104 protein-coding genes, 4 tRNA genes and 1 pseudogene are annotated in these 104,071 nt (G+C 57.6%); 32 read left to right on the forward strand and 77 right to left on the reverse strand.

Going from position 1 to position 104,071, the window contains the following annotated elements; translation table 11 throughout:
* Positions 1 to 963 precede the first annotated feature (963 nt).
* From ACI77D_RS24320 to ACI77D_RS24355, 8 genes are all read left to right on the forward strand, one after another.
* Positions 964 to 2,328, forward strand: coding sequence for a DNA cytosine methyltransferase (locus ACI77D_RS24320; protein ID WP_407017646.1), 1,365 nt, complete (start codon positions 964 to 966; stop codon positions 2,326 to 2,328).
* Positions 2,329 to 2,348: 20 nt separating this feature from the next.
* Positions 2,349 to 4,496 (forward strand): hypothetical protein, encoded by a 2,148-nt coding sequence (locus ACI77D_RS24325; RefSeq protein ID WP_407017647.1) that lies wholly within the window; start codon positions 2,349 to 2,351, stop codon positions 4,494 to 4,496.
* On the forward strand, positions 4,493 to 6,037 hold the full coding sequence (locus ACI77D_RS24330; RefSeq protein WP_407017648.1) for a hypothetical protein: 1,545 nt from the start codon (positions 4,493 to 4,495) through the stop codon (positions 6,035 to 6,037). Before ACI77D_RS24325 ends, ACI77D_RS24330 begins: the two co-directional genes overlap by 4 nt.
* Positions 6,030 to 11,507, forward strand: coding sequence for an ATP-binding protein (locus ACI77D_RS24335; RefSeq protein WP_407017649.1), 5,478 nt, complete (start codon positions 6,030 to 6,032; stop codon positions 11,505 to 11,507). The genes ACI77D_RS24330 and ACI77D_RS24335 overlap by 8 nt, the downstream gene beginning before the upstream one ends.
* 23 nt (positions 11,508 to 11,530) lie before the next feature.
* The gene (locus ACI77D_RS24340) at positions 11,531 to 11,962 is read left to right on the forward strand and encodes a very short patch repair endonuclease (RefSeq protein WP_407017650.1); all 432 of its coding nucleotides are present in this window, start codon (positions 11,531 to 11,533) and stop codon (positions 11,960 to 11,962) included.
* A 293-nt stretch (positions 11,963 to 12,255) separates the two neighbouring features.
* Entirely contained in the window at positions 12,256 to 12,873 is a 618-nt protein-coding gene (locus tag ACI77D_RS24345) for a deoxynucleoside kinase (protein ID WP_407017651.1), read from the forward strand.
* On the forward strand, positions 12,866 to 15,043 hold the full coding sequence (locus tag ACI77D_RS24350) for a hypothetical protein (RefSeq protein WP_407017652.1): 2,178 nt from the start codon (positions 12,866 to 12,868) through the stop codon (positions 15,041 to 15,043). Before ACI77D_RS24345 ends, ACI77D_RS24350 begins: the two co-directional genes overlap by 8 nt.
* Complete coding sequence (locus ACI77D_RS24355) at positions 15,030 to 15,296, forward strand: DUF3850 domain-containing protein (protein ID WP_081932425.1); 267 nt, start codon at positions 15,030 to 15,032, stop codon at positions 15,294 to 15,296. The genes ACI77D_RS24350 and ACI77D_RS24355 overlap by 14 nt, the downstream gene beginning before the upstream one ends.
* Positions 15,297 to 15,659: 363 nt before the next feature.
* On the opposite strand, the pseudogene ACI77D_RS24360 reads toward ACI77D_RS24355, so the two are convergent.
* Positions 15,660 to 15,897 (reverse strand): annotated as a pseudogene (locus ACI77D_RS24360) (DUF6124 family protein).
* 448 nt (positions 15,898 to 16,345) lie between these two features.
* Here ACI77D_RS24360 and ycaC point away from each other — a divergent pair.
* Positions 16,346 to 16,978 (forward strand): isochorismate family cysteine hydrolase YcaC, encoded by a 633-nt coding sequence (gene ycaC, locus ACI77D_RS24365; RefSeq protein ID WP_407017653.1) that lies wholly within the window; start codon positions 16,346 to 16,348, stop codon positions 16,976 to 16,978.
* 185 nt (positions 16,979 to 17,163) lie between these two features.
* On the opposite strand, the gene ACI77D_RS24370 is transcribed toward ycaC, so the two are convergent.
* The 8 genes from ACI77D_RS24370 to ACI77D_RS24405 form a co-directional block, all read right to left on the reverse strand.
* A complete protein-coding gene (locus tag ACI77D_RS24370) occupies positions 17,164 to 18,321 on the reverse strand; it encodes a glutathionylspermidine synthase family protein (RefSeq protein ID WP_064454309.1) in 1,158 nt (385 codons plus the stop codon).
* 12 nt (positions 18,322 to 18,333) lie between these two features.
* Positions 18,334 to 19,047 carry a DUF1190 domain-containing protein gene (locus ACI77D_RS24375; protein ID WP_407017654.1) on the reverse strand — a complete coding sequence of 238 codons (714 nt, stop codon included), beginning with the start codon at positions 19,045 to 19,047 and terminating at the stop codon, positions 18,334 to 18,336.
* Between the two features lie 18 nt (positions 19,048 to 19,065).
* Positions 19,066 to 19,494 carry a DUF350 domain-containing protein gene (locus ACI77D_RS24380; protein WP_064454311.1) on the reverse strand — a complete coding sequence of 143 codons (429 nt, stop codon included), beginning with the start codon at positions 19,492 to 19,494 and terminating at the stop codon, positions 19,066 to 19,068.
* Positions 19,495 to 19,509: 15 nt separating this feature from the next.
* Positions 19,510 to 20,184, reverse strand: a complete 675-nt coding sequence (locus ACI77D_RS24385; protein WP_221295729.1) for a DUF2491 family protein — start codon at positions 20,182 to 20,184, stop codon at positions 19,510 to 19,512.
* Positions 20,171 to 21,205, reverse strand: a complete 1,035-nt coding sequence (locus ACI77D_RS24390) for an ion channel (RefSeq protein WP_064454313.1) — start codon at positions 21,203 to 21,205, stop codon at positions 20,171 to 20,173. Before ACI77D_RS24390 ends, ACI77D_RS24385 begins: the two co-directional genes overlap by 14 nt.
* Positions 21,206 to 21,277: 72 nt before the next feature.
* The gene (locus tag ACI77D_RS24395; protein ID WP_407017655.1) at positions 21,278 to 21,838 is read right to left on the reverse strand and encodes a rhomboid family intramembrane serine protease; all 561 of its coding nucleotides are present in this window, start codon (positions 21,836 to 21,838) and stop codon (positions 21,278 to 21,280) included.
* Positions 21,839 to 22,088: 250 nt separating this feature from the next.
* The gene (locus ACI77D_RS24400) at positions 22,089 to 22,787 is read right to left on the reverse strand and encodes a PspA/IM30 family protein (RefSeq protein ID WP_259763390.1); all 699 of its coding nucleotides are present in this window, start codon (positions 22,785 to 22,787) and stop codon (positions 22,089 to 22,091) included.
* A gap of 17 nt (positions 22,788 to 22,804) precedes the next feature.
* Positions 22,805 to 23,386 (reverse strand): YjfI family protein, encoded by a 582-nt coding sequence (locus ACI77D_RS24405; RefSeq protein WP_094470401.1) that lies wholly within the window; start codon positions 23,384 to 23,386, stop codon positions 22,805 to 22,807.
* A 678-nt stretch (positions 23,387 to 24,064) separates the two neighbouring features.
* Between ACI77D_RS24405 and ACI77D_RS24410 the strand changes: the two genes are divergently transcribed.
* The 7 genes from ACI77D_RS24410 to ACI77D_RS24440 all read left to right on the forward strand — a co-directional run bounded on the left by ACI77D_RS24410 (position 24,065) and on the right by ACI77D_RS24440 (position 31,555).
* Positions 24,065 to 24,709: an NAD(P)H-dependent oxidoreductase gene (locus tag ACI77D_RS24410; RefSeq protein WP_407017656.1), complete on the forward strand. Its 645-nt coding sequence runs from the start codon at positions 24,065 to 24,067 to the stop codon at positions 24,707 to 24,709.
* Positions 24,648 to 25,025, forward strand: coding sequence for a MerR family transcriptional regulator (locus ACI77D_RS24415; protein WP_407017657.1), 378 nt, complete (start codon positions 24,648 to 24,650; stop codon positions 25,023 to 25,025). The genes ACI77D_RS24410 and ACI77D_RS24415 overlap by 62 nt, the downstream gene beginning before the upstream one ends.
* Before the next feature lie 126 nt (positions 25,026 to 25,151).
* Complete coding sequence (locus ACI77D_RS24420; protein WP_407017658.1) at positions 25,152 to 26,291, forward strand: Fic family protein; 1,140 nt, start codon at positions 25,152 to 25,154, stop codon at positions 26,289 to 26,291.
* Positions 26,292 to 26,367: 76 nt separating this feature from the next.
* Entirely contained in the window at positions 26,368 to 26,610 is a 243-nt protein-coding gene (locus ACI77D_RS24425; RefSeq protein ID WP_003176346.1) for an exodeoxyribonuclease VII small subunit, read from the forward strand.
* On the forward strand, positions 26,607 to 27,494 hold the full coding sequence (locus ACI77D_RS24430) for a farnesyl diphosphate synthase (RefSeq protein WP_407017659.1): 888 nt from the start codon (positions 26,607 to 26,609) through the stop codon (positions 27,492 to 27,494). Before ACI77D_RS24425 ends, ACI77D_RS24430 begins: the two co-directional genes overlap by 4 nt.
* 110 nt (positions 27,495 to 27,604) lie before the next feature.
* On the forward strand, positions 27,605 to 29,503 hold the full coding sequence (gene dxs, locus ACI77D_RS24435) for a 1-deoxy-D-xylulose-5-phosphate synthase (RefSeq protein WP_262666355.1): 1,899 nt from the start codon (positions 27,605 to 27,607) through the stop codon (positions 29,501 to 29,503).
* A 156-nt stretch (positions 29,504 to 29,659) separates the two neighbouring features.
* Positions 29,660 to 31,555 (forward strand): TonB-dependent receptor domain-containing protein, encoded by a 1,896-nt coding sequence (locus ACI77D_RS24440; RefSeq protein WP_407017660.1) that lies wholly within the window; start codon positions 29,660 to 29,662, stop codon positions 31,553 to 31,555.
* Here the strand turns inward: ACI77D_RS24440 and ACI77D_RS24445 are convergent.
* From ACI77D_RS24445 to nrdR, 11 genes are all read right to left on the reverse strand, one after another.
* Positions 31,498 to 32,355, reverse strand: a complete 858-nt coding sequence (locus ACI77D_RS24445; RefSeq protein ID WP_407017661.1) for a cobalamin-binding protein — start codon at positions 32,353 to 32,355, stop codon at positions 31,498 to 31,500. The genes ACI77D_RS24440 and ACI77D_RS24445 overlap by 58 nt on opposite strands.
* Positions 32,352 to 32,771: an MFS transporter gene (locus tag ACI77D_RS24450; RefSeq protein ID WP_407017662.1), complete on the reverse strand. Its 420-nt coding sequence runs from the start codon at positions 32,769 to 32,771 to the stop codon at positions 32,352 to 32,354. The genes ACI77D_RS24445 and ACI77D_RS24450 overlap by 4 nt, the downstream gene beginning before the upstream one ends.
* Positions 32,768 to 33,385, reverse strand: a complete 618-nt coding sequence (ribA, locus tag ACI77D_RS24455) for a GTP cyclohydrolase II (RefSeq protein WP_064454325.1) — start codon at positions 33,383 to 33,385, stop codon at positions 32,768 to 32,770. The genes ACI77D_RS24450 and ribA overlap by 4 nt, the downstream gene beginning before the upstream one ends.
* A gap of 129 nt (positions 33,386 to 33,514) precedes the next feature.
* Positions 33,515 to 34,237, reverse strand: a complete 723-nt coding sequence (locus tag ACI77D_RS24460) for a substrate-binding periplasmic protein (RefSeq protein WP_407017663.1) — start codon at positions 34,235 to 34,237, stop codon at positions 33,515 to 33,517.
* A gap of 56 nt (positions 34,238 to 34,293) precedes the next feature.
* Positions 34,294 to 35,259 carry a thiamine-phosphate kinase gene (thiL, locus tag ACI77D_RS24465; RefSeq protein ID WP_407017677.1) on the reverse strand — a complete coding sequence of 322 codons (966 nt, stop codon included), beginning with the start codon at positions 35,257 to 35,259 and terminating at the stop codon, positions 34,294 to 34,296.
* Between the two features lie 179 nt (positions 35,260 to 35,438).
* Entirely contained in the window at positions 35,439 to 35,939 is a 501-nt protein-coding gene (nusB, locus tag ACI77D_RS24470) for a transcription antitermination factor NusB (protein WP_053258233.1), read from the reverse strand.
* The gene (gene ribE, locus ACI77D_RS24475; RefSeq protein ID WP_003194576.1) at positions 35,936 to 36,412 is read right to left on the reverse strand and encodes a 6,7-dimethyl-8-ribityllumazine synthase; all 477 of its coding nucleotides are present in this window, start codon (positions 36,410 to 36,412) and stop codon (positions 35,936 to 35,938) included. Before ribE ends, nusB begins: the two co-directional genes overlap by 4 nt.
* Before the next feature lie 88 nt (positions 36,413 to 36,500).
* Positions 36,501 to 37,592, reverse strand: coding sequence for a bifunctional 3,4-dihydroxy-2-butanone-4-phosphate synthase/GTP cyclohydrolase II (gene ribBA / locus ACI77D_RS24480; protein WP_221295735.1), 1,092 nt, complete (start codon positions 37,590 to 37,592; stop codon positions 36,501 to 36,503).
* Between the two features lie 15 nt (positions 37,593 to 37,607).
* Positions 37,608 to 38,285 carry a riboflavin synthase gene (locus ACI77D_RS24485; RefSeq protein ID WP_064454330.1) on the reverse strand — a complete coding sequence of 226 codons (678 nt, stop codon included), beginning with the start codon at positions 38,283 to 38,285 and terminating at the stop codon, positions 37,608 to 37,610.
* A 47-nt stretch (positions 38,286 to 38,332) separates the two neighbouring features.
* The gene (gene ribD, locus ACI77D_RS24490) at positions 38,333 to 39,469 is read right to left on the reverse strand and encodes a bifunctional diaminohydroxyphosphoribosylaminopyrimidine deaminase/5-amino-6-(5-phosphoribosylamino)uracil reductase RibD (protein ID WP_064454331.1); all 1,137 of its coding nucleotides are present in this window, start codon (positions 39,467 to 39,469) and stop codon (positions 38,333 to 38,335) included.
* Entirely contained in the window at positions 39,466 to 39,936 is a 471-nt protein-coding gene (gene nrdR / locus ACI77D_RS24495; protein WP_064455016.1) for a transcriptional regulator NrdR, read from the reverse strand. Before nrdR ends, ribD begins: the two co-directional genes overlap by 4 nt.
* 139 nt (positions 39,937 to 40,075) lie before the next feature.
* Here nrdR and ACI77D_RS24500 point away from each other — a divergent pair, with 139 nt between their 5' ends.
* From ACI77D_RS24500 to trxA, 3 genes are all read left to right on the forward strand, one after another.
* Positions 40,076 to 40,531: a YbaY family lipoprotein gene (locus ACI77D_RS24500; RefSeq protein WP_064454332.1), complete on the forward strand. Its 456-nt coding sequence runs from the start codon at positions 40,076 to 40,078 to the stop codon at positions 40,529 to 40,531.
* On the forward strand, positions 40,528 to 41,184 hold the full coding sequence (locus ACI77D_RS24505) for a methyltransferase (protein ID WP_262666359.1): 657 nt from the start codon (positions 40,528 to 40,530) through the stop codon (positions 41,182 to 41,184). The genes ACI77D_RS24500 and ACI77D_RS24505 overlap by 4 nt, the downstream gene beginning before the upstream one ends.
* Before the next feature lie 127 nt (positions 41,185 to 41,311).
* Entirely contained in the window at positions 41,312 to 42,184 is an 873-nt protein-coding gene (gene trxA / locus ACI77D_RS24510) for a thioredoxin (protein WP_064454334.1), read from the forward strand.
* Here the strand turns inward: trxA and ACI77D_RS24515 are convergent.
* Positions 42,181 to 42,522: a hypothetical protein gene (locus ACI77D_RS24515; RefSeq protein WP_407017664.1), complete on the reverse strand. Its 342-nt coding sequence runs from the start codon at positions 42,520 to 42,522 to the stop codon at positions 42,181 to 42,183. The genes trxA and ACI77D_RS24515 overlap by 4 nt on opposite strands.
* 131 nt (positions 42,523 to 42,653) lie before the next feature.
* On the opposite strand from ACI77D_RS24515, the gene ACI77D_RS24520 reads away from it, so the two are divergent.
* The 5 genes from ACI77D_RS24520 (at position 42,654) to ACI77D_RS24540 (ending at position 46,697) form a co-directional block, all read left to right on the forward strand.
* Positions 42,654 to 43,265 (forward strand): DUF2796 domain-containing protein, encoded by a 612-nt coding sequence (locus tag ACI77D_RS24520; RefSeq protein WP_407017665.1) that lies wholly within the window; start codon positions 42,654 to 42,656, stop codon positions 43,263 to 43,265.
* Between the two features lie 89 nt (positions 43,266 to 43,354).
* Positions 43,355 to 44,065, forward strand: coding sequence for an ABC transporter ATP-binding protein (locus ACI77D_RS24525; RefSeq protein ID WP_064454337.1), 711 nt, complete (start codon positions 43,355 to 43,357; stop codon positions 44,063 to 44,065).
* A 1-nt stretch (position 44,066) separates the two neighbouring features.
* Entirely contained in the window at positions 44,067 to 45,332 is a 1,266-nt protein-coding gene (locus ACI77D_RS24530; protein ID WP_407017666.1) for an ABC transporter permease, read from the forward strand.
* Positions 45,333 to 45,343: 11 nt separating this feature from the next.
* A complete protein-coding gene (locus ACI77D_RS24535; protein ID WP_262666365.1) occupies positions 45,344 to 45,865 on the forward strand; it encodes a DUF3299 domain-containing protein in 522 nt (173 codons plus the stop codon).
* Between the two features lie 133 nt (positions 45,866 to 45,998).
* Positions 45,999 to 46,697 carry an OmpW family protein gene (locus ACI77D_RS24540; protein WP_064454340.1) on the forward strand — a complete coding sequence of 233 codons (699 nt, stop codon included), beginning with the start codon at positions 45,999 to 46,001 and terminating at the stop codon, positions 46,695 to 46,697.
* Positions 46,698 to 46,863: 166 nt separating this feature from the next.
* Here the strand turns inward: ACI77D_RS24540 and ACI77D_RS24545 are convergent, their stop codons facing one another.
* Positions 46,864 to 47,748, reverse strand: coding sequence for a sugar nucleotide-binding protein (locus ACI77D_RS24545; RefSeq protein ID WP_407017667.1), 885 nt, complete (start codon positions 47,746 to 47,748; stop codon positions 46,864 to 46,866).
* Between the two features lie 166 nt (positions 47,749 to 47,914).
* On the opposite strand from ACI77D_RS24545, the gene ACI77D_RS24550 reads away from it, so the two are divergent.
* A complete protein-coding gene (locus ACI77D_RS24550) occupies positions 47,915 to 52,162 on the forward strand; it encodes a DEAD/DEAH box helicase (RefSeq protein ID WP_407017668.1) in 4,248 nt (1,415 codons plus the stop codon).
* Positions 52,163 to 52,292: 130 nt separating this feature from the next.
* Here the strand turns inward: ACI77D_RS24550 and ACI77D_RS24555 are convergent, their stop codons facing one another.
* Complete coding sequence (locus ACI77D_RS24555) at positions 52,293 to 54,413, reverse strand: mechanosensitive ion channel family protein (RefSeq protein ID WP_407017669.1); 2,121 nt, start codon at positions 54,411 to 54,413, stop codon at positions 52,293 to 52,295.
* Between the two features lie 177 nt (positions 54,414 to 54,590).
* Here ACI77D_RS24555 and ACI77D_RS24560 point away from each other — a divergent pair, with 177 nt between their 5' ends.
* From ACI77D_RS24560 to ACI77D_RS24575, 4 genes are all read left to right on the forward strand, one after another.
* On the forward strand, positions 54,591 to 55,793 hold the full coding sequence (locus tag ACI77D_RS24560; RefSeq protein WP_407017670.1) for an MFS transporter: 1,203 nt from the start codon (positions 54,591 to 54,593) through the stop codon (positions 55,791 to 55,793).
* Positions 55,794 to 55,901: 108 nt separating this feature from the next.
* Positions 55,902 to 56,681 carry an endonuclease/exonuclease/phosphatase family protein gene (locus ACI77D_RS24565; RefSeq protein ID WP_221295740.1) on the forward strand — a complete coding sequence of 260 codons (780 nt, stop codon included), beginning with the start codon at positions 55,902 to 55,904 and terminating at the stop codon, positions 56,679 to 56,681.
* The gene (gene clsB, locus ACI77D_RS24570) at positions 56,678 to 57,940 is read left to right on the forward strand and encodes a cardiolipin synthase ClsB (RefSeq protein WP_064454345.1); all 1,263 of its coding nucleotides are present in this window, start codon (positions 56,678 to 56,680) and stop codon (positions 57,938 to 57,940) included. Before ACI77D_RS24565 ends, clsB begins: the two co-directional genes overlap by 4 nt.
* Positions 57,930 to 58,886 carry a lysylphosphatidylglycerol synthase domain-containing protein gene (locus tag ACI77D_RS24575; protein ID WP_407017671.1) on the forward strand — a complete coding sequence of 319 codons (957 nt, stop codon included), beginning with the start codon at positions 57,930 to 57,932 and terminating at the stop codon, positions 58,884 to 58,886. Before clsB ends, ACI77D_RS24575 begins: the two co-directional genes overlap by 11 nt.
* Before the next feature lie 123 nt (positions 58,887 to 59,009).
* Here the strand turns inward: ACI77D_RS24575 and ACI77D_RS24580 are convergent, their stop codons facing one another.
* Together ACI77D_RS24580 and ACI77D_RS24585 are read right to left on the reverse strand one after the other, a co-directional pair.
* Entirely contained in the window at positions 59,010 to 59,765 is a 756-nt protein-coding gene (locus ACI77D_RS24580) for a S9 family peptidase (protein ID WP_064454347.1), read from the reverse strand.
* Positions 59,755 to 60,864, reverse strand: coding sequence for a DUF3182 family protein (locus tag ACI77D_RS24585; protein ID WP_407017672.1), 1,110 nt, complete (start codon positions 60,862 to 60,864; stop codon positions 59,755 to 59,757). The genes ACI77D_RS24580 and ACI77D_RS24585 overlap by 11 nt, the downstream gene beginning before the upstream one ends.
* A 237-nt stretch (positions 60,865 to 61,101) precedes the next feature.
* Here ACI77D_RS24585 and ACI77D_RS24590 point away from each other — a divergent pair, with 237 nt between their 5' ends.
* Positions 61,102 to 61,665: a cysteine hydrolase family protein gene (locus ACI77D_RS24590; protein WP_407017673.1), complete on the forward strand. Its 564-nt coding sequence runs from the start codon at positions 61,102 to 61,104 to the stop codon at positions 61,663 to 61,665.
* A 21-nt stretch (positions 61,666 to 61,686) separates the two neighbouring features.
* Here the strand turns inward: ACI77D_RS24590 and tam are convergent, their stop codons facing one another.
* On the reverse strand, positions 61,687 to 62,448 hold the full coding sequence (tam, locus tag ACI77D_RS24595) for a trans-aconitate 2-methyltransferase (RefSeq protein WP_407017674.1): 762 nt from the start codon (positions 62,446 to 62,448) through the stop codon (positions 61,687 to 61,689).
* 101 nt (positions 62,449 to 62,549) lie between these two features.
* On the opposite strand from tam, the gene ACI77D_RS24600 reads away from it, so the two are divergent.
* Positions 62,550 to 63,458 carry a LysR family transcriptional regulator gene (locus tag ACI77D_RS24600; protein WP_407017675.1) on the forward strand — a complete coding sequence of 303 codons (909 nt, stop codon included), beginning with the start codon at positions 62,550 to 62,552 and terminating at the stop codon, positions 63,456 to 63,458.
* Between the two features lie 66 nt (positions 63,459 to 63,524).
* On the opposite strand, the gene ACI77D_RS24605 is transcribed toward ACI77D_RS24600, so the two are convergent.
* Together ACI77D_RS24605 and ACI77D_RS24610 are read right to left on the reverse strand one after the other, a co-directional pair.
* A complete protein-coding gene (locus ACI77D_RS24605; protein ID WP_049711300.1) occupies positions 63,525 to 64,052 on the reverse strand; it encodes a single-stranded DNA-binding protein in 528 nt (175 codons plus the stop codon).
* A gap of 9 nt (positions 64,053 to 64,061) precedes the next feature.
* Positions 64,062 to 65,456, reverse strand: coding sequence for an MFS transporter (locus ACI77D_RS24610; RefSeq protein ID WP_064454352.1), 1,395 nt, complete (start codon positions 65,454 to 65,456; stop codon positions 64,062 to 64,064).
* A gap of 178 nt (positions 65,457 to 65,634) precedes the next feature.
* On the opposite strand from ACI77D_RS24610, the gene uvrA reads away from it, so the two are divergent.
* Positions 65,635 to 68,469, forward strand: a complete 2,835-nt coding sequence (gene uvrA / locus ACI77D_RS24615; RefSeq protein WP_259763377.1) for an excinuclease ABC subunit UvrA — start codon at positions 65,635 to 65,637, stop codon at positions 68,467 to 68,469.
* 65 nt (positions 68,470 to 68,534) lie between these two features.
* On the opposite strand, the gene bfr is transcribed toward uvrA, so the two are convergent.
* From bfr to birA, 49 genes are all read right to left on the reverse strand, one after another.
* Positions 68,535 to 68,999: a bacterioferritin gene (bfr, locus tag ACI77D_RS24620; RefSeq protein ID WP_015886133.1), complete on the reverse strand. Its 465-nt coding sequence runs from the start codon at positions 68,997 to 68,999 to the stop codon at positions 68,535 to 68,537.
* 155 nt (positions 69,000 to 69,154) lie between these two features.
* Positions 69,155 to 70,603: a catalase gene (locus ACI77D_RS24625; protein ID WP_407017676.1), complete on the reverse strand. Its 1,449-nt coding sequence runs from the start codon at positions 70,601 to 70,603 to the stop codon at positions 69,155 to 69,157.
* 247 nt (positions 70,604 to 70,850) lie between these two features.
* The gene (rplQ, locus tag ACI77D_RS24630; RefSeq protein WP_007918448.1) at positions 70,851 to 71,237 is read right to left on the reverse strand and encodes a 50S ribosomal protein L17; all 387 of its coding nucleotides are present in this window, start codon (positions 71,235 to 71,237) and stop codon (positions 70,851 to 70,853) included.
* 41 nt (positions 71,238 to 71,278) lie between these two features.
* Positions 71,279 to 72,280 (reverse strand): DNA-directed RNA polymerase subunit alpha, encoded by a 1,002-nt coding sequence (locus tag ACI77D_RS24635; protein WP_003176403.1) that lies wholly within the window; start codon positions 72,278 to 72,280, stop codon positions 71,279 to 71,281.
* A 22-nt stretch (positions 72,281 to 72,302) separates the two neighbouring features.
* Complete coding sequence (rpsD, locus tag ACI77D_RS24640; protein ID WP_003210056.1) at positions 72,303 to 72,923, reverse strand: 30S ribosomal protein S4; 621 nt, start codon at positions 72,921 to 72,923, stop codon at positions 72,303 to 72,305.
* An 18-nt stretch (positions 72,924 to 72,941) separates the two neighbouring features.
* Positions 72,942 to 73,331: a 30S ribosomal protein S11 gene (gene rpsK / locus ACI77D_RS24645; RefSeq protein WP_002555466.1), complete on the reverse strand. Its 390-nt coding sequence runs from the start codon at positions 73,329 to 73,331 to the stop codon at positions 72,942 to 72,944.
* 30 nt (positions 73,332 to 73,361) lie between these two features.
* Positions 73,362 to 73,718, reverse strand: coding sequence for a 30S ribosomal protein S13 (gene rpsM / locus ACI77D_RS24650; RefSeq protein WP_003210063.1), 357 nt, complete (start codon positions 73,716 to 73,718; stop codon positions 73,362 to 73,364).
* Positions 73,719 to 73,847: 129 nt separating this feature from the next.
* Positions 73,848 to 73,964, reverse strand: a complete 117-nt coding sequence (rpmJ, locus tag ACI77D_RS24655; RefSeq protein ID WP_002555468.1) for a 50S ribosomal protein L36 — start codon at positions 73,962 to 73,964, stop codon at positions 73,848 to 73,850.
* Positions 73,965 to 73,991: 27 nt separating this feature from the next.
* The gene (gene secY / locus ACI77D_RS24660; RefSeq protein ID WP_016969470.1) at positions 73,992 to 75,320 is read right to left on the reverse strand and encodes a preprotein translocase subunit SecY; all 1,329 of its coding nucleotides are present in this window, start codon (positions 75,318 to 75,320) and stop codon (positions 73,992 to 73,994) included.
* Positions 75,321 to 75,758: a 50S ribosomal protein L15 gene (gene rplO, locus ACI77D_RS24665; RefSeq protein WP_003176407.1), complete on the reverse strand. Its 438-nt coding sequence runs from the start codon at positions 75,756 to 75,758 to the stop codon at positions 75,321 to 75,323.
* A 3-nt stretch (positions 75,759 to 75,761) separates the two neighbouring features.
* Positions 75,762 to 75,938: a 50S ribosomal protein L30 gene (gene rpmD / locus ACI77D_RS24670; RefSeq protein WP_003186033.1), complete on the reverse strand. Its 177-nt coding sequence runs from the start codon at positions 75,936 to 75,938 to the stop codon at positions 75,762 to 75,764.
* Positions 75,939 to 75,940: 2 nt separating this feature from the next.
* The gene (gene rpsE / locus ACI77D_RS24675; RefSeq protein WP_003176409.1) at positions 75,941 to 76,441 is read right to left on the reverse strand and encodes a 30S ribosomal protein S5; all 501 of its coding nucleotides are present in this window, start codon (positions 76,439 to 76,441) and stop codon (positions 75,941 to 75,943) included.
* A 3-nt stretch (positions 76,442 to 76,444) separates the two neighbouring features.
* Positions 76,445 to 76,795 (reverse strand): 50S ribosomal protein L18, encoded by a 351-nt coding sequence (gene rplR / locus ACI77D_RS24680; RefSeq protein ID WP_003186037.1) that lies wholly within the window; start codon positions 76,793 to 76,795, stop codon positions 76,445 to 76,447.
* Positions 76,796 to 76,805: 10 nt separating this feature from the next.
* Complete coding sequence (gene rplF / locus ACI77D_RS24685; RefSeq protein WP_003176412.1) at positions 76,806 to 77,339, reverse strand: 50S ribosomal protein L6; 534 nt, start codon at positions 77,337 to 77,339, stop codon at positions 76,806 to 76,808.
* A 12-nt stretch (positions 77,340 to 77,351) separates the two neighbouring features.
* Positions 77,352 to 77,744: a 30S ribosomal protein S8 gene (gene rpsH / locus ACI77D_RS24690; RefSeq protein WP_010566853.1), complete on the reverse strand. Its 393-nt coding sequence runs from the start codon at positions 77,742 to 77,744 to the stop codon at positions 77,352 to 77,354.
* 208 nt (positions 77,745 to 77,952) lie between these two features.
* Complete coding sequence (gene rpsN, locus ACI77D_RS24695; protein ID WP_003176414.1) at positions 77,953 to 78,258, reverse strand: 30S ribosomal protein S14; 306 nt, start codon at positions 78,256 to 78,258, stop codon at positions 77,953 to 77,955.
* Positions 78,259 to 78,271: 13 nt separating this feature from the next.
* Complete coding sequence (rplE, locus tag ACI77D_RS24700; RefSeq protein WP_003176415.1) at positions 78,272 to 78,811, reverse strand: 50S ribosomal protein L5; 540 nt, start codon at positions 78,809 to 78,811, stop codon at positions 78,272 to 78,274.
* A 20-nt stretch (positions 78,812 to 78,831) separates the two neighbouring features.
* The gene (gene rplX, locus ACI77D_RS24705) at positions 78,832 to 79,146 is read right to left on the reverse strand and encodes a 50S ribosomal protein L24 (RefSeq protein WP_003176416.1); all 315 of its coding nucleotides are present in this window, start codon (positions 79,144 to 79,146) and stop codon (positions 78,832 to 78,834) included.
* Between the two features lie 11 nt (positions 79,147 to 79,157).
* The gene (gene rplN / locus ACI77D_RS24710) at positions 79,158 to 79,526 is read right to left on the reverse strand and encodes a 50S ribosomal protein L14 (protein ID WP_002555479.1); all 369 of its coding nucleotides are present in this window, start codon (positions 79,524 to 79,526) and stop codon (positions 79,158 to 79,160) included.
* A 23-nt stretch (positions 79,527 to 79,549) separates the two neighbouring features.
* Positions 79,550 to 79,816 (reverse strand): 30S ribosomal protein S17, encoded by a 267-nt coding sequence (gene rpsQ, locus ACI77D_RS24715; protein WP_003176419.1) that lies wholly within the window; start codon positions 79,814 to 79,816, stop codon positions 79,550 to 79,552.
* A 2-nt stretch (positions 79,817 to 79,818) separates the two neighbouring features.
* Positions 79,819 to 80,010 (reverse strand): 50S ribosomal protein L29, encoded by a 192-nt coding sequence (gene rpmC / locus ACI77D_RS24720; RefSeq protein ID WP_002555481.1) that lies wholly within the window; start codon positions 80,008 to 80,010, stop codon positions 79,819 to 79,821.
* Entirely contained in the window at positions 80,010 to 80,423 is a 414-nt protein-coding gene (rplP, locus tag ACI77D_RS24725) for a 50S ribosomal protein L16 (protein WP_003232424.1), read from the reverse strand. Before rplP ends, rpmC begins: the two co-directional genes overlap by 1 nt.
* A gap of 12 nt (positions 80,424 to 80,435) precedes the next feature.
* On the reverse strand, positions 80,436 to 81,122 hold the full coding sequence (gene rpsC, locus ACI77D_RS24730; RefSeq protein WP_003176422.1) for a 30S ribosomal protein S3: 687 nt from the start codon (positions 81,120 to 81,122) through the stop codon (positions 80,436 to 80,438).
* 13 nt (positions 81,123 to 81,135) lie between these two features.
* Positions 81,136 to 81,468 (reverse strand): 50S ribosomal protein L22, encoded by a 333-nt coding sequence (gene rplV, locus ACI77D_RS24735; RefSeq protein ID WP_003103908.1) that lies wholly within the window; start codon positions 81,466 to 81,468, stop codon positions 81,136 to 81,138.
* Positions 81,469 to 81,479: 11 nt separating this feature from the next.
* A complete protein-coding gene (rpsS, locus tag ACI77D_RS24740; protein WP_002555486.1) occupies positions 81,480 to 81,755 on the reverse strand; it encodes a 30S ribosomal protein S19 in 276 nt (91 codons plus the stop codon).
* A gap of 16 nt (positions 81,756 to 81,771) precedes the next feature.
* Positions 81,772 to 82,596, reverse strand: coding sequence for a 50S ribosomal protein L2 (rplB, locus tag ACI77D_RS24745; RefSeq protein ID WP_003210080.1), 825 nt, complete (start codon positions 82,594 to 82,596; stop codon positions 81,772 to 81,774).
* A 14-nt stretch (positions 82,597 to 82,610) separates the two neighbouring features.
* Entirely contained in the window at positions 82,611 to 82,910 is a 300-nt protein-coding gene (gene rplW, locus ACI77D_RS24750; protein WP_002555488.1) for a 50S ribosomal protein L23, read from the reverse strand.
* Positions 82,907 to 83,509 (reverse strand): 50S ribosomal protein L4, encoded by a 603-nt coding sequence (gene rplD / locus ACI77D_RS24755; protein ID WP_003210082.1) that lies wholly within the window; start codon positions 83,507 to 83,509, stop codon positions 82,907 to 82,909. Before rplD ends, rplW begins: the two co-directional genes overlap by 4 nt.
* A 12-nt stretch (positions 83,510 to 83,521) precedes the next feature.
* The gene (rplC, locus tag ACI77D_RS24760) at positions 83,522 to 84,157 is read right to left on the reverse strand and encodes a 50S ribosomal protein L3 (RefSeq protein ID WP_007253310.1); all 636 of its coding nucleotides are present in this window, start codon (positions 84,155 to 84,157) and stop codon (positions 83,522 to 83,524) included.
* An 81-nt stretch (positions 84,158 to 84,238) separates the two neighbouring features.
* Positions 84,239 to 84,550, reverse strand: a complete 312-nt coding sequence (gene rpsJ / locus ACI77D_RS24765; protein WP_003186070.1) for a 30S ribosomal protein S10 — start codon at positions 84,548 to 84,550, stop codon at positions 84,239 to 84,241.
* A 159-nt stretch (positions 84,551 to 84,709) separates the two neighbouring features.
* Positions 84,710 to 85,903: an elongation factor Tu gene (tuf, locus tag ACI77D_RS24770; RefSeq protein WP_003176426.1), complete on the reverse strand. Its 1,194-nt coding sequence runs from the start codon at positions 85,901 to 85,903 to the stop codon at positions 84,710 to 84,712.
* A 30-nt stretch (positions 85,904 to 85,933) separates the two neighbouring features.
* Entirely contained in the window at positions 85,934 to 88,039 is a 2,106-nt protein-coding gene (gene fusA, locus ACI77D_RS24775) for an elongation factor G (protein ID WP_015886136.1), read from the reverse strand.
* Positions 88,040 to 88,069: 30 nt separating this feature from the next.
* Positions 88,070 to 88,540 carry a 30S ribosomal protein S7 gene (gene rpsG / locus ACI77D_RS24780; protein ID WP_002555493.1) on the reverse strand — a complete coding sequence of 157 codons (471 nt, stop codon included), beginning with the start codon at positions 88,538 to 88,540 and terminating at the stop codon, positions 88,070 to 88,072.
* Positions 88,541 to 88,658: 118 nt separating this feature from the next.
* Positions 88,659 to 89,030 (reverse strand): 30S ribosomal protein S12, encoded by a 372-nt coding sequence (gene rpsL, locus ACI77D_RS24785; RefSeq protein ID WP_002555494.1) that lies wholly within the window; start codon positions 89,028 to 89,030, stop codon positions 88,659 to 88,661.
* A gap of 216 nt (positions 89,031 to 89,246) precedes the next feature.
* On the reverse strand, positions 89,247 to 93,446 hold the full coding sequence (gene rpoC / locus ACI77D_RS24790) for a DNA-directed RNA polymerase subunit beta' (protein ID WP_064454356.1): 4,200 nt from the start codon (positions 93,444 to 93,446) through the stop codon (positions 89,247 to 89,249).
* A 64-nt stretch (positions 93,447 to 93,510) separates the two neighbouring features.
* Positions 93,511 to 97,584 carry a DNA-directed RNA polymerase subunit beta gene (rpoB, locus tag ACI77D_RS24795; protein WP_064454357.1) on the reverse strand — a complete coding sequence of 1,358 codons (4,074 nt, stop codon included), beginning with the start codon at positions 97,582 to 97,584 and terminating at the stop codon, positions 93,511 to 93,513.
* Between the two features lie 220 nt (positions 97,585 to 97,804).
* Positions 97,805 to 98,170, reverse strand: coding sequence for a 50S ribosomal protein L7/L12 (rplL, locus tag ACI77D_RS24800; RefSeq protein ID WP_064454358.1), 366 nt, complete (start codon positions 98,168 to 98,170; stop codon positions 97,805 to 97,807).
* Between the two features lie 78 nt (positions 98,171 to 98,248).
* On the reverse strand, positions 98,249 to 98,749 hold the full coding sequence (gene rplJ, locus ACI77D_RS24805) for a 50S ribosomal protein L10 (RefSeq protein WP_056861893.1): 501 nt from the start codon (positions 98,747 to 98,749) through the stop codon (positions 98,249 to 98,251).
* A gap of 199 nt (positions 98,750 to 98,948) precedes the next feature.
* A complete protein-coding gene (rplA, locus tag ACI77D_RS24810) occupies positions 98,949 to 99,644 on the reverse strand; it encodes a 50S ribosomal protein L1 (RefSeq protein ID WP_003232403.1) in 696 nt (231 codons plus the stop codon).
* Positions 99,644 to 100,075 (reverse strand): 50S ribosomal protein L11, encoded by a 432-nt coding sequence (gene rplK, locus ACI77D_RS24815; protein WP_003210097.1) that lies wholly within the window; start codon positions 100,073 to 100,075, stop codon positions 99,644 to 99,646. Before rplK ends, rplA begins: the two co-directional genes overlap by 1 nt.
* A 117-nt stretch (positions 100,076 to 100,192) precedes the next feature.
* Positions 100,193 to 100,726 (reverse strand): transcription termination/antitermination protein NusG, encoded by a 534-nt coding sequence (gene nusG / locus ACI77D_RS24820; protein ID WP_003176436.1) that lies wholly within the window; start codon positions 100,724 to 100,726, stop codon positions 100,193 to 100,195.
* A 9-nt stretch (positions 100,727 to 100,735) separates the two neighbouring features.
* Positions 100,736 to 101,104, reverse strand: a complete 369-nt coding sequence (gene secE / locus ACI77D_RS24825) for a preprotein translocase subunit SecE (protein ID WP_003194658.1) — start codon at positions 101,102 to 101,104, stop codon at positions 100,736 to 100,738.
* A gap of 45 nt (positions 101,105 to 101,149) precedes the next feature.
* A tRNA-Trp gene (locus ACI77D_RS24830) sits at positions 101,150 to 101,225 on the reverse strand.
* A gap of 161 nt (positions 101,226 to 101,386) precedes the next feature.
* A tRNA-Thr gene (locus ACI77D_RS24835) sits at positions 101,387 to 101,462 on the reverse strand.
* 26 nt (positions 101,463 to 101,488) lie between these two features.
* A tRNA-Gly gene (locus ACI77D_RS24840) sits at positions 101,489 to 101,562 on the reverse strand.
* A gap of 24 nt (positions 101,563 to 101,586) precedes the next feature.
* A tRNA-Tyr gene (locus ACI77D_RS24845) sits at positions 101,587 to 101,671 on the reverse strand.
* A 142-nt stretch (positions 101,672 to 101,813) separates the two neighbouring features.
* Positions 101,814 to 102,260, reverse strand: coding sequence for a hypothetical protein (locus ACI77D_RS24850; RefSeq protein WP_064454359.1), 447 nt, complete (start codon positions 102,258 to 102,260; stop codon positions 101,814 to 101,816).
* Between the two features lie 7 nt (positions 102,261 to 102,267).
* Positions 102,268 to 103,017 carry a pantothenate kinase gene (locus ACI77D_RS24855; protein ID WP_064454360.1) on the reverse strand — a complete coding sequence of 250 codons (750 nt, stop codon included), beginning with the start codon at positions 103,015 to 103,017 and terminating at the stop codon, positions 102,268 to 102,270.
* A complete protein-coding gene (gene birA, locus ACI77D_RS24860) occupies positions 103,007 to 103,966 on the reverse strand; it encodes a bifunctional biotin--[acetyl-CoA-carboxylase] ligase/biotin operon repressor BirA (protein WP_221295750.1) in 960 nt (319 codons plus the stop codon). The genes ACI77D_RS24855 and birA overlap by 11 nt, the downstream gene beginning before the upstream one ends.
* Positions 103,967 to 104,071 lie beyond the last annotated feature (105 nt).

Raw genomic sequence — 104,071 nt, forward strand, 5'->3', positions numbered from 1 at the left:
ACACACACCAACCAAACTTAGCCATTAAACCCACATAAACGGTAGGCCCAACGCAACTTTTACGGCTTTACTTCACTCCGAAAAAAAACCATTCACAATGACTTATTATTGGCAGACACAATATTTAATTTAACTAGCTCTGCTAGCCAAACCGGCCATTGCCCCCCACCAAAACACGAATATAAATTCGCTGAGTCTATCTAGATATTTTGCTCTGGTTAGATCAGTGGGATCCACGCCCGCGACGAGCGCGTCTTGCAAAATTCGCTACCAGACAGATACTGTACATAAAACCAGTTCGCTGCCCTTGGCGATACCGACCAAAGGCAGCTGAGACACAAACACCCTGCTCTAAACCGCCTTCTGGGCCTTCTGTACATACCGAGAATCGGTCGGGTCAGCAAAGAGCTCAGCAATGCCAGGGCGAAGATGATCGATTTCTCCTAAACAGCAGATCGCGCGCTGATCTGCTCTTCCCAGATCGGCGAGCGTTACGGCACCTGTGCAGGCGTTGAAGGCCGGATGAACCACGAGTGCTGAACTGACAGTACCAAGAATTCGCTTCGCCAGCTTCAGGCCACTCGCTCATGCCCAACTTATTAAAGATTGCTCGGTTCTCAAGCCGGATGATGGAGCTCAAATATGTGCATACCACCTAGCGACACCCATGACCGATCCAATGAAAATTTTATAGATGAATTCAAGGACATAAGCGGGACCTACAATCTCAAATCCAGCGGCCCTTCCGGCGATCCCAGCCATTGCGTTTGCTTGCGAGGCAACTCATTATCCATCACTATTGCCCCCTCGACGCCTATCGAGCCACCTCTAGACGGCTTGCCGAGCAAGCCTCAAGCATCGGTGGCGAAAAAAGACCACCGTCAGGCTGCCTATATAGGTGATAGCCAAGGGCATCGCGAGACGCTCCCTACCCTGAAAACGACCATATCCGGGCAGGAGCCCATGAAAAATATCGAAACCCTCCCCCCGCTACCTGCCCACGGGCAACCTTTGATGTTTGCAGATCTTTTCGCGGGCTGTGGAGGCCTGTCCCTCGGACTATCGCTTGCAGGGCTGAACGGAGTCTTTGCCGTCGAGCGCGACAAGATGGCCTTTTCCACGTTGTCGGCGAACCTGCTAGAAGGGCGTGACGTGCCCGTAACTCAGTTCGACTGGCCTTCGTGGCTGGAAAGAAAGGCCTGGGGTATCGATGAAATTCTTGAACAGCATCCACTTGATCTTGCCCAACTCAAGGGGAAAGTGCATGTACTTGCGGGAGGTCCTCCCTGTCAAGGATTCAGCTTCGCAGGGAAGCGTCTAGAGTCCGACCCACGAAATAAGCTGTTTGAGAAGTACGTGGAAATGGTCAAGGCCATTCAACCAGCCGCCATTGTCCTGGAAAACGTACCGGGTATGAAGGTCGCGCATAGCGCCAAATCCTGGAGAGACCTTGGCATACAAGTGAAGCCCCAGTCCTTCTATGACAAGCTTGTCGAAAGCTTGGACAAGGTTGGCTACCAGGTCCTCGGTCGAATATTGGACTCCTCACTCTTCGGAGTTCCCCAGAAGCGCCCTCGCCTAATCGTAATAGGGATCCGCAAGGATCTTGCTCGTCATCTTCGTGGCGGCGCCACCAGAGCCTTCGAACTATTAGAGAAAGCAAGGGTGCAGCAACTGCAAGATCTTGAACTTCCAGAAACAGTCAGCGCTTGGGACGCTATTTCCGATCTGGAAATGGAGCACACAGGTACAAGGCCATGCACTGATCCATCCTCTCGAACCGGCTTTCTAGAGCTCGCATATGCGGGGCCTCGGACACCTTACCAAACCCTCATGCATCAGGGGGGTGACGGCTCCATGGACAGCGTACGCTTAGCAAAACACAAGCCCGAGATCAGGGAGCGGTTCTTGAAGATCATTCAGGACCCTGAATGCGCCAAGGGTGTTTTAATGAGCTTGGCTCAAAGGGAAAAATATGGACTCAAGAAGCACCGTATTTGCCTAATGCGAGCGGGCATCCCAGCACCAACAATAACGACGTTGCCCGACGACGTGCTCCATTACAGCGAACCAAGGATATTGACCGTCCGAGAGTCTGCACGCCTACAGTCGTTTCCCGACTGGTTCCAGTTCCGCGGTAAATTCACTACGGGTGGTAGCCAACGGACGAAGGAATGTCCGCGATACACACAGGTGGGCAACGCTGTCCCTCCTTATCTTGCAAGAGCCATTGGCCTAGCCATCAGGTCGGTACTAGCAGAGGCCGTGGCCGCCGCTAGTCAGCAAACAGTCACTGAAGCAGAACAAGAAATCTTAGCCATAGCTTGAAAACATAGGAGTCGAGGGGAATGGAAAGCACCCAAATGGAAGGGGCGCGCTACCCCGCAGCCCTTGTCGACTGGGCCGGTCATCACTCAGGGGGAGTGAAGCGGCTGTTAGACAACGAAAGCGGCCAGCCTAACAAACTACTACTAAAAACGAGCCTTCTGGCCCGACTCCAAGCCTGGGCCGAAAAGCTCCCGGCCGATAGCACCAGCATCCCGAGGATTATCCTTCTGGTTGGTGGTCCAGGTAATGGGAAAACCGAAGCGATCGAGTCCACCATCCACTGGTTAGATGCGAGCCTAGGCTGTGAGGGACGGCTCATCGAAGAGCTGTCAAAAGCGTTCCATCCATTTGCTGGCTTTAAAGTTCCACGAATAGTAAGCGTCGATGCAGGAAGTCTTTCAAGGTTCGACAGTGGCTTGAGCTTGGATATCGTTCAGGACGCCACTTCGACAGCCGGTCACGAAGGGAGCGCTGCATCAGCACTCCTCATCGAAGAGCTCGATAGGCTACAGGATGGACCACCATCCCACGCTTATCTATGCTGCGTTAACCGGGGTGTCCTCGATGATGCGCTGATCCATGCTATCGACAATGATTTGGAAAAGCCGCGATCCATCCTCGAAGCTGTAACGAGGGCTGTGAGCCTGGCTTACGATGCTCCCTCATGCTGGCCACTCGAAGGTTTCCCATCGATTGCGGTCTGGCCAATGGATGCCGAGTCCCTCTTAGTTAAACCTGACGAAGTGACTTCTGCACCAGCGGAAATTCTATTTGGACAGGCCACTGCATCCGAAATGTGGCCTGCAAAGGGATCATGTCCAGCAGGCGAAAAATGCCCCTTCTGTACCAGCCAAGCAATCTTAGCCCGGGACGAACACCGAACAGCGTTACTAAAGATATTGCGCTGGTATGAATTAGCCAGCGGTAAGCGCTGGAGCTTCCGCGACCTTTTCTCTCTGACTTCTTACCTACTGGCCGGGCACCACCCTGTAGTCCACGACCCAGCAAGTCATACGCACCAGTCAACGCCATGCCAATGGGCAGCCAGCCTCGTCGAACTTGACCAGAAGGCAGCAGGGACGAAAAGACCTACGAGACAGACGCTCTCAGCTATTTTTCATCTGGCGACATCAAGTTACCAACACGCGCTATTCCACCGATGGGATAAGAGTGTCGCTACCTCTCTCCGCCGTGACATCAAGGAACTAGGACTCGGGAAGGAACTAGAGGCTGAGGAAGTGCGAACGCTTGTCGGCCTCGCTCATTTCCTGGCAGAGCGCAAGACTCATTATCTCCCAGCAACCATTGCCCCCTTGCTGGAAGGACTTGTCGACTCCCTAGACCCGGCGTTTGCAAGCCCCGACAGCGAAGTTGCAGTAAGTAACCGCAGCACAATTGGCCTTGGCGACCTCGACATGCGCTTCAGTCGCTCCCTCGCTGGTGGCATAGAGTTTATCCGTAAGTATCAGGTGCTATCGCAAAACGAACTTGAGTTACTCAAGCGACTTTCTAATGCGGACGCCATGCTTTCCTTGCCGAATATCCGCCGTAAGAAGCCCCTAGCGGCAAGTCGAATTCAACATATCCTCCGCGACTTTGCGTGCCGACTTGTTCGCCGCAGCATATGTACTCGAACAGCGATAGTTGCAGACTTTCAGATTTTGCAGGCATTCCAACAGGTCGTTGAAGATGACGATAAGCACCAGCATCTCTTCGAAGTCGTAAAGCAAGTGAAGGATCTGCTGAACACAGGAAAAGAATTCGAGGTATCCCTAACCACCACTTTCGGACAGCCTCTACCGCCAAGGCAACGCCAGGCGACATTAGTTGTGCCACAGCGTCAGGTCAAAATGCTACCCCAAAACACATCAGGACGACCTCGAGCACCAATTTGCTACCTAGGGGTTGGTAATGGGAAATCTGCCCAACCAATCCCACTGACTTATGACTTGTTTAAAGCCGTGAAAGAGCTAGAAAGAGGCCTATCTCCTGCCTCTCTTCCCCGTACAGTCGTAGCTCTACTTGATACAACTAAAGCTCGGCTCTCCGGCTTAATTGTCCGTGACCAGGACCTACTCGAAGATGCACAGATACGAATAGGGACAGATGGAACGGTGGTAGGCCGATCATGGAATGGCTTCGTTGCGGGCATGGAGGATGGAAGATGAGTCTCGCGGACTTCAAGCAAGCTCCCTGGAGGAGTTCCCATCCCATTTATCAGACGTCAACCCTCGCGATGACGCCTGCTCCGGAATATGCGAACTCAGAAGTACTTCTAGCGTCGCTCTATCGGGCGATAGGTTTTTCATCCGCAAGTGAGGGGAGCGTACCGCAGGCCGGGCGCGATCTGGACAAACGTATCCAGAAACTCCGAGAAAAGAGCCAACAGCCTCCTACCGGTGCGATCGTAGGTGTTGAGACTTGGAATACAGTACTTCACGGAATTCTGGAGAGCCCGAAACTCCCAAATCAGTCCACTAACCGATTTTTGCAAGTCACTCCCATCGTGCCAGGAACGGGACTCTTCTCTGGAGCAGCTCGGTTGCGGGGGAATCCTTGGAATGCTGGAAAGCTCATACGCAGAATGGTCTGCCTAGGATCCAAGGATCAGGAGTCGGCGCAACAACTTTGGAAAAGCCTCTTTGCAGCTTTGAGCGTGACTGAAACGGACGACGTATTCGCACGGTGGCTTGAGCAGGAGACATCTTCGTGGAACCAAGGTCCGAGTGTCTGGACGCTAGCTCCAATCCCTGATGAGGACATGGCAACGTTAGAGTCTTCTGACTTCCTAGGAATTACCTTCCTACCCGCTCGAAGATTCACCAAAGATCTGCATTCACTTATGCAGGCGAAAGATGCTATGACACGCAGGCAATGGACCAGTTTGCTCGAGGCTGTGCTTCGCCTCGCTGCTGTTTCCCACGCAACATGGCTGTGCGACGTACATACCAGAATCTGGGGATGCCTATCGGCTGCACTCAACGATGGCACGATACCATCTAACGAGCTGGAAGCTCGGAGCGCAGTCTTCCCGGAGTCTCCCCAATATATGGCATATGGGGGAAAAGCCCTTCTAGGCCTCAAAGATCAGGTATCAAGTTATCTGAATGCTCGCCTTGGTATCAATGCCCTTCTCTGGTCGCTAGATCAAGTTGGAGCGCCCTATAAAGGTCAGCTTTCATCGAGCAACGACATGGTGGAGCTATGCCGTCATATCGGGGCGCATAGGGCTGCACTCATCCGTGCGGGAACTCTGGAAACAATTGCTGATATACGCGAACAAGAGACCAGAGCGCGGCTGTGCAAGAAAGGCATAGGCGCCAACCTGATGGAGTTCGCGCGGCATGGCCTAGGGCAACGTCGGACAGCAGTGCCATTGCTTAGGGGATATGACCAAGGATATATCCTCAAGCAAAAGGGCAGTAGCCCATCCAGCCCATGGATCGTATCTCTTGGCCCGGTGGCCGTCCTTGCTTTAGTCCACTGCGCTCTCGCAGGCATGGGCGGCCCACGCTCAATCCAAAGGCTAGGACAACAGCTCGCAGCCTATGGCGTTACCGTAGATAAGCACGATATAGCCAGAAATGACCTGGGGCACCAGCTTAGGATGCTCGGTCTCGTGCTTGATAGCCCAGATGCCGAAAGCGGCATGCTGCTATTGCCGCCGTTCCACACAAGCCAAGCTCTTCAGGGAAGTGAAAATGAATAAACTTGCACACTGGCTTGCGTCAATTGTCCGGGAAAAAGCTTTAGGCGCGACGCAGGGGCTTAGTGGGAAAAAATTTGAATACAGGCTAATTTTCCGTGGCCCTCCACTCCAAATTCTCGAGCGAGTCTACGAGGAACTCGTTCGAGACGGAGGGATCCAAGTTACGTCTGGGATAGACGGTAGCTTAGTGACGTTGCCAGTACTGCTCCAGTGCCCATCTGACCATATCAAGGGCCACAAACTTCAAATAGGGCAGTCCGGAAAGTGTGACAACGACCACTTACTGGATGTGCGTAATGATCCAAATAACTCCAGCTTTGTAGCCTTAGTCCCCGCTGGCCAGCACAACAACTTGTCGATCGAGTCGTCGAGCGATGTGTTCGGCATGAGCGCAGATGTCGAAAAATGGTCGCAAGACGGTTTTGTTCAGCAAGCGATTAATGAGGCGTTAGTCGTCGCTCGCATTGAGGATTTGTATAGAGACGATGCCAAACAGCTTATACGCGCAGCTGCAGACTCGATCGACGAGGTGGATCCGGAACAAGCAAACCATAGTGCCTCATGGCGCATGTTATCTCGTATATTTTCAATAGAGACCTGCCACCAGGGTATGTCGCCTGGCAACGCGCTTGCTCTAGCATGCGGTCTTCCACCAATGAAGGATGGCGGCGTCTCGTCAAAGGGCCAACTTTCCGTTTTAAGAAAAATTGCCGATGAACTTGCGGATGGCTTTAAGACCGGCATTGAACGCCTAGCACAGAGCGCCCCTGCCGATATTGCCCAAGCCCTGCGAGAACTTCTTGCCCACCTCCAAGCAAGCTGCGATGTTCCTACGGCCTTTGACCGGGCTACCGAGGCTTTCTATCTTCCTGGAAAGGCCCTAGAACTTGTGCCTTCTCCGGCATGGTGGAGTCTGCTAACTGTAGAACAGTGGACAGATTTGCTCGCTGAAGAACTCGATGAAGTCATCGGGGAGATCAGCATGCGATGCACTAATAGTGTTACGCCTGCGATCAAGGGTTTACCGGCAGTAGTTCGAGACCGAGTGGAACTAGTCATTTCAACGAACGATGGCAGTCAGCCCGAAGAATTCATGCTGACTGGTGGTTCCTTTGGAAAGGCTCCAATACCACTGCAAGCAGCACCAAACGGAACTACGGAACATACAGATTTAGCCCCGCCCTCCCACAGGACTCCCCTAACCTACAAAGTCACTGCTGCCAACTGCAAACCCGCAAGCATACGGGTAATTTCTTTAATAAACTGGAAGCCCGGGATACTTGTAACTTGCAGGCTAGCAACGAAACTCTCACCACCGAAAAAACCGAGCAAGAACTCTGCGGCAATGAACTGGGAGACATCCCTATCACTACCAGGCTCTGGACGTTACGAACTACGATTGCACTTATCACCTGATGCAACTATTCGCAACGTTGAAGGTATGCCTGACGATGCTACAGAGCTAGAGGAGCACCAACAATCCATCGAAGCCAGGCTGGTTGGGGAGAATGAGTATTTGGTGGAGGTAGTAGCCGAAGGCAAATACCAGTTAGATATTTCCTTCAACCTTACAGACGTTTCAACTCCTCAAATTTGTAGAGTTTATCTTTCTTGCGATGAAGCAAAGGAGGAAGGTTGTCGGAGCGAATTCGAGCGGTTAATTAAACTAAATCGCAGACATCTCGAAAAATTTGACACCAAGGCTGTGGTCCATCTTGACCGGAACGCCCGGTCTTCAAGTTTACAATCATGGATACTCGAAGAGCAGAACATAGCCAAGTCGTTCAGACCACTAGTTATTGCCGACGACTACGTTTCAAGATGGGCCCCCCCCGACTGGGATGCTCCTCATGGCCCCATTCTCTCACAAGGCCGATTCTTGCATGACCCGCGCCCGGAGGCCGAAAGCTTTCAACCGCCCAAGGGCTTTGTGGAAGCTCGCAGGGAGATAGCAAAATACATACGAGGCGAGGATCAGTCAGGGTTACTTGAGTCCGCCCAGCTCGGAGCCTGGCTATCGGATCGTGCGGAATTCCGCATACTCGCCGAAGCTTACCTTGAAGCATACATGTTCTGGCTCGAGGCAGATCCGGACATCGCCTGTTGGATAGATACTGTTGCGGTCTGCTCCTTGGAATCAGACGGACGCACGCTGAGCAGAATCCCGGACGCCATTATTCTTTCTCCGATGCATCCCCTACGCCTAGCATGGCATTGTCTTGCACAAAAAGTGCTGCGGGACGAGGTAGAGGGCGACTCCTCTTATCCATGCCCAGCTGCGAGCATATTTGATCCGGATTGTGTCCCTGATCTACTGACAATCGCATTGCAGTCGCCAAGTGGTGTAGAACGAATCGACTTCCTGTCCGTAGAGTGCAGCTCCGACTACTGGTCAGTCCTGTGGAATGGCTCTCGTCTGGGCCAGTTACCCGCCCGGACCCGCCGTCCACCGTTCGACAACACATTCGGACTGACCGTCGGCGGCATCTCAAGCGGATTCAGCCCCGCACAAGTTTCTCGTGCCCTCGACGACGTCACCAATCTTCTGGCCGCGAAGCCCATTATTAGTCTGGTAGTGTCAAGTGCAGGTGGCACCACTGATGCATGCAATGAAGGCTTGGCCAACTGGTGCACCAAGCGGTTCGGTAACGGAGATTCGGACACCCCAAGGCAAAGTGTCGGCGCGAAGATTCTAGAGGTATTCGATACCCGACTTTCTGGAAGGCCTGATCAGGCTACGATCGCCAACCTTTCTGAAGACACTTACAACCACGTCCGTTGGTATGACAAGCAACCAGTTGGAGCTAAGCCTGATCTAGGCATCATTGCCCAACTAGACTCGGCAGAACCCGAGTCGAAAGAAGTCGGCATGCTTTCGCCAATGGGAGCTGGCGGCTTAATCAGGCATAGAGTAAGACGTCAGCTTCTAGGTTCCTTCCTGAGCGAATCACGTCAAGGCATGCAGATGCCTCTATCCGGCGAATCATTCGCTGACAAGGTTTCAGCATGCATGATCATGGTAGAGCGGATGAGGGACGGCAAAGTAGGTCTGCAGTTCTCACCCAGTGTTCATGCAGTATCCGACATGCTTAAGGAAAACAGCGCCGGTTACGTTGCGGTTTCATCTTCCGCAATCGATCCCGCTTGTTTCTTGGGCGGCTGGATAAAAGGTACCTATCTTTGGGACTACGATCTCCCCTCCTATTCTCATCGCGCAGGTGATACTAGTGGCTATTACCTCCTATCACAGGTCAAGCAAGCCGATCGAGATGCCTTGCGCCGAGTCTTGAAGCCTCTTCCAGGGTGCGAAAACTTAGACGACGACAAGGTTGAGCAAATACTTCTAGAAGTTGCCAGAAGAGGGATTCCCACTGTCCGGGGTCTCTCTGGGGACGACACTGGCGCCACAGGTGACCTTGGCCTCTTTCTGGCGGTCCGACTCCTTCAGGATCAGTTCCGCATAGAAGGAAACCAGAACAGCCTATTACCAGTGCTCTCGGGATCATTAGACGAATCCACTATCGCAATAATCGTTCCCGTCGACCAGTTCAGGGGTTATCTGGCAGACCTTGCCCGATCTCTCGGCAAAGAACGCAAAGACACTTCCCTGTCACGACCCGATCTGCTTGTGGTTGGCGTGCGAATCCGTAGAGACAAAGTTCATCTACATCTCACCCCAATAGAGGTCAAGTGCCGCCAAGGCAGCGTGTTCGGAGCCAATGACTCCATGGACGCTCTTTCACAGGCAAGAGCACTCTCGACACTTTTGCAAGCCATCGAAGAACGCGCCAGCACATCTTTGGCATGGAGCCTAGCCTACCAGCACCTATTACTTTCGATGATAGGCTTTGGCTTACGAGTCTACAGTCAACATCAGGCAGTGGAAGGACAGGCTATTCGTTGGGCTGGCTACCATGAGCGAATCGCAGCTGCGATTCTCGATCCGGGGTCCAGGCCTAGCCTGGATTTGAGAGGGCGGCTTATAGTCGTGGACGATTCAACTCAGAGTGTCCAGCACGATCGTGATGGCGACAATTTCGACGAGACAATTGTCATTTCAAACAAGGATGCGGGTCGAATAGTAGTCGGCAATGATCCACAGTCGTTCTACGACGCAGTGCGTGCCAAGGTTGGAGATTGGGGGCTTTTACCTCCTGATCTTGACAGCCTACCCCTTCCTGATAGTTCTCCCGCTGAAAGTGAACAGTTGGCAGCGCCTTTGGCAGTTCCAAACAAAGAAACAACGGCAGCGAACTTAATCGACGAAGAACCACCCTCCAGTAAATCGAATGGGGACATCGCATCCTCCTTGGCTCCAGATGAGATAGGCAGCGGAATAATTCTTTCAGTAGGCAACACCGTCGATGGTTTCGAGCCAAGACAACTAACCCTGAACATATCCGATACTCGACTGAACCAGTTGAATATTGGTGTGGCAGGTGACCTCGGCACAGGTAAGACTCAATTCCTCAAGTCGCTTATCCTGCAGATATCCCGAGCCACCGATGCGAACCGTGGGATCAAGCCACGCTTCTTAATCTTCGACTATAAGAGCGACTTTAGTAGCTCGGATTTCGTAGAGGCCACCGGGGCAAAGGTAGTGAAACCTTATCACCTGCCCCTGAACCTCTTCGATACCACCGGCATGGGGGAATCTTCAGCACCTTGGTTGGATCGGTTCCGTTTTTTCGCAGACGTCCTCGACAAGGTGTACTCGGGCATAGGCCCAGTGCAGCGGGACAAACTCAAAGCAGCCGTCCGTAAGGCCTACGAGGCAGCTAATGGTCAGGACCGCCAGCCTACGATCTACGATATCCATGCAGAGTACCGTGAAATACTGGGCGGGAAGTCGGACGCGCCGATGGCGATCATTGACGATCTGGTGGACATGGAGGTGTTTGCAAAAACCAAGGCTGAGACAAAGCCTTTCGATGAATTCTTCGATGGTGTCGTGGTGATATCCCTGAGTTCCATGGGACAAGATGACCGGAGCAAGAATATGCTCGTCGCCATCTTACTAAACATGTTTTACGAGAACATGCTCAAAGTACCCAAGCGAGCGTTTACAGGCACGGATCCGCAGCTAAGGGCGATCGATTCCTACCTCTTGGTGGACGAAGCCGATAATATCATGCGTTACGAGTTCGACGTTTTACGCAAGTTATTGCTACAGGGTCGGGAGTTTGGTACTGGCGTCATACTCGCATCGCAGTTCCTTAGACACTTCAAGGTTGGTGCGACCGATTACAGGGAGCCGTTACTGTCCTGGTTCATACACAAGGTACCTAACATCACTCCGGCCGAACTAGGAGTCCTCGGCTTTACATCCGATCTTGCTGAGCTATCGGAGCGTGTGAAGACACTACCTAATCATCACTGCCTCTATAAGTCTTTCGACGTTTCTGGAGAGGTTATTCGCGGTCTACCTTTCTATGAACTGGTGAGGGAGGGAAATGAAGGCCCAGCCTAGAGCTCTCGACATGGAGGTCGGGTATGACCGATTTCCTCTCCCCTAAAGAGCGGTCAGAGAGGATGGCCCGAATCAGGGGGAGTAACACACGCCCAGAAATAGCACTGCGCAAGGTGCTCCATAGTCTTGGGCTCCGCTATCGCCTAAATCGGGCTGACTTGCCCGGCAAGCCCGACCTTGTGCTTCCTAGGCACAAGGCCGTGGTTTTCGTCCACGGATGCTTCTGGCACCGGCATTCCGACTGCAGCATTGCCACAACACCGAAAAGCAACACGGCATTTTGGGTGGAAAAATTCGAGAAGAATGTCGCTCGGGATAACCGAGTGACGGCGCTCCTCAACGCTACCGGCTGGAGAGTGTTCGTCGTCTGGGAATGCGAGCTTGGATCGGCGAGAAAGGCGCAGGCGACTGGGGAGCGAATAGCGGAACTGATACGGGGGGAAAAAGGATTTTGAGAACGATCCAAAGGGTATGAAGGTCAGCTTCATCCCTTGGGATGTTTTATTCTGGAAATATTTTTTTCGCCAAAAAACAGACACGACCTGCGAGAATGTACGTGATCGACACATGATTTCAGTAGTGGCTTTATAGGCAGTTCGTGATGATTACTGTAAAGCGATGGACCATGCCTTATCATCTCGCAGCACGCGTCTGGCGTCGACTACCGAGCTTTTTGCGATGCTAGCCATTTGTACCCAGACTATCCACGCTCATACAGTAGAAAAGTTAAAATCACCAAGGATTATTCATGGTTACTCTAGCCCCCCAAGCGACGCCCGAGCTTTTAACGGGGCGGAGGATTGAAATCCTCGGCGTGTTCGGCTCCGGCAAGACAACGCTCGCTAAAAAGCTTATCGCAGAATCTGAGGAGCCTCAGCCACTACTCGCCGAACAACACGAACAAAACCCTTTCTGGGGGGCTGAACGCCAAAATCAGATTCTTGGCTACCTTGCTTACGATCTTTCTTTTCTAATGCAGCACGCACATTTGGTGGCGAGCATCAATTCCGAAGGAATTCACTTTTGCGATTGGTCATTTAGATCCGATAGAGTCTGGGCGTCAATGCGACTGGATCAAGAGTTTCCCGCATACGATGCCGTTTATAACTCTATCCAGCAAAGACTGCCTTCACCTTTAGGCTACCTTTATCTAAAACAACCAGTTGACTTAATTGCGAGACGTTTAGGGTTGCGAGGACGAGTTGCAGAACGAAGTTTTTTAGATTACGTGAAATCAGCCGCCGAACAGCTAGATGAATTTGCCCGCACACTCTCATCGGATCAAATCATGGAAGTTACAGATGACGTCTCGCTTTCTGAAATTTGTGCATGGCTTGAAAAACGCGGGAAGAATGATAATGAATGACTACGCCAGAACCCCCGCAGCGGAGACGCTTAAGGCATATAAAGTGGACGGCACAGCTCTCTACTTAGTTGGAACTTTTGATACGGGTGTGACTGTATTCAGCCAGCAAACACGCGCGCTTAACCTTGCTTGGGCAGCTGTAGAGTCAGGGCTTGTCCCGACAACACCAAAGGAGCCAAGCGACACAATGGTTCCTCAGTGTAAAATCGCAATTGTCGGAGCTGGTTTTGCGGGTTTATCAGTAGCTGCAGGATTAATATCCAAAGGGTCAACTGCAGATATTACAATCTTCGAACAAAGAGATACACTTCTCCCTCTCCAACAGGGAAGTGACTCGCGCTGGTTACACCCTCGCATTTATGATTGGCCTCGAGAAGGGAGCCAGGCAAGCGTAGCGATGTTACCTGTTTTAAATTGGACAGCGGCTCGAGCTTCTGACGTAGTGGTTCAGGTACTTTCCGAATGGAAAAAAACTCTTTGCGGTTCCGATACCGATCCCACTCTGTATTGCAACACACGACATCTGCAAATTCACGAATGCGGTGATGGCACACCTCGGGTGAAACTTGAGTGGGTTGGTGAAAAAAGAACGGCCATTGACGGTACTACTAAGCAGGACAGCTCTCAGAGTAATGTTGGCCGATCCGATATTTTTGATCTAGTCATTCTTGCGATAGGGTTTGGTGTCGAACGGGACGGTGCACTTTCTTATTGGCGAAATGAAACCATAGGACAGCCGAGCCTAGATCAACCCCGCCGCACATTCTTAGTTTCCGGCCAAGGGGACGGAGCTATGATTGACGTGCTACGCCTCCGCATTTCGCAATACCGACAAGATCGTATTCTTGAAGAGCTTTTCAACGACAAAAAAACCCTATTTACTCTAATTCAGAATTTGCACACTAAATATACAGATGATGAGCACCGGAAAGGTCTATTCGCTGACTTTGAAGCTCTAGAACGCAACAAGGACTCTAATGCAGAGTTTGAAGACGTAATCAAACAGCTTTCGAGACGCCTAAGAAGAGATACGGATGTAATCCTACATCTGCAAGTAAGAAACCTATCTCAACTCCTCGACCCACCAACCTCTAGAATCTCTTTTCAAAATAAAATTCTAATATTTTTTCTTTATAAATGCGGTGGTTTCGTGCCATCGACCCTAGACGAAGAAAAGTTAATAAAGCAACATGCGATCCATAAGAGAAATATCGTACGGCGTCATGGCACGTACCGCGACGATCAACTTAGCGCGATTTTATCTGACCATCTTTATAAAGCAATAAAAACTAGACGGGGAGATGCTAAACCAGATCCGTTCTCTCAGCCTGATCGTGCTCGCTGGCCGGGAGGCTACTTCGATTTTCGGGGAAAAAGCCAAGACAGCTTCTTGATTGAAGATCATAAACGTGGACACTGGCGAAAAGAATATTTACCTGGACCGACGGAGCTAATGGCAACTGCTTTCTGCGCTACACTTGCCGGACTTATTTGCTCACGTCATACAGAGCCTGGTCGATTAAGAGTAACACTACACCGCGCAATATCTTTCGGGGATGAAGAGCTGCTGCAGCAAGCTTGCGACTATCAGGGAACAGATACGGCCAGAGGTAAGAAGACCGCAGCAGCGCGCACCTTTCCAGCAAACAACGGGACGATTGGAATTGCATATCGCTGCCATAAAATCGTTAGATCAGTATCAAAAATAGCACCCGCCCAATTAAGCGAAGCCATGGACTCGCTACAACTCAATGAAGCCTCTAGAAAAATGTCTAGCAGCGTGAAGTTCGTATTAGCAATTCCGTTACTAGAGCCAGCAGGCTCACCACCCTATGCACCTTCCGTGACCGGAGTTATATACATTGATAGCGAAGCCGAAAACTTCTTTATAACAAATGAAGAGCTCGGCGGTATTGTGCGCATGGCCACAGAATTACTTAACGCGCTGACCAGAGCAAATAAAAAGCCTTTCGACAGAATTAGAAACATTGCAATCTCCGGCACGAACAAACAGTCAAAACCTATAGATAGCCTACCTCAGGAAGCAAGAGACACTTTGGAGCTCGTAACCGAAATATCACCACCACAAATTAACGAATCGTTGAACCTGAATTTTGATTATTCAGACTTTTCTCCTGCACTAGAGGAAAACAACGTTGAGCACTCATGAACTAAAAAGCTGGCCTAAATTTTTTGAGCAGCTGTCCACTGGACTTCGAACGCATGAACTACGCCGAAACGATCGTAACTATCAAGTTGGGGACTACGTCAACCTCCTCGAGTACGACCCCAAAGCTAAAAAGTATACAGGCCGCAATTGCATAGTCGAGATTACTTCAATGACTTCAATTGAGGAGCCTTGTGCTGTTTCTGACGAAGCTTTGCATCACGAATTTTGCATTTTCAGCGTAAGACTGATCTGACCACAAATATTTGCTACCGCTAATACCTTCGGGCATGGATACGATGGGAAATTACGGTAGCATCAAGGCATAAGCTTCTTGGCATCGACGGGGCCAGACAGGAAGCCATGGATAAGGTCAGTACATGTTCGTGCCCCCCAGAAACCCCTTACGCGCAAACTCAATGGGGGGATAAATGGGGGGACAGAATGATTGAAACCGCAGAAACCCAGTAAAATAAGGGCAAATGCCTAAAATAACGCCGCCCACAAGCCGGCTTTTTATTGCCCGTGAGAATTACAAACCAATTGTCCAAACAGCTGTTGGACAATTGGAATAAGCAAAAGCGGGTCACCCATCGAGATACCCATCTCTCAAGGCACACTACCTCGGCTGCAAACACTCCACAGCCCGATCCGCAACCAGCTTCGCCATCTCCACCAAATGCATCACAGCCCTATGCGGCGCCCCCCAGCGGTTCACCAAGCACTTGCGACGTAGCCACCGCACACTGCAGCAACTCAGCCACCCGCACCCAGGCATCCTCGAAGCTCAGCTGTTCATTAACTGTAAATGGCTCAGTCGCAGCCGACGTCAGCGAATTCGAAACAACGTTATCCATAGCAAAGCTCCAATCGATAATTTGGAGCTGCCACTACCCGCGACTAAACGAAAGGCGGCAGCCGTACGCAGGTTAGTCGACCGGTCGATTGGGAACCCGGCGCACCCGGAGGTGCCCTGCGCACAGCCACCATAAGATGCAGGCGAAGGGGTGCCTGACTCATGAATTGCTTATGCGCCAATCGAATCCGGGCGACTAAACCCGATCACTGAAAATGCAGTGACGGTCCGCAGCCTAGTCGCGGGATTTTGCTGGCGCAAGCCGCTGGGATTCTCTAGGAAACGTCCTGCAAATGAAAGGGACCGGTACTGCTGGCCCTCCCAACATTGTCATCCCTGAGTTGACAGTCTTACCCCTCCCACCCGATTTATCCCCCGCTCCCCACCCATTAATCTGTGCCCATGTTGAACGCAACGCCAAACCAACCTAAACAAAAAGGATTTCAACCATGAGCACTCCATCCCTCAACCGCTTGAACAAAGACGACGCCGTAGTTCTGCTGGTCGACCACCAAACCGGTCTGATCTCGCTGGTGCAGGACTTCTCCCCCAACGAGTTCAAGAACAACGTGCTGGCCCTGGCGGACCTGGCGAAGTTCTTCAACCTGCCCACCATTCTCACCACCAGTTTCGAGCAAGGCCCTAATGGCCCGTTGGTGCCGGAGTTGAAGGAGATGTTTCCGGAGGCGCCGTATATCGCTCGTCCTGGTCAGATTAATGCGTGGGATAACGAGGATTTCGTTAAGGCGGTCAAGGCGACTGGGCGTAAGCAGATCATCATTGCGGGTGTGGTGACGGATGTGTGTGTGGCGTTCCCGACGTTGTCGGCACTGGCGGAGGGGTTTGAGGTGTTTGTGGTGACGGATGCGTCGGGCACGTTCAATACCACGGTGCAGCAGGCGGTGTGGAGCCGGATGACGCAGGCGGGGGCGCAGTTGATGAATTGGTTTTCGGTGGCGTGTGAGTTGCAGGGTGACTGGCGCAATGACATGGAAGGGTTGGGGAATTTGTTGTCTCAGCGGATTCCTAACTATCGGAATTTGATGAATGGGTATGCGGCGGTGACGGCGCGTCAGGGCTGAGGTTGAGGGGCTGTGTGGCCGGCAAAAAACTGTGGGAGTGGGCTTGCCCGTGATGGCGGTGAATCAGTCATATATTAGGTGACTGACACACCGTCTTCGCGAGCAAGCCCGCTCCCACATTTGATCTTCGCTGCTTTGAGTATTGGAGCAGACCCGCTCACCACAGAGGCGCTGTTTGCCCTTACTCAGTCGAGGATCAGGTGCGGCAAGAACCGACTTGAGTCCTTGGTGATCAAGCTATTGTCTTCGCGCACGCCAATGCCGGCGGCCTGATCGCCAATCACCCACGACCCAATCAGCGTGTAGCTGTCGCCAAAGCGCGGCAGCGGTGCAAACTCCTGGAGGATAAACGGCGCATCCGTGTAGGGGCCGTCTTCTTTTACGATCAGGCCGTCGGCGGTTTGCAGTTCGATATTGGCGCCTTCGCGGGAGAAGAACGGCTTGCGCACCCAGCCTTTTGGCACGGCTTTGCCGGGATCGGTATCCAGGTGGGACGCGAGCAGGTTGGGGTGGCCTTGGTTGAATTCCCACAGCAGCGGCAGGATGCCTTTGTTGGAGAGGATGGCTTTCCAGGCGGGCTCGAAAAACTGCGTATCGCACTGGGCAATCGCGGTGCCGAAGGGCTCGTGGAAGATGAATTCCCAGGCGTGCAGTTTGAACAGGTGGGGAATCCAGCGATCTTCGAGGTCGACGAAACGGCCGTCGCTGGTCAGGCCGATGTCTTCGATGTCGATGTGGCGTGATTCGATGCCGACCTTTTCCGCGACGAGGCGCAGGTAGTCGGTGGTGCCTTTGTCTTCGACCGAGTCTTTCATCGAGGCGAAGTAGAACGGCTGGTTGACCTGCAATTGGGCGAAGGCCTGGTGCAGTTTGGTGTCGATGCTGTTGAACTGGTCGGCATGCTTGGGCAGCAGGCCGCGTTCGATGCATTGTTCCAGCCAGCCCCATTGAAACGCCGCGGCCTCATAGAGGCTGGTCGGCGTGTCGTAGTTGAGTTCGAGGAGCTTGGCGGGCCCGCTGCCGTTGTAGGAGAAGTCCATGCGCCCGTACAGGTGCGGGTGGCCTTCGAGCCATGAGGTTCGAATCATGTCAAAGAAGGGCGCGGGAATGCTCAGGCGTTCCAGCAGCTCTTCGCTCTGAACCACGCGGGCCACGAGATCCATGCACATGTCATGGATCTCGGTAGTCGGGTCTTCGAGGTCGCGCTCGATTTGCTGGAGCGTGAATTGGTAGTACGCGCGCTCGTCCCAGTAGGGTTCGCCGTCAATGGTGTGGAACAGAAAGCCGAGGCTGTCGGCAGTCTGTTTCCAGTCATGACGTTCTGCGCATTGGATTTTTTTCATGGCCCGGTTTCCTTAGCTGCTCGACCCGCCGCCGCCCCAGCCGCTGCGGGCGCTGGCTTTGCTGCCGAAGCCGCCACGGGAGGTAGAGGACGCCACGGACACCGGCTTGCTGGAGGAGCGCAGCGTGTTGGTGTAATTGCTGCTGCCGTACCGGGCCTGGTTGGAACGGCCGAATGTCGCCCCATTCGAGACCCGCTGGTTAAGCGTCGAGTTGCCGTAATTGCCGCGATCATCGCGATAGCGATACACCGGCTCGGAGCGGTAGCTGTTGCGATTGTTGCTGAGCATGTTGCCGATCAGCAGGCCGGTCAGCAGGCTGCTGGTGGAGAAGCCTGAGCCGCCATTGTTCGCTTGAGAACCGCCGGCTTGCGCATTGGCCGCATCGACCTGGGATTGGGTCACCTGGCCGGCGGCGGTCAGTTCGAAACCGCCCAGCTTGGGGATGAACTTGCCGGTGGAGTCCTGCTGGCACCAGTTGGCGACAAAGTCGGCATCGCAATCGGCCTGGCTGTCGTACACCGGGGCAATGCGGCGATGCTCGGCCATGGCCGTCATGTAGGCGTCCGAGCACACGTCGACCGGCAGCTTTTCATCGGCGCATTGCTGAACAGACTGGAAGTTGTACTTCTTCTGCAAATCGTAGGTTTTTTCCGTCGGCCCACAGCCGGATATCGCCATGGCGACCGACGCTGCCAGCGACAGCTGGACGTACTTGCTTCGTTTCATCGGGAGCTCCGTGCGCGATCAGTTCTGGGTAGGCGTCATGCACGCGGCATTCAACATGCCGACGCTGATGGCCACGGCGGCCACGTAGATGCCGGCCGCGAGTTCGCCATTCTTGATGCGCTCGGACGTGCCTTTGAGCACCAGGCTGGTCAGCAGAAAGGCCAACAGTTGGACGCCGGCAGCGATCACCGCCCAGACGACGAAGTCGAGGATGCTGATCGAGTAGGCAATCACGTTGCTGGCCGGAATGGCGAAACCGATGATGGCACCGCCCAGGGCGACCGCCGCCGACACGTTGCCCGCACGGATCAGTTCGAACTCCTTGTGCGGTGTGACGCGGGTGTAGATGAACTGGAACAGCGCGAAGATGACGGCAGCCCCCAGGATGTACGTGACAAACCCGAACACGGCCGCTTTGTTCAGGGAGATGGAGAGAGCTTCTAGCATGGACTTCTTCCTTTTTTAGAGCGCATTCAGGTCGGTTGTGTACAGCGAAATGCCCAGCGAGGTGCTCAGGCTGATGGTGCCTTCTGCGTCTTCTTCGACGGAAAACAGCAAAAACTCTCGACGATCGGTCAGGCCTGTGTCGCGGGCGTACAGCATCGAACGGTGCTCGACGGTGTAGGCGGTCTCGGGGTTGATCACCTGTTCGGTCATCGCCACCAGTTCTGTCTGGCCAGCCTCGCTGCCCCACACACGGGCGTATTCAACGCCGTCGTGGGTGTAGGTCGGCAGCCCGATCAGGCTTTGTGGCCCGGCCAGCCGGCGCAGTTCCGCTTCACTGCTGAGGGTGACGACGCTCAGGTAGTTGAACAGGATCACCGACTCGACCTGCCCGGCGATCTCGCCGGTGGTGTGCACCTGCAGCCAGTAATCTTCGTCGTTCATGTAGTAGCGCGACAGCCAGGTCGATTGCCCGAGGTCAACGGTGCCGTTGGCCCAGATCTCCTGGGAGCCGGGGATCACCACCGTGGTTTTCTCATCGAGCAGCAGTTTCAGGCTCGTGTCGAACATCACGCCTTTGCCCGGCGCCAGGCCCAACGGGCCCGTAACCGGCAGGGTTTGGCCTGCGGTCCATTTCGATTCTGTATTCGCTTGCGGGGCCTCAAGCCCCATCAACTGTTTAAACCATCCCATTGGAGATTTCCTTGAGGCGGGTGGAGGCGATGTAGAAGAGTTCGCCGCCTTCAACGCGCGTGGCGCCAGGCGGGTTGATTGACGGTTGTTGAGCACCTTTGGCGCGATAGCCGATAAGGGTGGCGTTGTGCTGTTCTTTCATCCGGGTGTACAGGTCGCCGAACGTTGCCTCAAAGGCCTCGGGCAATTTCATCAGGTATTGGGTGGCGCCCTGCCCCACGCACAGCAGCTCATTAATGACCACTGACGAGCCCGGATCCTGAGAGGCGCGCACCAACATTTCGATGGCCATGCTTGAGGTGCATTCCAGGCTGGGGGCGTAGGAGCTGGCGAGTGCGGCAATTTCACTTTCATTGAAGTGGGCGACCACATGCCCCACAGGGCTCAATTGATTCACCGCCAGCACGGTGGCCAGCGTCAGGTCATCAGAGGGGGTTCGCACCAGCACCCGCTCGGCACCGGGAACACCTGCGCGCCGCAGTAACGCGGTGGAGGACAGGCTTTCGCCTCTGACGAACGCCGCTTTGCCCGGCATCGGGTTTTCGTCCAGCGTGCAATCGCAAATGACGATCAGGTTGTCGTTCGAGGTTTCGTCTTGAAGCAACAACTCAATGACCCGTTCGCTGGTCGCGCCTTCCCAGCCGATGAGCACGGTGTGGCCGACCTTGCCGGTGAAATCGCCTTTGCCCTTCATGCCTTTTCTCCATGCATCAATAACACTGCTGGTGGTTTTGCCGATGGCTGCGGTCAGCAGCGCAATGCCCCCGAGCATGACCCAGGTGGCGACAAAAACTCGCCCCGCCGAGGTCTGCGGTGCGAGGTCGCCATAGCCGACAGTGAGCGTGGTGGTGAGATAGAAGTAAATAAACGTGGCGGGCGCGGTGAGGTGGTGTTCGCCCAGAAACACCAGGCCCAGATACGCCGTGCTCAGGTGTACGCCCAAGGCAATGACCAGCCCTGCCCAGCCGAAGCGGTGAAAGAGGGAGGCGGCGTAAAGGCGCAACAAAAGAAAAATCGACATGTCGTCCCTGATTCCCTGGGTACTTGATTCCTGATGACGTCAGCGCCCCGGCGTCTGGATGCTCAAGTGCGTTCACCCGGCATTAAACCTGCTGCGCGGCGCAGAGAGAAGTACCTTGGCCGCAATAAACCCGGCGAGTGCACCAAACAGATGGCCTTCGAAGGAAATCCCCTGGCGCGGCAGGAAGCCAAGGATCAGCCCGCCATACAGCAGCGCCACGACAGCGGCGGTGATCAGGTTGCTCCAGCTCCGGTGGAACCAGGCGCGAGACAGCAGGTAGGCCCATAGCCCGAATACCCAGCCGCTGGCACCGACGTGTACGCCGGTAAAACCGAACAGCCAGACCAGCGAGCCGCCCAGCAGAATAATGATCGCGCTGACGGCGATGAACCGGTTGAGCCCTTCGACAATGACCAGGGTGCCCAGTACCAAAAAGGCAATCAGGTTGGCGCTCAGGTGCGCGAAGGACGCGTGTAAAAAAGGTGAGGCGAGGATGCCGAACAGCCCCTGCACCGTTCTCGGGACCAGGCCGAATGCCATGAGGCTGTAACCGGTGGCTACATTGAGCAGTTGCAGCGCGACCATAAAGACGGCCAGGCCTGCGATTGTCTTGAAACCCTTCAGGGTATCCATCCTGACCTCGACGTAAAAAAAGGAAGGGCAGACCTTAATGCCGGTCAGTTAAGTGCAAGCCCCTTGTTGGAGCAGCGGTGCGACGACTCGACCGGCTCGCGAAAGCGGTGGGTCAGTCAACATCAATGCTTGCCGGGCCGACGCATTCGCGAGCAAGTCGAATCGTCGCACCGCCGCTCCCACATTTGAGCTTCACTGCTTTGAGCATTTCGTCCACTTAACTGACCTGCCCCTCCTGCTGCGGCGTTGTTTACTCAGCCGACTTTTGCTTCAGGCGTTCCAGAATCGCATTGGCACTGCCTGTGTCCGGCGTGATGCCGGCTTCGCGCAGCTTGCGCTCCAGGTCGGTGCCCGTGGATGCCTCAGCCAGCTCATCCTGGGCTTGCAGTTCAGCGGCGCGTTGCTGCTGCTTGGCTTGCAAGCGGTTCAGCGTACCGACGGCGGTTTCCAGCTTGCCGTTGGCGCCGCCACTGGCGATGGACGCACTGACCTGGGCCTTTTGTACGCTTTCGCGCGCCTTGGCCATGTCCACTTGCTGGCGCAGGCTTTTGATCCGGCTTTCGGCTTTGGTGATGTCTTTGCGCATGCTCTCTGCATACCCGCCGAACTCGGTGGTCTGCTTTTGCTCGACGTCACGTTCGTTGGTCAGGCTCGAAATGGCTTCGGCGACTTCCATGGCCAGGTCTTCGCGATTGGCCTGGATAGCTGCCATCGCCTTGGACTCCAGGTCCTTGATCTTGGCGTCGTACTCGCCCACGCGATCAGCCGCCAGCTTGTGCTTGGCCATGATGCTGACCAGCTCACGCTTGGCGTTGGCCAGCGCCGTGTCGGCGTCGCGAATTTCCTGGTCGAGGATGCGCAGGGCTTGTTGGTCAACGATCGATTCGCCGACTTCGCTGGCACCGCCACGCAGCGCGGTGAACAATTTGCTCCAGATGGACTGAGTCATTGGATACTCCCGAATAATTAATTGAAGAAACGTTCGAAGGCTTCGCTGGCGCGCTGCACGTTATCAACCAGGGTTTTCACCTCGGTCACGATGTTGGTCAGGCTGGAGTCGGAACTCAGTGCGCCGAACATGTTGTAAACAACTTGCCCGTTAGGCATGGACTCGATACCGATCGAAGACAACGGGAACATTTCCCGGCTGCGCAGCACCGCGTCATTGAATGCGGTTACGTCGTTGATGGACTCGACGTCGACCAGCACGGTGTCCACGATGATCTGCTCGCCCACTACCGCGATGTAAATCGGCAAGCCCCCGAAGTCGTTCATTTCCAGCTTGATGCTGGACTCGGAGCCTTGAACCAGAGAAAGCGTAATGTCGTTGGACACCACTTCGTCCAACGCCTGAAAAGCCGTGAAGAGGCGATCGATATTCCAGTTAGTACCTGCGCTCATGAAATTCTCCGACATGAATGAGCCAGCCAGAATCGGCTGGCGAAGCTGTTTCTCCATCTGCTTGAGCAGGCTTCGGTTTTCGGGAAGCACCCAAGTCTCGTGTTTCACATAACCGGCGGCTGCCAGGCCCGCGCGCATCTGCTTCATGTAAAAGCTCGACGGCTTTTTCGCGGGCGACTTCAAGCGCTCTCCCTTGCGGCTTGCTGAATCGGTATCGGGCCCTGCTGGCGGGCTCGATGGAGAGCTGCTTTTCATGGTACTGACCTCGTTGTGAAAAACTCACGCGTGAGAAAATCTACAGGTAAATCTCGGCTTGCTCAATAGCTCACGCGTGAGATTTTTTCCCGGCGTTTCCGCTCGATCCAAACGCACCCTTGCCCAAGGGTGGCACGACTGCATCGCAATCTGATGAACGGTTATTCGGCACTGACAGCGCATCAACACTTCGCTTGCCGCGCTCTAGGATAAGCCTGCCTTTAACGACGAGCTTTTTTGCAGGTGCCGGCCCCTACTCTCTTATCAAACATGAAATAAGTTATTGATTTTAAATAGTTAAAATTTAGCCGTTTAAACCAGATATCTCATAGGTGCCCCCCCCAGTATGCTGCGCGACAGCGCTACGTCGAAGATGTGGCGGGGACTCCCACATTTGATCTTTGCTGCTTTGAGTATTGCGTTCGCTTAACTGACCGGCATTGAGGCAAGCCGGTGGATGTTTGTGCAGCAGCCTGCTGCACAAATACTCCGCAGCACTAGCCCGGCCCTTGACTCTCCCCTATACGGCACACCCTACCCTGAACACCTCGACGTTCAGGACCTCACCCCATGCACCAACGCATCCTGGTCATCCTCGGCCACCCTTCCACCACGAGCCTCTGCTCAGCCTTGGCCGAAGCCTACATCCACAGCGCAAAAGTCGCTGGCCACCCAGTACGCGTCCTATCCCTGGGCGATCTCACTTTCGACCCCGTTCTTCACCACGGCTACACGCAGATCCAGGCGTTGGAGCCCGATTTGCTCAGCGCCCAGTCCGACATCCTCTGGGCCACCCATCTGGCTTTCGTTTTCCCGATTTGGTGGGGCGGTATTCCGGCGTTGTTGAAGGGGTTTATCGACCGTATTTTCCTACCCGGCTTTGCCTTTAAATACCGCGAAGGCAAGTTGTTTCCTGACAAGCTGCTGCTCGGCCGAACCGCGCACTTGTTGGTGACCCTGGACACGCCGCCGTGGTATTACCGCTGGTTCTACCGCATGCCGGGCATTCATCAGCTGCGCAGCGCAACCCTGGCGTTTTGCGGCATCCAGCCGATCAAGACGTTGCTGTTCGGGCCGGTGCTGGGATCTACGCCAGCGCAACGGGCAAAGTGGCTGACACAGGCTGGCGGATTAATGGGAAAAGGGAATTTTCATGTACATCGGCAAAGCCGCGCAGTTATCGGGCACGACCATCAAGGCGATTCGTCACTATGAGGCGATTGGCCTGTTGCCAGCACCGCAGCGGGAGGGACGTTATCGGGTCTATTCAGCGCAAAATGTCGAGCTGTTGGCGTTGATCAAGTGCGCCCAGCAGTTGGGTTTCAAGCTCAAGGAGTTGCAGGAGATTTTGCACGGGCACGAGGCTGATGCGTTGCCTTGGGAGCGCGCAGACCAGGCCATCACCAGCAAGAAGCACGAACTGGCCGCGCAGATTGCCGGGTTGCAGCAGATGCAGGCGGGGTTGATCGCGTTTGAAGCACAGCTTAAGGACGCGCAGGGGCAGTGTTATTTAACCGCTGACAGTGACTGACTTTCCCGGACGACGACGCCTTCTGGCTCGGTGTCTGGTGGCCGATGAGCCGAATAGGACGCACAATCGGCTCACAAAATGAGCCGAATAACGTTTTTATTCGGCTCACGCACCCAGGCATGCCCCATGGATCATCCGTACTGGATCTGGCAACACACCGATTGGCCCCACTTTCATTGGCAGCCCGGACAGCTGGCGGTCTTGCTGCGCGAGTGCGGGCAAGCCCAAGGCAAGCTGCTGGGCATGCTTGGCTCCGTCAGCCAGACAGTCAGTGCGCAGAATGAGCTGGATGCGTTGCTGCAAAATATTCTGACCTCCTCGGCAATCGAGGGCGAGCAGCTGAATGTCGGCTCCGTGCGTTCCTCTCTGGCGCGGCGCTTGGGCCTGGAGGCGATGCAGGACGGCCAGGTGAGTCGACGCAGTGAAGGCCTCGCCGAACTGATGATGGACGCCACCGAGCAATTCGCGCAGCCGTTCACTCTTACGCGCTTATTGAATTGGCATCACTGGGTGTTCCCCACCCCGGAAGCTGGCGTTGCCCCACGCGCGCTCAATGTCGGCGCACTGAGGGGAGATGAGCCCATGCAGGTGGTGTCGGGGCGACTTGATCGGCCAACGGTCCATTTCGAGGCGCCACCGCGCCGAGGCCTGGAGCAAGGGCTGGGTGATTTTCTCGAATGGTTCGAAACCAGCCGCAACCAGCCAGAGCTGGACCCGCTGATCCGCGCTGGCGTCGCGCACTTCTGGTTTGTCACGCTGCATCCGTTCGATGACGGCAATGGTCGCCTGACCCGCGCAATCACTGATTTGGCATTGGCCCAGGGCGACCATCAGGCCATCCGTTTTTATGCCATGTCAGCCAGCATTCTCGAGGACCGCGCCGGTTACTACCGCGCGCTGGAATCCAGCCAGAAGGCCACACTGGATATCACTGATTGGCTGGCGTGGTTTTTGAAAACCCTGTTGCGCAGCCTGCAGCAGGCGATGGCGCGAATAGAACGCGTCCTGGGCAAGACCCGGTTCTGGCAGCAGCACCGCGACCTCTCGTTGTCCACCGAACAGATCAAGGTACTCAACCGCCTGCTCGACGGCGGTGAAAAGGGCTTCGAACACGACATCGGCGCCGCGCAGTACCAGGCCGTGGCGAAGGTGTCCAAGGCTACTGCAACCCGCCATCTGGCTGATCTGCTGGAAAAAAATTGCCTGGTCCGCTTGCCCGGCGGAGGCCGTAGTACGCGTTATCAAATCAATGGCCGAGACGACTGAAGCGCCCTGCTCATTTGCCCAGAATCCCCATGTCTGCTAGTGTCGCGCCGGTTTACCGTCTACCGGAATAGCCGCCATGGCCCGCAAAAAAGTTGCACTCGATTTCGAACAATCCCTCGCCGACCTGCAAACCCTGGTCGAGCGTCTGGAGAACGGCGAGTTGTCGCTGGAGGACTCGCTGACGGCGTTTGAGCAAGGTATCGGCCTGACCCGCGACTGCCAGAGCGCCTTGGCGCAGGCGGAGCAGAAGGTCCAGGTGCTGCTGGAACGTGACGGGGAGTTGGCCGAAGAACCTTTCGATGCGGAACAGCCGGAATGATCGACGCGTATCAGGCCAGTAGCCAAGCCCGGGTGAATGCGGCGCTCGAGCCCTTGTTTGTTGCGCCAAGCCCGGAAATGAACCGCCTTTATGCTGCCATGCGCTACAGCGTGATGAATGGCGGCAAGCGCGTGCGCCCGTTGCTGGCGTATGCCGCGTGTGAAGCCCTCGGCGCGCCTGCCGAGCAGGCCAATGGCGCGGCGTGTGCGGTCGAGCTGATTCACGCCTACTCCCTGGTGCATGACGATTTGCCGGCAATGGACGACGATGATTTGCGTCGCGGCCAGCCGACCACCCACAAAGCCTTTGACGAAGCCTATGCGATCCTCGCCGGTGACGGCTTGCAGAGCCTGGCGTTCAGCGCATTGCTGGACCCGCACCTGAATAGCGTGAAAGCCGAGATCAGCCTGCGCATGGTCACGGCACTTGCGGTGGCCGCAGGCCCCGCCGGCATGGTCGGCGGGCAAGCGATCGACATGGGTTCGGTCAGCCTCAAGCTGGACCAGAAAGCCCTTGAACACATGCACCGCCACAAGACCGGCGCGCTGATCGAAGCTGCCGTGCACCTCGGCGCCTTGGCCAGTGGCCGTGCAGACGCTGCGCAACTGGCCGCCCTGCAGACCTATTCGCGGGCCATCGGCCTGGCATTCCAGGTGCAGGACGACATTCTCGACGTTGAAAGTGACACCGCGACCCTCGGCAAGCGCCAGGGTGCGGATGCCGCACGCGATAAACCGACGTATCCGGCCCTGCTCGGCCTCGAAGCAGCCAAGGCGTATGCCCTGGAACTGCGTGACCAGGCCCTGGATGCCCTGCGACCTTTCGACGCGGCGGCCGAGCCGTTGCGCGACCTGGCGCGGTATATCGTCGAACGCCGCCACTGATAACGCGGGCTATTAGCGCCGCATATCAGCCAAGTTTGGCGCTCTGCGTGGGCAGTTTGCACGGCTTGAGGTAAACTGCCGCCTCTTCTATACCTATAACGATTCGCCTGATGCCCACGACGTTCCAAGAGATTCCCCGCAAGCGCCCGTCCACGCCCCTGCTCGACCGTGCTGCCACGCCGGACGGCCTGCGTCGACTTGGTGAAGCCGAGCTGGAAACCCTGGCCGATGAGTTGCGCCTGGAATTGCTCTACACGGTCGGTCAGACCGGTGGGCATTTCGGTGCAGGGCTGGGCGTTATCGAGCTGACCATCGCCTTGCATTACGTGTTCGACACCCCGGACGACCGGCTGGTGTGGGACGTGGGCCATCAGGCGTATCCGCATAAAATCCTCACTGGCCGTCGCGAGCGCATGGGCACCCTGCGTCAGAAGGACGGCCTGGCCGCCTTCCCGCGCCGCGCCGAAAGCGAGTACGACACCTTTGGCGTCGGCCACTCCAGCACCTCCATCAGTGCAGCGCTGGGCATGGCGATTGCCGCCCGCCTGCAAGGCAGCGACCGCAAGGCGATTGCCGTGATTGGTGATGGCGCACTGACCGCCGGCATGGCCTTCGAAGCGCTGAACCATGCGCCGGAAGTGAACGCCAACATGCTGGTGATCCTTAACGACAACGACATGTCGATCTCGCGCAACGTCGGTGGCCTGTCCAACTATCTGGCAAAGATCCTCTCCAGCCGCACCTACGCCAGCATGCGCGAAGGCAGCAAGAAGGTGCTCTCGCGCCTGCCCGGCGCGTGGGAAATTGCCCGGCGTACCGAAGAATATGCCAAGGGCATGCTAGTGCCTGGCACCCTGTTCGAAGAGTTGGGCTGGAACTACATTGGCCCGATCGACGGTCATGACCTGCCGACCCTGATCGCCACACTGCGCAACATGCGTGACCTCAAGGGCCCGCAGTTCCTGCACATCGTCACCAAAAAAGGCAAAGGCTTCGCCCCGGCGGAAGTCGACCCAATTGGTTACCACGCCATCACCAAGCTCGAACCTCTGGACGCTCCCGCCGCCGCGCCGAAAAAGGCCAGCGGGCCGAAGTATTCCGGCGTATTTGGCGAATGGCTGTGCGACATGGCCGCTGCCGACCCGCGCCTGGTGGGCATTACCCCGGCGATGAAGGAAGGCTCCGACCTGGTGGCGTTCAGCGAGCGTTTCCCGCTGCGCTATTTCGACGTGGCGATTGCCGAGCAGCACGCCGTTACTTTCGCGGCCGGTATGGCCTGTGAAGGCGCGAAACCGGTGGTGGCGATCTACTCAACGTTCCTGCAACGCGGGTATGACCAGCTGGTTCATGACGTGGCGGTGCAGAACCTCGACGTGCTGTTCGCCATCGACCGCGCAGGTTTAGTCGGCGAAGACGGCCCCACCCACGCCGGCAGTTTTGACTTGTCCTACTTGCGCTGCATTCCCGGCATGCTGGTGATGACGCCGAGCGACGAGAACGAACTGCGCAAGATGCTCAGCACCGGCCACCTGTACAACGGCCCGGCCGCCGTGCGTTACCCACGCGGCAATGGCCCGAATGCCATGATCGAAAAAGACCTTGAGCCGATTGAAATCGGTAAAGGCATTGTTCGCCGCCAGGGCAGCAAAGCCGCGTTCCTGGTGTTTGGCGTGCAACTGGCCGAAGCCCTCAAAGTCGCCGAGAAGATCGACGCCACCGTGGTCGACATGCGCTTCGTCAAACCGCTGGATGAAGCCCTCGTCCGCGAAATCGCCGCGGGCCATGAGCTGCTGGTGACGGTCGAAGAAAACGCCATCATGGGCGGCGCCGGTGCAGCGGTCAGTGAGTTCCTGGCGCGGGAGAATATCCTCAAGTCGGTGCTGCACCTGGGCTTGCCGGACGTGTATGTCGAACATGCCAAGCCGGCGCAGATGCTCGCCGAATGCGGGCTGGACGAAGCCGGTATTGAAGCGTCGGTGCGCGAGCGCATGGCACTGCTCGGCCTGTAAACCGACCTCCCGGTAGAAACCGGTTCAACATGTGGGAGCGGGCTTGCCTGCGATAGCGGTCTATCGGACACATTGAAGTTGAATGTGCCGCCGTCATCGCAGGCAAGCCAGCTCCCACATTGGTTTTGTATTGCTGATGAACGCTAGGGACAGCCCATGACCCGCCTTCGCTTTGCCCTGCCCTTGCTGCTGCTCCCGGCCACTGACCTGCTCGCCGAACCCTTTGAGCGCGACGACGCCCTGAAACTCCCCAACGTAGTGATCAGCGCCAACCGCCAGGTCCAGGCACGCAACGACAGCAGCGCCGCCAACACCGTGTTCACCCGCGATGACATCGACCGCCTGCAACCCACCACCCTAAGCGACTTGCTGAACCGCGTACCCGGCGTGCAGGTGGCTCAGAGCGGTGGCCGTGGCAGCGCGACCAATATTTATATTCGCGGCACGTCCACCGCCCAAAGCCTGGTTCTGGTAGATGGCCAGCGCATCAGCAGTTCCACCACCGGCACCAGCAACTTGCAATACCTCAACATCGACCAAATCGAGCGAGTAGAAGTGTTACGAGGTTCACGTTCGGTGATCTACGGCAGCGATGCCATTGGTGGAGTGATCCAGATCTTCACTCGGCGTTACACCGAGCCCGGCCTGCAACCGCGCATGCATGTGGGCTTTGGCAGCAACCAGACGTGGGAGCGCAGCGTGGGATTGTCCGGGGGCGACCCACAAACCCGATTCGACCTCAGCGCCAGCTTGGAAGACACCGCCGGGTTCAATCGCACACGGACCTCCTACCCCAGCGATGGCGACGATGACGCCTACCGCAACCAAGCCATCAGTTTCAGCCTGAACCATGCCTTCACCGATGATCTCGACGCCGGCATAAACGTGCTGGACAACCATGGCAAGAGCGAATTCGATAACCCTTACGGTCGCTTTGACTCGGTCACCTATCAAGCTTTCCAACAGCAGCCCTACACCCACTTCACCGTAAGTAGCGTCAGCAGCTATGTCGATGCGCGTATCAACGACATTTGGAAGTCTCGCGTAGAACTGGGCCACAGCGAAAATCGTGAAGAGACCCAGGATAAACTTAGCGACGAACGCAGTGTGTTCAACACCTACCGCGACTCGCTGAACTGGCAGAACGACTTAACCCTCAATGAACAGAACAGTCTGATCCTGGGCGCCGACTGGTACGAAGACCGGGTCAACAGCAGCACCGCGCTGGCCGAAGACAGCCGCTGGAACCGTGCTGCGTTTATCCAGCACCGCTTTCAAACCCAGTACTTCTCCACGGAACTGGGCCTGCGTCGCGACCAGAACCAACAGTTCGGCGGTCACAACAGTTGGAGCGGCACCTTAACCCTGCCGGTAAACCCGGATAACGATCTGTTACTGAGTTACAGCGAGGGCTTCCGGGCTCCGACGTTCAATGACCTGTACTACCCGGACGAGTTTGGCTTTAAAAACAGCAACCCGAATTTGAAACCCGAAACCTCCAAAAGCTACGAAGTGCAGTGGCGTAGCCAGCTCAGCGACACCAGCCGTCTGGAAGCCTCGCTATACCGCACGGATATCCAAGATGCGATTGTGTTCGCCAGTGGCGGCCCGCAAAACGTCAGTTCGGCACGCATCAATGGCGTTGAAGCCGCGCTCAAGCAAGAGTTGTTCGGCTGGCAAGGTAGCCTCGGGCTGGCAATGATAGACCCGCGCGACCGAGATTCCGGCCGCACATTGGCGCGTCGTGCCAGGCGCACCCTGAGCCTGGACGTGGATCGCCAATTCGATCAGTTCGGCGTCGGCGCCAGCTGGCAAGCGGTAAGCAGCAGCTACGACGATCCGAAGAACCAGCATCGGTTGGGTGGTTATGGGGTGCTCGGGCTACGCGCCAGTTGGGCCGTGAACCGTGAAATCACGCTGAGCATGAAGCTCGATAACGTGCTGGACAAAGGCTACAACCGGGAGCTGTATCAGTATCAAGGCCAACAGTATGGCTATCGGGAAGAAGGTCGGGCGTTTATGGTCGGGGTGAGCTGGGCGCCGGACATCTGATCGGCACTGGCTGCGATCACCTGGCAGAGCCTGGCCACCGCCTCCAACATTTGCCCGCTGGGCCGCTCCAGGCCTTTGTCCGGCACCAACAGCAATCGCCCCTGCCCCACGGCGTCAATCTGCGGCCAGGCTTTCCAGGCGTCCAGTTGCGGCTGATCCCCGGCCACAATTACCTCGGGATTACGCTGCAACACAGACTCAATACTGACCTGCGGCGCGGGCAGCTTCAGGTCATCGAATACATTACGCGCGCCGCACACACTCAGCGCATCGCTGATGATTTGCCCACCGCCCACGGTGTACAGCGGCTGGTTCCACACTTGGTAAAACACCCGCAAGGGTTCGGCCCGGTGATAGCGTTGGCGCAGTTCGGTCAGGCGCTGGCGTAACTGCGCAGCCAGTTGTCGACCGGCCTCTTCACGGCCCACTTGTTGAGCGATGGCTTGGATTTGGGACGTCAGTTGTTCAAGGCTATGGGGTTCGGCGACATACACCGGGATCTTCAGGCGCTGCAATTGCTCACGCTGAGCCGGGCCGACACTGCCGGGCCAGAGCAGGATCAGGTCGGGCTTTAGGCTGAGCAGGCGCTCCATGTTCAGTTGCCCGTAATGCCCCACCGACGGCACGTTCGCCAACGCCGCCGGCCGCTCGCCGCCGTCGAGCACGCCAACCAGCAAGTCAGCAGCGCCCAGTTCAAGCACAATTTCAGAGAGCGACGGCGCCAGGCTGACAACGCGTTCGACTGCCAATGCCTGGGCACTGAAGACCAGCAGCAGGACCGTCAGCCAGTAACGCCTCATCCCAGCTGACGCGGAATGCGATAGAGGTAAAACAGCACCAGCGTCGACAGCGCCAGCAAGCACAGCGGCACTGCTTCCAGGCCGACAAACACCGCCAACGCACCGATCCAGGCTGGCAGGGCAGCCACCAGCAACGCCGTGCGCCGACGTGCCGCGAGGGCGATCCAGGCAGCCGGTTCTTCGGGTGTGTCGAGGGCTTTGGAAGTGGCAATCAGCGCGTGTTTATAGCCATGAAAATAGCGCAGGCTCAAAAACATTGAGGCCACGCCGGCAATGAAGAACGGCATGGCCAGCACGGGAAGCAGCGACTCGGCCTGACCAAACACCAGATTGATGACGAACAACGGGAGCAATGCCAGGGCCAGGTACTGCCACCAGTTGAAGGACAGTCGGCGTTTTACCTGGCCACGGGTCACGCGCGGTCGACCTCGCCTTGATGCTCGTTACCCATCATGTGGTCGAGCTTGCTGGCTTTGGTGGCCAGGTAGAGTTTGTTATGCGGGTTTTGCCCGGTGTGCAGCGGCACACGCTCGGCCACGGTGATGCCCATCTCGGTCAAGGCGTTGACCTTTCGCGGGTTGTTGGTCATCAGGCGCAGGGATTTCACTCCCAAATGTTCCAGCATCGGCAGGCAGATGCCGTAGTCACGCTGGTCGGCGGCGAAGCCCAGGCGCTCGTTGGCTTCGACAGTATCGGCACCGCCGTCCTGCAGCTCGTAAGCCCGGATCTTGTTCATCAGGCCAATGCCACGGCCTTCCTGACGCAAGTACAGCAATACGCCACGGCCTTCACGGGCAATGGCCCGCATGGCCGCTTCCAGTTGCGATCCGCAGTCGCAGCGCTGGCTGAACAGCGCGTCGCCGGTCAGGCACTCGGAGTGCACGCGGCCAAGCACCGGCGCGCCGTCGGCGATGTCACCCAGGCTGAGCACAACGTGCTCGCGCCCGTTGGCCTCTTCGAGAAAGCCATTCATGGTGAACGTGGCAAAAGGGGTAGGCAGCTTGGAAGCAGCGACGAAAACGACGGGCACCGTGTGCTCCTGATTTCAGATTTCACAGAGGGCGTCATTGTAACAGCAGGTTCCTACAGACGCTTAAGCTGAATTATCGCTGATAAAGATCAATAGGTTCGATTGGCCTTCGTCCTGGTTCTATGCAGGTCAGAATGGATACGGCTGCTTCCAGCGCTCGAAAATCGGCTTCAGCTCGCCATTTTTGACCAGGGCCGCCATGCGCCGGTCATAGACGGCCATCAAGGCCCGCCCGCGCTCAGTGTCGGCAAAGCCTACATAGAGCGGCAGCTCGGCGATATGAGTGAGTTTGAATTGCGACGGTTCATCCGACTGACTCAGCACGTGTTTGGCTTCGGTAAGGGAGTCGATGTAGTAGTCGACACGAGCGTGTTGCAGCATCGGCAGGATGCCGTCACGGCGCTCGATCTGGTTGAAGTGGTGCAGGTTCGGCAAGTACGCCTCATACCGATAGCCGCGCACCCACGCCAAGCGGTAGTTGCCCAGGGTGGCGAGGCTCGGCGTCGGCGCAGTTGCCAGCCCGAGTGCGTAGAGGTGGTCGGCGTCGAAGTGCCAGTGCGGGTACAGCACGCCGCGGGCTTCATCGCGATAGGCGCCGACCCAGCCGTCCACCTCACCGCGCTGGGCCAGCCCGACCGAGCGGGTATAGGGCACGGTGCGGGTTTGCAGGGTGATGTCGGCCGGTTCGAAGACCTGACGCAATACATCCCAGGCCAGACCACTGCCATCTTTGTTGGTGTAGTTGTTCCATTCCTCACTGGCCAGCATGACCTTGCCAGGGACGGGCGCTTCATCTGCCAGCACCAGCGACGAGGCACACATCATGATCAGCAGCCAACGGCGCACAACCATGGTGACAACCTCCTACACCGTGATAACCGTATAGAGGGTAGCGCATGCTCGCAGGCTTACAGCGTCTCGTGAAAATGTTGATAACCGCGCACGGCCGGAGTGATGTCTTGCCCGGTGGCGTCGAGCAGCGTTACGCCCTGCCCTGCCTCGACCCGGCCGATCACATGGATCGGCCACCCGTTCGCCAACAAGGGCGCCAACTCGGCGCGCGGCAAGGTGAAGGCCAACACATAGTCGTCGCCCCCGCTCAACGCGGCGACACGGGCTTCATCATCACCGACAAACGCCAACAACGCCTTGGACAGCGGCAACTTCTGACGCTCAACCAGCAGGCTGACAGCCGAAGCCTTGGCGATATGCCCGCAATCGGCCAACAACCCGTCGGAAATATCCATGGCCGATGTCGCCTTGCCCCGTAGCGCCAGGCCCAGCGCCAACTGCGGTTGCGGCGACCAGTAATGGGCGAGCAAGGGCTCAGCGATGGCGGCGTCAGCCGTGCGTTGCCCCAACACCAACGGCAATGCGCCGGCGGCATTGCCAAGTTCACCGCCCACACACAGCAGGTCACCCGGCTGTGCACCGCTGCGCGTCAATGCCTGCCCGGCCGGTACTCGGCCAAACACCGTCAGGGTCAGGCTCAGCGGCCCGCGCGTGGTATCGCCGCCCACCAGGCCCACACCGCAGCTTTGCGCCATGGCATTCAAACCCTGGGCATAGCGTTGCAGCCAATCGGCATCAACCGTCGGGGTGGTAAGGGCAAGGGTCAACGCGAGGGGATGGGCGCCCATGGCGGCCAGGTCGCTCACTGCCACGGCCAGCGAGCGCTGGCCGAGCAGGAACGGGTCACACGGGTCGGCAAAGTGCACGCCGGCCACTAAGGTATCGGTGGAGATTGCCAGCTGCTCCCCGGCGGGGAGCGCCAGCAAGGCGCAGTCGTCGCCGATCCCCAGGGCAATGCCTTCGCCGCCTTGCGCACACGGCGCGGCGGCGAAGTACTTGCGGATCAGCTCGAACTCACCCATCAATGTGCCCTGCCTCACCACTGCGGTTCCTTTTTGGCGGCGTCTGTTGCCGCCATACTGCGTTGCCGCTCCTCCCCATAGCACGCTATGAGTCGTCGCGGCGCCTTGTCTGGCAGCAACAGCCACTCACCAAAACAGGAACGCATTGGTAAGGCAAGGCACAGGAACTCAAGCGCGACTTAGCGCTTGTGTTCCTTCACTTCGGCTTCGCGCAGGCGCGGGGCCAGCTTGTCGAGCACGCCGTTGACGAACTTGTGGCCGTCGGTCGAACCGTAGACTTTCGCCAGTTCGATACCTTCGTTGATGACCACGCGGTATGGCACGTCGACGCGCTTGAGCAGCTCCCAGGTAGACAGGCGCATCACGCACAGTTCAACCGGGTCCAGTTCTTCGATGGTCAGGTCCAGGCATGGCGCCAGTGCCGTGTCGATCTCGGTCAGGTTGGCATGCACACCGTGCAGGATGTCGTGGAAGTAGCTCTGATCGGCAAACGTGAAGTCGTTATCGACGCGAAACTGCGCTTCGATTTCGTTCAGCGAAGCGCCCGCCAGCAGACGCTGGTACAGCGCCTGGGTGGCGAGTTGACGCGCTTTACGACGCTTCTCGCTTTTGGATGGCTTGCCGGCATCCGCAGGGCGTGGGTCCTGAGGGTTGAACTGATCGCTCTCGTCAGAAATCACTTGGCCTCCAACTGCGACAGCAGGCTGACCATTTCCAGCGCGGACAGGGCTGCTTCAGCGCCTTTGTTACCGGCCTTGGTGCCGGAACGCTCGATGGCTTGCTCGATGGAATCTACGGTCAGTACGCCGAAAGCGACTGGCACGCCGAACTCCATGGACACCTGGGCCAGGCCCTTGGTGCATTCGCCAGCCACGTATTCGAAATGCGGGGTACCGCCACGAATGACCGCGCCCAGGGCGATGATCGCCGCGTATTCACCCTGCTGTGCAACTTTTTGCGCAACCAGAGGAATTTCGAAGGCGCCAGGGGCGCGGATGAGGGTGATATCGCTCTCGCTCACACCGTGGCGAACCAGGGCGTCAACGGCACCGCTTACCAGGCTTTCAACCACGAAGCTGTTGAAGCGGCCAACCACCAGGGCATAGCGGCCTTTGGGGGCGATGAAGGTACCTTCGATGGTCTTCAGGGTCATTCGACAAATCTCTTAAAGAGCCGGGACGCGAAAAGTGCGTCCCTCAGTGATGATTTAACCGCGAACACGGGGCAAAAATAGCCAGCCGTTATTCGGAGGGCACGTATTCTACAACTTCCAGGTCGAAACCGGATATCGCATTAAATTTCATCGGTGCACTCATCAAGCGCATTTTACGTACACCCAGGTCGCGCAGGATCTGCGAACCGGCACCGACGATGCTGTAGGTAGTCGGCGTTTTGACCTGAGTGTTCTCGGCGGTTTCACGAATATGCGCGAGCAACACGTCGCCATCCACCGGGTTGCCCAACAGCAACACCACACCGCTGCCTGCCTGGGAAACTGCGGCCATGGCAGCGCGCAGGCTCCAGCGGCCGGGCTGCTTGACCATCAGCAGGTCGCGCAGCGGGTCCATGTTGTGCACGCGCACCAGGGTCGGTTCGTCGGCGCAAATGGTGCCCAGGGTCAGGGCCATGTGCACGTCGCCTTCCACTGAATCACGGTAGGTCACCAAATTGAATTGGCCCAGTTCGCTGTCCAGCGGCTGCTCGGCAATCCGCTGAACGGTACGTTCGTGGATCATGCGGTAGTGAATCAGGTCGGCAATGGTGCCGATCTTGAGGTTGTGTTCGGCGGCAAAGGCTTCGAGTTCAGTGCGACGGGCCATGGTGCCGTCGTCGTTCATCACTTCGCAGATCACGCCGCTCGGCTCGAAACCGGCCATGCGCGCCAAATCGCAGGCGGCTTCGGTGTGGCCGGCGCGAGCGAGGGTGCCGCCCGGCTGGGCCATCAGCGGGAAGATGTGGCCCGGGCTGACGATGTCTTCGGCCTTGGCGTCTTTCGCGGCGGCGGCTTGCACCGTGCGTGCACGGTCGGCGGCAGAAATACCGGTGGTGACGCCGGTGGTCGCTTCAATGGACACGGTGAACTTGGTGCCGAAACCCGAACCGTTGCGCGGCGCCATCAATGGCAGCTTGAGCAACTCGCAGCGCTCGCGGCTCATGGGCATGCAGATCAGCCCACGGGCGTGCTTGGCCATGAAGTTGATGTGCTCAGCCTTGCAGGCCTCGGCGGCCATGATGATGTCGCCTTCGTTTTCGCGATCTTCGTCATCCATCAGGATGACCATCTTGCCTTGGCGGATGTCTTCAACCAGTTCTTCGATGCTATTGAGCGCCACGCGGCACCCCCTTGGTCAGGATTTCAGGTAGCCATTAGCGGCCAGAAAGCTTTCAGTGATGTTCCCGGACGGCCCTTGTAGAGAGACAGACTCTGCGGCCTTATCGCCCATCAGCAGGCGCTCCAGGTAACGGGCAAGCAAGTCAACTTCCAGGTTCACCCGGCGACCTGGCTGGTACGACGCCATGATGGTTTCGCTCAGGGTGTGGGGAATGATGGTCAGCTCAAATTCGGCGCCATTGACGGCGTTCACGGTCAGGCTGGTGCCGTCGACGGTGATCGAGCCTTTGTGGGCGATGTACTTGGCCAGCTCTTTCGGCGCACGAATGCGGAATTCCACGGCACGTGCGTTTTCGCTGCGCGCCACCACTTCGCCGACGCCGTCGACGTGACCGCTGACCAGGTGGCCACCCAGGCGGGTGGTCGGGGTCAGGGCTTTTTCCAGGTTGACCGGGCTGCCGGCTTTTAGGTCGTTCATCGCGGTGCAGTCCAGGGTTTCCCGGCTGACGTCGGCGGCAAAGCCATTGCCCGGCAGCTCAATGACGGTCAGGCACACGCCGCTGACGGCGATACTGTCGCCCAGCTTGACGTCGCCCAAATCGAGCTTGCCGGTTTCAACCAACAAGCGCACATCACCGCCTTTGGGGGTCATTGCGCGGATGCTGCCGATGGATTCGATAATGCCGGTGAACATGGCCTTCTCCTGGAAAACGGGACTGGCGCTTGAGCGCCCGGTCAGAATTATACGCTCGCTGCTGGAAGAGGGATGGCAGTGACTCGCCAGTCATCGCCTACAGCGCGCATTTCAGTGATCTTGAGTTGGGGGGCGTCGGCGAGTTTATCAAGCGGCCAGTCCAGCAAAGGCCGAGCGGCGGAGCCAAGAAACTTGCCAGCGACGAATATCACGTACTCGTCGACCAACCCCTGCTGGGCAAACGCACCCGCCAGGCTTGGACCGGCCTCTACCAACACTTCGTTGACACCTCTGGCCGCCAGTGCGACCAGCGCCGAGCGCAGGTCCACCTGACCGTCAACGCCTGGCACGACCAGGCATTCGGGCCCACGGGGGAACTGGTTCTCTGGCGTAACACAGGTGATGACCAGCGCCGGGCCGGCCTTGAAGAACGGCGCGTTGAGCGGCACGCGCAGGCGGCCGTCGATCAACACGCGCAATGGCGGGCGGGACATGGCCAGTGCAGTGGTCGCTTCGTCCAGGCCCAGTTCGGCGGCACGTACGGTCAGGCGGGCGCCGTCGGCCAGCACCGTATCGGCACCGGTCAACACCACGCTGGCCTCGGCGCGCAGGCGCTGTACGGCGGCGCGGGCGGCAGGGCCGGTGATCCATTGGCTTTCGCCACTGGCCATCGCGGTGCGGCCGTCCAAACTCATCGCCAGTTTGACCCGCACGAACGGCAGGCCGTGTTCCATGCGCTTGAGGAAGCCCGGGTTGAGCGCGCGCGCTTCACTTTCCAGCACGCCGCTGTGGGTTTCGATACCGGCCTGGGCCAAACGCTGCAGGCCACGCCCAGCCACTTCCGGGTTGGGGTCCTGCATCCCGGCGACCACTCTCGCGACACCGGCAGTCACCAATGCATCGGCGCAAGGCGGTGTCCGCCCGTGGTGGCTGCATGGCTCAAGGGTCACGTACACCGTGGCGCCACGCGCCTTGTCACCGGCGGCGCGCAACGCATTCGGCTCGGCATGGGGTTCGCCGGTGCGTTCATGCCAGCCTTCGCCGACAATCTGCCCATCCCGCACAATCACGCAGCCCACACGCGGGTTGGGATGGGTGGTGTACACGCCCTTGCGCGCCAATTCGAGGGCGCGAGCCATGTAATGGGCATCGAGGATGGCCTGTTCTGCAGAAGGTGCGGTCATTTCTTTACCGGCTCACGGGCCAGGCGGTCGATCTCTTCGCGGAACTCATTGAGGTCCTGGAAGCGTCGATACACCGAAGCGAAACGGATATAGGCGACTTCGTCGAGCTTTTGCAGCTCGCCCATCACCAGTTCTCCAACCACCAGGCTCTTAACCTCGCGCTCGCCGGTCGCACGCAGCTTGTGCTTGATATGCGCCAGCGCCGCCTCCAGCCGCTCGACACTCACCGGGCGTTTTTCCAGGGCGCGCTGCATACCGGCGCGCAGTTTGTCTTCGTCGAAAGGCTGGCGGCTGCCGTCGGACTTGATCAGACGTGGCAACACCAGTTCGGCGGTTTCGAAGGTGGTGAAACGTTCACCGCAGCCAGAGGCCAGGCATTCGCGCCGGCGACGTACTTGATCGCCCTCGGCGACCAGACGTGAGTCAATGACCTTGGTGTCGTTGGCACCGCAGAAGGGACAGTGCATGGTGGCAGGCAACAAAAAAAGGGAGGGCCATGGTAGCGCATCCCCATGGCAAGACAAGCCATAGCCTTTACGGTATATAGGCTGACTATTATGTTTCATATTTTTTAAGCCACGGATTTTGCCCTTTCTGGAGCCGTACATGCAGTTACGACCACTTGTTTTACTCACCCTGTTCAGTTTCCTGGTCGCCTGCAGCAGCGAAGCCCCGAAACCGTCGGTACCGCAACCGACGCCTGCCCAAGAGAAAAAAGTCCCCGGCATTGAAGACTTGGGCCCGCTGCCGGCTTATCAGCGTGAAATCAACGGCACCCTCAATGGCGTGCCGGCCAACGCCGAAGTCGAACTGGCGCTGCTGGTGATTGACGAGCGCAACCGCCCGCAACAACTGCTCGCCAGCAGTGTGTTGACCGGCAACGGCAAGCCCGTGGCCTTCCGCCTGCGCTTCAGCCCGGACGCCTTTCCGGCCGGTGCGCGGGTTGAATTGCGCGGTCGTGCCAGCCAGTCCGGCCAGTTGATCCTGCACCTGCCCGCCGTGCGCATCACCCAAGCCATCACCCAGACCACCGGCCCCCTGCAACTCGTCAAGGCACCATGACGCCACCGCTGGGCCTGCAACGGGCGCTGAGCGAACTGATCGGCGACGCGCAATTGGTGCCCTGCCCGCTGCCGGGCACCGAACTCTCGTTGTGGCTGCTCGACGCGGACAATATGGACCGCGCCTTCAGCCCCGAAGAAACCCGGCGCATCCTGCATGAACCGCCCTACTGGAGTTTTTGCTGGGCCAGCGGCCTAGCATTGGCGCGCTACCTGGCGGCAAACCCTGAGTGGGTCGCCGGCAAGCGTGTGCTGGATTTTGGCGCCGGTTCCGGCGTGGCCGGGATCGCCGCCGTCAAGGCGGGTGCGCTGGAAGTGGTCGCGTGTGATTTGGACCCGCTGGCGCTGGCCGCTTGCCGGGCGAACGCCGAACTCAACGCAGTGGAACTGAGTTATTCAGCAGACTTTTTCGCCGAAGCCGACCGCTTCGACCTGATCCTGGTCGCCGACGTGCTCTACGACCGCGCCAACCTGCCGCTGCTCGACCAGTTCCTCACCCGTGGCCGCGAGGCACTGGTGGCAGATTCGCGGGTACGCGACTTTCAGCACCCGGCGTATCAACGCCTGGAAATCCTCGACGCGCTGACCCTGCCCGATCTGGCCGAGCCTTGGGAGTTTCGCAAGGTGAGCCTGTACCATTCGCGGCGCTCTTGAGACCATCGCGGGCAAGCCCGCTCCCACAAGGGAATGCGGTCAAGTGTGGGAGCGGGCTTGCCCGCGATAGCGATCTGGACTCCATCACCTTATAGTTGCCCCATTCCCGCTTTATTCGAGACGCACCATGAGTGAGCCCACGCCGTACATCTTCGACGTCACCACCGCTAACTTCGACCAGGCCGTGATTCAGAACTCCTTCGAAAAACCCGTACTCGTGGATTTCTGGGCCGAGTGGTGCGCGCCGTGCAAGGCGTTGATGCCCATGCTGGCGAAAATTGCCGAGAGTTATCAGGGCGAGCTGCTGCTGGCCAAGATCGATTGCGAGGCCGAGCAGGATATCGTCGCGCGTTTTGGCATTCAAAGCCTGCCCACCGTGGTGCTGTTCAAGGACGGCCAGCCAGTGGACGGGTTTGCCGGGGCGCAGCCGGAGTCGGCGGTAAGGGCGATGCTGGAGCCGCATGTGCAGATGCCACCGCCGGCGGCCGCTGACCCACTGGAACAGGCCCAGGCGCTGTTTGCCGAAGGCCGTATCAGCGACGCCGAAGCGGTACTGGTCGCGCTGCTGGGCGAAGACAACACCAACGCTGCCGCGCTGATCCTGTATGCACGCTGCCTGGCCGAACGCGGTGAGTTGGGCGAAGCCCAAACCGTGCTCGACGCCGTGAAAAGCGACGACCACAAAGCCGCCCTCGCCGGGGCCAAGGCGCAAATAACCTTCCTGCGCCAGGCGGCCGATTTGCCAGACGCCGCCGACTTGAAAAGCCGCCTGGCGCAAAACCCGCAGGACGATGAAGCGGCCTATCAGTTGGCCATTCAGCAACTCGCTCGCCAGCAATACGACGCCGCGCTGGAAGGCCTGCTCAAGCTGTTTATCCGCAATCGCAGCTACAGCGAAGGCTTGCCGCACAAGACCTTGCTGCAAGTATTCGAATTGCTCGGCAATGACCACCCGCTGGTCACCGTGTACCGCCGCAAGTTGTTCGCCGCGCTGTATTAACTGCCGACCCAGCTGTACAGCGGCGTATCTCCGCCGCTGGCTACTTTCACGCTGGCACTGTGGCGCAGGCGCACCAACAGGCGTTTGCCTGACGCCGCATCACCCGACAAGCCTTCCAATTGGTCGAGTAACTCCAGCCCATTGAGTTGCCCGGCCTGGCGCAACAGGTCCTGGGCACTCTGCCACAGATCATCGCTGTGTTTGACCGGTGCATCTGCCGGCGCGCTGGGTACCGGGGTCGCCTGCAACTGTGCGCCCAGCCGTGCCCAATCGTCGTCGTCGAGCTCCACGGTCAAGTCCACCGGCAAGTCGCCGACGATTCCACGAATTCGTAACATCGTCCTTACTCCCCGCACTTTTCCGACCCGCATGCTCCCACGCGACTTGCGCAACGCCAAGCGGGCGTTCAAACTCCCGGCTTATCGTTATAAGATTACATAACAAAACTTTCATGTTCTGGAGCCTTCTCATGCGCCGTCTGCTGCTCGCTTTGCCGTTTGCCCTGTTGCCACTCGCCATTGCTCACGCGGCTGACGAGCACGACCATGATCACGAGCACGGCAGCCTCGGCACCCACGAGCACGGTGTCGGTCGCCTCAATGCGGTACTCGACGGCCAGGCGCTTGAACTGGAATTTGACAGCCCAGCCATGAACCTCGTGGGTTTTGAACACCAGGCCACCTCCCCGGCCGATAAAGCCAAGGTCGCCGCCACCCGCAAACAGCTGGAAAGCCCATTGGCCCTGTTCAATCTGCCAAAAGCCGCCGGTTGCGTGATCAGTACCCTGGAACTCAACAGCCCGTTGTTCGGTGACAAACCTGAAGCCGATCATGACGACGACGATGATGACCACGCCACCGACGGCAAAGGCGCAGCCGCCCACGAGCATCATCATGATCACAGCGAAATCCACGCCCACTACCAGTTCACCTGCGCCACGCCGACTGCCCTGAGCAATCTCGACCTGAGCCAAGTGTTCAAGACCTTCCCCGCCACCCAGAAGATCAACGTGCAGTTGATCGGCCCAAGCGGCCAGCAAGGTGTGGAAGCAACGGCACAGGCAGCTACGCTGAAGTTCTGATCTGAAAACCCAATCACTGTGGGAGCTGGCAAGCCGGCTCCTACAGTGGATCGGCGCCACTTCCTACCACCAGGCGACCCTGATTTCCCATGACCCAAGCGTTAATCGAACTGTCTGACCTGGGCTTCAACTGGCCCGGCCACCCACAGTTGCTGGACATCCCCACGTTCCGCCTGGAAGCGGGGGAAACTCTGTTTCTCAAGGGCCCGAGCGGCAGTGGCAAAACCACCCTGCTCGGCCTGCTGGGCGGCGTGCAGAAACCCAGCCAGGGCAGCATCCGCCTGCTCGGCCAGGAATTGACCGAGCTGTCGGCGGGCGCACGCGACCGCTTCCGCGTCGACCACACCGGCTACATTTTCCAGCAGTTCAACCTGCTGCCGTTCCTGTCGGTGCGCGAGAACGTCGAGTTGCCTTGCCACTTTTCCAAGCTGCGCGCGCAACGGGCGATTCAGCGCCACGGCAGCGTCGATCAGGCCGCAGCCACGTTGCTCGCGCATCTGGGTTTGAACGACAAAAGCCTGCTGGAGCGCCGCGCCGACTCGCTGTCCATCGGCCAGCAACAACGGGTGGCCGCTGCCCGTGCGTTGATCGGCCAACCGGAACTGGTGATTGCCGACGAGCCCACCTCGGCCCTGGACTATGACGCTCGCGAAGCATTCATCCGGCTGCTGTTCGCCGAATGCCGCGACGCGGGCGCCAGCCTGTTGTTTGTCAGCCATGACCAGAGCCTGGCGCCGTTGTTCGACCGCAACCTGTCGCTGGCCGAACTCAATCGCGCCGCCACGCCCGCAGAGGTTTGAGATGTATTTGTTTCGTCTAGCCATGGCCAGCCTGGCTAACCGCCGCTTTACCGCGATCCTCACCGCTTTCGCCATCGCCCTGTCGGTGTGTCTGTTGCTGGCGGTGGAGCGCGTGCGCGTTGAGGCGCGCAACAGCTTCGCCAGCACCATCAGCGGCACCGACCTGATCGTCGGCGCCCGCTCCGGCTCGGTCAACCTGCTGCTGTACTCGGTGTTCCGCATCGGCAACGCCACCAACAACATCCGTTGGGACAGCTACGAGCACTTCGCCGCCAACCCGCAAGTGAAATGGGCAATCCCGATTTCCCTTGGCGACTCGCACCGTGGCTACCGGGTGATGGGCACCAACGAATCCTACTTCGAGCACTACCAGTACGGCCGCAAGCAGAACCTCGAACTGGCCAGCGGCCGCGCCTTCGCCACCGACCCGTTCGAAGTGGTGTTGGGTGCTGAAGTCGCCGACGCCCTGCATTACAAGCTCGGCGATAAGCTGGTACTGGCCCACGGCGTGGCAGTGGTCAGCCTGGTCAAACACGATGACAAACCGTTCACCGTGGTCGGCATTCTCAAGCGCACCGGCACGCCGGTAGACCGCACGCTGCACATCAGTCTCGGCGGTATGGAAGCGATTCATATCGACTGGCACAACGGCGTACCCGCCCAAGGCAAAGGCCGCATCAGCGCCGATCAGGCGCGCAATATGGACCTGACCCCGCAGGCGATCACCGCGTTCATGCTCGGTTTGAACAACAAGATTTCCACCTTCGCCCTGCAACGCGAGATCAATGAATTCCGCGGTGAGCCGATGCTGGCGATCCTGCCCGGCGTGGCGCTGCAAGAGTTGTGGAGCATGATGGGCACCGCCGAAAAAGCGCTGTTCGTGATCTCGCTGTTCGTGGTGCTGACCGGCCTGATCGGCATGCTCACGGCGATCCTCACCAGCCTCAACGAGCGCCGCCGCGAGATGGCGATCCTGCGCTCGGTCGGCGCACGCCCTTGGCACATCGCAACACTGCTGATCTTCGAAGCCTTCGCGCTGGCACTGTCCGGCGTGGTTGCAGGCACAGGCCTGCTGTACGTGTGCATCGCCGCATCGCGCGGGTATTTGCAGGCCAACTATGGCCTGGACCTGCCGATGTCTTGGCCCAGCGAATATGAATGGACATTGCTCGCCGGTATCCTGGCGGCAGCGCTGTTGATGGGCAGCGTGCCCGCGTGGCGCGCCTATCGACAATCCCTGGCCGATGGCCTGTCCATACGTTTATGAGGAAGGCTTCGATGCGCCGTGCCCTGTTTGCCCTGTTGCTGCTGGTGGCACTGCCCGCGTGGGCGGCCGACCAGCCCAAGGACCTGTCCTGGCAGGAGATGATCCCGCCGGACGCGCCGCCGGAAATTCCCAACATGAAGCCGCTGCACGACCTGTCGAACATGGCCGACGCATTGTCGGTCGAGGCGGCGCCTGCGGCCAAGCAGGACCTGCCCAACGCGCCGGTGGTGCAGAGCCTCGACGGCCAGCACATTCGCTTGCCGGGTTATATCGTGCCGCTGGAAGTCAGCGAAGAAGGCCGCACCACCGAGTTCTTGCTGGTGCCGTATTTCGGCGCGTGCATCCACGTACCGCCGCCGCCGTCGAACCAGATCGTGCATGTGAAAAGCGAAGTCGGGGTGAAGCTTGACGAGCTGTACCAGCCGTATTGGATCGAGGGCTCGATGCAGGTCAAACCGTCATCCAGTGAGTTGGCGGATGCCGGCTACCAAATGGATGCCGAGAAGATTTACGTCTACGAGCTGCAGGAATGAGCCTGGCTCAAGAACAGCACAGATCCCACGGTTTTTGAGCCGTGGTTACCCTTTCATTGAGCTGAGTCAAAGGATCGAATGGAACGATCTTTACCATTGGACGTACAACTTTTAACGTCCTTTTGGAGCTCCCATGAACAAGTCCCTGCTCGGCGCGTCCCTCTTCGCGCTCGCCCTCGCCGCCCCTGCCGTCCACGCTCACGAAGCGGGCGATATTCTGATTCGCGCCGGTGCAATCACCGTTAACCCGAAAGCAGACAGCAGCAGCGTGAAGGTTGACCAGGGCCCATTGGCGGGCACCAACCTGGGCGGCAAGGCGACCATGAGCAGCGACACTCAACTGGGCTTGAACTTCGCCTACATGTTCACCAGCCACTGGGGTATCGAACTGCTGGCAGCCACGCCGTTCGAGCACGACGTGAAGCTCAAGAACACCGCGCTCGGCGCCGCGAACGGCAAGCTCGGCACCCTGAAACACCTGCCGCCGACCCTGAGCGTCGTGTACTACCCGCTGGACAGCAAGTCGGCATTCCAACCGTACGTGGGCGCCGGCATCAACTACACCTGGATCTACGACGAGCACGTCAGCAGTGACGCCCAGCAAGCCGGTTTCAGCAACTTCAAGGCGGAAAACTCCTGGGGCTGGGCCGCGCAGATCGGCGCCGACTACATGATCAACGACAAGTGGATGATCAACGCCCAGGCGCGCTACATCGACATCAGCACCAAGGCCACCGTGGACAACAACGCGCTGGGCCAAGGCACGCGCGCCAAGGTCAATGTGGACGTTGATCCAATGGTTTACATGGTGGGTATCGGCTACAAGTTCTAATCCCGGTTTAACTAACGCTGCATAACCCCTGTGGGAGCGGGCTTGTGTGGGAGTCGGGCTTGCCCGCGATGCAGACGCCTCGGTCTATCAGTTGCACCGAGGCGATGCTATCGCAGGCAAGCCAGCTCCCACACAAGCCCGCTCCCACATTTGGTTTTGTGTGGTGTCAGCTACGCCGGTAGAACCGGTCCAGCAATGCCGGCAACCCAGCCCGCCACGCCCGTGGCTTGATGCCAAAGGTGTGGAGGATTTTCTTGCAGGCCAGCACCGCGTGTTGCGGTTCATCGGCCGCATCCAGCCGTGCCGCGTGGGCCTGGGCGGTAGGGGATTCGATCGCCAGCGGATGGTAGTTGCGCGCTTCGGTGAGAATCGCCTGGCCCAGCGCCAACGGCGTGGTCGCCTCATGGCCAGCGTAGTGATACGTGCCCCACAGCGGCGCCGCGCAATCGAGTTGCTTGAGCACTGAGATGATCACCCGGGCGGCATCATCCACCGGCGTCGGGTTGCCGCGTCGGTCGTCGGCCATCAGCAATTCATCCGGTTTCTCGGCACGGGCCAGGAAGCGCCCCAGGGTGCCGTCGACGCTGTCATCCAGCAGCCAGCCAAAACGCAGCATCACGTGTTGCGGGCAGGTGGCGCGCACGCTTTGCTCAATGCGCCACAACGCCTGGCCGCGCAGGCCCAAGGGCACCGGCTCGTCCTTTTCGCTGTAGGCGGTGGCACGCGAGCCATCGAACACGCGGTAGCTGGACGGTTGCAGCAAGGTGATGTTGTGGTGCTGGCACAGTTCAGCCAGGCGCTCGATCGCGAACTCCTGGGCAGCCAAGCGGGTTTCGCTGACCGCTTCGGCCTGGAACCAGTCGAAATAGTAGGCGAGGTTAATCAACGCATCGGGACGGGTGTCGTCGAGCAATTGGGTGAGGCTCGCGGCATCCCAGCCGTCTTGGGGCGGTTTGGGTGCGAGGAAACCGATGTCTTCCTCTGCACCGAGGCGAATCAGCGCCTGCCCGAGGGCATTCCCGCCGCCCAGTAACATAAGGCGCATTCGCATAGAGTGTGCAGGCCCGGTCTGTTTGGAACGATGGTTATTGTCGGCGGCCTTGTGAGCCATACCGTGGGTGTTTGCCAGAATCGTTGCATTTTGCGGGTTTGTAGCGCAACCGTCACTTATAAAGTGCGGGGTTGCAAGTTGCACCGGCCGGCCGCATAAATTGTGAATGAGCCTTCCCGAATCAACGGACACGGTCTTGGACGGTTTCCACCCCGCCGTCAGCGCCTGGTTCCGCAGCACGTTCCCCTCGGTGACCCGCGCCCAGGCCCAGGCCTGGCCGCTGATCCGCCAGCGCCGCTCGACACTGATCGCCGCGCCCACCGGCTCCGGTAAAACCCTGACGGCGTTCCTGGCTGTGCTGGATGACCTGGTCCATCAAGGCCTGGCCAACGGCGGGCAACTGCCGGATGAGACGTTGGTGGTGTATGTATCGCCGCTCAAGGCGCTGTCCAACGATATCCAGATCAACCTGCAAAACCCGCTAACCGGTATCACCGAGCAGTTGCAGGCCATGGGCTTGCCGCCGCTTGCGATCCGCACCGCCGTACGCACCGGCGACACCCCGCAAAAAGACCGCGCGCTGATGCGCAAGCGGCCGCCGCATATCCTGGTCACCACCCCGGAATCGCTCTATGTGCTGCTCGGCTCGGACTCCGGCCGGCAGATGCTGGCCAGCACACGCACGGTAATCATCGACGAAATCCACGCCATCGCCGCCGGCAAACGCGGCAGCCACCTGGCCCTGAGCCTGGAACGCCTGCAAGGCTTGTGCGCCGAGCCGCTGACCCGTGTCGGCCTGTCGGCCACGCAAAAGCCTATCGAGGCGGTGTCGCGCTTTTTGGTCGGCACTGGCCGTGAATGCGCCGTCGTCGATATCGGTCACGCCCGCCCCCGCGACCTGGATATTGAAGTGCCGCCGGTGCCGCTGTCGGCGGTGATGGCCAATGACGTGTGGGAATTGGTCTACGATCGCCTCGCCGCGTTGGCCCGCGAACACCGCACCACGCTGGTCTTCGTCAACACGCGGCGCCTGGCCGAACGCCTGGCCCGGCACTTGAGCGAGCGTTTGGGCAAGACCTCCGTCGCCGCCCACCATGGCAGCCTGGCCAAAGAAATGCGCCTAGACGCCGAGCAACGGCTCAAGGCCGGCGAGCTGCAAGTGCTGATCGCCACGGCGTCGCTGGAACTGGGGATTGATATTGGCGACGTCGACCTCGTCTGCCAGATCGGCTCGCCCGGCTCGATCAACGGTTTTTTGCAACGCGTCGGCCGCTCCGGCCACCAGGTCGGCGGCACGCCCAAGGGGCGCCTGTTCGCCACCACCCGCGATGACCTGATCGAATGCGCCGCCCTGCTCGACTGCGTGCGCCGGGGCGAGCTGGATACCTTGCACATCCCGGTCGCGCCGTTGGACGTACTCGCCCAACAGATCATCGCCGAAGTCAGCGCCCGTGAATGGACGGAGCAGGCGCTACTGGCGCTGATCCAGCGCGCCGCGCCTTACGGCACACTCGACCCGCGCCACTACCAGGCGCTGTTGCAGATGCTCGCCGACGGCTATAACGGCCGCCAGGGCATCCGCAGCGCCTACCTGCACCGCGACGCCGTGACCCACACACTGCGCGGCCGCCGTGGTGCCAGGCTGACCGCCGTGACCAGCGGCGGCACCATCCCGGACAACGCTGACTACAGCGTGTTGCTTGAACCTCAGAGCCTGAATATCGGCAGCGTCAACGAAGACTTCGCGGTGGAAAGCATCGCCGGGGATATCTTCCAGCTCGGTAATACGTCCTACCGGATCTTGCGGGTCGAGGCCGGCAAGGTACGCGTCGAGGATGCCCATGGCCAACCGCCGACTATCCCGTTCTGGCTCGGCGAAGCACCGGGGCGCAGCAATGAATTGTCGGCCGCCGTGGCGCGTTTTCAAGGGCAGTTGGACGCGCTGCTCAGCGCCACACCCGGCGACCTGCAACCCGCCCACGACTGGCTCACTGGCAGCCTCGACCTGAACCGCGCCAGCGCCGAACAAATCCTCGATTACCTGGCACGCGCGCGCCTGGCCCTTGGCGCCCTGCCGTCCCAGGACACGTTGATCATGGAGCGTTTTTTCGACGCCTCCGGCGGCACCCAATTGATCATCCATACGCCCTTCGGCAGCCGCCTCAACCGCGCCTGGGGCCTGGCCCTGCGCAAGCGTTTTTGCCGCACCTTCAATTTCGAATTGCAGGCGGCGGCCAGTGAGAATGCGATCGTGCTGTCGCTGTCCACCAGCCACAGTTTCGAGCTGGATGAGGTGTGGCGCTATCTGAACAGCAACAGCGCCGAGCACATCCTGACCCAGGCGGTGCTGGATGCGCCGCTGTTCGGTGTGCGCTGGCGCTGGAATGCCAGTGTGGCCCTGGCATTGCCGCGTTATACCGGTGGGCGCAAGGTAGCGCCGCAGATCCAGCGCATGAAGAGCGAAGACCTGATTGCCAGTGTGTTTCCCGACCAGATCGCCTGCCTGGAAAACCTCGCCGGCGAGCGTGAGATACCCGAACACCCTCTGGTGGAACAAACCCTCGACGACTGCCTGCACGAAGCCATGGACAGCGAAGGTTGGCTGATCCTGTTGCGGCGCATGGAGCGTGGCGAAGTGCGCCTGATCAGCCGCGACCTACCGGCGCCCTCACCCATGGCCGCCGAAATTCTCAGCGCGCGCCCCTACACCTTTCTCGACGACGCACCGCTGGAAGAACGCCGCACCCAGGCGGTGCTCAACCGGCGCTGGAGCGACCCGCAAAGCACCGACGACCTCGGCGCGCTGGATGCCGAGGCCATCGCCGGCGTGCGCGAGGAGGCGTGGCCGGCACCCAATGGGCTGGACGAAATGCATGAGGCGTTGATGAGCCTGGCGTGCATCGCCATTGATGAGATCACGCCGCAGTGGGCCGAGTGGCTGCACGCCTTGGCCAAGGGCGGGCGCGCCTATCAACTGAATAATGGCCTCTGGGTAGCCGTGGAGCGCTTGAGTTGTGTGCAGGCGATTTATCCCAACAACTTGCCGTTGCTGCCGGGCTTCGATGAACCCTGGACCGTTGAGGATGCGCTGGCGGAAGTGCTGCGTGCACGCCTTGGCGGGTTTGGCCCGCTGAGCCTGATCGAGATTGCAGCGCCGCTGGCCCTGCCGGTGGCAGACGTGACTCAGGCACTGGCGCGCCTGGAACAGGAAGGCTACGTGCTGCGCGGCCGCTTCAGCCCGGGCGCCCGTGATGAGCAATGGTGTGAGCGGCATCTGCTCGCACGTATTCATCGCTACACGGTCAAGCGCCTGCGTCGGGAAATCGAGCCGGTGGCGTTGCAGGACTTCATGCGTTTTCTGTTCGATTGGCAGCACTTGTCAGAGGGCACGCGCGGCCAGGGCAGCGCGATGCTGCCGCAGATTGTCGGCCAGTTCGAAGGCTACGCCGCCGCCACGTCGGCCTGGGACAGTGACTTGCTCAGCGCGCGACTCAAGCATTACACCCCCACCTGGCTCGACGAGCTGTGCCGCAGCGGCAAATTGGTATGGACGCGCTTGAGCAACAAGACCAGCGCGATTGCGCTGCGCAGTACGCCCGTGGTGCTGCTGCCCCGCAGCCAAGTGCCGCTGTGGAGCGGGCTGACCGAACTCACCGACAGCACCACGCTGTCGCCCAAGGCGCAGAAAGTCCACTTGGCCCTGCGCGAGCACGGCGCGCTGTTTTTCGATGAGCTGGTGCACGAGGCCCATCTGCTGCGCAGCGAACTGGAGATCGCACTACAAGAACTGGTGGGCGCGGGGCTGGTGAATGCCGACAGCTTCGCCGGCCTGCGCGCCCTGACCACCCCCGCCAGCAAGCGCCTGGCGCGCAGCAGTCGGCGCGGGCGCGGTGCGTTTGTCGGCGGCATGGACGACGCCGGGCGCTGGGCCTTGGTGCGCCGCTCGCCCAGCGCCGCCGGGCCGCACTCGACTGAGACGCTGGAGCACGTGGCGATGACCTTGCTGCGCCGCTATGGCGTGGTGTTCTGGCGGCTGCTGGAGCGCGAGGCGGATTGGCTGCCGAGCTGGCGCGAACTACTGCGCACCTTCCATCGGCTGGAGGCACGCGGCGAGATTCGTGGCGGGCGGTTTGTCAGCGGGTTGGCGGGCGAGCAGTTTGCGCTGCCGGAAGCGATCCCGTTGTTGCGCGAAGTACGGCGCAGGCCGCATGACGGCAGTTTGATTGCCGTGTGCGGGGCTGATCCGCTGAACCTGGTGGGCACGCTGCTGCCAGGGAGCAAGGTGCCGGCGGTGAGCGGCAATCGGATTGTGTACCGTGACGGAGTGCCGGCGGCGGTGATGGTGGGCGGCAAGCAGCAGATTCTGCTGGAGCAGGATCTGCGGGCGATTCAGGAGAAGTTGATCAGGCATTGAAGTGGGTTGGCTTTGAGGGCCTCTTCGCGAGCAAGCCCGCTCCCACATTTTGACCGTATTCCAACCCTGTACTCGGTCGAGTGTGGGAGCCGGGCTTGCCCGCGATGAGGCCCGACCAGCCGTCCCAGAGCTACTGGGTACGCGGCTGCTCCGTCAACACCAGCGACGCCGGCACCTCTTCATCAGGTTCATCCACCCGCGCCGTGCGCTTGGGCAACAGCACCTGCTGTGGATAAGTTTGCGCGAAGTGCACCTCGTCGCAGTTATCCACACGCTTTTTCAGGCGCTGGTTAAACGCGCGACTCACGGCATATTGCCCGCCCGACACGGTTCGGAATTGCGCCGTGAGCACCACGCCATTGAGGTCCATCTTGTCCACGCCAAAGACTTCCAGCGGCCCTTGCAGGTTGTACTTGAGGAACACGTCATCGCTAATCGATTGCCCGGTCTCGCGGATCAGTTCCACGGCTTTGTCCACATCGGTGTCATAGGTGAACTGCACCGAGAAGAACGCATAGGCAAATTGCCGCGACTGGTTGGTGACGGCCTTGATCTGCCCGAACGGCACCGAATGCACGAACCCCTTGCCGTCGCGCAGGCGCAGGGTGCGGATGGTCAGGCCTTCGACGGTGCCGGCGTGGCCGGAGTCGAGCACCACCCAGTCGCCGATGGACAACGTATCTTCGATGATGATGAACAGGCCGGTGATGACGTCCTGCACCAGTTGCTGGGAGCCGAAGCCGATGGCCAGGCCGACCACGCCGGCACCGGCCAGCAGCGGCGCAACGTTGATGCCGAGGTTGGCCATCGTGGTGATCGCGCAAATCACCACCAGCACAATTTTTACTGCGTTACGCAGCAGCGGCAGGATGGTTTTGACCCGTGTGCTCGGCTGGCGGCTGGAGCGTTTGTTCACCGGTGGCTTGAGCGCCTCCTGGATGGCGGTGTCGAGTACCACCCAGAACAGCCACGTCATCAGCAGGATCAGACCGATACTGCTGAGCGAATCGCTGATCGCCCGACCCACCGCGTTGCGCTGGGCAAATTCGAACAGCGACACGCCCCAGATGCGCCCGAGTAGTTCGATAAAGGCGATGGCCATCGCAATACGCAGGATCGCGTGTAACAGGCTGAGAAAGCGCTCCTTGTAGGCACTGCTGCGCTGGATCGCCACCTGGCTGCGGGACTTGAACAGGTGCTGTAAAACCGTACTGAGGAACACCGTGCCGATCAGCAGAATCGTGGTGAACAGCGCGCAACGCAGGGCCTTTTGGTTGTCGTCGCCGGCGCCGATCAGGTTGATTGCCGAGACCAGCACCATCAACAGAATCGGCCAGTACCACAGCCCGGAAAACACCCGCAGCGATTGCTGCAACGCCGGGTGCTTGAGGCGCTGGGCCAACGGCCGGTTGCGGATCAAATGCGCGACCGGGCGACGCAGACGCACCACCAGCACGCCGAAAATCACCGTTGCAAACAGGCCGGTAAAGACCGCGATGCTGCTGGTGACATTGCCGCCGAGCTGGCGGGCGATTTGCGGGCTGATCAACGCGTCGCTGAGGGCGGCGAGAAAGCCGATCAGGAACAGGGGTTTGGGACAGTAGTCGCGAATGATCTGCACCGCCGGCCGCTTGTGGCCGAGGTTGAACATGACGATGACGCACAACAGCATCGAGGTGGAAAAGATGCCGCTGCTGGTGGCGTAGGCGAAACACAGCGCCAGCGCGCGCCCCACTGACGTGGGTAAGAAGTGACTGACGTAGAGGGTCAGCGGCAGGCAGATCAGCGCCGGGATCGTATACGGCAGCACATACCCAAGCACCGCTTGCAGACGCGCGCGCCGCTCGACGAAACGCCGCCGACTCAAGCGCAGCACGATGAAGCGCCCCAGCAGCGTCAACACCGCAAAGGCCCCCACCCACACGCCGGACAGCAACAGGAAATCCCCTGCCACGCTCCACGGCGAACGTTCGGCGGTCTGGTCGACCAGGCGCCCCACTTCATCCGCCGCACGGTCGGCGCGCAAGCGCCAGGCGTCAATGAGGTTCTGATTGAGGTCGAGTTTGTCCTGCACGTCGTCAATGCTGGTGCTGATGGCCCCCAGCAGGCCGCCTTCTACCAACAGCTCGGGCTTGGCCGGGGCTGCGACGGTGGCCGGTGCGGCGGCAGGCGCCGGTGTTGCGGCTTGCAACGCGCCATTGCCCAGGAACAGCAGCGCGCCAAACAGTAATGCAGTTTTTAGATTCAGCAAAACACCGGGCTCCATCTGCAGGGTCTGTAAGGAACTGACGGGTTTGAGCCTTGATCGTTCCCCCCCGTTCGGCACCTTTGCGCCCAGGGCAAATATCAAATGCCGATCGCTGTCTTTTTCCGCCTAAGCCAAACCCAGACACTGCGCTCCTGATTTACACCCACCGGAGTTGCAGCCATGCCTATTGCGTTGCTCGCGCTGACCCTCAGCGCTTTTGCCATCGGGACGACCGAGTTCGTCATCGTTGGCCTGTTACCCACAATCGGCGCCGACCTCGGCGTTGACCTGCCGTCCGCCGGCCTGTTGGTCAGCCTCTATGCCCTGGGCGTGGCCATCGGCGCGCCGGTGCTCACCGCCCTCACCGGTAAGGTGCCACGTAAGTTACTGCTGCTGTCGTTGATGGTGCTGTTCACCCTCGGCAACCTGCTGGCCTGGCAGGCACCCAGCTATGAATCGCTGGTAGTGGCGCGGATCGTCACCGGCCTGGCACACGGGGTGTTTTTCTCGATTGGCTCGACCATCGCCACCAGCCTGGTGCCGAAGGAAAAAGCCGCCAGTGCGATCGCGATCATGTTTACCGGCTTGACCGTCGCGCTGGTCACCGGCGTGCCGCTGGGCACGTTTATCGGCCAGCACTTCGGCTGGCGTGAAACCTTCCTCGCCGTCTCGGCGCTGGGTGTGATCGCGTTTATCGGCAGCCTGATCTACGTGCCAAACACCATCGCCCACAGCAAACCCGCGTCCCTGCTGCAACAACTGCAAGTGCTCAAGCAGCCGCGCTTACTGCTGGTGTATGCCATGACCGCCATCGGCTACGGCGGTTCGTTTATCGCGTTTACCTTCCTGGCCCCCATCCTCCAGGACATCGCAGGCTTCAGCGCCGGCACCGTGAGCCTGGTATTGCTGGTGTATGGCATCTCGGTGGCTGCCGGGAATATCTGGGGCGGCAAACTGGCGGATAAACGCGGCCCCATCAGCGCGTTGAAAATCATCTTTGCGCTGCTCGCGGCGGTGTTGCTCATCCTGACCCTGACCGCCAGCAACCCATGGCTGGCGCTGGCCACCGTATTGGTGTGGGGCGCGGTTGCATTCGGCAATGTGCCGGGCCTGCAGGTGTACGTGGTGCGCCAGGCCGAACATCACACGCCGCAGGCGGTGGATGTGGCCTCGGGCTTGAACATCGCCGCGTTTAACCTGGGAATCGCCGGGGGCGCGTGGGCCGGAGGCCTGATTGTGGCGCATATGGGGTTGATCCATACCGCATGGATCGGCGGCCTGGTGGTGTTGGTCGCCCTGGCGCTGACCGCCTGGAGCGGTCGCCTTGACCGACGGGGACCGGTGTATGCCGAGCCCTCGACCCGCGTAATGACTGGCCACTGATCCGCCGTGTCTCGAGCGTGCCGTCCGTAGGAAGGTGGAAACTTTCATCGAAACATCGCAGTCAGCCTTAAACGGGGGCCAGGCCCCCACTCTTTCACAGGAGCAATCATGGCTGCGATTCCCGACTGGGTGCCCATTACCCCCAGCGTCGCCATCACGCGCTTCACGGTGCTGACGGTCAATATCCACAAGGGCTTCACCGCATTGAATCGACGCTTCATCCTGCCCGAGCTGCGTGAAGCCGTGCGCAGCGTGGGCGCCGATATCGTGTTCCTGCAGGAAATCCACGGCACTCACGAACGCCATCCTCAGCACTACAGTGACTGGCCGAACATGCCGCAGTACGAATTCCTCGCCGACAGCATCTGGCCGCAATTCGCCTACGGTCGCAACGCGATCTACCCGCATGGCGACCATGGCAATGCGCTGCTGTCGAAATTCCAGATCATCCGCTACGACAACCTCGACATTTCGCAAAGCGGCCACGAAAACCGTGGCCTGCTGCATTGTGTGCTGCGCTTGCCCGGCACCGGCCAGGAAGTGCATGCGATCTGCATGCACCTGGGCCTGCGCGAGGTGCATCGCCAGCAACAGTTGCGCCTGCTGGAACAGCGCATCCGCGAGATCCCCGCCGATACGCCGCTGGTCGTGGCCGGTGATTTCAACGACTGGCGCCAGAAGGTTGACCTGAGCCAGAGCGGCCTCAAGGAAGTGTTCGTCGAAGCCCACGGCAAGCCCGCCCGAACCTTCCCGGCACGCCTGCCGTTGCTGCCGCTGGATCGCATCTATGTGCGCAATGTGAACATCCATAACCCCAAGGTGCTGACGACCCGGCCGTGGTCTCATCTGTCAGACCATGTGCCGTTGTCAGTGGAGATCGAGTTATGAACGTCGCGGTAGAACACATCGCCACCGACCAGCCGCCGGATGAAGCGAAAGCGCGTGATCTCGATTACGGCTGGCAGAGCGACAACCGGGTCGAGCTGCTGGAGAACGGCGAGGCGTACTTTCCGACAGTCTTCGACGCCATGCGCAAGGCGCAACGGGAGATTCTGCTGGAGACCTTTATTCTGTTTGAAGACAAGGTCGGCCATGAGTTGCAAGGCATTCTGATAGAGGCCGCGCAACGTGGCGTGAAGGTGGTGGCCAGCCTCGATGGTTTTGGCTGCGGCGAACTGAGCCCGGCATTTCTCGGCGAGCTGGCTGAGGCGGGTGTGGAGGTGCAGATGTTCGACCCGGCGCCGAAGAGGTTGGGGCTTCGCACCAACTGGTTTCGCCGCCTGCATCGCAAGATTGTGGTGGTGGACGCCGCCGTGGCGTTTATCGGCGGGATCAACTTTTCTGCCGACCACCTCGGGGATTTTGGCCCCGAGGCCAAGCAGGATTATGCGCTGCAATTGACCGGCCCGGCGGTGGCCGACCTGCACCATTTCGCCCTTGCACAAAGTGGTCGCCAGGTGCGCACGCGGCGAGGCTGGCGCCGGCGCCAGCAACGGCCCGCGCTGTGGACAACCGCTAACGACGACGGCCTGGTGCGCCTGATCTACCGCGACAACGTGCAGCACCGCGACGACATCGAAGAGGCGTATATCCACGCGCTGAGCAAGGCCCGACAACGCGTGGTGATCGCCAACGCCTACTTCTTTCCCGGCTACCGGCTGCTGCGCGAAATTCGCAACGCCGCGCGCCGTGGTGTGCAGGTGCAACTGATCATGCAGGGCCAACCTGATGTGCTGCTGGCCAAGCTGGCGGCGCGCATGCTCTACGACTATCTGCTCAAGGATGGCGTGGTGATTCACGAGTATTGCCAACGGCCGCTGCATGGCAAAGTCGCGCTGGTGGATGACCATTGGAGCACCGTGGGCTCAAGCAACCTGGACCCGTTGAGCCTGTCGCTGAACCTGGAAGCCAACGTGCTGATTCGCGACCGCGCCTTCAACCAGCAGCTGTATGAACGTTTGGAAATACTCGCCAAAGACCATTGCCGGACCATGCCGGAAAACCGCAAGCCACGGCTGTGGCTGTGGCGATTGACCGTAGGCTTCCTGGTATTTCATGTGATGCGCCATTTCCCTGTACTGACGGGCTGGCTACCGGCGCATAAACCCCGCTTGAAACCCTTCCAGAGTCAGGCCCGTGAACGCTGACACCGGCAGCTCGCGATTCAAACGCTGGAAGAAGCCGCTGACCATCGCTTTCTTCCTGCTGCTGATCGTGCTGTTCACCCTGCTGGCGCGGCGCATCGACTGGAGCGAAGTGATGCAGACGCTGGGCGACTTCAAGCTGCACACGTTGTTGATGGCCGGTGGGCTGACCTTGTGCAGTTTCCTCGTCTACGCCAGCTTCGACCTGATCGGTCGCACCTACATTCGCCAGCCATTGCGCTGGAAGCAGATCTTGCCGGTGGGGATCATCAGCTATGCGTTCAACCTCAACCTGAGCGCGTGGGTCGGCGGGATCGCCATGCGTTATCGGCTGTACTCACGGCTCGGGGTGAGCACCGGTAATATCGCGAAGATTCTTGGGCTGAGCCTGGCGACCAATTGGTTTGGTTACATGGCATTGGCCGGCGTGGTGTTCAGCAGCGGCTGGGTGACGATGCCGCCGGGCTGGAAAGTCAGCACCAGCGCTTTGCAGGGCATTGGTGTGTTGCTGGTGCTGGCCAGTCTCGGGTATCTGGCAGCCTGCCGATTTTCGAAAAAACGTGCGTGGTCGATCAAAGGCATCGAGATCAATTTGCCCTCGCTGCGCATGGCATGTTTGCAGTTGGCGTTGGGCGCGTTGAATTGGTCATTGATGGCGGCGGTGATCTTTACCTTGTTGCCGGCCAAGTTGGATTATCCGCTGGTGTTGGGGGTACTGCTGATCAGCGCGATTGCCGGTGTCATCACCCATATCCCGGCCGGGCTTGGAGTGCTGGAGGCCGTGTTTATCGCGCTGATGCAGCATGAAGCGTCGCGCGGCAGTTTGCTTGCGGGGTTGATTGCCTACCGGGCGATCTACTTTATTTTGCCGCTGCTGATTGCGCTGGTGATGTACCTCGCGGTCGAAGCCAAAGCCAAAGCGTTGCGGGTGAAGAAAGCACCTGTTTGAAGGTGTTGAAGGCGCCCCAAAGCGCCTAATGCCAGTCAGTTAAGCGAACGAAATGCTCAAAGCAGCGAAGATCCAATGTGGGAGCGACGCTTAACTGACTGGCATTACCCCAAAGCGCCGCCGTTATTGGGATTGGATGATGCTCAACCGCTCGCCCACGACCATCTCGGTAATCCAGTCGACCAGGATCGAGGTGTAGGCCTGCTGCGACACCGGATCGCTGAGTGAATGGTCTGCGCCGTCGATGATACGGTGGGTCAAGGAGTGGGTCTGCTGGCAGGCCGCGCGATAGCTCATGATGGTGGCGTGAGGCACATGGTCATCGGTTTGCGATTCGACAATCAGCACATCGCCGGTGAATTGCGCACAGGCATGCAGGGCGCGGTTGGTTTCGGCCTGCACCCGTGTGCTGCGGTAGTCCATCAGGTCGGCTTTATCCAATTCGCGCTTGGGCTTGAGCCATTCCTGGTCACGGTAAAGCGCCGGCACCCGCAGCGCCAGCCAACGCACCGGGCGCAATGAGGTAAGAATCGCCGCCAGGTAGCCACCATAACTGGTGCCCACCACCGCCACAGCCGAGGTGTCGATGGCCGGGTGTGACAGCAACCGGTCGTACGCAGCCAACAGGTCGCGCAGGTTGTCTTCGCGAGTGACGCGGGACAACGGAATACCGGTGCCCGCATGGCCGCGCAGGTCGAACGTCAGACACACACACCCCAAACCGGCGATGCCTTTGGCCCGCGCAAGATCGCGCTCCTGGCTGCCGCCCCAGCCGTGCACAAACAGCACGCCTGGCACCTTCGATTTTGGGGTCAGGAATGTGCCGCTCATCTGTTCGTCGTCGATATCGATCGCAATGCTTTCGCTTCTAGCCGTCATAAGATTTAACCGTCACATACTTGAGAAGAAAGTCGCTGTTTTCGGCCGGGCCGCGGTACACCTCAATGGCATCCGCTGGCAACGCTTGGTCCACGTAGGTTTCCACCGATGAAACACGAATCGCCCGCAGGCCGGGGTTATTGATGAAGCTTTGCAGCGCCGCGACCTCCGCACTGCTGGCCCCGCCCATGCGCCAGGATTGTTCAAGCACGCCGCTGCAGCGTTGGCCTTCACTGTCCAGGCCTTGGGCAATGTCGTAGTTGCGTCGCGACGCGTAGAAACCAGGGTAGGCCTCGTCGGCGGCGCTGTCGAAAATCCGGGACTGTTCGATGGCCTCGCGCACGCCGTCGGGCAGGTCGAGCTTTAGCAAGTCGTCGTAAGCACCGGGAACCACCAGTAAGTCGGAGCCGCCGTAGACGTCTTCGCCCTGCCCGTCCTGAGTGAGGTATTGCTCGCCGCAGTAGCTGAACACGTGATCGCCGATAAAACTTTGGCCCACGCTATGAGTGACCACGTCGTGCAGGTCTTGCTCCAGCACCACGCCCTCACGGAACAGTTGCGCCGATTCGGGCCGCGCCAGCAGGGCCTCGAATGCGTCGAGACTGTGGATAACTTCCTGGCCGCGCCCGGCGCAGGCATGCACGGGCTTCAGGCGGATCGGCCCACTGCTGAGCAAGCGCCTGGCAGCGGGCAGCGCATCGGGCAGCGCGAAAACGCTGAAGCCATCAAGCACGACGTTGCGCACGCGCTCGCCGAACAATGGCGACCAACCCTCGGGCGCCGTGGCATCCGGGCTTAACAGGCCATGAGTAATGGCTTTGGTGCAGATGAAATCGTGATCGACATAGCCGCCCCACAGGTCTTGCGACCCTTTAACGTTGAGCTGGAGCGCTTGGGCCGAGCCGATCAGGGTTTGCGTGGGCAACAGATACAGGTCACGGTCGCCATGGAGGTGTGGGTCATAGCTGCCGCCGAATTTAAGGCCGAGTATCTGCGCCAGCCAACGCGCCAGGGCGCGGTTGGTGTCGACTTCATGCTGCGGCGCACCTGCTCTCGTGGAGTGAGCGACCACCGTTTTTTTCCGTTGAGTCGGGGTCATGCGTCCTCCTTGGCCATCCTGCCATGTGTGTGCAGAGAGGGTTGCAGGGATCAAGCCAAGGCAAGGCAGAACAGGATGGTTGTTAAATCAATCAGTTACTGAAAAAGTAATGGCAGTAGGCCTGCCTGATTCTGCACGACGTCGCGCTAAACATGCGGCGTTCTGCACGACTCAGCCGCTCCTCTTTCCCGGCGCCAGCTAAGATACTGGGCCTGTCCACCCATCACGAGAACCCTTATGGCCAAGCAAGCGCTCATCCTCATCGACATACAAAACGACTACTTCCCCCAGGGCAAGTGGCCGCTCGACGGCGTAGAAGCCACGGCGGACAAGGCTGCGCAGGTGCTGCAGGCGTTTCGTCAGGCGGGGAATGCAGTGATTCATGTACGCCATGAGTTCACCTCCGAGGACGCACCTTTCTTCACGCCGGGTTCCGAAGGCGCGCACCTGCATGCCAAGGTGCTGAATGAGGGCAACGAGCCAGTGGTGCTTAAACACTTCGTGAATGCGTTCCGCGGGACCGATCTACAGGCCGTGCTGGAACAACGCGCCATCACCGAAGTAGTGGTGGTCGGGAGCATGAGCCATATGTGCATCGACGGCGTAGTGCGCGCAGCAGCGGACCTGGGCTACAAAGTCACGTTGATTCACGACGCGTGCGCTACGCGGGATCAGGAATTCAACGGGCAGGTGATTCCGGCAGCGCAAGTGCACGGGGCTTTTATGGCGTCGCTGGGCTTTGCCTACGCCAGCGTGCTCTCGACGGATGAGTATCTGGAGAGCCAAGCGGCGGCTGTGTGACCACCGCTTGTTTGCCGGGTTTCAGCGAGTCGCGATGATGAACAGGCGCGGGAATGGCAGTAACACGGTGCCATCGGCCAGGGCTGGGTAGGCCTGGGTAATCCGCGCCTGGTAGTCCTGCAGGAACGCGGTTTTTTCGCTCTCGGCCAATGGCGCAAGAAAAGGCCGTAATGCCGAAGCCTTGAACCACTCCACCACGGCCGCGTGATCCACCAGCGGGTGCTGGTAAGTGGTGCGCCACACGTCGACAGTGCTGCAATGTTTGCTCAGCAGCTCGTAGTAGTAGCTCGCGGTGTGCCGCTCATTGTGTTTAACCGCGCCGATCTTTGCAGACCATGTCCCCTCGGCCGCCACTTCTCGAGCAAGTCGGTGGGCGGGCTCGTCGAGGTTATCCGGGGTCTGCACGGCCAGCGTGCCGCCAAGCGTCAGTTGGTTGACTAGGTGCGGATAGAGCGTGGCGTGGTTCGGCAGCCATTGCAGGGAAGCGTTGGCCAGAATCACGTCGAATGTCTGCCCCGGGTTCCAGGCGCCGATATCTGCCAATTCGAAGTTCAGTGCCGGCAGCCGTTTGCGGGCATCAACCAGCATATCGTCGGAACTGTCCATGCCGGTGACGTGTGCCTTTGGAAAGCGCTCGGCCAATACTTCGGTGGAATTGCCAGGGCCGCAGCCCAGGTCGACGGCGGTGCGCACGTCGGCAGTAGGAATAGCCGCGACCAGGTCACGGACCGGACGGGTACGTTGTTGTTCAAACATCGTGTACTGCTTGGCTGACCAGGTCATCGCGGCATTCCTTCTTTTTGAGGTTGGCGACAGCCTAAATCTTGTGAGCCATGAGAACAAATGCCAGGATTGGCGACTTCCCATACCTTGAAAGTATCCCTATGTTGGAACTTCGCCAGCTTAAAGCCTTCGTGGCGATTGCCGAGGAAGGCTATATCACCCGCGCCGCGGAACGTCTGGGGATGCAACAACCCCCGCTGACGCGCATGCTGCAAAGCCTGGAAGCCGAACTCGGCGTTGTATTGATGGAGCGTTTGCCCAGAGGTATGCGCCCTACCACGGCCGGATTGGCGTTGCTGGATGAAGCGCGAGCACTCCTGGCGCGTGCCGACGGTGTAGCCGATGTGGTTCGTCGCGCCGCTCGGGGTGAACGGGGTCGGCTGGCTATTGGGTTTACCAGCTCGGCGGCATTGCACCCGTTTGTCCCCAGTGTATTGCGGCTGTTTCGCGAAACCTTTGTCGGCGTCTCGGTGGTGCTGGAAGAAGCGGGCACCGGTGAGCTGTTGGACGCGCTGGTACATGAAAAGCTCGATGCTGCGTTCATCCGCTCACCGCTCAGTGGCACCCAGTCGCTGCAGGACGAACCGATTCTGGTGGAACCCATGTTGCTGGCGCTGCCGACTGATCATCCGCTGGCACTCGACGCTCAATCCCCCCTGCCCTTGGCCGCCCTGGCGACCGAAGCGTTTGTGCTTTACCGCCGCCGCGTAGGGCTGGGTTTGTATGACGCGATTCTGGTGGCCTGCCGTGAAGCCGGGTTCAGCCCGCAGGTGGTCCAGGAGGCACCGCGCATGACCGCGACGCTGAGCCTGGTGGCGGCGGGCCTTGGCGTGTCCATCGTACCGGCGTCGATGCAACGGTTGCGCGGCGACGGCATTGTTTATCGCGAGCTCACGGAGTGCCAGAGCCTGGTAGCGCCGTTGCATTTGGCGACGCGCATCGGTGACGGCTCGGCGGTTTTGCAGCGGTTCAAGGAGATGGTGGTGACAGCGGCTGCGCGGGAGACTTGATCATGGGCAATAAAAAACCCCCGAGGCTTGGCCATCGGGGGTTTTGCGCGTTCCGGGTCTGAGACCTTAGAACGGGATATCGTCATCAAAGCTGTCGAAATCCGGAGCAGGCTGTGGAGCGGCCTGTTGTGGAGGCGGCGCCTGACGCGATTGTTGCGGTGCCGACTGCTGCGGGCGCGGAGCCTGCTGGCGTGGGGCCGGAGCGGACTGCTGGTAGTTATTGCCCCCGCCTTGTTGCTCGCCCTGCTGTGGACGGCCGCCCAGCAGTTGCATGGTGCCTTGCATGTCGACCACGATTTCGGTGGTATAACGCTTGATGCCGTCTTTTTCCCACTCGCGGGTTTGCAGTTTGCCTTCGATGTAGACCTGCGAACCTTTGCGCAGGTATTCACCGGCGATCTCTGCCACCTTGCCGAACATCGACACGCGGTGCCATTCGGTCTTCTCGACCTTCTGGCCGGTCTGCTTGTCGGTCCACTGTTCGCTGGTCGCCAGACTCAGGTTGGTCACGGCATTACCGTTAGGCAAGTAGCGAACTTCGGGATCCTGGCCGCATGTACCGACCAATATGACTTTGTTAACCCCACGGGCCATAACGTTCTCCTAAGCTGGGCGCGCTGTCGGCACTGGGTTGACCAGTTGCTCGAGCGTCGCGCGATCCAATAATTCGGTGTCCAATTTGATGTAAATGGCCGCCTCTTCAGCGACCACCACTGCATCTGTTACCCCGACGACGGCCTTCAGGCGCTCTACCAGGCCAGCTTCACGAATTGCTTCGGGCGACAGCGGCAGGCGCAGGCTTGTGACGTACGGAGGTTCGCGCATGGTAACAGCAAAGGCCAGCCAAAGTGCAGCCAGCCCGGCGCATCCGAGGAACACAACCGACAAACCGCCATGCTGGAACATCCAGCCACCCATGATGCCGCCCAGCGCCGAACCGAGGAACTGGCTGGTGGAATACACCCCCATCGCCGTGCCCTTGCCGCCAGCCGGTGAAACTTTACTGATCAGCGAAGGCAACGAAGCCTCGAGCAGGTTGAACGCGGTGAAGAACACCACCGTGCCGATTACCAGCGCCCGCAGGCTGTCGCCGTACTCCCAGAAGAATAGCTCAGTGAGCATCAATGTCGCGACGGCACCCAGGAGAACTCGTTTCATTTTGCGTTTCTTCTCGCCGTAGATGATGAACGGGATCATGGCGAAGAACGAGATCAACAGCGCGGTCAGGTAGACCCACCAGTGCTGTTCCTTGGGCAGGCCGGCTTTTTCGACCAGTGCCAGGGGCAGCGCGACGAAGCTGCACATCAGCATTGCGTGCAATACGAAGATACCTAAATCCAGGCGCAGCAGGTCCGGGTGCTTGAGCGTCGGCAGTAACGCCTTGCGTGCGACGCCGGATTCGCGGTGCTGCAGCGTGCCGGTGGAGCGCGGCACCATAAACGCTACGATCACGATCCCGAACAGCGCCATACCGCCGGTGGCAAGGAACAGCCCGTGCAAACCAAAGGCACGTGTCAGCAACGGGCCGACGACCATGGCCACTGCGAACGACAGGCCGATGGTCATGCCGATCATGGCCATGGCCTTGGTACGGTGCTGTTCGCGGGTCAGGTCCGAGAGCAGGGCCATGACGGCAGCGGAAATCGCACCGGCGCCTTGCAGGACGCGCCCGGCAATCACGCCCCAGATCGAGTCTGACTGAGCCGCGAGCACACTGCCGAGGGCGAACACGATCAGCCCCAGGTAAATCACCGGCCGCCGGCCGATACGATCGGAAATGATCCCGAACGGAATCTGAAAAAGTGCCTGGGTCAGGCCATAGGCGCCAATCGCCAGGCCGATCAGGGCGGGGGTCGCGCCTGCGAGATCCATTCCATAGGTCGCCAGCACCGGCAACACCATAAACATGCCAAGCATACGGAAGGCGAACACCAGGGCCAGACCGCTTGCTGCTCGGGTCTCGCCGCTACTCATGCGTTCGCTGTGGGGATCGTGCATGGAAAAACCTCGTGTGAACCGGCGGCGATTCTACCAGTCCCATCGATAGAGAGGGTATATGCGGCGCTTTGCCGCGCAGCTTTCATGTAAGGCTGCACCCGGAACTTTGACAGTGTATATTCATCCAGTCTTTAGCCGTATACTCCTGCATTATTTACGCCCGCCGTGCGAGGCCATCTTGGACAAGATCCTGATTCGTGGGGCTAGAACCCACAACCTGAAGAACATCGACCTGACCCTGCCCCGGGACAAACTGATCGTCATCACCGGCTTGTCCGGGTCCGGCAAATCGTCCCTGGCGTTCGACACGCTGTATGCCGAAGGTCAGCGTCGCTATGTAGAGTCGCTGTCAGCCTATGCCCGGCAATTCCTGTCGATGATGGAAAAGCCTGACGTCGACACCATTGAAGGTTTGTCGCCGGCGATTTCCATCGAGCAAAAGTCGACCTCCCATAACCCGCGCTCCACCGTGGGCACCATTACCGAAATCTACGACTACCTGCGCCTGCTGTACGCGCGCGTGGGTATTCCGCGCTGCCCGGACCACGATATTCCCCTGGAAGCCCAGACCGTCAGCCAAATGGTCGACCTGGTGCTGGCCCAGCCTGAGGGCGCCAAGCTGATGCTGCTGGCGCCGGTCATTCGTGAGCGCAAGGGCGAACACCTTTCGGTCTTCGAAGAGCTGCGCGCCCAGGGTTTCGTGCGCGCGCGCATCAACGGCAAGCTCTATGAGCTGGATGAAGCGCCAAAGCTCGACAAGCAGAAGAAGCATTCCATTGATGTCGTGGTCGACCGCTTCAAGGTGCGTGCCGACTTGCAGCAGCGTTTGGCGGAATCGTTCGAAACCGCGCTGAAGCTGGCGGATGGCATTGCGCTGGTTGCGCCGATGGATGACGAGCCGGGTGAAGAAATCATCTTCTCCGCACGTTTTGCCTGCCCGATCTGCGGGCATGCCATCAGCGAGCTGGAACCCAAGCTGTTTTCCTTCAACAACCCGGCAGGCGCCTGCCCGACGTGTGATGGCCTTGGGGTAAAGCAGTTCTTCGACATCAAGCGCCTGGTCAATGGTGACCTGACGTTGGCGGAGGGCGCGATACGCGGCTGGGACAGGCGTAACGTCTACTACTTCCAGATGCTCGGGTCGTTGGCATCCCACTATAAATTCAGCCTGGAAGTGCCGTTCAACCAACTGCCGGCAGAGCAGCAGAAAGTCATCCTGCACGGCAGTGGTTCGCAGAACGTCGACTTCAAGTACCTGAACGACCGTGGCGATATCGTCAAACGCTCGCACCCGTTCGAGGGCATCGTGCCGAACCTGGAGCGGCGCTACCGTGAGACCGAATCGGCGAGCGTGCGCGAAGAGCTGGCGAAGTTCCTCAGCACCCAACCGTGCCCGGACTGCCGGGGCACTCGCCTGCGCCGCGAGGCGCGCCATGTGTGGGTGGGTGAGAAGACGTTGCCAGCGGTGACCAACCTGCCAATTGGCGATGCCTGTGAATATTTCGGCGTGCTCAAGCTGACCGGCCGGCGCGGGGAAATTGCTGACAAGATCCTCAAGGAAATCCGCGAGCGCTTGCAGTTCCTGGTTAACGTCGGCCTGGATTATCTGTCGCTGGATCGCAGCGCAGACACGCTGTCTGGCGGTGAAGCCCAGCGAATTCGGTTGGCCAGCCAGATTGGTGCCGGCCTTGTTGGCGTGTTGTACATCCTTGATGAACCGTCGATTGGCTTGCATCAGCGGGACAATGACCGCCTCTTGGGAACGCTTAAACACCTGCGGGATATCGGTAACACCGTGATCGTGGTCGAGCACGATGAAGACGCGATTCGCCTGGCGGATTATGTGGTCGACATTGGCCCGGGTGCAGGCGTGCACGGTGGGCACATCGTCGCCGAAGGCACACCTGCCGAAGTCATGGCTCACCCGGATTCGCTGACGGGCAAATACCTGTCCGGTCGAGTGAAGATCGAAGTGCCCGCCAAGCGCACGCCGCGTAACAAAAAGATGGCGTTGCACCTCAAGGGCGCGCGCGGCAACAACCTGCGCAATGTGGACCTGGAAATACCTCTCGGCCTGCTGACCTGTGTGACCGGCGTTTCCGGCTCCGGCAAGTCGACGCTCATCAACAACACGCTGTTCCCGCTGAGTGCCACCGCCCTGAACGGCGCCACCACGCTGGAGGCCGCGGCACACGACAGCATCAAAGGTTTGGAGCACTTGGACAAGGTGGTCGATATCGACCAAAGCCCGATTGGCCGCACGCCGCGTTCCAACCCGGCGACCTATACCGGGTTGTTCACGCCGATACGTGAACTGTTTGCGGGCGTGCCGGAGTCTCGCTCACGCGGTTACGGGCCGGGCCGGTTCTCGTTCAACGTCAAGGGCGGGCGCTGCGAGGCGTGCCAGGGCGATGGCCTGATCAAGGTTGAGATGCACTTCCTGCCGGACATCTACGTGCCGTGCGATGTGTGCAAAAGCAAGCGCTACAACCGCGAAACCCTGGAGATCAAATACAAGGGTAAAAACATCCACGAAACCCTGGAGATGACCATCGAGGAAGCGCGGGTGTTCTTCGACGCGGTGCCTGCGTTGGCGCGCAAGCTGCAGACCTTGATGGATGTGGGCCTGTCGTACATCAAGCTGGGGCAGTCGGCGACCACGTTGTCCGGCGGCGAGGCGCAGCGGGTGAAGCTGTCTCGCGAGCTGTCCAAGCGCGATACGGGCAAGACGCTGTACATCCTCGATGAACCGACTACGGGCCTGCACTTTGCAGATATTCAGCAATTGCTGGATGTTCTGCACCGCTTGCGTGATCACGGCAACACAGTGGTGGTGATCGAGCACAACCTTGATGTGATCAAGACCGCCGACTGGCTGGTGGACCTGGGGCCGGAAGGCGGCTCCAAGGGTGGCCAGATCATCGCGGTGGGTACGCCGGAACAGGTCTCGGAGATGCCGCAGTCACATACCGGTTACTACTTGAAGCCGTTATTGGCGCGCGACAAAGCCTGATTTATCGGGCGCATGAAAAAGCCCCTGTCACGTTGCGGTGACAGGGGCTTTTTTGTAGCCGGGAATCAGAACTGCGATTGCAGGTAATTTTCCAGGCCGACCAGCTTGATCAGGCCCAACTGCTTTTCCAGCCAGTAGGTGTGATCTTCTTCGGTGTCATTCAACTGCACCCGCAGAATTTCGCGGGTGACATAGTCGTTGTGCTGCTCGCAGAGTTCGATGCCCTTGCAGAGCGCGGCACGCACCTTGTATTCGAGGCGAAGGTCAGCGGCGAGCATGTCAGGCACCGTGGTGCCCACATCCAGGTCGTCTGGACGCATACGCGGCGTGCCTTCGAGCATCAGGATGCGGCGCATCAGTGCGTCGGCGTGCTGCGCCTCTTCTTCCATTTCGTGGTTGATACGCTCGTAGAGCTCGGTAAAGCCCCAGTCTTCGTACATGCGCGAATGGATGAAATATTGGTCACGAGCTGCCAGTTCGCCCGTCAGCAACGTGTTGAGGTAATCGATTACGTCGGGGTGACCTTGCATCGCCCTACATCTCCCTGCTTGAAAGTCTGTAGTTTGAACCATGATGACCCGGAGGTCACGGGACTAACGGCAGAAAAGTGATGATTTCCGCAGAAAAGTAGCTGAAATAACGCAAAAACCGCCCAAATGAGGGCGGTTCTGCTTATCGTTTAGAGTCAGTTAAGCGATACACCCAGCGCAGTTGCAATGCCTTGCCCGTAATCAGGGTCAGCTTTGAAGAAGTGCTGCAGCTGGCGCTGAACCACATCGCTGCTGACCCCGGCCATAGCGCCGGCAATGTTGCTGATCAGCAGGGCTTTCTGCCCGGCATCCATCAAGCGGAACAGCGCACCCGCGTGGCTGTAGTAGTCGGTATCTTCGCGATGATCGTAGCGATCAGCTGCACCGGTCAACGCCAGAGCAGGCTCTGCGTATTGTGGCGCTTGCTTGGGCGCATCAGTGTAGCTGTTTGGCTCATAGTTAGGCGTTGCGCCGCCGTTACTGCCAAAGGCCATCGAACCATCACGTTGATAGCTGTTCACCGGGCTGCGCGGGGCATTCACCGGCAATTGCTGGTGGTTGGTGCCAACACGGTAGCGGTGCGCATCTGCGTAAGCGAATACGCGGCCTTGCAGCATGCGGTCCGGCGACAGCCCCACACCCGGAACCATGTTGCTTGGGCCAAAGGCGGCTTGCTCAACTTCAGCGAAGTAATTCTGCGGGTTACGGTTGAGTTCCAGCTCGCCGACTTCGATCAACGGGAATTCTTTCTGCGACCATGTTTTGGTCACGTCAAAAGGGTTCTCGTTATGAGCGTTGGCTTGCGCTTCGGTCATGACCTGGATGTTGACACTCCATTTCGGGAAGTCGCCACGCTCGATCGCACCAAACAAGTCACGCTGCGCGTAATCAGGGTCTGTACCAGCCAGGCGTGCAGCTTCAGCAGGCGCCAGGTTCTTGATCCCTTGCTTGGTCTTGTAATGCCACTTAACCCAATGACGTTCGCCACGGGCGTTGATCAGGCTGTACGTGTGACTGCCGAAGCCGTGCATGTGACGGTAGCCGTCAGGAATGCCCCGATCCGAAAACAGGATGGTGACCTGGTGCAGTGCTTCTGGAGAGTGCGACCAGAAGTCCCACATCATCTGCGCACTTTTCAGGTTGCTTTGCGGCAGGCGCTTTTGGGTGTGGATAAAGTCCGGAAACTTCAGCGGGTCGCGGATGAAGAATACTGGCGTGTTGTTACCCACGATGTCCCAGTTCCCTTCGTCAGTGTAGAACTTCAAGGCAAAACCGCGTGGATCGCGCTCGGTGTCAGCCGAACCGCGCTCGCCACCTACCGTAGAGAATCGCAGGAAGGTCGGTGTTTGTTTCCCGACGGTCTCGAACAGCTTAGCGCTGGTGTACTGAGTAATGTCACGGGACACAGTGAACGTGCCGTAAGCACCTGAGCCTTTGGCGTGCACACGGCGCTCGGGAATGTTTTCACGGTTGAAATGCGCAAGCTTTTCGATCAGATGGAAATCGTCGAGCAACAAGGGCCCACGAGGACCGGCAGTGCGGGAGTTCTGGTTATCGGCGACAGGCGCACCGCTGGCGGTGGTCAGGATTTTGTTCTGGCTCATGCTCAATCTTCCTCAGGTCAGGCTAGGAACTGCCGGCTAATCGGCTTGGAGGGAGTATTGACCATCAAGATGACACCATCAAATGCATTAAATCATGGACTTTGATAGAAAATAACTAACGAACCGTCCTGGCAAGTAGCTTTGGATGTGCGAGAGCACCGGCAGCGACGTGAGGAATATAGACGGCTTTTATTACGCGCACAAAAAACCGGGCACTAGGCCCGGTTCTTCGTTGCAGACTGTCGTCTTACTCGGCGCTTACAGCTTCGCCGGCAGTTGCACGATCAACCAACTCGACGTACGCCATAGGCGCGTTGTCGCCAGTGCGGAAACCGCACTTGAGGATGCGCAGGTAGCCACCCTCACGGGTAGCATAACGCTTGCCCAGGTCGTTGAAGAGCTTACCAACGATAGCTTTCGAACGAGTACGGTCGAAAGCCAGACGGCGGTTAGCCAGGCTGTCTGTCTTGGCCAAAGTGATCAGCGGCTCAGCAACGCGACGCAGTTCTTTAGCTTTCGGCAGTGTAGTTTTGATCAGCTCGTGCTCGAACAGCGACACCGCCATGTTTTGGAACATGGCCTTGCGGTGCGAGCTGGTACGGCTCAGGTGACGACCACTTTTACGATGACGCATGGTTCATTCCTTACCAAACTCACGTTCGGTGATTACGACGATCAGGCAGTCGCCTTGTCGTCCTTCTTAAGACTTGCAGGCGGCCAGTTGTCGAGGCGCATGCCGAGGGACAGACCGCGGGAGGCCAGAACGTCCTTGATTTCAGTCAAGGATTTCTTGCCCAGGTTCGGAGTCTTCAACAGTTCTACTTCGGTACGCTGAATCAGGTCACCGATGTAGTAAATGTTTTCCGCCTTAAGGCAGTTAGCCGAACGTACAGTCAGTTCCAGATCGTCAACCGGGCGAAGCAGGATCGGATCGATCTCGTCTTCCTGCTCGATTACCACTGGTTCGCTGTCACCTTTGAGGTCGACGAACGCAGCCAACTGCTGTTGCAGAATGGTTGCAGCGCGGCGAATAGCCTCTTCAGGATCCAGAGTACCGTTGGTTTCCAGATCAATAACCAGCTTGTCCAGGTTAGTACGCTGCTCGACACGGGCGTTTTCCACCACGTATGCGATACGGCGAACCGGGCTGAACGAAGAGTCAAGCTGCAAGCGACCAATGCTGCGGCTTTCGTCTTCATCGCTCTGACGCGAGTCGGCCGGTTCATAACCACGACCACGAGCTACAGTGAGCTTCATGTTCAGGGCGCCGTTAGACGCCAGGTTAGCGATTACGTGATCGGGGTTAACGATCTCGACATCATGATCCAGCTGAATATCGGCAGCGGTAACCACCCCCGAACCCTTCTTCGACAAGGTCAGCGTAACTTCGTCACGACCGTGCAGCTTGATAGCCAGACCTTTAAGGTTCAACAGGATTTCAATTACGTCTTCCTGTACACCTTCGATGGCGCTGTACTCGTGGAGCACACCGTCAATCTCGGCCTCGACTACTGCACAGCCGGGCATTGAGGACAACAGGATGCGGCGCAGCGCGTTGCCCAGGGTGTGGCCAAAACCACGCTCGAGAGGCTCGAGAGTGATCTTGGCGCGGGTTGGACTGACAACCTGCACATCAATGTGGCGGGGTGTCAGGAACTCATTTACCGAAATCTGCATGGATGCACCTATTTTCTAGCCCTTACTTGGAGTAGAGCTCGACAATCAGGCTTTCGTTGATGTCGGCGGACAGATCACTGCGAGCAGGAACGTTCTTGAAAACGCCCGACTTCTTCTCAGTGTCTACTTCTACCCATTCTACGCGGCCACGTTGGGCACACAGATCGAGAGCTTGGACAATGCGAAGTTGGTTTTTTGCTTTCTCGCGAATCGCGACCACGTCACCAGCACGAACCTGGTAAGACGGCACGTTAACGGTTTGGCCGTTTACGCTGACGGATTTGTGCGATACCAGCTGACGGGATTCGGCACGAGTCGAACCAAAGCCCATACGGTATACAACGTTGTCCAGACGGCATTCGAGCAGTTGCAGCAGGTTTTCACCGGTTGCACCTTTCTTGCCAGCAGCTTCTTTGTAGTAGCCGCTGAACTGGCGCTCGAGAACGCCGTAGATACGACGGACCTTCTGCTTTTCACGCAGTTGGGTGCCGTAATCGGACTGGCGACCGCGGCGTTGGCCGTGGATACCAGGTGCTGCTTCAATGTTGCACTTCGATTCGATCGCGCGCACGCCGCTCTTCAGGAAGAGATCGGTGCCTTCGCGACGAGCGAGTTTGCATTTTGGACCAATGTAACGAGCCATTCTTTACAATCTCCTGGATTACACGCGGCGCTTCTTCGGCGGACGGCACCCGTTGTGCGGGATTGGCGTCACGTCGGTGATGCTGGCGATCTTATAGCCACAGCCGTTCAAAGCACGGACAGCAGACTCACGACCTGGACCTGGACCTTTGACGTTAACGTCGAGGTTTTTCAGGCCGTATTCCAGCGCAGCTTGACCAGCACGTTCAGCAGCTACTTGAGCAGCGAACGGGGTGGACTTGCGGGAACCGCGGAAACCCGAACCACCAGAGGTAGCCCAAGACAGCGCGTTACCTTGACGGTCGGTGATGGTCACGATTGTGTTGTTAAAAGATGCATGGATGTGGGCGATGCCATCAACCACTGTCTTTTTAACTTTTTTACGAGGACGAGCAGCAGGTTTTGCCATGATTAATTTCCTGTCGATTCGCGTGGGCGATTACTTGCGGATCGGCTTACGCGGACCTTTACGGGTACGCGCGTTAGTCTTGGTACGCTGACCGCGTACTGGAAGACCACGACGATGACGCAGACCACGGTAGCAACCGAGATCCATCAAACGCTTGATTTTCATGTTGATTTCGCGACGCAGGTCACCTTCAGTGGTGAACTTCGCCACTTCGCCACGCAACAGCTCAATCTGCTCGTCGCTCAGATCTTTGATCTTTGCGGCTGGGTTTACCCCAGTATCTGCGCAAATTTTCTGCGCAGTAGTGCGACCAACACCATAGATGTAGGTCAGCGAGATAACAGTGTGCTTGTTATCTGGAATGTTAACGCCTGCAATACGGGCCATTCAGTGGGACTCCAATTGACAGCTACCTACGCCCCGGAAGCCAAGAAATAGGGCGCGAGATAATATCGCTGTAATAACAAATAATCAACCCGGCAGCGCACTAGCTGCCGGGCTTCAAGCGGATCACACTCAGCCTTGGCGCTGTTTGTGACGCGGTTCCGCGCTGCAAATTACTCGAACAACACCTTCGCGGCGAATAATTTTGCAGTTACGGCACAGCTTTTTCACCGATGCACGAACTTTCATCACCAACTCCTCGAACCTTATGGGTACTCAGCGCAACATGCCGCTGCCGTAACCCTTCAGGTTGGCTTTCTTCATCAGGGATTCGTACTGGTGCGAAACGAGGTGCGATTGTACTTGGGACATGAAGTCCATCACAACCACGACCACGATCAGCAACGAGGTCCCGCCAAGGTAGAACGGAACGTTTGCTGCAACCACCAGGAACTGGGGCAACAAGCACACGGCCGTCATATATAGAGCACCGAACAGGGTCAAACGAGTCAGAACGCCATCAATGTAGCGTGCAGACTGCTCACCTGGACGGATGCCCGGAATAAAGGCACCGGACTTCTTCAGGTTTTCCGCTACGTCTTTCGGATTGAACATCAACGCCGTATAGAAGAAGCAGAAGAAAATAATCCCTGCACTAAACAGCAGAATATTCAACGGCTGACCAGGAGCGATCGACTGAGAGAGGTCCTGCAGCCAGCCCATATTTTCAGACTGACCAAACCAGGTACCCAACGAAGCCGGAAACAGCAAAATGCTGCTCGCGAAAATTGCCGGAATTACACCGGCCATATTCACTTTCAGCGGCAAGTGGCTGGTCTGCGCAGCAAAAACCTTGCGGCCCTGCTGACGCTTGGCGTAGTGAACAGCAATACGACGCTGACCACGCTCAATGAACACCACAAAACCGATAATCGCTACTGCCAGCAAACCGATGGCAACCAGAGCGAAGATGTTGATATCACCCTGACGTGCAGACTCGAAAGACTGCCCAATTGCTCTCGGAAGACCGGCGACGATACCTGCGAAAATCAACATCGAGATACCGTTACCAACACCACGCTCAGTAATCTGCTCACCCAGCCACATCATGAACATCGCACCAGCCACAAACGTGGATACTGCGACGAAATAGAAGCCAAAGTCACCAGTGAACGCAACGCCCTGCCCCGCCAAGCCAACGGACATGCCGATAGCTTGAACCAGGGCGAGAACGACAGTGCCGTAGCGGGTGTACTGGCTAATCTTGCGACGGCCAGCTTCACCTTCCTTCTTCAACTGCTCCAGCTGCGGGCTGACGGCGGTCATCAGTTGCATGATGATCGATGCCGAAATGTACGGCATGATCCCCAGTGCAAAGATACTCATCCGTTCCAGCGCGCCGCCGGAAAACATGTTGAACAAGCTAAGAATGGTCCCCTCATTCTGTCGAAACAGGTCTGCGAGTCGGTCCGGGTTGATACCTGGAACCGGGATGTGTGCGCCTATTCGGTAGACGATAATCGCCAGGAACAGAAAACGCAGACGAGCCCAAAGTTCAGACATACCGCCTTTGCCGAGCGCTGAGAGAGCACCTTGCTTAGCCATTTATTCCTCGAACTTGCCGCCAGCTGCTTCGATAGCCGAACGCGCACCTTTGGTGGCGCCGATTCCCTTGCCGATAGTGACAGCGCGAGTCACTTCACCGGACAGCATGATTTTCACACGCTGTACGTTGACGTTGATCACGTTGGCATCTTTCAGGGTCTGCACAGTAACGATGTCGCCTTCCACTTTAGCCAGCTCGGACAGACGCACTTCTGCGCGATCCATGGCTTTCAGGGATACGAAACCGAACTTAGGCAGGCGACGATGCAGCGGCTGTTGACCGCCTTCAAAGCCAGGAGCGATGGTGCCACCGGAGCGGGAGGTTTGACCTTTGTGGCCACGGCCACCAGTCTTACCCAAACCGCTACCGATACCACGGCCCGGACGATGCTTTTCGCGACGGGAACCCGGCGCTGGACTCAGATCATTGAGTTTCATCGATTAACCCTCTACACGCAGCATGTAGTAAGCCTTGTTGATCATCCCGCGATTCTCGGGAGTATCCAGGACTTCTACAGTGTGACCGATGCGACGCAGACCCAAACCTTTAACGCACAGTTTGTGGTTAGGGATGCGGCCGGTCATGCTTTTGATCAGCGTTACTTTAACGGTAGCCATGATCAGAAGATCTCCTTGACAGTCAAGCCGCGCTTGGCAGCAATGGACTCAGGAGATTGCATAGCTTTCAAACCCTTGAAAGTGGCGTGAACCACGTTTACCGGGTTAGTCGAGCCGTAGCACTTGGCCAGAACGTTCTGAACGCCAGCAACTTCGAGGACAGCACGCATAGCGCCGCCAGCGATGATACCGGTACCTTCAGAAGCAGGCTGCATGTACACCTTCGAAGCGCCATGGGCAGACTTCATTGCGTACTGCAGCGTGGTGCCGTTCAGATCAACTTGGATCATGTTGCGACGAGCAGCTTCCATTGCCTTCTGGATCGCAGCAGGCACTTCACGTGACTTGCCACGGCCGAAGCCAACACGCCCTTTACCATCACCCACCACGGTCAACGCGGTGAAAGTGAAGATACGGCCGCCTTTAACGGTTTTGGCTACGCGGTTAACTTGAACCAGCTTCTCAATGTAGCCTTCGTCGCGCTTTTGGTCGTTATTTGACATAACTTAGAACTCCAGCCCAGCTTCACGAGCAGCATCAGCCAGCGCTTTCACGCGACCGTGGTACTTGAAGCCAGAGCGGTCGAAAGCCACTTGCGAGACGCCAGCGGCCTTAGCACGCGTAGCGACCAGCTGGCCAACCTTAGTGGCCGCGTCGATGTTGCCAGTGGCACCATCACGCAGTTCTTTATCCAAAGTCGAGGCGCTTGCCAGGACTTTGTTGCCGTCGGCCGAGATGACCTGGGCGTAGATGTGCTGCGACGAGCGGAACACGCAGAGACGCACGACTTCGAGTTCGTGCATTTTCAGGCGTGCTTTGCGAGCGCGACGCAGTCGAGTAACTTTTTTGTCGGTCATTTGCTATGCCCTACTTCTTCTTGGCTTCTTTACGACGGACGACTTCGTCCGCGTAGCGCACACCTTTGCCTTTGTACGGCTCTGGTGGACGGAAGTCGCGGATCTCAGCGGCCACCTGACCTACCAGCTGCTTATCAATACCCTTGATCAGGATATCGGTTTGGCTAGGGGTCTCAGCGGTGATGCCTTCCGGCAGTTCGTAATCCACTGGGTGCGAGAAGCCAAGGGCCAGGTTCAAAACCGTGCCTTTTGCTTGCGCTTTGTAACCAACACCGACCAGCTGGAGCTTACGCTCGAAGCCTTGGCTTACGCCTTGGACCATGTTGTTTACCAACGCACGCGTGGTACCGGCCATTGCGCGAGTTTGTTGATCGCCATTGCGAGCAGCGAAACGCAGCTCACCAGCTTCTTCAACGATCTCAACGGACGAATGGATATTCAGTTCAAGAGTGCCCTTGGCACCCTTCACCGAAAGCTGTTGGCCTGCGAATTTTACTTCGACACCGGCTGGCAGCTTAACGGGGTTCTTAGCGACGCGAGACATGCTTATCCCCCCTTAGAACACAGTGCAAAGAACTTCGCCGCCGACACCGGCAGCGCGCGCAGCACGATCCGTCATCACACCTTTGTTGGTGGAGACGATAGACACGCCCAGACCGCCACGAACTTTCGGCAGATCTTCGGCGGACTTGTACTGACGCAGGCCTGGACGGCTAACGCGCTTCACTTCCTCGATGACCGAACGGCCTTCGAAGTACTTCAGCTCGATGGACAGCAGTGGCTTGGTTTCGCTGCTGATCTGATAACCCGCAATGTAGCCTTCGTCTTTCAGGACTTTGGCAACAGCTACCTTCAACTTGGAAGATGGCATGCTTACGACGGACTTTTCAGCCATCTGGGCATTACGGATACGAGTTAGCATGTCCGCTAACGGGTCCTGCATACTCATGGGCTAGACGCTCCTAATACAAAAAAATTAGCCTTGCGGCTACATATGTCGCCGAGAATCTCCGAGCGCAAAACACACGGGCTCAGGCGAGCCGCGTATTTTAGACACACTCCAGAAATGAAACAAGCCCCAAAAGGGGCTTGTTCCAGATTCAAGGCCACCGGCGGTCAGTATCTTGCGATACCAACCGCCTGGACTCTGAAAGTACTTACCAGCTGGCTTTAACCAGACCTGGTACGTCACCACGCATTGCCGCTTCACGCAGTTTGTTACGGCCGAGGCCGAACTTGCGGTAAACGCCGTGTGGACGACCGGTCAGGCGGCAGCGGTTACGCATGCGCGAAGCGCTTGCGTCACGTGGCTGCTTCTGCAGAGCTACTGTAGCTTCCCAACGTGCTTCTGGACTTGCGTTCAGATCAACGATGATTGCTTTCAGTGCTGCACGCTTCTTGGCGTACTTGGCAACCGTGAGCTGACGCTTCAGCTCGCGGTTTTTCATGCTCATCTTGGCCATGGTCCTACTCCAATCAGTTGCGGAACGGGAATTTGAACGCACGCAGCAGAGCGCGGCCTTCATCATCGTTCTTGGCAGTGGTGGTCAGGGTGATGTCCAGACCGCGGAGAGCATCGATCTTGTCGTAGTCGATTTCCGGGAAGATGATCTGCTCTTTCACGCCCATGCTGTAGTTACCACGACCATCGAAGGACTTGGCATTCAGGCCGCGGAAGTCGCGGACCCGAGGCAGGGAGATCGACAGCAGACGATCCAGGAATTCGTACATACGCTCACGGCGCAGAGTCACTTTGACGCCGATCGGCCAACCTTCACGGACTTTAAAGCCAGCGATGGATTTCCGAGCGTAAGTCACAACGACTTTTTGACCGGTGATCTTTTCCAGGTCAGCAACAGCGTGTTCGATGACTTTTTTGTCGCCGACCGCTTCGCCCAGACCCATGTTCAGGGTGATTTTGGTAACGCGTGGAACTTCCATCACGTTCGAAAGCTTAAGTTCTTCCTTAAGCTTCGGTGCGATTTCTTTCCAGTAAATCTCTTTTAGTCGTGCCATGGTCTTCTACCTAGCAGTGTTCAAGCATCAACCGCTTTTTGGGTCGACTTGAAGACACGAATTTTCTTGCCATCTTCTACTTTGAAACCAACGCGGTCAGCCTTGTTGGTTTCGCCGTTGAAAATGGCGACGTTAGAAGCGTCCAGCGGAGCTTCTTTTTCGACGATACCGCCTTGTACGCCCGACATCGGGTTAGGCTTGGTATGACGCTTAACCAGGTTCAGACCGCCGATAACCAGACGGTTATTAGCGAGAACCTTAAGCACCTTACCGCGCTTACCTTTGTCTTTGCCGGCGATCACGATGATCTCGTCGTCACGACGAATCTTTTGCATGTCGGATCTCCTTACAGCACTTCTGGGGCGAGCGAGACGATCTTCATGAACTTCTCAGTACGAAGTTCACGGGTCACTGGCCCAAAGATACGGGTGCCGATCGGCTCTTGCTTGTTGTTCAGAAGAACAGCAGCGTTGCCATCAAAGCGGATAATGGAGCCATCTGCACGGCGTACGCCGTGACGAGTGCGGACTACAACAGCAGTCATCACTTGGCCTTTTTTCACTTTACCGCGAGGAATTGCTTCCTTCACGGTAACTTTGATGATGTCACCGATACCAGCGTAACGACGATGGGAGCCACCCAGCACCTTGATGCACATAACACGGCGAGCGCCGCTGTTATCGGCCACATCGAGCATGGATTGAGTCTGAATCATATAATTTCTCCGACCCCTAGTCCTTAGACTTCCACAGCGCGTTCGAGAACATCAACCAGTGCCCAAGACTTGGTCTTGGCCAGCGGACGAGTTTCACGAATAGTGACTTTGTCGCCGATGTGGCACTGATTGGTTTCGTCGTGCGCGTGCAGCTTAGTCGAACGCTTAACATATTTACCGTAGATCGGGTGCTTAACGCGACGCTCGATCAAAACGGTGATGGTTTTGTCCATCTTGTCGCTGACAACACGGCCAGTCAGCGTACGGACAGTCTTTTCGGCTTCAGCCATGATCACTTACCTGCCTGCTGGTTGAGCACAGTCTTCACGCGAGCAATGTCACGCTTAACTTGCGAGAGCAGATGAGACTGCCCCAACTGGCCAGTTGCTTTCTGCATACGCAGATTGAACTGGTCGCGCAGCAGGCCGAGCAGTTGCTCGTTCAGCTGCTGTGCGGATTTTTCACGAAGTTCATTCGCTTTCATCACATCACCGTCCGTTTAACAAAGGCGGTGGCGAGCGGCAGCTTTGCAGCAGCCAGGGCAAAAGCCTCACGCGCCAGCTCTTCAGTTACACCCTCGATTTCATACAGGACTTTGCCTGGCTGAATCTGGGCTACCCAGTATTCCACGTTACCCTTACCTTTACCCATCCGAACTTCGAGGGGCTTTTTGGAAATCGGCTTGTCCGGGAATACACGGATCCAGATCTTGCCGCCACGTTTAACGTGACGGGTCAGAGCACGACGCGCTGACTCGATCTGACGAGCGGTGAGACGACCACGAGCTACAGACTTCAGCGCGAACTCGCCGAAGCTGACTTTGCTACCGCGCTGAGCCAGACCACGGTTGTGGCCTGTCATCTGCTTGCGGAACTTCGTACGCTTTGGTTGCAACATTTGGCGTACCCCTTACTTAGCAGCTTTTTTACGAGGCGCTGGTGCTTGTGGTTTCAGTTCTTCTTGGCGACCACCAATTACTTCGCCTTTGAAGATCCAAACCTTTACACCGATCACACCGTAAGTGGTGTGAGCTTCGTAGTTGGCATAGTCGATGTCGGCACGCAGGGTGTGCAGTGGCACACGACCTTCGCGATACCATTCAGTACGTGCGATTTCAGCACCGCCGAGACGACCGCTCACTTGGATTTTGATGCCTTTGGCACCAATGCGCATGGCGTTCTGTACGGCGCGCTTCATAGCGCGACGGAACATTACGCGACGCTCCAGCTGCTGAGCTACGCTCTGCGCAACCAGCATACCGTCGAGCTCCGGCTTACGGATCTCTTCGATATTGATGTGCACAGGCACACCCATTTGCTTGGTCAGGTCCTGACGCAGTTTCTCAACATCTTCACCTTTCTTCCCGATAACGATACCTGGACGAGCGGTGTGGATGGTGATACGTGCAGTTTGCGCCGGACGATGGATATCGATACGGCTTACGGACGCGCTTTTTAGTTTGTCTTGGAGATACTCACGCACCTTCAGATCAGCGAACAAATAGTCCGCATAAGTCCGACCGTCTGCGTACCAGACGGAGGTGTGCTCCTTGACGATTCCCAGGCGAATGCCAATGGGATGTACTTTCTGACCCATCTCTTCGACTCCGTTACTTGTCAGCAACCTTGACAGTGATATGGCAAGACCGCTTGACGATGCGATCAGCACGGCCTTTGGCACGTGGCATGATGCGCTTCAGCGAACGCCCTTCGTTGACGAAAACGGTGCTGACCTTCAGGTCATCAACGTCTGCGCCTTCGTTATGCTCGGCGTTGGCTACGGCCGACTCCAGCACTTTCTTCATGATCTCGGCGGCTTTCTTACTGCTGAAAGCCAACAGGTTGAGCGCTTCGCCCACCTTCTTCCCGCGGATCTGGTCGGCGACCAAGCGGGCTTTCTGGGCGGAGATTCGAGCGCCCGACAACTTAGCGGCTACTTCCATTTCCTAACCCCTTAACGCTTGGCTTTCTTGTCTGCCACGTGCCCACGATAAGTGCGGGTACCGGCAAACTCGCCTAGTTTGTGGCCGACCATGTCTTCGTTAACGAGAACTGGGACGTGTTGACGACCGTTGTGTACTGCGATGGTCAGACCGACCATTTGTGGCAGGATCATCGAACGACGCGACCAGGTTTTCACCGGTTTGCGATCATTCTTTTCCGCCGCCACTTCGATCTTCTTCAGTAGGTGAAGATCAATAAAAGGACCTTTTTTCAGAGAACGTGGCACTGTCGTATCCCTCTATTTACTTGCGACGACGGACGATCATTTTGTCGGTACGCTTATTACCACGAGTCTTCGCGCCCTTAGTCGGGAAGCCCCATGGCGATACCGGATGACGACCACCAGAGGTACGACCTTCACCACCACCGTGTGGGTGGTCAACCGGGTTCATGGCAACACCACGAACGGTTGGGCGAACGCCACGCCAGCGTTTGGCACCAGCTTTACCCAGCGAACGCAGGCTGTGCTCGGAGTTCGAGACTTCACCCAGGGTCGCGCGGCATTCAGCCAGCACTTTACGCATCTCACCAGAACGCAGACGCAGGGTCACGTAGACACCTTCACGAGCGATCAGCTGAGCCGAAGCACCAGCGGAACGAGCGATTTGCGCGCCTTTACCTGGCTTCAATTCGATGCCGTGTACGGTGCTACCAACTGGAATGTTACGCAGTTGCAGAGCGTTGCCCGGCTTGATCGGTGCCAGAGCACCTGCGATCAGCTGGTCACCAGCACTCACGCCTTTAGGGGCGATGATGTAGCGACGCTCGCCATCTGCGTACAGCAGTAGAGCGATGTGAGCAGTACGGTTTGGATCGTATTCGATACGCTCGACAGTGGCAGCGATGCCATCTTTGTCGTTGCGACGGAAGTCGACCAGACGATAATGCTGTTTATGGCCACCACCAATGTGACGAGTGGTAATACGACCATTGTTGTTACGACCACCAGTCTTCGATTTCTTCTCGAGCAGCGGTGCGTGAGGAGCGCCTTTATGCAGCTCCTGGTTGACCACCTTGACCACAAAACGGCGGCCAGGGGAAGTCGGTTTGCATTTAACGATTGCCATGATGCACCCCTTCCTTACTCAGCACTGCTGCTGAAATCGAGATCTTGGCCTGGCTGAAGGGAGATAACTGCCTTCTTCCAGTCATTACGCTTGCCCAGACCGCGAGCAGTGCGCTTGCTCTTACCCAGAACATTCAGGGTAGTAACACGCTCAACTTTCACGCTGAACAGGCTTTCGACGGCCTTCTTGATTTCCAGCTTGGTTGCGTCAGTTGCAACCTTGAAAACGAACTGGCCTTTCTTGTCAGCCAGAACCGTAGCCTTTTCGGAAACGTGCGGGCCAAGCAGAACTTTAAATACGCGTTCCTGGTTCATCCCAGCAGCTCCTCGAATTTCTTCACGGCCGACACGGTGATCAACACCTTGTCGTATGCGATCAGACTAACTGGATCGGAACCTTGCACGTCACGTACATCAACGTGTGGCAGGTTGCGAGCAGCCAGGTACAGGTTCTGATCAACAGCTTCAGACACGATCAAGACGTCAGTCAGGCCCATGCCGTTCAGCTTGTTCAGCAGATCTTTGGTTTTCGGTGCTTCAACAGCGAAGTCCTGAACCACGACCAGACGATCAGTACGCACGAGTTCAGCAAGGATGGAGCGCAATGCTGCGCGGTACATCTTCTTGTTGAGCTTCTGAGTGTGATCCTGTGGACGAGCTGCGAAAGTGGTACCACCGCCACGCCAGATTGGGCTACGGATAGTACCGGCACGAGCGCGGCCAGTACCTTTCTGACGCCAAGGGCGCTTACCGCCACCACGAACGTCGGAACGGGTCTTTTGCTGCTTGCTACCTTGACGGCCGCCGGCCATGTAGGCCACGACTGCTTGGTGAACCAGCGTCTCGTTGAACTCGCCGCCAAACGTCAGTTCGGAAACTTCGATCGCCTGAGCGTCATTTACATTTAATTGCATGTCAGCTTCCCCTTAACCGCGAGCCTTGGCCGCTGGACGTACAACCAGGTTGCCGCCAGTAGCGCCAGGAACAGCACCCTTGACCAACAACAGATTGCGTTCAGCGTCGACGCGCACTACTTCGAGGGACTGCACGGTCACGCGCTCAGCGCCCATATGACCGGACATTTTTTTGCCCTTGAATACACGACCAGGAGTCTGGCACTGGCCAATAGAGCCCGGGACGCGGTGGGAAACGGAGTTACCGTGAGTGTTGTCTTGACCACGGAAATTCCAACGCTTGATCGTACCCTGGAAGCCCTTACCTTTGGACTGACCGGTTACATCAACCAGTTGACCAGCAGCGAAGATTTCAGCGTTGATCAGATCGCCAGCCTGGTAGTCACCCTCTTCAAGACGGAACTCCATAACAGTGCGACCAGCTGCAACGTTTGCTTTAGCGAAGTGACCTGCTTGAGCAGCAGTCACGCGCGAAGCACGACGCTCGCCGACAGTGACTTGCACTGCACGATAGCCATCGGTCTCTTCAGTTTTGAACTGGGTGACGCGATTCGGTTCGATCTCAATGACCGTAACCGGAATGGAGACACCTTCTTCGGTGAAAATACGGGTCATACCGCATTTACGACCGACTACACCAATAGTCATGTTGTAAACCTCATGAGTGTACGGGGCTTTCACCCGCTATGGCCGCCCATTTCAGAGCGTTACACGACTAAGACCCAAGTCTTAGCCGAGGCTGATCTGTACTTCCACACCGGCCGCCAGATCAAGCTTCATAAGTGCATCAACGGTTTTATCCGTTGGCTGGACGATGTCCAGTACGCGCTTATGAGTACGGATCTCGTACTGGTCACGCGCGTCTTTGTTGACGTGCGGGGAGACCAGAACGGTGAACCGCTCTTTACGGGTAGGCAGTGGAATTGGACCACGCACTTGTGCACCAGTACGTTTCGCGGTTTCCACGATTTCCTGGGTGGATTGGTCGATCAGGCGATGGTCAAAAGCCTTCAACCTGATACGGATTTGCTGATTTTGCATTGGATTTCAGACTCCGGCTGCTATTCCCAGCGAGCGCAATACGCCCGTTAAAAGGAGGCGCAATTCTATAGACGGCCCAGATAGGTGTCAACCCAATAAAAAAGGCCCCCGCTGAGCGGGGGCCTTTTCAAAACATCAAGGCAATCTCAAAAGAGATAATTACTCGATGATTTTAGCTACAACGCCAGCACCAACGGTACGGCCGCCTTCGCGGATAGCGAAACGCAGACCGTCTTCCATTGCGATGGTTTTGATCAGGGTAACAACCATTTTGATGTTGTCGCCTGGCATAACCATTTCAACGCCTTCCGGCAGCTCGCAGTTACCAGTCACGTCAGTAGTACGGAAGTAGAACTGTGGACGGTAGCCTTTGAAGAACGGAGTGTGACGACCGCCTTCTTCTTTGCTCAGAACGTACACTTCAGCTTCGAACTTGGTGTGCGGCTTAACCGAACCTGGCTTAACCAGAACCTGGCCACGCTCAACGTCGTCACGCTTGGTACCACGCAGCAGAACGCCGCAGTTCTCGCCAGCACGACCTTCGTCGAGCAGCTTACGGAACATTTCAACACCGGTGCAGGTGGTGACAGTAGTGTCACGCAGACCAACGATTTCCAGTGGATCTTGAACCTTAACGATACCGCGCTCGATACGACCAGTCACAACAGTACCACGACCGGAGATCGAGAATACGTCTTCGATTGGCATCAGGAACGGCTTGTCGATAACACGAACTGGATCTGGGATGTAGCTGTCCAGAGTTTCAACCAGTTTACGAACGGACGTGGTGCCCATTTCGTTATCGTCTTTGCCTTCCAGAGCCATACGAGCAGAACCGATGATGATCGGAGTGTCGTCACCTGGGAAGTCGTAAGTGCTCAGCAGATCGCGCACTTCCATCTCAACCAGTTCCAGCAGCTCAGCGTCGTCTACCAGGTCAGCCTTGTTCAGGTAAACCACGATGTACGGAACGCCAACCTGACGGGACAGCAGGATGTGCTCACGGGTCTGTGGCATCGGACCATCAGCGGCCGAACAAACCAGAATCGCGCCGTCCATCTGGGCAGCACCGGTGATCATGTTCTTCACATAGTCAGCGTGACCTGGGCAGTCAACGTGAGCGTAGTGACGGATCAGCGAGTTGTATTCAACGTGCGCGGTGTTGATGGTGATACCACGAGCTTTTTCTTCTGGCGCGCTGTCGATTTTATCGAAATCAACGATTGCCGAACCGAATACTTCGGAGCAAACGCGAGTCAGAGCAGCAGTCAGAGTGGTTTTACCGTGGTCAACGTGACCGATGGTGCCAACGTTGACGTGCGGTAGGGAACGATCAAATTTTTCTTTAGCCACGACAATTAACTCCTTGCCTAAAGGACTGAATCAGCCTTGTTTTTTGGATACAGTTTCAGCGATGTGCGCCGGAGCTGTGTTGTATTTTTTGAATTCCATAGAGTAGCTTGCGCGACCCTGAGACATGGAGCGAACGTCGGTCGCATAACCGAACATCTCACCCAACGGAACCTCGGCGCGAATCACTTTGCCGGAAACCGTGTCTTCCATGCCCAAGATCATGCCGCGACGACGGTTAAGGTCGCCCATGACATCACCCATATAGTCTTCAGGTGTAACAACTTCTACCGCCATGATTGGCTCAAGCAACTCACCACCGCCCTTCTGGGCCAGTTGCTTGGTTGCCATGGAAGCAGCCACCTTAAACGCCATCTCGTTGGAGTCGACGTCGTGGTAAGAACCGTCAAAAACGGTTGCTTTCAGGCCGATCAGCGGATAGCCGGCAACAACACCGTTCTTCATCTGCTCTTCGATACCCTTCTGGATAGCAGGGATGTATTCCTTAGGAACCACACCACCTACTACTTCGTTCACGAATTGCAGACCTTCCTGACCTTCGTCAGCAGGAGCAAAACGGATCCAGCAGTGACCGAACTGACCACGACCGCCGGACTGACGAACGAACTTGCCTTCGATTTCACAGTTCTTCGTGATGCGCTCACGATAGGAAACCTGAGGCTTACCGATGTTGGCTTCGACGTTGAACTCACGGCGCATCCGGTCAACCAGGATGTCCAGGTGCAACTCGCCCATGCCGGAGATGATCGTTTGACCAGTCTCTTCATCAGTTTTGACGCGGAAAGATGGATCTTCCTGAGCAAGCTTGCCCAGAGCGATACCCATTTTTTCCTGGTCATCCTTGGTCTTAGGCTCTACGGCAACCGAAATAACCGGCTCCGGGAAGTCCATGCGAACCAGGATGATTGGCTTGTCAGCGTTGCACAAAGTCTCACCAGTGGTGACGTCCTTCATGCCGATCAAGGCCGCGATGTCACCAGCGCGTACTTCCTTGATCTCTTCACGGGCGTTTGCGTGCATTTGCACCATACGACCCACGCGCTCTTTTTTGCCTTTAACCGAGTTGATCACGCCGTCGCCGGAGTTCAACACGCCCGAGTAAACGCGGACGAAGGTCAAGGTACCCACGAATGGGTCAGTGGCAATTTTAAATGCCAGAGCGGAGAACGGTTCTGCGTCGTCTGCATGACGCTCCAGCTCGATAGTCTCGTCATCCGGGTCAGTACCCTTGATGGCAGGAATATCCACTGGTGCTGGCAGGTAGTCGATCACAGCATCGAGAACCAGGGGAACGCCCTTGTTCTTGAACGAGGAACCGCAAACAGCCAAGACGATCTCACCAGCGATAGTACGCTGACGCAGAGCGGCCTTGATTTCCACGTTGGTGAGTTCTTCACCTTCGAGGTACTTGTTCATCAGCTCTTCGTTGGCTTCGGCCGCAGCTTCAACCATGTTGTTGCGCCATTCGTCAGCCAGTTCCTGCAATTCAGCAGGGATAGGCTTGCGAACAGGAACCATACCCTTGTCAGCATCGTTCCAGTAAACAGCTTCCATGGTCAGCAGATCGATCTGGCCCTGGAAGTTGTCTTCGGAACCGATAGCCAACTGGATTGGCACCGGGGTGTGACCCAGGCGCTGCTTGATCTGACCGATCACGCGCAGGAAGTTAGCACCGGCACGGTCCATCTTGTTTACATAAACAAGACGTGGAACGCCGTATTTGTTGGCTTGACGCCATACGGTTTCCGACTGAGGCTCAACACCCGAGGTACCGCAGAACACAACGACAGCGCCGTCGAGTACGCGCAGGGAACGTTCAACTTCAATAGTGAAGTCTACGTGGCCCGGGGTATCGATTACGTTGAAGCGGTGCTCATCCTTGTACTGCTTCTCGGAACCTTTCCAGAAGGCGGTAATAGCAGCAGAAGTAATGGTAATACCACGCTCCTGCTCCTGAACCATCCAGTCTGTGGTCGCGGCGCCGTCATGCACCTCGCCCATCTTGTGACTTTTGCCGGTGTAAAACAGTACGCGCTCGGTGGTGGTGGTTTTACCAGCATCCACGTGAGCAACGATACCGATGTTACGGTAGCGGCTAATCGGAGTAGTACGAGCCATAAAGCCCTCGCAAAATTAGTGAAGCTAAGATTAGAAGCGGTAGTGCGAGAAAGCTTTGTTAGCTTCAGCCATACGGTGCACGTCTTCACGCTTCTTAACAGCAGCACCTTTACCTTCAGCAGCGTCCAACAGTTCGCCAGCCAAACGCAGAGCCATAGACTTCTCGCCGCGCTTACGGGCGAAGTCTACCAACCAGCGCATTGCCAGGGCGTTACGACGGGACGGACGAACTTCAACCGGAACCTGGTAAGTAGCACCGCCTACACGGCGCGACTTCACTTCGACCAGCGGAGCGATGGCGTCGAGAGCTTTCTCGAAGATTTCCAGGGGGTCGCTGTTCTTGCGTTCTTTAACCTTTTCCAGCGCGCCATAAACGATACGCTCGGCAACGGCTTTCTTGCCGCTTTCCATCACGTGGTTCATGAACTTGGCCAGAATTTGGCTTCCGTATTTTGGATCGTCAAGCACTTCGCGCTTGGCTGCTACGCGTCTTCTTGGCATGGATAAGCCCTCAAACGGTCTTCAGGTTCGCTCGGAATCGGTGCCCTTGCGGGACGCCTCCGACCTTACTCTTATCGACTCAGAAAATAAGATGATTCAGTTTTACAAAAAGCCGCTACTACTTAGGCTTCTTGGTACCGTACTTCGAACGACCCTGGTTACGACCTTTAACGCCGGAAGTATCCAAGGAGCCGCGTACGGTGTGGTAACGAACACCTGGCAAGTCTTTTACACGACCGCCGCGGATCAGTACCACGCTGTGCTCTTGCAGGTTGTGGCCTTCACCGCCGATGTACGAGGAAACCTCGAAACCGTTGGTCAGACGCACACGGCATACTTTACGCAGTGCCGAGTTAGGTTTTTTCGGCGTAGTGGTATACACGCGAGTGCATACGCCACGACGTTGCGGGCAGTTCTGCAGCGCAGGCACGTCGGATTTCTCGACGATACGCTTACGCGGCTGACGTACCAGCTGGTTGATAGTTGCCATCTACTAGCTCCACTGTTGTCTTGCGACGCTATTGTCTTGCAAGAAAAGCAAAATGGCAGGAACGAATTCCCGCCAAATTTAGGGGTACAAGAGTCTAAAGAGGATCTTGTCCCCAGTCAAGGCAAGGCCCCGACCTCCCCTCTCGTCGAACCGGAGCAAACCTGCCTCGATCCGACGAATGGGGCTGCCAGGGCCCAGACTTATTTATCGCAGAACTCAGTTACCGCTTGAGTTCAGCGCTTCGGTCAGTGCAGCTTCCACTTCACTGGCGCTTACGCGCAGCGGCTTGTCAGCATCACGGCGGCGCTTGCGCTCGCTGTGGTAAGCCAAACCGGTACCCGCCGGGATCAGACGACCCACAACCACGTTTTCTTTCAGGCCGCGCAGGTAATCGCGCTTGCCGGTTACCGCTGCTTCGGTCAGTACGCGAGTGGTCTCCTGGAAGGAGGCCGCCGAGATGAACGACTCAGTGGACAACGACGCCTTGGTGATACCCAGCAACACACGAGTGAACTTGGAGACAAATTTGTCATCCGCGCCCAGACGTTCGTTTTCTACCAGTACGTGAGTCAGTTCCATCTGGTCGCCCTTGATGAAACTGGAATCGCCGGATTCAGCAATTTCAACTTTACGCAGCATCTGACGCAGGATGGTCTCGATGTGCTTATCGTTGATCTTAACGCCTTGCAGACGGTAAACGTCCTGGATCTCGTTAACGATGTACTTGGCCAGCGCACTCACACCCAGCAGACGCAGGATGTCGTGTGGATCGCTCGGACCGTCGGAGATAACTTCGCCGCGGTTTACCTGTTCGCCTTCGAAGACGTTCAGGTGACGCCACTTCGGAATCAGCTCTTCATACGGATCGCTACCGTCGTTCGGGGTAATGACCAGACGGCGCTTGCCTTTGGTCTCTTTACCGAACGCGATGGTACCGCTGACTTCAGCCAGAATCGACGCTTCTTTCGGACGACGAGCTTCGAACAAGTCGGCAACACGCGGCAGACCACCGGTGATGTCACGGGTCTTCGAAGTTTCTTGCGGGATACGAGCGATAACATCACCGATCGCGATCTTCGCACCATCCGCTACACCGACCAGGGCGTTGGCTGGCAGGAAGTACTGAGCGATTACGTCAGTGCCTGGCAGCAACAAGTCCTTGCCGTTGTCATCGACCATCTTCACGGCAGGACGGATGTCTTTACCGGCAGCTGGACGATCTTTCGCGTCGAGTACTTCAATGTTGGTCATACCGGTCAATTCGTCAGTCTGACGCTTGATCGTGATGCCTTCTTCCATGCCCACGTAGGTCACGGTACCTTTCATTTCGGTAACGATTGGGTGAGTGTGCGGATCCCACTTGGCCACGATTGCGCCAGCGTCGACCTTGTCACCTTCTTTAACCGAAATCACGGCACCGTACGGCAGCTTGTAACGCTCGCGTTCACGACCGTAGTCATCAGCGATTGCCAGCTCACCGGAACGGGACACAGCAACCAGGCAACCATCCACTCGCTCAACGTGCTTCAAGTTGTGCAGACGGACGGTACCGCCATTCTTCACCTGAACACTGTCAGCTGCGGAGGTCCGGCTTGCCGCACCACCAATGTGGAACGTACGCATGGTCAGCTGGGTACCCGGCTCACCGATGGACTGGGCAGCAATAACGCCGACCGCTTCACCGATGTTCACCTGGTGACCACGAGCCAAGTCACGGCCGTAGCACTTGGCGCAAATGCCGTAGCGGGTTTCGCAGCTGATCGGCGAGCGAACAATCACTTCGTCGATGCTGTTGAGTTCAATGAACTCGACCCACTTCTCGTCTACCAGAGTGCCGGCAGGAACGATAATTTCTTCGGTACCTGGCTTGAATACGTCACGGGCGATTACTCGACCCAGTACGCGTTCACCCAACGGCTCTACAACGTCGCCGCCTTCGATGTGCGGAGTCATCAGCAGACCGTGTTCGGTGCCGCAGTCGACTTCAGTCACAACCAAGTCTTGCGCCACGTCTACCAGACGACGAGTCAGGTAACCGGAGTTAGCAGTTTTCAACGCGGTATCCGCAAGACCCTTACGAGCACCGTGAGTGGAGATGAAGTACTGAAGTACGCTCAAACCTTCACGGAAGTTCGCAGTAATCGGCGTTTCAATGATGGAACCGTCCGGCTTGGCCATCAGGCCACGCATACCGGCGAGCTGACGGATCTGCGCAGCAGAACCCCGTGCGCCCGAGTCGGCCATCATGTACATCGAGTTGAACGACTCTTGATCGACTTCTACGCCATGACGGTCGATAACCTTCTCTTTCGAGAGGTTAGCCATCATCGCCTTCGACACTTCGTCGTTGGCCTTGGACCAAAGGTCGATCACTTTGTTGTACTTCTCGCCCTGGGTTACCAGGCCGGAGGCGTACTGGCTTTCGATTTCTTTCACTTCATCAGTAGCAGCATTGATGATCTGGGCTTTTTCATCCGGGATAACGAAGTCGTTAACACCGATGGAAACGCCGGAAATGGTCGAGTATGCAAAGCCGGTGTACATCAACTGGTCAGCGAAGATCACAGTCTCTTTCAAACCAACCACGCGGTAGCACTGGTTGATCAGCTTGGAGATCGCCTTTTTCTTCATCGGCAAGTTGACGACGTCGTACGACAGACCTTTTGGCACAACCTGATACAGCAGCGCACGGCCGACAGTAGTGTCGACAATACGAGTGCCGCTCACGCTGCCGCCATCACGGTCGTTGACGGTTTCGTTGATCCGCACTTTGACCTTGGCATGCAGTGCGGCTTCGCCGGCACGGAACACACGGTCAACTTCTTGCAGGTCAGCGAACACACGACCTTCGCCCTTGGCGTTGATCGCTTCACGCGTCATGTAGTACAGACCCAATACAACGTCCTGCGACGGAACGATGATTGGCTCACCGTTGGCTGGCGACAGAATGTTGTTGGTCGACATCATCAACGCGCGCGCTTCCAACTGGGCTTCCAGTGTCAGCGGTACGTGCACGGCCATTTGGTCGCCGTCGAAGTCGGCGTTGTACGCAGCACAGACCAGAGGGTGCAGCTGGATAGCCTTACCTTCGATCAGTACCGGTTCAAACGCCTGGATACCCAGACGGTGAAGGGTCGGTGCACGGTTGAGGAGAACCGGGTGTTCGCGAATTACTTCAGCGAGAACGTCCCAAACCTCTGGCAGTTCGCGCTCGACCATTTTCTTGGCCGCTTTGATGGTAGTCGCGAGACCGCGCATTTCCAGCTTACCGAAGATGAACGGCTTGAACAGCTCAAGAGCCATCTTCTTAGGCAGACCGCACTGGTGCAGACGCAAGGTCGGGCCTACGGTAATTACCGAACGACCGGAGTAGTCAACACGCTTACCGAGCAAGTTCTGACGGAAACGACCTTGCTTACCCTTGATCATGTCAGCCAAGGATTTCAGAGGACGCTTGTTGGAACCGGTGATAGCGCGGCCACGACGACCGTTGTCGAGCAGGGCATCGACAGCTTCTTGCAACATACGCTTTTCGTTGCGCACGATGATGTCCGGTGCGGACAGATCGAGCAGACGCTTCAAGCGGTTGTTACGGTTGATCACGCGACGGTACAGGTCGTTGAGGTCGGAAGTCGCGAAGCGACCGCCATCCAACGGTACCAGCGGACGCAAGTCTGGCGGCAGAACCGGCAGAACGGTCAGCACCATCCACTCTGGCAAGTTGCCGGAACCTTGGAAGGCCTCCATCAACTTCAGACGCTTGGACAGCTTCTTGATCTTGGTTTCGGAGTTGGTTTGCGGAATTTCTTCACGCAGACGGCCAATCTCGTGTTCCAGGTCGATAGCGTGCAGCAGTTCGCGGACAGCTTCGGCACCCATGCGGGCATCAAAATCGTCGCCGAACTCTTCCAGCGCTTCGAAGTACTGCTCGTCGTTCAGCAGCTGACCTTTTTCAAGGGTGGTCATGCCTGGATCGATAACGACATAGCTCTCGAAGTAGAGAACGCGTTCGATATCACGCAGGGTCATGTCCATCAGCAAGCCGATACGGGACGGCAGCGATTTCAGGAACCAGATGTGGGCAACCGGCGAAGCCAGTTCGATGTGCGCCATGCGCTCACGACGAACTTTAGCCAGCGCAACTTCAACGCCGCACTTCTCGCAGATCACACCACGGTGCTTCAAGCGCTTGTACTTACCGCACAGGCACTCGTAATCCTTTACCGGGCCAAAGATCTTGGCGCAGAACAGGCCGTCACGCTCAGGTTTGAACGTACGGTAGTTGATGGTTTCCGGCTTTTTAACTTCACCGAACGACCACGAACGGATCATCTCAGGCGATGCCAATCCAATACGGATGGCGTCGAACTCTTCGACTTGACCCTGGTTTTTCAGCAAATTCAGTAGGTCTTTCAAGGCCTTTCCTCCTGGCGGAGCAGAGAGCGGGCTAAACAGCCCCGCTCTCGATTCGCGTCACGTGTTATTCGGTTTCCAGATCGATATCGATGCCGAGGGAACGAATTTCTTTGATCAACACGTTGAAGGACTCGGGCATGCCCGGCTCCATACGGTGATCGCCGTCCACGATGTTTTTGTACATCTTGGTCCGACCGTTCACATCGTCCGACTTCACTGTGAGCATTTCTTGCAGAGTGTAAGCAGCACCGTATGCTTCCAGTGCCCAGACCTCCATCTCCCCGAAACGCTGACCACCGAACTGAGCCTTACCACCCAGCGGCTGCTGGGTAACCAGGCTGTACGAACCGGTAGAACGAGCGTGCATCTTGTCGTCTACCAAGTGGTTCAGCTTCAGCATGTACATGTAGCCAACAGTAACCGGGCGCTCAAACTTGTTGCCGGTACGGCCGTCGAACAGCTGCATCTGGCCGCTTTCTGGCAGGTCTGCCAGTTTCAGCATGGCCTTGATTTCGCTTTCCTTGGCACCGTCGAACACCGGGGTAGCCATTGGAACGCCGCCGCGCAGGTTCTTCGCCAGATCCAGGATTTCCTGGTCAGTGAAGGTGTCCAGCTCTTCGTTGCGACCGCCGATCTCGTTGTAGATCTCGTGCAGGAACTTGCGCAGGTCAGCAACCTTGCGCTGCTCTTCGATCATACGGTTGATCTTCTCGCCCAGACCTTTGGCCGCGAGGCCCAGGTGGGTTTCAAGGATCTGACCAACGTTCATACGCGAAGGTACGCCCAACGGGTTGAGGACGACGTCGACCGGGGTGCCATTGGCATCGTGCGGCATGTCTTCAACCGGCATGATCACGGAGACCACACCTTTGTTACCGTGACGACCGGCCATCTTGTCGCCCGGCTGGATGCGACGACGGATTGCCAGGTAAACCTTGACGATTTTCAGCACGCCTGGAGCCAGGTCATCGCCCTGCTGCAGTTTGCGCTTCTTGTCTTCGAACTTGTCGTCCAGCAGACGGCGACGATCAACGATGTAGGCCTGGGCCTTCTCGAGCTGCTCGTTCAGAGCATCTTCAGCCATGCGCAGTTTGAACCACTGGCCGTGCTCAAGACCGTCGAGGATCTCGTCGGTGATGTCCTGACCTTTCTTCAGACCTGCGCCGCCTTCAGCCTTGTGGCCTACCAGAGCGGAACGCAGACGTTCGAAGGTCGCGCCTTCAACGATACGGAACTCTTCGTTCAGGTCCTTGCGGATCTCGTCGAGTTGAGTCTTCTCGATGGACAGTGCACGAGCATCACGCTCAACGCCGTCACGGGTGAAGACCTGTACGTCGATGACAGTACCCTTGGTACCGGTAGGTACGCGCAGGGAAGTGTCTTTAACGTCGCTGGCTTTTTCACCGAAGATGGCACGCAACAGCTTCTCTTCCGGAGTCAGTTGGGTCTCGCCTTTCGGAGTGACCTTACCCACCAGGATGTCGCCTGCGCCAACTTCAGCACCTACGTAAACGATACCGGCTTCGTCCAGCTTGTTCAGTGCAGCTTCACCCACGTTCGGGATGTCTGCAGTGATTTCCTCTGGCCCAAGCTTGGTGTCACGCGCCACACAGGTCAGTTCCTGAATGTGGATCGTGGTGAAACGATCTTCCTGAACCACACGCTCAGAGAGACAGATGGAGTCTTCGAAGTTGTAACCGTTCCAGGCCATGAACGCGATGCGCATGTTCTGACCCAGTGCCAGCTCACCCATATCGGTGGAAGGACCGTCTGCCATGATGTCGCTACGCTGAACGCGATCACCCTTGCTCACCAGCGGACGCTGGTTGATGCAGGTGTTCTGGTTCGAGCGGGTGTATTTGGTCAGGTTGTAGATGTCGACACCGGCTTCGCCAGTTTCAACTTCGTCATCGGCAACACGAACCACGATACGGCTGGCATCAACAGAGTCGATCACGCCGCCACGACGAGCCACGACGCAAACGCCGGAGTCACGGGCTACGTTACGCTCCATGCCAGTACCTACCAGCGGCTTGTCAGCGCGCAGGGTGGGTACAGCTTGACGCTGCATGTTGGAACCCATCAACGCACGGTTGGCGTCATCGTGTTCCAGGAACGGGATCAGCGACGCTGCAACCGAAACTACCTGCTTCGGCGATACGTCCATCAAGGTGACGTCTTCCGGCGCCTTGACGGTGAACTCGTTCAAGTGACGAACAGCTACCAGCTCGTCGATCAGCATTTTCTTGTCGTTCATCGTGGCCGAAGCCTGAGCGATCACGTGATCAGCTTCTTCGATGGCGGACAGGAACACGATCTCGTCGGTGACCAAAGCGTCTTTCACCACACGGTACGGGCTCTCAAGGAAGCCGTACTGGTTGGTGCGCGCATAAGCGGCCAGGGAGTTGATCAGGCCGATGTTCGGACCTTCCGGCGTTTCAATCGGGCATACACGACCGTAGTGAGTCGGGTGTACGTCACGAACTTCAAAGCCTGCGCGCTCACGCGTCAGACCGCCCGGGCCCAGTGCGGAAACACGGCGCTTGTGGGTGATCTCGGAGAGCGGGTTGTTCTGGTCCATGAACTGCGAGAGCTGGCTGGAACCGAAGAACTCTTTCACCGCGGCAGCCACTGGCTTGGCGTTGATCAAGTCTTGCGGCATCAGACCTTCGCTTTCAGCCATCGACAGACGCTCTTTGACCGCACGCTCAACACGCACCAGGCCAACGCGGAACTGGTTCTCGGCCATTTCGCCTACGCAGCGAACACGACGGTTACCCAAGTGGTCGATGTCATCGACGATGCCTTTACCGTTACGGATGTCGACCAGGGTCTTCAGTACCGCGACGATATCTTCCTTGCACAGCACGCCCGAACCTTCGATCTCGGTACGACCGATACGACGGTTGAACTTCATCCGGCCGACCGCAGACAGGTCATAGCGCTCAGGGCTGAAGAACAGGTTGTTGAACAGGGTCTCGGCAGCGTCTTTGGTTGGTGGCTCACCAGGACGCATCATGCGATAGATCTCGACCAGCGCTTCCAATTGGTTGCTGGTGGAGTCGATCTTCAGTGTGTCGGAGATGAACGGACCGCAGTCGATGTCGTTGGTGTACAGGGTCTCGATGCGAACAACCTGAGCCTTGGCGATTTTTGCCAGGATTTCGGTGTTCAGCTCGGTGTTGCACTCAGCCAGGATTTCGCCTGTAGCTGGGTGAACGATGACCTTGGCAGTGGTGCGACCCAGGACGTAGTCCAGAGGCACGTCCAGCGACTTGATACCGGCTTTTTCGATCTGGTTGATGTGGCGCGCGGTAATACGGCGGCCAGCTTCAACGATGACCTTGCCATTTTCATCCTGGATATCCAGGACGGCAATTTCACCACGCAGACGCGAAGCAATCAGTTCCAGGCTGAGGGTTTCATCCTTCAGACTGAATACGTTGGTGGTGTAGAAAGCATCCAGCACTTGCTCAGTGGTATAGCCGAGCGCGCGCAGCAGTACCGAGGCCGGCAGCTTACGACGACGGTCGATACGCACGAACACGCAGTCTTTCGGGTCGAACTCGAAGTCCAACCACGAGCCGCGGTACGGAATGATCCGCGCGGAGTACAGGAGCTTACCGGAGCTGTGCGTCTTGCCGCGGTCGTGGTCGAAGAACACGCCCGGGGAACGGTGCAGCTGGGAAACGATAACGCGCTCGGTACCGTTGATAACGAAGGTACCGTTTTCAGTCATCAATGGGATTTCGCCCATATAGACTTCTTGCTCTTTGATGTCCTTGATCGCTTTGTTCGACGATTCTTTGTCGAAAATGATCAGACGGACTTTTACCCGCAAAGGTACGGCGTACGTAACACCGCGCAACACGCATTCTTTGACATCAAATGCCGGTTCGCCCAGGCGATAACCCACGTACTCCAGCGCAGCATTGCCGGAGTAGCTGATGATCGGGAAAACGGATTTGAAGGCCGCATGCAGGCCCACGTCGCGGAACTGATCTTTAGTCGCTCCCGCTTGCAAGAATTCACGATACGAATCCAGCTGGATAGCCAGAAGGTACGGGACATCCATGACGTCCGGCAACTTGCTAAAGTCCTTGCGGATACGTTTTTTCTCAGTATATGAGTAAGCCATCAGCGTTCCCCAGCTTGGTCACCTGCTTGTTTGGCCCCTCCCGACGGGAGCAGCCAGAAAATCTCGCAAACCCCATGGTTTGCACCACCGCATCGGGTGGCTACAGCGCGTTAATGGCGGCGACCGAGTCGACAGCCAAGAACGGAAAAAGGCCGGTGGCAAGAGCCACCAGCCATCAGCCTTCAGCTTAACGCTTGGGCTGGAGACGCAAGGTCGATGCTTACTTCAGCTCGACTTTAGCGCCTGCTTCTTCCAGCACTGCTTTGGCTTTGTCAGCGGCGTCTTTCGACACTGCTTCCAGAACCTGGGCAGGAGCGCCGTCAACTACAGCCTTGGCTTCTTTCAGGCCCAGACCGGTCAGTTCACGTACTGCCTTGATCACGTTTACTTTCTTCTCGCCAGCTTCCAGCAGCATGACGTTGAATTCGGTTTGCTCTTCAGCAACAACTGCGGCAGCAGCTGGGCCAGCAGAAGCAGCTGCAGCGGAAACGCCGAATTTTTCTTCGAAAGCTTTGATCAGCTCAACAACCTGCAGAACCGACATTTCAGCTACGGCGTTGAGGATATCGTCTTGGGAGATAGACATTGCTGTATTTCCTGAATTGGGGGACGGCCTACGCGGCCATCGAAATAAACAAAAATACGCGAAAGAAGTCGCTCAGCCTTAGGCTGCGGCAGCTTCTTTTTGCTCGCGAACTGCGGCCAGAGTACGAGCCAACTTGCTGGTAGCGCCTTGAATCACGCTCATCAGCTGAGAAATAGCTTCGTTACGGGTCGGCAGTGTTGCCAGTACGTCGATTTGGTTAGCTGCGAGGAACTTGCCCTCGAACGCAGCTGCCTTGATCTCGAACTTATCCTGACTCTTGGCGAATTCCTTGAACAAACGGGCAGCAGCACCCGGATGATCTTTGGAGAACGCGATCAGAGTCGGGCCAGTGAACACGTCGTTGAGGACACTGTATTCAGTGTCAGCAACAGCGCGCTTGAGCAGGGTATTACGTACAACACGTACGTATACGCCAGCTTCACGAGCCTCTTTACGGAGTCCGGTCATAGCGCTTACTGTCACACCACGGGCATCAGCCACGACAGCGGACAGAGCAGCTTTGGCAGCCTCGTTGACTTCAGCGACGATGGCCTTCTTGTCTTCGAGATTAATTGCCACGGGTTTAACTCCTGCTTGTTACCGTTTCATCTGGCCGAAGCCGGATGTCGTTTTGGTGTCTGATTCGGTAAGGAACCGGGAGCACCATCTGCGTAGGCTTGAGGTTTAAGGCTTGCGCCGCCTACGGTCTTGGATAGCCCCCGCCAGGCAGGGACCCCAATTTTTTCAGTTGCCGCGATCTCTCGCGACAACTTGTGTCTTATACGTCCAGCGAGCCTTGGTCGATGACCAGACCTGGGCCCATAGTGGTGCTCAGGGTAACGCGCTTAACGTAGATACCTTTCGAGGAAGCTGGCTTGATACGCTTAAGATCAGCGATCAGGGCTTCAACGTTTTCCTTCAGCTTGACGGCGTCGAAGCCGACTTTGCCAACGGAGGTGTGAATGATGCCGTTTTTGTCGGTGCGATAACGAACCTGACCAGCCTTGGCGTTTTTAACCGCGGTAGCTACGTCTGGCGTTACGGTGCCGACTTTAGGGTTAGGCATCAGACCACGTGGACCGAGGATCTGGCCCAGCTGACCTACAACGCGCATTGCATCCGGGGAAGCAATAACTACGTCGTAGTTCAGGTCGCCGCCTTTCATTTCGGCAGCCAGGTCGTCCATACCAACGCGATCGGCGCCGGCGGCCAGAGCAGCTTCAGCTGCTGGGCCTTGGGTGAAGACAGCAACACGTACAGTCTTGCCAGTACCGTGTGGCAGCACAGTAGCGCTACGAACGACCTGGTCGGATTTACGTGGGTCAACACCCAGGTTTACAGCAACGTCAACGGACTCGCTGAACTTGACAGTCGACAGCTCAGTCAGCAGGGCAGCAGCGTCTACAAAGTTGTAGGCCTTGCCTGCTTCGATTTTGCCGGCGATAGCCTTTTGGCGCTTGGTCAGCTTAGCCATTACACACCCTCCACGTTAAGGCCCATGCTACGAGCAGAACCGGCGATGGTACGCACGGCTGCATCCATATCAGCTGCAGTCAGATCCGCGTTTTTGGTTTTCGCGATTTCTTCCAGCTGAGCACGAGTTACGGTGCCAACCTTAACGGTGTTAGGACGAGCGGAACCGCTAGTCAGACCTGCAGCCTTCTTCAACAAAACCGAAGCCGGGGTCGACTTGGTTTCGAAAGTGAAGCTACGGTCGCTGTATACAGTGATGATCACTGGAGTCGGCAGACCTGGCTCAATACCCTGAGTACGGGCGTTGAAGGCCTTGCAGAATTCCATGATGTTCACGCCGTGCTGACCCAGAGCCGGGCCGACAGGTGGACTAGGGTTGGCCTGAGCGGCCTTCACTTGCAGCTTGATGTAAGCGGTAATCTTCTTGGCCATGAGGCACTCCAATTACGGGTTCAAACGCCTCGAAAGGCTCCCCGGTTACTTGCGCGTTTATCCCAGTGACGACAAAACCCCACAGCCTAAGGCTGCGGGGTTGGGATGCTTGCTCAGCTAGACCTTCTCGACCTGGCTGAACTCCAACTCTACCGGAGTAGAGCGACCGAAAATGAGCACTGCCACTTGGATCCGGCTCTTTTCGTAGTTAACTTCTTCGACGGTGCCGTTGAAATCAGCAAACGGACCATCTGTGACACGAACAACCTCACCCGGCTCGAACAACGTCTTCGGCTTAGGCTTGTCGCTACCATCAGCAACACGACGCAGAATCGCTTCCGCCTCTTTGTCAGTGATAGGAGCAGGCTTATCGGCAGTACCGCCAATGAAGCCCATGACACGAGGAGTGTCCTTGACTAAGTGCCAAGTACCTTCATTCATGTCCATCTGAACCAGCACGTAGCCAGGGAAGAACTTGCGTTCGCTTTTGCGCTTCTGACCATTCCGCATTTCAACCACTTCTTCAGTGGGAACCAGAATTTCGCCGAAGCCATCTTCCATGCCTGCCAGCTTTACGCGCTCTAGCAAAGAGCGCATAACATGCTTCTCGTAACCCGAGTAAGCATGCACAACGTACCAACGCTTAGCCACGGGACACCCTTAGCCAACAATCAAGGAAACAAGCCAGCCGAGCAGGGAATCAAGCCCCCACAACAGCAACGCCATAACCAGAACAACAGCCACAACGATCAACGTGGTCTGCGTGGTTTCTTGGCGAGTCGGCCAAACGACTTTACGGATTTCGGTGCGAGCTTCCTTTACCAGGACCGCGAAAGACTTGCCTTTGGCAGTCTGCAGGCCTACAAAGGCAGCTACAGCAGCAAGGGCCAGCAAAGCGAGCACACGGTACAGGATCGGCGAAGCAGAATAATACTGATTGCCAACAACGCCTACGACCACCAACGCGACTACAGCGAGCCACTTGACGAGATCGAAACGAGAGCTTTGAGCTTCAGCCTTAGGAGTCATCTATGAAGATCCTGTGAAAAGAAAGCCAGATACACCACGTGAATCTGGCAGGTCAGGAGGGAATCGAACCCCCAACCTACGGTTTTGGAGACCGTCGCTCTGCCAATTGAGCTACTGACCTAAAACAAAATCAGGCCGACCATTATGCAGGCCTGAAAAAGACATTACAACAACCAACCCCAACAGACTTGAAATCACCTGACGATAAAGCCAGATACAACACTATCAAGCCGAGGCAGCTGTTAAAACAAAGGCAGATATTTTCATATCTGCCTTGTTATATGGAGCTCTTGAGCGGATTTGAACCGCTGACCTCACCCTTACCAAGGGTGTGCTCTACCAACTGAGCTACAAGAGCAAAACACCGTGCACAACCTGCAAACTTGGAGCGGGTAGCGGGAATCGAACCCGCATCATCAGCTTGGAAGGCTGAGGTTCTACCACTAAACTATACCCGCGGAGCTTGCAGCTCACGCTAAAAATGGTGGAGGGGGAAGGATTCGAACCTTCGAAGTCGTAGACGTCAGATTTACAGTCTGATCCCTTTGGCCGCTCGGGAACCCCTCCTAAGCGAGCCGGCATTCTACATCACGCCGGCCTTCTGTCAAGCATTTTCTCATTAAAAATATGAGGTTAGCTGCGTTGACCTTCGCTTCACGCTGTAGACCGTAAAGGTCTTCACTGCGAAGCGGGCGCCATTCTATGCAAACTATTCGACAGTTGCAACGCCTTCGCACAACATTATTTTATGTTTTAACTCATTGAATTCCTTAGCAAGGTTTTCAAACGGCAGATCGTCAGCCAGGCGCCTGCTTTCCGGGGCTACACGGAGCCAGTAGCCGGATGCCTCAGCAGTATTGAGCAATTGCACCTTGACCTTTATATCCAGGCTTGTAAGGCGCTGCTCCATCGACTGCGCCTGCCTCTGATCAGTAAAACCACCTATGTATAAGCAGGTATTTTGTGCGTCTGGGGCCTTTACTCGATCACGCCGAACCATTGGATCAGAAGACTCACTTAACAGGCGAATATCCTGCTGAGAGCCCTTATAGAGACTCAGGGGCGTTACGTCCTTAGCGCGCAACGGCGCTTCTTGTTGATGCCAAATGTAATAGAAGGCATTGAGAACGAGCAAAAGCAAAAACAGCCAACGCATAAATACCTCAGGACAAAGGGCACGCCATCGCCAGACCAACAAAAACCAGATCCGGAACATGGCGAGCCTGCGGCACAGCATCCGAGACCAGGTCAGCATCCCCACCCGTTAGAAAAACCGTGAAATTATCGCCCCAATAGCTTTGAGCCAGCTCAAGCTGAGTCAATACAAACCCCCTGAGCATTAGCGTACAACCTCGCTCAACCGCCTCCACAGTCGTTCGACCGGGCGAGAGGCGCTCCACAGCTTGCTCGGCCGCAACGTCGTCGTAGCGAATCTTGCGAGTGTGGGTTCGCAGTTGACTGCGCATGAGGGGCATCCCTGGACATATAAAGCCGCCAAGGTGCTCACCGTCAGCAGCAATGAAATCTGCAGTCGCCGCAGTACCAAAGTCGAGCACCAGACAGGCCCCTGACGCTAACTTGAACCCCCCCAGCATTGCCAACCAACGATCAAGCCCAAGACGCTCATACTCTTCGTAGCCATTACGAACGCCAGCCATTTCTCGCGCCGGAGCAGCACAGGAGACGACAACACCAAAAGCCCCCTGCAACGCCTCAACCAACTGCCCAGTCTCCTGCGAAGCACGAACACTCACCAAACGGCAACGCGTCAGAGACAGCCCTGGTATCGCTACCAGACTCTCAATCAATGCGAGATCCGAACCGACAATACCTTCGGAAGATACCCCAGCCATGTGCGAATCGAGTACACGCCATTTGATAAAGCTATTCCCACAGTCGAGCTCAAGAATCATCACGCAACCTCAGGCTTAACTCACCACCGCTGTATATTTTCTCGACACCATCGACATTCAAGCGCAGCGCGCCTTGGTGGTCGATCCCTAGCACAATCCCATCAATCTGGTTAACGCCCGCAATGAGGGATACGGCCCGTCCCTGCCACAAATGATTTTGCTCCCACTCTTCTTGGAGCGCAGTAAAGCCGAAAGCTTTATGTCGCTGCAGATAACTTTGCAATTGCAGCCCCAGCCGTGCAACCAGGTCATTGCGATCGACAGTAGAACCTGTTTCCAGCTGTGCTGAAGTCCACTGCTGATCGACCTCCGCAGCCTTTTGCATGTTTACGTTGATACCTATTCCAAGGACAACGTGGCAGATGTCTGCAGGATCTCCTACCAATTCAAGCAAGATACCGGCAATTTTTTTGTGCCCCACCAGGACATCGTTTGGCCACTTCAACGCCGCGCCTTTCACACCCAGCTCGCGGAGGCACTGCATGACCGCCAAGCCGACAACAAGACTGAGCCCCTCTAACTGCCGCAGCCCGCCGTCAATGCGCAAGACAAGGCTGTAATACACATTCTGAGCAAACGGGCTAACCCACTTACGGCCTCGCCTACCCCTTCCTGCAGTTTGCTGCTCTGCAAGCACCAGAAATGGCGCCATGCAGCCTGCGTCGACAAGCCGCAAGGCTTCGGCATTAGTGGAGTCAATGGAGTCAGAGATGTAAACGGGCCACACCAAAGAAGCAGCATTCGCTTCAATTTCTTTAGCGCTCAAGAAAACCAACGGGGACGCAAGCTGATACCCCTTGCCACGGACTTTATGAATGGGCAGGTTCAATTCAGACTCAAGATGCTGGAGCTGCTTCCAAACAGCACTGCGACTGACGCCCAAGGCAGCACCCAGCGCTTCTCCAGAGTGGAATCGGCCATCTTTCAGAAGTTCTAACAACGTCAGCATGCAAGTATCGCCTCACAATGAGGCACGCATGATAGCCATGCATAAGGCCATTGCATAGAAAGGACGGGGTTTAGCACTGTAGGCGGCTGCAATAAGCCCCTTTGC

This window comes from Pseudomonas sp. O39 (assembly GCF_045447295.1).
GTDB lineage: Bacteria > Pseudomonadota > Gammaproteobacteria > Pseudomonadales > Pseudomonadaceae > Aquipseudomonas > Aquipseudomonas antarctica_A.

Bases quoted from the DNA above. Each gene is read 5' to 3' on its own strand.
- ACI77D_RS24320 (WP_407017646.1), top strand. From the start codon at position 964: ATGAAAAATATCGAAACCCTCCCCCCGCTACCTGCCCACGGGCAACCT.
- ACI77D_RS24325 (WP_407017647.1), top strand. From the start codon at position 2,349: ATGGAAAGCACCCAAATGGAAGGGGCGCGCTACCCCGCAGCCCTTGTC.
- ACI77D_RS24330 (WP_407017648.1), top strand. From the start codon at position 4,493: ATGAGTCTCGCGGACTTCAAGCAAGCTCCCTGGAGGAGTTCCCATCCC.
- ACI77D_RS24335 (WP_407017649.1), top strand. From the start codon at position 6,030: ATGAATAAACTTGCACACTGGCTTGCGTCAATTGTCCGGGAAAAAGCT.
- ACI77D_RS24340 (WP_407017650.1), top strand. From the start codon at position 11,531: ATGACCGATTTCCTCTCCCCTAAAGAGCGGTCAGAGAGGATGGCCCGA.
- ACI77D_RS24345 (WP_407017651.1), top strand. From the start codon at position 12,256: ATGGTTACTCTAGCCCCCCAAGCGACGCCCGAGCTTTTAACGGGGCGG.
- ACI77D_RS24350 (WP_407017652.1), top strand. From the start codon at position 12,866: ATGAATGACTACGCCAGAACCCCCGCAGCGGAGACGCTTAAGGCATAT.
- ycaC (WP_407017653.1), top strand. From the start codon at position 16,346: ATGAGCACTCCATCCCTCAACCGCTTGAACAAAGACGACGCCGTAGTT.
- ACI77D_RS24370 (WP_064454309.1), bottom strand. From the start codon at position 18,321: ATGAAAAAAATCCAATGCGCAGAACGTCATGACTGGAAACAGACTGCC.
- ACI77D_RS24375 (WP_407017654.1), bottom strand. From the start codon at position 19,047: ATGAAACGAAGCAAGTACGTCCAGCTGTCGCTGGCAGCGTCGGTCGCC.
- ACI77D_RS24380 (WP_064454311.1), bottom strand. From the start codon at position 19,494: ATGCTAGAAGCTCTCTCCATCTCCCTGAACAAAGCGGCCGTGTTCGGG.
- ACI77D_RS24385 (WP_221295729.1), bottom strand. From the start codon at position 20,184: ATGGGATGGTTTAAACAGTTGATGGGGCTTGAGGCCCCGCAAGCGAAT.
- ACI77D_RS24390 (WP_064454313.1), bottom strand. From the start codon at position 21,205: ATGTCGATTTTTCTTTTGTTGCGCCTTTACGCCGCCTCCCTCTTTCAC.
- ACI77D_RS24395 (WP_407017655.1), bottom strand. From the start codon at position 21,838: ATGGATACCCTGAAGGGTTTCAAGACAATCGCAGGCCTGGCCGTCTTT.
- ACI77D_RS24400 (WP_259763390.1), bottom strand. From the start codon at position 22,787: ATGACTCAGTCCATCTGGAGCAAATTGTTCACCGCGCTGCGTGGCGGT.
- ACI77D_RS24405 (WP_094470401.1), bottom strand. From the start codon at position 23,386: ATGAAGCAGATGCGCGCGGGCCTGGCAGCCGCCGGTTATGTGAAACAC.
- ACI77D_RS24410 (WP_407017656.1), top strand. From the start codon at position 24,065: ATGCACCAACGCATCCTGGTCATCCTCGGCCACCCTTCCACCACGAGC.
- ACI77D_RS24415 (WP_407017657.1), top strand. From the start codon at position 24,648: ATGTACATCGGCAAAGCCGCGCAGTTATCGGGCACGACCATCAAGGCG.
- ACI77D_RS24420 (WP_407017658.1), top strand. From the start codon at position 25,152: ATGGATCATCCGTACTGGATCTGGCAACACACCGATTGGCCCCACTTT.
- ACI77D_RS24425 (WP_003176346.1), top strand. From the start codon at position 26,368: ATGGCCCGCAAAAAAGTTGCACTCGATTTCGAACAATCCCTCGCCGAC.
- ACI77D_RS24430 (WP_407017659.1), top strand. From the start codon at position 26,607: ATGATCGACGCGTATCAGGCCAGTAGCCAAGCCCGGGTGAATGCGGCG.
- dxs (WP_262666355.1), top strand. From the start codon at position 27,605: ATGCCCACGACGTTCCAAGAGATTCCCCGCAAGCGCCCGTCCACGCCC.
- ACI77D_RS24440 (WP_407017660.1), top strand. From the start codon at position 29,660: ATGACCCGCCTTCGCTTTGCCCTGCCCTTGCTGCTGCTCCCGGCCACT.
- ACI77D_RS24445 (WP_407017661.1), bottom strand. From the start codon at position 32,355: ATGAGGCGTTACTGGCTGACGGTCCTGCTGCTGGTCTTCAGTGCCCAG.
- ACI77D_RS24460 (WP_407017663.1), bottom strand. From the start codon at position 34,237: ATGGTTGTGCGCCGTTGGCTGCTGATCATGATGTGTGCCTCGTCGCTG.
- thiL (WP_407017677.1), bottom strand. From the start codon at position 35,259: ATGGGTGAGTTCGAGCTGATCCGCAAGTACTTCGCCGCCGCGCCGTGT.
- ribE (WP_003194576.1), bottom strand. From the start codon at position 36,412: ATGACCCTGAAGACCATCGAAGGTACCTTCATCGCCCCCAAAGGCCGC.
- ACI77D_RS24485 (WP_064454330.1), bottom strand. From the start codon at position 38,285: ATGTTCACCGGCATTATCGAATCCATCGGCAGCATCCGCGCAATGACC.
- ribD (WP_064454331.1), bottom strand. From the start codon at position 39,469: ATGACCGCACCTTCTGCAGAACAGGCCATCCTCGATGCCCATTACATG.
- nrdR (WP_064455016.1), bottom strand. From the start codon at position 39,936: ATGCACTGTCCCTTCTGCGGTGCCAACGACACCAAGGTCATTGACTCA.
- ACI77D_RS24500 (WP_064454332.1), top strand. From the start codon at position 40,076: ATGCAGTTACGACCACTTGTTTTACTCACCCTGTTCAGTTTCCTGGTC.
- ACI77D_RS24505 (WP_262666359.1), top strand. From the start codon at position 40,528: ATGACGCCACCGCTGGGCCTGCAACGGGCGCTGAGCGAACTGATCGGC.
- trxA (WP_064454334.1), top strand. From the start codon at position 41,312: ATGAGTGAGCCCACGCCGTACATCTTCGACGTCACCACCGCTAACTTC.
- ACI77D_RS24515 (WP_407017664.1), bottom strand. From the start codon at position 42,522: ATGTTACGAATTCGTGGAATCGTCGGCGACTTGCCGGTGGACTTGACC.
- ACI77D_RS24520 (WP_407017665.1), top strand. From the start codon at position 42,654: ATGCGCCGTCTGCTGCTCGCTTTGCCGTTTGCCCTGTTGCCACTCGCC.
- ACI77D_RS24525 (WP_064454337.1), top strand. From the start codon at position 43,355: ATGACCCAAGCGTTAATCGAACTGTCTGACCTGGGCTTCAACTGGCCC.
- ACI77D_RS24530 (WP_407017666.1), top strand. From the start codon at position 44,067: ATGTATTTGTTTCGTCTAGCCATGGCCAGCCTGGCTAACCGCCGCTTT.
- ACI77D_RS24535 (WP_262666365.1), top strand. From the start codon at position 45,344: ATGCGCCGTGCCCTGTTTGCCCTGTTGCTGCTGGTGGCACTGCCCGCG.
- ACI77D_RS24540 (WP_064454340.1), top strand. From the start codon at position 45,999: ATGAACAAGTCCCTGCTCGGCGCGTCCCTCTTCGCGCTCGCCCTCGCC.
- ACI77D_RS24545 (WP_407017667.1), bottom strand. From the start codon at position 47,748: ATGCGAATGCGCCTTATGTTACTGGGCGGCGGGAATGCCCTCGGGCAG.
- ACI77D_RS24550 (WP_407017668.1), top strand. From the start codon at position 47,915: ATGAGCCTTCCCGAATCAACGGACACGGTCTTGGACGGTTTCCACCCC.
- ACI77D_RS24560 (WP_407017670.1), top strand. From the start codon at position 54,591: ATGCCTATTGCGTTGCTCGCGCTGACCCTCAGCGCTTTTGCCATCGGG.
- ACI77D_RS24565 (WP_221295740.1), top strand. From the start codon at position 55,902: ATGGCTGCGATTCCCGACTGGGTGCCCATTACCCCCAGCGTCGCCATC.
- clsB (WP_064454345.1), top strand. From the start codon at position 56,678: ATGAACGTCGCGGTAGAACACATCGCCACCGACCAGCCGCCGGATGAA.
- ACI77D_RS24580 (WP_064454347.1), bottom strand. From the start codon at position 59,765: ATGACGGCTAGAAGCGAAAGCATTGCGATCGATATCGACGACGAACAG.
- ACI77D_RS24585 (WP_407017672.1), bottom strand. From the start codon at position 60,864: ATGACCCCGACTCAACGGAAAAAAACGGTGGTCGCTCACTCCACGAGA.
- ACI77D_RS24590 (WP_407017673.1), top strand. From the start codon at position 61,102: ATGGCCAAGCAAGCGCTCATCCTCATCGACATACAAAACGACTACTTC.
- tam (WP_407017674.1), bottom strand. From the start codon at position 62,448: ATGACCTGGTCAGCCAAGCAGTACACGATGTTTGAACAACAACGTACC.
- ACI77D_RS24600 (WP_407017675.1), top strand. From the start codon at position 62,550: ATGTTGGAACTTCGCCAGCTTAAAGCCTTCGTGGCGATTGCCGAGGAA.
- ACI77D_RS24605 (WP_049711300.1), bottom strand. From the start codon at position 64,052: ATGGCCCGTGGGGTTAACAAAGTCATATTGGTCGGTACATGCGGCCAG.
- ACI77D_RS24610 (WP_064454352.1), bottom strand. From the start codon at position 65,456: ATGCACGATCCCCACAGCGAACGCATGAGTAGCGGCGAGACCCGAGCA.
- bfr (WP_015886133.1), bottom strand. From the start codon at position 68,999: ATGCAAGGTCACCCCGACGTAATCGATTACCTCAACACGTTGCTGACG.
- ACI77D_RS24625 (WP_407017676.1), bottom strand. From the start codon at position 70,603: ATGAGCCAGAACAAAATCCTGACCACCGCCAGCGGTGCGCCTGTCGCC.
- rplQ (WP_007918448.1), bottom strand. From the start codon at position 71,237: ATGCGTCATCGTAAAAGTGGTCGTCACCTGAGCCGTACCAGCTCGCAC.
- ACI77D_RS24635 (WP_003176403.1), bottom strand. From the start codon at position 72,280: ATGCAGATTTCGGTAAATGAGTTCCTGACACCCCGCCACATTGATGTG.
- rpsD (WP_003210056.1), bottom strand. From the start codon at position 72,923: ATGGCTCGTTACATTGGTCCAAAATGCAAACTCGCTCGTCGCGAAGGC.
- rpsK (WP_002555466.1), bottom strand. From the start codon at position 73,331: ATGGCAAAACCTGCTGCTCGTCCTCGTAAAAAAGTTAAAAAGACAGTG.
- rpsM (WP_003210063.1), bottom strand. From the start codon at position 73,718: ATGGCCCGTATTGCAGGCGTTAACATTCCAGATAACAAGCACACTGTT.
- rpmJ (WP_002555468.1), bottom strand. From the start codon at position 73,964: ATGAAAGTTCGTGCATCGGTGAAAAAGCTGTGCCGTAACTGCAAAATT.
- secY (WP_016969470.1), bottom strand. From the start codon at position 75,320: ATGGCTAAGCAAGGTGCTCTCTCAGCGCTCGGCAAAGGCGGTATGTCT.
- rplO (WP_003176407.1), bottom strand. From the start codon at position 75,758: ATGAAACTCAATGATCTGAGTCCAGCGCCGGGTTCCCGTCGCGAAAAG.
- rpmD (WP_003186033.1), bottom strand. From the start codon at position 75,938: ATGGCTACCGTTAAAGTAACGCTGATCAAAAGCATGACCGGCCGCATC.
- rpsE (WP_003176409.1), bottom strand. From the start codon at position 76,441: ATGTCAAATAACGACCAAAAGCGCGACGAAGGCTACATTGAGAAGCTG.
- rplR (WP_003186037.1), bottom strand. From the start codon at position 76,795: ATGACCGACAAAAAAGTTACTCGACTGCGTCGCGCTCGCAAAGCACGC.
- rplF (WP_003176412.1), bottom strand. From the start codon at position 77,339: ATGTCTCGCGTCGCTAAGAACCCCGTTAAGCTGCCAGCCGGTGTCGAA.
- rpsH (WP_010566853.1), bottom strand. From the start codon at position 77,744: ATGAGTATGCAGGACCCGTTAGCGGACATGCTAACTCGTATCCGTAAT.
- rpsN (WP_003176414.1), bottom strand. From the start codon at position 78,258: ATGGCCAAGATGAGCATGAAAAACCGCGAGCTGAAGCGTCAGCTCACG.
- rplE (WP_003176415.1), bottom strand. From the start codon at position 78,811: ATGGCACGACTAAAAGAGATTTACTGGAAAGAAATCGCACCGAAGCTT.
- rplX (WP_003176416.1), bottom strand. From the start codon at position 79,146: ATGCAAAAGATTCGTCGTGACGACGAGATCATCGTGATCGCCGGCAAA.
- rplN (WP_002555479.1), bottom strand. From the start codon at position 79,526: ATGATTCAGACTCAATCCATGCTCGATGTGGCCGATAACAGCGGCGCT.
- rpsQ (WP_003176419.1), bottom strand. From the start codon at position 79,816: ATGGCTGAAGCCGAAAAGACTGTCCGTACGCTGACTGGCCGTGTTGTC.
- rpmC (WP_002555481.1), bottom strand. From the start codon at position 80,010: ATGAAAGCGAATGAACTTCGTGAAAAATCCGCACAGCAGCTGAACGAG.
- rplP (WP_003232424.1), bottom strand. From the start codon at position 80,423: ATGTTGCAACCAAAGCGTACGAAGTTCCGCAAGCAGATGACAGGCCAC.
- rpsC (WP_003176422.1), bottom strand. From the start codon at position 81,122: ATGGGTCAGAAAGTACATCCCATTGGCATTCGCCTGGGAATCGTCAAG.
- rplV (WP_003103908.1), bottom strand. From the start codon at position 81,468: ATGGAAGTAGCCGCTAAGTTGTCGGGCGCTCGAATCTCCGCCCAGAAA.
- rplB (WP_003210080.1), bottom strand. From the start codon at position 82,596: ATGGCAATCGTTAAATGCAAACCGACTTCCCCTGGCCGCCGTTTTGTG.
- rplW (WP_002555488.1), bottom strand. From the start codon at position 82,910: ATGAACCAGGAACGCGTATTTAAAGTTCTGCTTGGCCCGCACGTTTCC.
- rplD (WP_003210082.1), bottom strand. From the start codon at position 83,509: ATGCAATTAAATGTAAATGACGCTCAGGCGATCGAAGTTTCCGAACTG.
- rplC (WP_007253310.1), bottom strand. From the start codon at position 84,157: ATGACTATTGGTGTAGTCGGTCGTAAATGCGGTATGACCCGTATTTTC.
- rpsJ (WP_003186070.1), bottom strand. From the start codon at position 84,550: ATGCAAAATCAGCAAATCCGTATCAGGTTGAAGGCTTTTGACCATCGC.
- fusA (WP_015886136.1), bottom strand. From the start codon at position 88,039: ATGGCTCGTACTACTCCGATTAGCCGCTACCGTAACATCGGTATCGTT.
- rpsG (WP_002555493.1), bottom strand. From the start codon at position 88,540: ATGCCAAGAAGACGCGTAGCAGCCAAGCGCGAAGTGCTTGACGATCCA.
- rpsL (WP_002555494.1), bottom strand. From the start codon at position 89,030: ATGGCAACTATCAACCAGCTGGTACGTCAGCCGCGTAAGCGTATCGTC.
- rpoB (WP_064454357.1), bottom strand. From the start codon at position 97,584: ATGGCTTACTCATATACTGAGAAAAAACGTATCCGCAAGGACTTTAGC.
- rplL (WP_064454358.1), bottom strand. From the start codon at position 98,170: ATGTCTATCTCCCAAGACGATATCCTCAACGCCGTAGCTGAAATGTCG.
- rplA (WP_003232403.1), bottom strand. From the start codon at position 99,644: ATGGCTAAGCTGACCAAGCGCCAAAAGGCTATCGCCGGCAAAATCGAA.
- rplK (WP_003210097.1), bottom strand. From the start codon at position 100,075: ATGGCCAAGAAGATTACCGCTTACATCAAGCTGCAAGTGAAGGCCGCT.
- secE (WP_003194658.1), bottom strand. From the start codon at position 101,104: ATGACTCCTAAGGCTGAAGCTCAAAGCTCTCGTTTCGATCTCGTCAAG.
- ACI77D_RS24850 (WP_064454359.1), bottom strand. From the start codon at position 102,260: ATGCGTTGGCTGTTTTTGCTTTTGCTCGTTCTCAATGCCTTCTATTAC.
- ACI77D_RS24855 (WP_064454360.1), bottom strand. From the start codon at position 103,017: ATGATTCTTGAGCTCGACTGTGGGAATAGCTTTATCAAATGGCGTGTA.
- birA (WP_221295750.1), bottom strand. From the start codon at position 103,966: ATGCTGACGTTGTTAGAACTTCTGAAAGATGGCCGATTCCACTCTGGA.